At 63.1% G+C, this 110828-nt stretch carries 112 protein-coding genes, 2 tRNA genes and 5 pseudogenes; 62 read left to right on the top strand and 57 right to left on the bottom strand.

Annotated elements, in window-relative coordinates; genetic code table 11:
* Window positions 1-199 precede the first annotated feature (199 nt).
* The 6 genes from V9K84_RS10970 to V9K84_RS10945 all read left to right on the top strand — a co-directional run bounded on the left by V9K84_RS10970 (window position 200) and on the right by V9K84_RS10945 (window position 5630).
* Entirely contained in the window at window positions 200-436 is a 237-nt protein-coding gene (locus V9K84_RS10970; protein ID WP_088514824.1) for a ferredoxin, read from the top strand.
* A gap of 51 nt (window positions 437-487) precedes the next feature.
* A complete protein-coding gene (locus V9K84_RS10965; protein WP_088514894.1) occupies window positions 488-1246 on the top strand; it encodes an SDR family NAD(P)-dependent oxidoreductase in 759 nt (252 codons plus the stop codon).
* A 56-nt stretch (window positions 1247-1302) separates the two neighbouring features.
* Window positions 1303-2253 carry a VOC family protein gene (locus tag V9K84_RS10960; protein ID WP_088514893.1) on the top strand — a complete coding sequence of 317 codons (951 nt, stop codon included), beginning with the start codon at window positions 1303-1305 and terminating at the stop codon, window positions 2251-2253.
* A gap of 1 nt (window position 2254) precedes the next feature.
* Window positions 2255-3139 carry a fumarylacetoacetate hydrolase family protein gene (locus V9K84_RS10955; protein ID WP_088514823.1) on the top strand — a complete coding sequence of 295 codons (885 nt, stop codon included), beginning with the start codon at window positions 2255-2257 and terminating at the stop codon, window positions 3137-3139.
* 32 nt (window positions 3140-3171) lie between these two features.
* On the top strand, window positions 3172-4752 hold the full coding sequence (locus V9K84_RS10950) for an MFS transporter (protein WP_088514822.1): 1581 nt from the start codon (window positions 3172-3174) through the stop codon (window positions 4750-4752).
* Between the two features lie 92 nt (window positions 4753-4844).
* The gene (locus tag V9K84_RS10945; protein ID WP_088514821.1) at window positions 4845-5630 is read left to right on the top strand and encodes an IclR family transcriptional regulator C-terminal domain-containing protein; all 786 of its coding nucleotides are present in this window, start codon (window positions 4845-4847) and stop codon (window positions 5628-5630) included.
* 8 nt (window positions 5631-5638) lie between these two features.
* Here the strand turns inward: V9K84_RS10945 and V9K84_RS10940 are convergent, their stop codons facing one another.
* Together V9K84_RS10940 and V9K84_RS10935 are read right to left on the bottom strand one after the other, a co-directional pair.
* Window positions 5639-6829 (bottom strand): thiolase family protein, encoded by a 1191-nt coding sequence (locus tag V9K84_RS10940; protein WP_088514820.1) that lies wholly within the window; start codon window positions 6827-6829, stop codon window positions 5639-5641.
* Window positions 6829-7227, bottom strand: a complete 399-nt coding sequence (locus V9K84_RS10935) for a Zn-ribbon domain-containing OB-fold protein (protein WP_088514819.1) — start codon at window positions 7225-7227, stop codon at window positions 6829-6831. The genes V9K84_RS10940 and V9K84_RS10935 overlap by 1 nt, the downstream gene beginning before the upstream one ends.
* Before the next feature lie 134 nt (window positions 7228-7361).
* On the opposite strand from V9K84_RS10935, the gene V9K84_RS10930 reads away from it, so the two are divergent.
* From V9K84_RS10930 to V9K84_RS10915, 4 genes and pseudogenes are all read left to right on the top strand, one after another.
* Window positions 7362-8063, top strand: a complete 702-nt coding sequence (locus V9K84_RS10930; protein ID WP_088514818.1) for an SDR family NAD(P)-dependent oxidoreductase — start codon at window positions 7362-7364, stop codon at window positions 8061-8063.
* Window positions 8060-9060, top strand: a pseudogene (locus tag V9K84_RS10925) (fumarylacetoacetate hydrolase family protein). Before V9K84_RS10930 ends, V9K84_RS10925 begins: the two are co-directional and overlap by 4 nt.
* 111 nt (window positions 9061-9171) lie before the next feature.
* Window positions 9172-10572: an aromatic ring-hydroxylating dioxygenase subunit alpha gene (locus tag V9K84_RS10920; protein WP_088514816.1), complete on the top strand. Its 1401-nt coding sequence runs from the start codon at window positions 9172-9174 to the stop codon at window positions 10570-10572.
* 97 nt (window positions 10573-10669) lie between these two features.
* A complete protein-coding gene (locus V9K84_RS10915) occupies window positions 10670-11245 on the top strand; it encodes an aromatic-ring-hydroxylating dioxygenase subunit beta (protein ID WP_088514815.1) in 576 nt (191 codons plus the stop codon).
* Between the two features lie 25 nt (window positions 11246-11270).
* Here the strand turns inward: V9K84_RS10915 and V9K84_RS10910 are convergent, their stop codons facing one another.
* On the bottom strand, window positions 11271-12014 hold the full coding sequence (locus V9K84_RS10910) for a DUF2889 domain-containing protein (protein WP_088514814.1): 744 nt from the start codon (window positions 12012-12014) through the stop codon (window positions 11271-11273).
* A 102-nt stretch (window positions 12015-12116) separates the two neighbouring features.
* Between V9K84_RS10910 and V9K84_RS10905 the strand changes: the two genes are divergently transcribed.
* Window positions 12117-12917, top strand: coding sequence for an SDR family oxidoreductase (locus V9K84_RS10905; protein ID WP_088514813.1), 801 nt, complete (start codon window positions 12117-12119; stop codon window positions 12915-12917).
* A gap of 61 nt (window positions 12918-12978) precedes the next feature.
* Here V9K84_RS10905 and V9K84_RS10900 read toward each other — a convergent pair whose 3' ends face one another.
* On the bottom strand, window positions 12979-14610 hold the full coding sequence (locus tag V9K84_RS10900; protein ID WP_088514812.1) for an ATP-dependent acyl-CoA ligase: 1632 nt from the start codon (window positions 14608-14610) through the stop codon (window positions 12979-12981).
* A gap of 184 nt (window positions 14611-14794) precedes the next feature.
* Between V9K84_RS10900 and V9K84_RS10895 the strand changes: the two genes are divergently transcribed.
* The 15 genes and pseudogenes from V9K84_RS10895 to V9K84_RS10825 all read left to right on the top strand — a co-directional run bounded on the left by V9K84_RS10895 (window position 14795) and on the right by V9K84_RS10825 (window position 30352).
* The gene (locus V9K84_RS10895; protein ID WP_088514811.1) at window positions 14795-15532 is read left to right on the top strand and encodes a TetR family transcriptional regulator; all 738 of its coding nucleotides are present in this window, start codon (window positions 14795-14797) and stop codon (window positions 15530-15532) included.
* 312 nt (window positions 15533-15844) lie between these two features.
* Entirely contained in the window at window positions 15845-16909 is a 1065-nt protein-coding gene (locus V9K84_RS10890) for an amidohydrolase family protein (protein WP_088514810.1), read from the top strand.
* Window positions 16909-17774: pseudogene (locus tag V9K84_RS10885) on the top strand (fumarylacetoacetate hydrolase family protein). Before V9K84_RS10890 ends, V9K84_RS10885 begins: the two are co-directional and overlap by 1 nt.
* Window positions 17771-18676, top strand: a complete 906-nt coding sequence (locus V9K84_RS10880; protein ID WP_088514808.1) for a 3-hydroxyacyl-CoA dehydrogenase — start codon at window positions 17771-17773, stop codon at window positions 18674-18676. Before V9K84_RS10885 ends, V9K84_RS10880 begins: the two are co-directional and overlap by 4 nt.
* A complete protein-coding gene (locus V9K84_RS10875) occupies window positions 18673-19848 on the top strand; it encodes a thiolase family protein (protein WP_088514807.1) in 1176 nt (391 codons plus the stop codon). Before V9K84_RS10880 ends, V9K84_RS10875 begins: the two co-directional genes overlap by 4 nt.
* A 127-nt stretch (window positions 19849-19975) precedes the next feature.
* A complete protein-coding gene (locus V9K84_RS10870) occupies window positions 19976-21253 on the top strand; it encodes a cytochrome P450 (protein ID WP_088514892.1) in 1278 nt (425 codons plus the stop codon).
* A gap of 136 nt (window positions 21254-21389) precedes the next feature.
* Window positions 21390-22697, top strand: a complete 1308-nt coding sequence (locus V9K84_RS10865) for an amidohydrolase family protein (RefSeq protein WP_088514806.1) — start codon at window positions 21390-21392, stop codon at window positions 22695-22697.
* A gap of 111 nt (window positions 22698-22808) precedes the next feature.
* Window positions 22809-23957, top strand: coding sequence for an acyl-CoA dehydrogenase family protein (locus tag V9K84_RS10860; RefSeq protein WP_088514805.1), 1149 nt, complete (start codon window positions 22809-22811; stop codon window positions 23955-23957).
* Window positions 23957-25030 carry an acyl-CoA dehydrogenase family protein gene (locus V9K84_RS10855; RefSeq protein WP_088514804.1) on the top strand — a complete coding sequence of 358 codons (1074 nt, stop codon included), beginning with the start codon at window positions 23957-23959 and terminating at the stop codon, window positions 25028-25030. The genes V9K84_RS10860 and V9K84_RS10855 overlap by 1 nt, the downstream gene beginning before the upstream one ends.
* On the top strand, window positions 25027-25827 hold the full coding sequence (locus V9K84_RS10850) for a crotonase/enoyl-CoA hydratase family protein (protein ID WP_088514803.1): 801 nt from the start codon (window positions 25027-25029) through the stop codon (window positions 25825-25827). Before V9K84_RS10855 ends, V9K84_RS10850 begins: the two co-directional genes overlap by 4 nt.
* Window positions 25828-25866: 39 nt before the next feature.
* Window positions 25867-26991: an acyl-CoA dehydrogenase family protein gene (locus tag V9K84_RS10845; RefSeq protein WP_088514802.1), complete on the top strand. Its 1125-nt coding sequence runs from the start codon at window positions 25867-25869 to the stop codon at window positions 26989-26991.
* Between the two features lie 58 nt (window positions 26992-27049).
* On the top strand, window positions 27050-27907 hold the full coding sequence (locus V9K84_RS10840) for a cache domain-containing protein (protein WP_088514891.1): 858 nt from the start codon (window positions 27050-27052) through the stop codon (window positions 27905-27907).
* Window positions 27873-29075, top strand: a complete 1203-nt coding sequence (locus V9K84_RS10835; protein WP_088514801.1) for an MFS transporter — start codon at window positions 27873-27875, stop codon at window positions 29073-29075. The genes V9K84_RS10840 and V9K84_RS10835 overlap by 35 nt, the downstream gene beginning before the upstream one ends.
* 27 nt (window positions 29076-29102) lie before the next feature.
* Window positions 29103-29654, top strand: coding sequence for a glutathione peroxidase (locus V9K84_RS10830; protein ID WP_088514800.1), 552 nt, complete (start codon window positions 29103-29105; stop codon window positions 29652-29654).
* Window positions 29655-30211: 557 nt separating this feature from the next.
* Complete coding sequence (locus tag V9K84_RS10825; RefSeq protein ID WP_168186839.1) at window positions 30212-30352, top strand: hypothetical protein; 141 nt, start codon at window positions 30212-30214, stop codon at window positions 30350-30352.
* 348 nt (window positions 30353-30700) lie between these two features.
* Here V9K84_RS10825 and V9K84_RS10820 read toward each other — a convergent pair whose 3' ends face one another.
* Window positions 30701-31006 (bottom strand): DUF3077 domain-containing protein, encoded by a 306-nt coding sequence (locus V9K84_RS10820; RefSeq protein WP_088514799.1) that lies wholly within the window; start codon window positions 31004-31006, stop codon window positions 30701-30703.
* 711 nt (window positions 31007-31717) lie between these two features.
* Window positions 31718-32611, bottom strand: a complete 894-nt coding sequence (locus V9K84_RS10815; RefSeq protein WP_088514798.1) for a LysR family transcriptional regulator — start codon at window positions 32609-32611, stop codon at window positions 31718-31720.
* 94 nt (window positions 32612-32705) lie between these two features.
* On the opposite strand from V9K84_RS10815, the gene V9K84_RS10810 reads away from it, so the two are divergent.
* From V9K84_RS10810 to V9K84_RS10800, 3 genes are all read left to right on the top strand, one after another.
* Window positions 32706-33872, top strand: coding sequence for an MFS transporter (locus tag V9K84_RS10810; protein ID WP_088514797.1), 1167 nt, complete (start codon window positions 32706-32708; stop codon window positions 33870-33872).
* Between the two features lie 126 nt (window positions 33873-33998).
* Window positions 33999-34439: a MerR family transcriptional regulator gene (locus tag V9K84_RS10805; protein ID WP_088514796.1), complete on the top strand. Its 441-nt coding sequence runs from the start codon at window positions 33999-34001 to the stop codon at window positions 34437-34439.
* A 94-nt stretch (window positions 34440-34533) separates the two neighbouring features.
* Window positions 34534-35811 (top strand): NADH:flavin oxidoreductase/NADH oxidase family protein, encoded by a 1278-nt coding sequence (locus tag V9K84_RS10800; protein ID WP_088514795.1) that lies wholly within the window; start codon window positions 34534-34536, stop codon window positions 35809-35811.
* 59 nt (window positions 35812-35870) lie between these two features.
* On the opposite strand, the gene V9K84_RS10795 is transcribed toward V9K84_RS10800, so the two are convergent.
* Together V9K84_RS10795 and V9K84_RS10790 are read right to left on the bottom strand one after the other, a co-directional pair.
* Window positions 35871-37283, bottom strand: a complete 1413-nt coding sequence (locus tag V9K84_RS10795) for an amidase (protein WP_088514794.1) — start codon at window positions 37281-37283, stop codon at window positions 35871-35873.
* Between the two features lie 88 nt (window positions 37284-37371).
* Entirely contained in the window at window positions 37372-38664 is a 1293-nt protein-coding gene (locus V9K84_RS10790; protein WP_043861683.1) for an MFS transporter, read from the bottom strand.
* Between the two features lie 97 nt (window positions 38665-38761).
* Between V9K84_RS10790 and V9K84_RS10785 the strand changes: the two genes are divergently transcribed.
* Window positions 38762-39745 carry an Lrp/AsnC family transcriptional regulator gene (locus tag V9K84_RS10785; RefSeq protein WP_054914269.1) on the top strand — a complete coding sequence of 328 codons (984 nt, stop codon included), beginning with the start codon at window positions 38762-38764 and terminating at the stop codon, window positions 39743-39745.
* Window positions 39746-39781: 36 nt separating this feature from the next.
* Here the strand turns inward: V9K84_RS10785 and V9K84_RS10780 are convergent, their stop codons facing one another.
* The 3 genes from V9K84_RS10780 to V9K84_RS10770 form a co-directional block, all read right to left on the bottom strand.
* The gene (locus tag V9K84_RS10780) at window positions 39782-40114 is read right to left on the bottom strand and encodes a hypothetical protein (RefSeq protein WP_058540389.1); all 333 of its coding nucleotides are present in this window, start codon (window positions 40112-40114) and stop codon (window positions 39782-39784) included.
* Window positions 40115-40190: 76 nt separating this feature from the next.
* On the bottom strand, window positions 40191-40700 hold the full coding sequence (locus V9K84_RS10775; RefSeq protein ID WP_088514793.1) for an autoinducer binding domain-containing protein: 510 nt from the start codon (window positions 40698-40700) through the stop codon (window positions 40191-40193).
* Between the two features lie 121 nt (window positions 40701-40821).
* Window positions 40822-41454 (bottom strand): hypothetical protein, encoded by a 633-nt coding sequence (locus tag V9K84_RS10770; protein WP_256582831.1) that lies wholly within the window; start codon window positions 41452-41454, stop codon window positions 40822-40824.
* 346 nt (window positions 41455-41800) lie between these two features.
* Between V9K84_RS10770 and katG the strand changes: the two genes are divergently transcribed.
* The gene (gene katG, locus V9K84_RS10765; protein ID WP_088514792.1) at window positions 41801-44071 is read left to right on the top strand and encodes a catalase/peroxidase HPI; all 2271 of its coding nucleotides are present in this window, start codon (window positions 41801-41803) and stop codon (window positions 44069-44071) included.
* 83 nt (window positions 44072-44154) lie between these two features.
* Here the strand turns inward: katG and V9K84_RS10760 are convergent, their stop codons facing one another.
* The 4 genes from V9K84_RS10760 to V9K84_RS10745 all read right to left on the bottom strand — a co-directional run bounded on the left by V9K84_RS10760 (window position 44155) and on the right by V9K84_RS10745 (window position 48952).
* On the bottom strand, window positions 44155-46023 hold the full coding sequence (locus V9K84_RS10760) for an ATP-binding protein (RefSeq protein WP_218195166.1): 1869 nt from the start codon (window positions 46021-46023) through the stop codon (window positions 44155-44157).
* Between the two features lie 8 nt (window positions 46024-46031).
* The gene (locus V9K84_RS10755) at window positions 46032-46715 is read right to left on the bottom strand and encodes a response regulator transcription factor (protein ID WP_088514790.1); all 684 of its coding nucleotides are present in this window, start codon (window positions 46713-46715) and stop codon (window positions 46032-46034) included.
* Between the two features lie 107 nt (window positions 46716-46822).
* Window positions 46823-47458, bottom strand: coding sequence for a LysE family translocator (locus V9K84_RS10750; RefSeq protein ID WP_088514789.1), 636 nt, complete (start codon window positions 47456-47458; stop codon window positions 46823-46825).
* An 81-nt stretch (window positions 47459-47539) separates the two neighbouring features.
* Window positions 47540-48952, bottom strand: a complete 1413-nt coding sequence (locus V9K84_RS10745; protein ID WP_043861689.1) for a PLP-dependent aminotransferase family protein — start codon at window positions 48950-48952, stop codon at window positions 47540-47542.
* Window positions 48953-49312: 360 nt separating this feature from the next.
* Between V9K84_RS10745 and V9K84_RS10740 the strand changes: the two genes are divergently transcribed.
* Together V9K84_RS10740 and V9K84_RS10735 are read left to right on the top strand one after the other, a co-directional pair.
* Window positions 49313-50728 (top strand): amino acid permease, encoded by a 1416-nt coding sequence (locus V9K84_RS10740; protein ID WP_043861690.1) that lies wholly within the window; start codon window positions 49313-49315, stop codon window positions 50726-50728.
* A 222-nt stretch (window positions 50729-50950) separates the two neighbouring features.
* A complete protein-coding gene (locus V9K84_RS10735; protein ID WP_088514788.1) occupies window positions 50951-52834 on the top strand; it encodes a methyl-accepting chemotaxis protein in 1884 nt (627 codons plus the stop codon).
* 9 nt (window positions 52835-52843) lie between these two features.
* Here V9K84_RS10735 and V9K84_RS10730 read toward each other — a convergent pair whose 3' ends face one another.
* Together V9K84_RS10730 and V9K84_RS10725 are read right to left on the bottom strand one after the other, a co-directional pair.
* Window positions 52844-53896, bottom strand: coding sequence for an NAD(P)-dependent alcohol dehydrogenase (locus tag V9K84_RS10730; RefSeq protein WP_088514787.1), 1053 nt, complete (start codon window positions 53894-53896; stop codon window positions 52844-52846).
* A 183-nt stretch (window positions 53897-54079) separates the two neighbouring features.
* Window positions 54080-55480 carry a PLP-dependent aminotransferase family protein gene (locus tag V9K84_RS10725; protein ID WP_088514786.1) on the bottom strand — a complete coding sequence of 467 codons (1401 nt, stop codon included), beginning with the start codon at window positions 55478-55480 and terminating at the stop codon, window positions 54080-54082.
* Between the two features lie 171 nt (window positions 55481-55651).
* Here V9K84_RS10725 and V9K84_RS10720 point away from each other — a divergent pair, with 171 nt between their 5' ends.
* Window positions 55652-56425: a class II aldolase/adducin family protein gene (locus V9K84_RS10720; protein WP_043861694.1), complete on the top strand. Its 774-nt coding sequence runs from the start codon at window positions 55652-55654 to the stop codon at window positions 56423-56425.
* A 70-nt stretch (window positions 56426-56495) separates the two neighbouring features.
* Complete coding sequence (locus V9K84_RS10715) at window positions 56496-57530, top strand: ABC transporter substrate-binding protein (protein WP_058540381.1); 1035 nt, start codon at window positions 56496-56498, stop codon at window positions 57528-57530.
* A gap of 96 nt (window positions 57531-57626) precedes the next feature.
* Here the strand turns inward: V9K84_RS10715 and V9K84_RS10710 are convergent, their stop codons facing one another.
* Together V9K84_RS10710 and V9K84_RS10705 are read right to left on the bottom strand one after the other, a co-directional pair.
* A complete protein-coding gene (locus V9K84_RS10710) occupies window positions 57627-58946 on the bottom strand; it encodes an aspartate aminotransferase family protein (protein ID WP_043861696.1) in 1320 nt (439 codons plus the stop codon).
* The gene (locus V9K84_RS10705; RefSeq protein WP_088514785.1) at window positions 58947-60011 is read right to left on the bottom strand and encodes a phosphotransferase; all 1065 of its coding nucleotides are present in this window, start codon (window positions 60009-60011) and stop codon (window positions 58947-58949) included.
* 162 nt (window positions 60012-60173) lie between these two features.
* Between V9K84_RS10705 and V9K84_RS10700 the strand changes: the two genes are divergently transcribed.
* On the top strand, window positions 60174-61658 hold the full coding sequence (locus V9K84_RS10700) for a PLP-dependent aminotransferase family protein (protein WP_088514784.1): 1485 nt from the start codon (window positions 60174-60176) through the stop codon (window positions 61656-61658).
* 41 nt (window positions 61659-61699) lie between these two features.
* Here the strand turns inward: V9K84_RS10700 and V9K84_RS10695 are convergent, their stop codons facing one another.
* From V9K84_RS10695 to V9K84_RS10685, 3 genes and pseudogenes are all read right to left on the bottom strand, one after another.
* Entirely contained in the window at window positions 61700-64165 is a 2466-nt protein-coding gene (locus V9K84_RS10695; RefSeq protein WP_088514783.1) for an EAL domain-containing protein, read from the bottom strand.
* A gap of 241 nt (window positions 64166-64406) precedes the next feature.
* Window positions 64407-66488 (bottom strand): annotated as a pseudogene (locus V9K84_RS10690) (TonB-dependent siderophore receptor); the annotation flags it as partial.
* 217 nt (window positions 66489-66705) lie between these two features.
* On the bottom strand, window positions 66706-68652 hold the full coding sequence (locus V9K84_RS10685) for a methyl-accepting chemotaxis protein (RefSeq protein WP_338794340.1): 1947 nt from the start codon (window positions 68650-68652) through the stop codon (window positions 66706-66708).
* A gap of 302 nt (window positions 68653-68954) precedes the next feature.
* Between V9K84_RS10685 and V9K84_RS10680 the strand changes: the two genes are divergently transcribed.
* The gene (locus V9K84_RS10680; RefSeq protein ID WP_088514781.1) at window positions 68955-71120 is read left to right on the top strand and encodes a methyl-accepting chemotaxis protein; all 2166 of its coding nucleotides are present in this window, start codon (window positions 68955-68957) and stop codon (window positions 71118-71120) included.
* A gap of 181 nt (window positions 71121-71301) precedes the next feature.
* Window positions 71302-71375 (top strand) — tRNA-Cys (locus V9K84_RS10675).
* Window positions 71376-71474: 99 nt separating this feature from the next.
* On the opposite strand, the gene V9K84_RS10670 is transcribed toward V9K84_RS10675, so the two are convergent.
* The 9 genes from V9K84_RS10670 to V9K84_RS10630 all read right to left on the bottom strand — a co-directional run bounded on the left by V9K84_RS10670 (window position 71475) and on the right by V9K84_RS10630 (window position 75925).
* The gene (locus tag V9K84_RS10670; RefSeq protein WP_088514780.1) at window positions 71475-72524 is read right to left on the bottom strand and encodes a tyrosine-type recombinase/integrase; all 1050 of its coding nucleotides are present in this window, start codon (window positions 72522-72524) and stop codon (window positions 71475-71477) included.
* Window position 72525: 1 nt separating this feature from the next.
* Window positions 72526-72768 (bottom strand): DUF4224 domain-containing protein, encoded by a 243-nt coding sequence (locus V9K84_RS10665; protein ID WP_088514779.1) that lies wholly within the window; start codon window positions 72766-72768, stop codon window positions 72526-72528.
* Between the two features lie 82 nt (window positions 72769-72850).
* On the bottom strand, window positions 72851-73048 hold the full coding sequence (locus V9K84_RS10660) for a hypothetical protein (protein ID WP_088514778.1): 198 nt from the start codon (window positions 73046-73048) through the stop codon (window positions 72851-72853).
* Between the two features lie 135 nt (window positions 73049-73183).
* A complete protein-coding gene (locus V9K84_RS10655; RefSeq protein ID WP_338794339.1) occupies window positions 73184-73477 on the bottom strand; it encodes a phage protein NinX family protein in 294 nt (97 codons plus the stop codon).
* Window positions 73474-73797, bottom strand: coding sequence for a hypothetical protein (locus tag V9K84_RS10650; protein WP_088514776.1), 324 nt, complete (start codon window positions 73795-73797; stop codon window positions 73474-73476). Before V9K84_RS10650 ends, V9K84_RS10655 begins: the two co-directional genes overlap by 4 nt.
* Window positions 73794-74063, bottom strand: a complete 270-nt coding sequence (locus V9K84_RS10645) for a hypothetical protein (protein WP_088514775.1) — start codon at window positions 74061-74063, stop codon at window positions 73794-73796. Before V9K84_RS10645 ends, V9K84_RS10650 begins: the two co-directional genes overlap by 4 nt.
* The gene (locus V9K84_RS10640; RefSeq protein WP_256582830.1) at window positions 74060-74569 is read right to left on the bottom strand and encodes a hypothetical protein; all 510 of its coding nucleotides are present in this window, start codon (window positions 74567-74569) and stop codon (window positions 74060-74062) included. Before V9K84_RS10640 ends, V9K84_RS10645 begins: the two co-directional genes overlap by 4 nt.
* 60 nt (window positions 74570-74629) lie before the next feature.
* Entirely contained in the window at window positions 74630-74923 is a 294-nt protein-coding gene (locus V9K84_RS10635) for a hypothetical protein (protein ID WP_063611983.1), read from the bottom strand.
* Between the two features lie 90 nt (window positions 74924-75013).
* A complete protein-coding gene (locus V9K84_RS10630; RefSeq protein WP_088514774.1) occupies window positions 75014-75925 on the bottom strand; it encodes a hypothetical protein in 912 nt (303 codons plus the stop codon).
* Window positions 75926-75992: 67 nt separating this feature from the next.
* Here V9K84_RS10630 and V9K84_RS10625 point away from each other — a divergent pair, with 67 nt between their 5' ends.
* Window positions 75993-76634 carry a hypothetical protein gene (locus tag V9K84_RS10625; RefSeq protein WP_338794338.1) on the top strand — a complete coding sequence of 214 codons (642 nt, stop codon included), beginning with the start codon at window positions 75993-75995 and terminating at the stop codon, window positions 76632-76634.
* Here the strand turns inward: V9K84_RS10625 and V9K84_RS10620 are convergent.
* Window positions 76573-77723, bottom strand: a protein-coding gene (locus tag V9K84_RS10620; protein WP_095160079.1) for an IS3 family transposase whose coding sequence is annotated in 2 segments (ribosomal slippage) — window positions 76573-77480 and window positions 77480-77723 — 1152 coding nt in all. Because the reading frame shifts where the segments join, the coding sequence is not laid out codon by codon here. The two genes, V9K84_RS10625 and V9K84_RS10620, sit on opposite strands and share 62 nt — an antisense overlap.
* Window positions 77724-77760: 37 nt before the next feature.
* On the opposite strand from V9K84_RS10620, the gene V9K84_RS10615 reads away from it, so the two are divergent.
* Window positions 77761-77982 (top strand): hypothetical protein, encoded by a 222-nt coding sequence (locus V9K84_RS10615; RefSeq protein WP_338794337.1) that lies wholly within the window; start codon window positions 77761-77763, stop codon window positions 77980-77982.
* Window positions 77979-78359: a hypothetical protein gene (locus tag V9K84_RS10610; protein WP_088514383.1), complete on the top strand. Its 381-nt coding sequence runs from the start codon at window positions 77979-77981 to the stop codon at window positions 78357-78359. Before V9K84_RS10615 ends, V9K84_RS10610 begins: the two co-directional genes overlap by 4 nt.
* Before the next feature lie 349 nt (window positions 78360-78708).
* Here V9K84_RS10610 and V9K84_RS10605 read toward each other — a convergent pair.
* Window positions 78709-79041: pseudogene (locus V9K84_RS10605) on the bottom strand (nucleoid-associated protein); the annotation flags it as partial.
* 169 nt (window positions 79042-79210) lie between these two features.
* On the opposite strand from V9K84_RS10605, the gene V9K84_RS10600 reads away from it, so the two are divergent.
* From V9K84_RS10600 to V9K84_RS10580, 5 genes are all read left to right on the top strand, one after another.
* Complete coding sequence (locus V9K84_RS10600; protein WP_054914285.1) at window positions 79211-79411, top strand: hypothetical protein; 201 nt, start codon at window positions 79211-79213, stop codon at window positions 79409-79411.
* A gap of 103 nt (window positions 79412-79514) precedes the next feature.
* Window positions 79515-79982: an anti-virulence regulator CigR family protein gene (locus V9K84_RS10595; protein ID WP_088514385.1), complete on the top strand. Its 468-nt coding sequence runs from the start codon at window positions 79515-79517 to the stop codon at window positions 79980-79982.
* A gap of 730 nt (window positions 79983-80712) precedes the next feature.
* The gene (locus V9K84_RS10590; protein WP_088514387.1) at window positions 80713-80937 is read left to right on the top strand and encodes a hypothetical protein; all 225 of its coding nucleotides are present in this window, start codon (window positions 80713-80715) and stop codon (window positions 80935-80937) included.
* A 24-nt stretch (window positions 80938-80961) separates the two neighbouring features.
* Window positions 80962-81381 carry a hypothetical protein gene (locus tag V9K84_RS10585; RefSeq protein ID WP_143516626.1) on the top strand — a complete coding sequence of 140 codons (420 nt, stop codon included), beginning with the start codon at window positions 80962-80964 and terminating at the stop codon, window positions 81379-81381.
* A gap of 235 nt (window positions 81382-81616) precedes the next feature.
* Complete coding sequence (locus tag V9K84_RS10580) at window positions 81617-81913, top strand: hypothetical protein (RefSeq protein WP_043861706.1); 297 nt, start codon at window positions 81617-81619, stop codon at window positions 81911-81913.
* A 34-nt stretch (window positions 81914-81947) separates the two neighbouring features.
* Here the strand turns inward: V9K84_RS10580 and V9K84_RS10575 are convergent, their stop codons facing one another.
* On the bottom strand, window positions 81948-83096 hold the full coding sequence (locus V9K84_RS10575) for a serine hydrolase domain-containing protein (protein ID WP_088514388.1): 1149 nt from the start codon (window positions 83094-83096) through the stop codon (window positions 81948-81950).
* Between the two features lie 173 nt (window positions 83097-83269).
* Between V9K84_RS10575 and V9K84_RS10570 the strand changes: the two are divergent.
* A pseudogene (locus V9K84_RS10570) lies at window positions 83270-83461 on the top strand (hypothetical protein); the annotation flags it as partial.
* A gap of 129 nt (window positions 83462-83590) precedes the next feature.
* Here V9K84_RS10570 and V9K84_RS10565 read toward each other — a convergent pair.
* The 4 genes from V9K84_RS10565 to V9K84_RS10550 all read right to left on the bottom strand — a co-directional run bounded on the left by V9K84_RS10565 (window position 83591) and on the right by V9K84_RS10550 (window position 85165).
* Window positions 83591-83917, bottom strand: a complete 327-nt coding sequence (locus tag V9K84_RS10565) for a DUF2388 domain-containing protein (RefSeq protein WP_088514389.1) — start codon at window positions 83915-83917, stop codon at window positions 83591-83593.
* A gap of 25 nt (window positions 83918-83942) precedes the next feature.
* Window positions 83943-84275, bottom strand: a complete 333-nt coding sequence (locus V9K84_RS10560) for a hypothetical protein (protein ID WP_043861710.1) — start codon at window positions 84273-84275, stop codon at window positions 83943-83945.
* 154 nt (window positions 84276-84429) lie between these two features.
* The gene (locus V9K84_RS10555; RefSeq protein ID WP_054914290.1) at window positions 84430-84684 is read right to left on the bottom strand and encodes a hypothetical protein; all 255 of its coding nucleotides are present in this window, start codon (window positions 84682-84684) and stop codon (window positions 84430-84432) included.
* A 46-nt stretch (window positions 84685-84730) separates the two neighbouring features.
* Complete coding sequence (locus V9K84_RS10550; RefSeq protein ID WP_088514390.1) at window positions 84731-85165, bottom strand: GNAT family N-acetyltransferase; 435 nt, start codon at window positions 85163-85165, stop codon at window positions 84731-84733.
* A 130-nt stretch (window positions 85166-85295) separates the two neighbouring features.
* Here V9K84_RS10550 and V9K84_RS10545 point away from each other — a divergent pair, with 130 nt between their 5' ends.
* Window positions 85296-85718, top strand: coding sequence for a hypothetical protein (locus V9K84_RS10545; protein ID WP_088514391.1), 423 nt, complete (start codon window positions 85296-85298; stop codon window positions 85716-85718).
* A 32-nt stretch (window positions 85719-85750) separates the two neighbouring features.
* Here the strand turns inward: V9K84_RS10545 and V9K84_RS10540 are convergent, their stop codons facing one another.
* A complete protein-coding gene (locus tag V9K84_RS10540; protein ID WP_088514392.1) occupies window positions 85751-86158 on the bottom strand; it encodes a hypothetical protein in 408 nt (135 codons plus the stop codon).
* A gap of 222 nt (window positions 86159-86380) precedes the next feature.
* Between V9K84_RS10540 and V9K84_RS10535 the strand changes: the two genes are divergently transcribed.
* Both V9K84_RS10535 and V9K84_RS10530 read left to right on the top strand, forming a co-directional pair.
* Window positions 86381-87469 carry a methyl-accepting chemotaxis protein gene (locus V9K84_RS10535; RefSeq protein ID WP_088514393.1) on the top strand — a complete coding sequence of 363 codons (1089 nt, stop codon included), beginning with the start codon at window positions 86381-86383 and terminating at the stop codon, window positions 87467-87469.
* Window positions 87470-87547: 78 nt separating this feature from the next.
* Window positions 87548-87844, top strand: coding sequence for a hypothetical protein (locus V9K84_RS10530; protein ID WP_088514394.1), 297 nt, complete (start codon window positions 87548-87550; stop codon window positions 87842-87844).
* Window positions 87845-87915: 71 nt separating this feature from the next.
* On the opposite strand, the gene V9K84_RS10525 is transcribed toward V9K84_RS10530, so the two are convergent.
* Window positions 87916-88317 carry a glycine zipper domain-containing protein gene (locus V9K84_RS10525; RefSeq protein WP_054914293.1) on the bottom strand — a complete coding sequence of 134 codons (402 nt, stop codon included), beginning with the start codon at window positions 88315-88317 and terminating at the stop codon, window positions 87916-87918.
* A 168-nt stretch (window positions 88318-88485) separates the two neighbouring features.
* On the opposite strand from V9K84_RS10525, the gene V9K84_RS10520 reads away from it, so the two are divergent.
* The 3 genes from V9K84_RS10520 (at window position 88486) to V9K84_RS10510 (ending at window position 89845) form a co-directional block, all read left to right on the top strand.
* Window positions 88486-88677, top strand: coding sequence for a hypothetical protein (locus tag V9K84_RS10520; RefSeq protein WP_043861717.1), 192 nt, complete (start codon window positions 88486-88488; stop codon window positions 88675-88677).
* 113 nt (window positions 88678-88790) lie between these two features.
* Window positions 88791-89324: a chalcone isomerase family protein gene (locus V9K84_RS10515; RefSeq protein ID WP_043861718.1), complete on the top strand. Its 534-nt coding sequence runs from the start codon at window positions 88791-88793 to the stop codon at window positions 89322-89324.
* On the top strand, window positions 89321-89845 hold the full coding sequence (locus V9K84_RS10510) for a DUF3833 domain-containing protein (protein ID WP_043861719.1): 525 nt from the start codon (window positions 89321-89323) through the stop codon (window positions 89843-89845). Before V9K84_RS10515 ends, V9K84_RS10510 begins: the two co-directional genes overlap by 4 nt.
* On the opposite strand, the gene V9K84_RS10505 is transcribed toward V9K84_RS10510, so the two are convergent.
* From V9K84_RS10505 to V9K84_RS10465, 9 genes are all read right to left on the bottom strand, one after another.
* Window positions 89814-90299 carry a DUF2878 domain-containing protein gene (locus V9K84_RS10505; RefSeq protein ID WP_256582790.1) on the bottom strand — a complete coding sequence of 162 codons (486 nt, stop codon included), beginning with the start codon at window positions 90297-90299 and terminating at the stop codon, window positions 89814-89816. The two genes, V9K84_RS10510 and V9K84_RS10505, sit on opposite strands and share 32 nt — an antisense overlap.
* A gap of 41 nt (window positions 90300-90340) precedes the next feature.
* Window positions 90341-91612 (bottom strand): cyclopropane-fatty-acyl-phospholipid synthase family protein, encoded by a 1272-nt coding sequence (locus V9K84_RS10500; protein ID WP_088514396.1) that lies wholly within the window; start codon window positions 91610-91612, stop codon window positions 90341-90343.
* A complete protein-coding gene (locus V9K84_RS10495) occupies window positions 91599-92414 on the bottom strand; it encodes a DUF1365 domain-containing protein (RefSeq protein ID WP_088514397.1) in 816 nt (271 codons plus the stop codon). Before V9K84_RS10495 ends, V9K84_RS10500 begins: the two co-directional genes overlap by 14 nt.
* Window positions 92411-93658, bottom strand: a complete 1248-nt coding sequence (locus V9K84_RS10490; RefSeq protein ID WP_088514398.1) for an FAD-dependent oxidoreductase — start codon at window positions 93656-93658, stop codon at window positions 92411-92413. The genes V9K84_RS10495 and V9K84_RS10490 overlap by 4 nt, the downstream gene beginning before the upstream one ends.
* Window positions 93655-94419: an SDR family NAD(P)-dependent oxidoreductase gene (locus tag V9K84_RS10485; protein ID WP_043861724.1), complete on the bottom strand. Its 765-nt coding sequence runs from the start codon at window positions 94417-94419 to the stop codon at window positions 93655-93657. The genes V9K84_RS10490 and V9K84_RS10485 overlap by 4 nt, the downstream gene beginning before the upstream one ends.
* Window positions 94416-94838, bottom strand: a complete 423-nt coding sequence (locus V9K84_RS10480; RefSeq protein WP_088514399.1) for a nuclear transport factor 2 family protein — start codon at window positions 94836-94838, stop codon at window positions 94416-94418. Before V9K84_RS10480 ends, V9K84_RS10485 begins: the two co-directional genes overlap by 4 nt.
* A gap of 214 nt (window positions 94839-95052) precedes the next feature.
* A tRNA-Leu gene (locus V9K84_RS10475) sits at window positions 95053-95137 on the bottom strand.
* 109 nt (window positions 95138-95246) lie between these two features.
* Window positions 95247-95951: a YoaK family protein gene (locus tag V9K84_RS10470; RefSeq protein WP_043861726.1), complete on the bottom strand. Its 705-nt coding sequence runs from the start codon at window positions 95949-95951 to the stop codon at window positions 95247-95249.
* Window positions 95952-95965: 14 nt separating this feature from the next.
* Window positions 95966-96160: a hypothetical protein gene (locus V9K84_RS10465; protein ID WP_043861727.1), complete on the bottom strand. Its 195-nt coding sequence runs from the start codon at window positions 96158-96160 to the stop codon at window positions 95966-95968.
* A gap of 269 nt (window positions 96161-96429) precedes the next feature.
* On the opposite strand from V9K84_RS10465, the gene V9K84_RS10460 reads away from it, so the two are divergent.
* Genes V9K84_RS10460 through V9K84_RS10450 form a run of 3 tightly spaced genes read left to right on the top strand, consistent with a single transcriptional unit; the run spans window position 96430 to window position 99455 of the window.
* Window positions 96430-97593, top strand: coding sequence for a PAS domain-containing sensor histidine kinase (locus tag V9K84_RS10460; protein ID WP_054914300.1), 1164 nt, complete (start codon window positions 96430-96432; stop codon window positions 97591-97593).
* A 4-nt stretch (window positions 97594-97597) separates the two neighbouring features.
* Window positions 97598-99043: an ATPase domain-containing protein gene (locus V9K84_RS10455; RefSeq protein WP_338794409.1), complete on the top strand. Its 1446-nt coding sequence runs from the start codon at window positions 97598-97600 to the stop codon at window positions 99041-99043.
* A gap of 19 nt (window positions 99044-99062) precedes the next feature.
* Window positions 99063-99455, top strand: a complete 393-nt coding sequence (locus V9K84_RS10450) for a response regulator (RefSeq protein WP_338794336.1) — start codon at window positions 99063-99065, stop codon at window positions 99453-99455.
* A 48-nt stretch (window positions 99456-99503) separates the two neighbouring features.
* Here the strand turns inward: V9K84_RS10450 and csrA are convergent, their stop codons facing one another.
* The 8 genes from csrA to V9K84_RS10410 form a co-directional block, all read right to left on the bottom strand.
* On the bottom strand, window positions 99504-99701 hold the full coding sequence (gene csrA / locus V9K84_RS10445) for a carbon storage regulator CsrA (protein ID WP_043861731.1): 198 nt from the start codon (window positions 99699-99701) through the stop codon (window positions 99504-99506).
* A 315-nt stretch (window positions 99702-100016) separates the two neighbouring features.
* The gene (locus V9K84_RS10440) at window positions 100017-101054 is read right to left on the bottom strand and encodes a DNA topoisomerase IB (protein WP_054914302.1); all 1038 of its coding nucleotides are present in this window, start codon (window positions 101052-101054) and stop codon (window positions 100017-100019) included.
* Window positions 101055-101106: 52 nt separating this feature from the next.
* Window positions 101107-102195 (bottom strand): molybdenum ABC transporter ATP-binding protein, encoded by a 1089-nt coding sequence (gene modC, locus V9K84_RS10435; protein ID WP_088514402.1) that lies wholly within the window; start codon window positions 102193-102195, stop codon window positions 101107-101109.
* A gap of 3 nt (window positions 102196-102198) precedes the next feature.
* Window positions 102199-102879, bottom strand: a complete 681-nt coding sequence (gene modB / locus V9K84_RS10430) for a molybdate ABC transporter permease subunit (protein ID WP_054914304.1) — start codon at window positions 102877-102879, stop codon at window positions 102199-102201.
* The gene (gene modA, locus V9K84_RS10425) at window positions 102879-103637 is read right to left on the bottom strand and encodes a molybdate ABC transporter substrate-binding protein (protein ID WP_043861735.1); all 759 of its coding nucleotides are present in this window, start codon (window positions 103635-103637) and stop codon (window positions 102879-102881) included. The genes modB and modA overlap by 1 nt, the downstream gene beginning before the upstream one ends.
* 78 nt (window positions 103638-103715) lie before the next feature.
* Entirely contained in the window at window positions 103716-104789 is a 1074-nt protein-coding gene (locus V9K84_RS10420) for a nitronate monooxygenase (RefSeq protein WP_088514403.1), read from the bottom strand.
* Window positions 104790-104815: 26 nt separating this feature from the next.
* On the bottom strand, window positions 104816-104986 hold the full coding sequence (locus tag V9K84_RS10415) for a hypothetical protein (RefSeq protein ID WP_088514404.1): 171 nt from the start codon (window positions 104984-104986) through the stop codon (window positions 104816-104818).
* Between the two features lie 4 nt (window positions 104987-104990).
* Entirely contained in the window at window positions 104991-105293 is a 303-nt protein-coding gene (locus tag V9K84_RS10410) for a DUF1883 domain-containing protein (RefSeq protein WP_043861737.1), read from the bottom strand.
* A 155-nt stretch (window positions 105294-105448) separates the two neighbouring features.
* Here V9K84_RS10410 and V9K84_RS10405 point away from each other — a divergent pair, with 155 nt between their 5' ends.
* The 6 genes from V9K84_RS10405 (at window position 105449) to ahpC (ending at window position 110781) form a co-directional block, all read left to right on the top strand.
* A complete protein-coding gene (locus tag V9K84_RS10405; RefSeq protein ID WP_043861738.1) occupies window positions 105449-105802 on the top strand; it encodes a hypothetical protein in 354 nt (117 codons plus the stop codon).
* A gap of 146 nt (window positions 105803-105948) precedes the next feature.
* The gene (locus tag V9K84_RS10400; protein WP_043861739.1) at window positions 105949-106599 is read left to right on the top strand and encodes a c-type cytochrome; all 651 of its coding nucleotides are present in this window, start codon (window positions 105949-105951) and stop codon (window positions 106597-106599) included.
* Window positions 106596-107510, top strand: coding sequence for a c-type cytochrome (locus V9K84_RS10395; protein WP_043861740.1), 915 nt, complete (start codon window positions 106596-106598; stop codon window positions 107508-107510). Before V9K84_RS10400 ends, V9K84_RS10395 begins: the two co-directional genes overlap by 4 nt.
* 195 nt (window positions 107511-107705) lie before the next feature.
* Window positions 107706-108545: a UTP--glucose-1-phosphate uridylyltransferase GalU gene (gene galU, locus V9K84_RS10390; protein ID WP_043861741.1), complete on the top strand. Its 840-nt coding sequence runs from the start codon at window positions 107706-107708 to the stop codon at window positions 108543-108545.
* A gap of 98 nt (window positions 108546-108643) precedes the next feature.
* Window positions 108644-109999 (top strand): glutathione-disulfide reductase, encoded by a 1356-nt coding sequence (gorA, locus tag V9K84_RS10385; RefSeq protein ID WP_088514405.1) that lies wholly within the window; start codon window positions 108644-108646, stop codon window positions 109997-109999.
* A 218-nt stretch (window positions 110000-110217) separates the two neighbouring features.
* The gene (gene ahpC, locus V9K84_RS10380) at window positions 110218-110781 is read left to right on the top strand and encodes an alkyl hydroperoxide reductase subunit C (RefSeq protein WP_043861743.1); all 564 of its coding nucleotides are present in this window, start codon (window positions 110218-110220) and stop codon (window positions 110779-110781) included.
* Window positions 110782-110828 lie beyond the last annotated feature (47 nt).

Here is a 110828-nt window from a genome sequence, read left to right as displayed (position 1 = left end):
GTGCTGCGCCGCGCGCTCGGTTGAATCACCCTCGGTCACGCCGTGTTCAACATCGCGCTCAGCCCTGAGTGTTTGCCAGGGCGCCACTGTGGTTTGTTGCTGCGGTTGAGGCTGAGCATATCCTTGCCAAAAATAAATTGCACATAAAATAAATAAGTGTTCATAATTTGCCGAGCCTGAACCTGATAAGGAGAAAAAAATGAGTTCAGAAAAAGCGCAGTTCAAAGCCGTTGCTGACAGAAGCCGCTGCTGTGGCTACGGCCTGTGCGCCACCATCTGCCCCAGCGTGTACAAGCTCGATGCCGATGGCCTGGTGTACTTCGATGACGCCCGCATACCCCCTGAACTTGAAGAGGAAGCCCGTGAGGGCGCCGCAGCGTGTCCGGCCGAAGCGGTATGGCTGGAGCCCATCGGTGCCCAGGGCAATCCCGCTTGAGTGCGCACGCACCGGCCCGAGCCTGACAACCAACCAGTCGAGGATGTGCTGATGGGACGTTTACTGAACAAGGTGGCTCTGATTACCGGTACCGGTGGTGGCCAGGGCCGTGCGGCAGCGCTGCGTTTTGCCCGCGAAGGAGCGATTGTGGTCGGCTGCGACTTCAACGCCGAGGGCCATGAGCAGACCCGCGCCCTGATGAGCGCCGAGGGGCATACCCTGCATGGCAATGCCCCCGTGGACCTGGGCGATCACGAGCAGGCCAGGGCCTGGATCGAGGCCGCTGTGGCCGAGCACGGGCGCATCGATATTCTCTACAACAACGCCTCGGCCGCGCGTTTTGGTCAGGTGAGCGAGCTTTCGATCGAAGACTGGCAATACACCCTGCGTAATGAAATCGATCTGCTGTTCTACACCACCAAGTATGCCTGGGCGTACCTGGCCGAGCAGCGCGGGGTGATCATCAACGTGTCTTCCACCGCCGCCTGGGGCGGCTCGAAGGTGGCCGGCATCAGTGCCCATGCTGCGGCCAAGGGTGCGGTGGTGTCGTTTACCCGGCAGTTGGCCGTGGAGGGCGCGGCCGTTGGTATTCGTGCCGTCAGTATCAGCCCTGGTTTCGTTGCAACGCCTGGCACCCAGGCTTTCCTGGACAACCCAAAGACTCGCGCCATGCTGCTTGACGGTGTACTGATGGACCGCCCCGGGGAGCCTGAAGAGGTGGTGGCCCTTGCGGTATTCGTGGCCAGCGACGAGGCCTCCTTCATTACCGGTTCGGACATTGTCATCGATGGCGGGCTATTGGCGGTCTAGCACTGCTGCGGCCCCGTGGGCAGGGTTTCATCTCGAACAAGAACAAGGTGCACAACGTGGACATCATTGGTATCGGTTACATGGGCTTCGAAACCCCTGATCTGGACGCCTGGCGCGAGTACGGTCCGCAGGTGATGGGCTTTGGCATCGGCAACAATCCGCCCGGCGACCCGGCGTCGCTGTATTTCAGAATCGATGATCGCCGCCACCGCTTTGCGTTTCATCCGGGCAAAGTCGACCGCATTGCATACATCGGTTGGGAAGCCATCGGGCGTATGGCGTTCGAAGACGGTATTCGCAAACTCGACGCCGCTAACGTGGCCTACACTCGCGGCGATGCGCAACTGTGCGAGACCCGTGGTGTGCGTGAGGTGGTACGTTTCCGCGACCCTGTCGGCTACCAACACGAGTTGTTTTATGGACAGAAATGGTTGCCGCGTTCATTTCAGCCGGGTCGTCCCCACAGTGGCTTTCTGGCCGACGAGCGCGGTGCCGGCCATGTGGTGCTGATCACCCCCGAATACACACCGGAGCTTGAAGACTTTCTGCTCAATGTCATGGGCTTCAGCTGGTATGGCGCAGGGGCGGGCAAGGGCCGTACCGGCTTCTTCCGGTCCCGGCTCAACCACCACACCAGCCACGACATCGCCTACGGCCACGGGCCCGGACGAATGGGTGTTCAGCATGTGGGGTTGTTCGTTCGCAACGTGCGCGATGTGGGCGAAACCTACGATATCGTGCGCCAGCGCGAACTGCCCATGATGATGACCCTGGGTCAGCATGCCCAGGACCCGCACCTGTCTTTCTATCACTACACTCCCTCGGGCTTTGCCTTCGAGACCATTGCTGAAATCGAGCCGTGGCAAGGCGACCCCTACGAGCTCAACCCGGAAAAACTCAGCCTGTGGGGCCACGAAATGGTGGGCCCCATACTGGGCCCGAGCGTCAAGACCCCCGAGGAGGTTCACGACGCCGAGTACCTGCCTGTTTACCTGGCCCGGCAGTGACATGCGCCTGGCGCGCATCGAGCTGGGCGGGCAGGCGTTCTGGGCCCTGGTAGACGCCAGCGGCAAGCATTGCCGGCGGGTCCGGGCACCCTTCGCGTGCTGGGCGGGGCTGGGCCCAGGGCTGCAACTGGAGGCCCTGGACCTGGCCGGCGAACGTCTGCCACTGGCCACGGTACGCTTGCTGCCGCCATTGGAGCCGGGTAGCCGTGTGTTCGGCGTGGGCCTGAATTACCTCAGCCACCTCGAACGCCTGGGCAGCCAGGCGCCGGCGCACCCGCTAGCCTACCTCAAGCCGGAGTCGGCGCTGGTGGGGGCCTATGACCCGATCAGCCATTCGCCGCTGACCCGGCAACTGGATTACGAGGTGGAACTGGTGGCGGTGGTGGGGCGTGCACTGCACGAGGAACCGCGCGCCACTGCCTGCCTGCTGGGGTTTACCGTGGGCAACGACATCAGCGCCCGCGATGCGGGGCAGCAGATCGGGCGGCTCGACCTGCTGACCCAGAAAGCCATGGATTGCACCACCCCCGTCGGGCCGTGGGTTGTCACGGCCGACGCGCTGGGCGGTGAGCAGCAGCCCGCGCTGGAGCTGCGCCTGAGCGTGAATGACGAAGTCCGCCAGCGCGACAATACCCGGCACATGATCTTCCCCCTGGATGAGCTGCTCAATTACCTGGATGCACGGATCAAGCTGCGGCCAGGCGACCTGGTGTTCACCGGCTCCACGCATGGCGTGGGTCTGGAAAGCGGGCGCTTCCTGCAGCCGGGCGACCAGGTGGTGGCGCAGATCAGCGGCATCGGCCAGTTGCGTAACCGCATCGGCGCACCATGCCCGCTCGGCCCGGCAAGAGGTGCGGGACGACTTGGGCTGCCGCTGGATCACTAGCGCCTTATCGGCATGCATTCAAAGGAGCAACGATGAGTGAGGGTTCGGCGTGGGCGCCCTTTTCTAACCGGGCCTTTCGTGGCCTGTGGTTGGCCGGTGCGGTGGTGAACCTGGCGATCTGGATGCAGACGGTTGGCGCGGGGTGGATCATGACCACGCTTACCGCTTCACCAACCCTGGTATCGCTGGTGCAAAGCGCGGTCACGCTGCCGGTCTTTCTGTTTGCACTGCCGGGCGGTGTGATCGCCGATCTGGTGGACCGGCGCCGCTGGCTGATCGTCACCCAGTGCCTGATGGTGTTCGCGGCCGTCATGCTCGGCCTGCTGGCCGGGTACGCGCGCCTCGACGCCTGGGGGTTGTTGGTCTTCACCTTCGTGCTGGGCACCGGGAGCGCGTTGGGCATGTCGGCGTGGATGGTGACCATGATAAGCGTACTGTCGCGCGATCAGGTGCCGGCCGCCGTCGCCCTGAATGGAATTGCGGTCAACGCCACCCGGGCCCTAGGGCCGGCTCTGGCCGGGGCATTGATCGCCTACTGGAACACCACGTCGGTGTTCGTGGTGATCACGCTGTGCATGGTCGCCGTGATGCTGTTTCTGTTGCGCCTGGCGCCAGTACCGCCTGCCCATTCGCTGCCACCGGAAACCCTGATCGGCGGCATGCGCAGCGGGCTGCGCTATATCCGCCATTCGGCGGTGCTGTCCAGTGCCATGCAGCAGGTGCTGGTGTTCACGGCCGGCGCCAGTGCCCTGTGGGCGTTGATGCCGCTGGTGGCGCGCCAGCAACTGGGCATGGGCGCCGGTGGCTACGGCCTGCTGATGGCGTTTCTGGGGGCGGGGGCGGTGCTGGCGGCGGCGAATTCGCCGCGGCTGCATCGTCGCTTGCGCCTGCGCCGGCTGATCGCCTGCGGTACGGTCGCCTTTGCCGGCGCCACGCTGGGCGCCGCGCTGTCGAGCAACCGCCAGGTGGTGTGCGCCATGATGCTGTGCGCGGGGTTCGGCTGGATGGCGGTCAATGCCACGCTGTCGTCTGTGGTGCAAACCTATGCTGCCAACTGGGTACGCGCTCGCGTAGCGTCGATGTACGTACTCACCCTGATGGGTGCGATGGCCTTCGCAGGCGCTGCGTGGGGCGCACTCGCCGAGTACGCCGGACTGCAGGCGAGCCTGCTGGTGGCGACACTGTTCCTGTTGGCCGGGCTCCTGCTGACGCGCAACAGCCGCGTGGAACTGGGCCATGAAGCCGACTTTGCCCAGGCGCCGCTGACCGACAACCTGCCATTGCAGGCCCCTGTGGAGCACGCTGACGGGCCGGTTTCGATCGAGGTGATGTACGAGGTGCCAGTAGCGCAGCGCGATGATTTTCTGCGGGCGGTGTATGCGGTCGGCAAGACGCGTCGGCGCAATGGTGCGCAGAACTGGTGTCTGTACCGCGACATGGCCGAGCCACACCGCTACAGCGAGCGGTTCATCGTCGAGTCTTGGCTCGACTACCTGCGCCACCAGGTGCGCTTGACCCAGGCCGACCTTAGCCAGGAGGGCCTGTTGCAGCCGTTTCGTCGTGAACACCTGCAAACTCGCCGGCTGATTCACCAGCCGCTGTTGAATCCTTAGCCTCGGACGCGAGAAATTCCCATGTAAAACTTTTACGCCAGGCGTAATTCTCAGGCTAGAATGGCGGTAATAATTAGTTACCGGGACGCAGTATGGATATTTCAGACGTCAGCGACACCGCCAAATCGGCCAACGCCACCCTCGTCAAGCCGGTTTCCAACGCCATACGCATCCTGCGTCACCTCAGTCTGGTCGGCAAACCAGAGCGCTCGGTGGATATCGCCCGGCAACTCTCGATCAATCCCAGCACCTGCTTCAACATCCTGCGCACGCTGGTGCAGGAGGACGTGGTGGATTTCAGCCCACTGTCCAAACGCTACTCGGTGGGCTCCGGCCTGGCACGTCTGGTGGAACAACTGGTCACTCAAGGGCACCGTGTGCAGATGGCCAAGCCGCTGTTGCAGAACCTCGCGTCACGGTTGCGGGTGACCATCACGTTGTGGCGCAAGATGAGCCCCGACCGGATCGTGATCGTAAGTTCTGCCGCCAGCCCCACTGATGTGCGCATCGACATGGCCGAAGGCCAACGTCTGCCGGTACTGATGGGGGCCAGTGGGCGACTGTTCGCCACCCAGATCGACCTGCACGACCCGATGGTGGAAAGCAGTTTTGAAAAGATCCGCTGGGCCCGGCCGCTGTCGCTGGAGGATTATCGCGAAGACGTCAAAGTGGCTGCCGAACGCGGCTGGGCGATGGACGACGGGCATTTTTCCGGTGGTATCCTGGCGGTGGCGGCGCCGATCTATTCTCCCGCCAACAGCATCGAATTCACCGTCTCGGCGGTGATGTTCCGTGGTCAGCGCGACGAAGAGGGCCTTGCCGAGATGGGCAAGGCGCTGATCGAGTTCTGCAACGAAGTGGCCTGCGTGCTCTACTGAGCTTGCGGTCATTCGCGTACCAGCAGCAGGCTGCCCCCCAGCGGGCCGCCACCTGCGGCTACCGTGGTGACGTCATGGTCGCGGGTTTGCCGGCCTTCGGCACGCCCCCATAGCTGCAGACACGCCTCGTGCACGTAACCCAGCCCGTGGGTTCGCCCGCCGGACAACTGCCCGCCATTGGTGTTGATCGGCAAGCTGCCATGCAGCGCGATGCGCGCGCCCCCTTCGACAAAGGCCCCGCTTTCACCCACCGGGCACAGGCCCAATGCTTCCAGCCAGATCAGCGTCAGGATCGAGAAACCGTCGTACAGCTGTGCCGAGCCGACGTCTTGCGGGGTGTAGTCGGTACGCGCCCACATCATCTGGCCGACATCGAAGGCTGCCATGCGGGTCAGTGAGATTTGGTCCCACGACCAGGGCTGGTTCAGCGCAGCGCCCATGGCCTCGATGCGGATCGGTCGATTCGGCAGGTCCCGGGCCACATCGCGACGCGACAGCACGATCGCGGTGGAGGCATCGCAGTGCACATCACAGTCGAACAGGCGCAGGGGCGAGGAGATCATCCGCGCGGTCATGTAGTCGTCCATCGTCATCGGCGTGCGGTACACCGCTTTGGGGTTGCGCGTGGCATTGCGCCGGCAGGTGAGGGCGATCTGCGCCAGTTGCTCGGGGCGTGTGCCGTACTCGTGAAAATGGCGCTGGGCGTACAGGGCCATCAGGTTGATGCCCGAATGCACGTTGAAGGGGGTGAACCATTGCCAGGCATAGCTGCTGTCGCGCCCCTGGGTCTTGGCGGTCAGAGCACCGGCCTGGCGATTCACTGCACGTGCCGAGGCTTCGGTGATGGTGCGAAACACCAGCACGTGCTTGCACAGTCCGGCAGCGATAGCCATCGCGCCGTTGATCACCCCGGCCAGGGGGCCAGGCCCTTCATAGCCTGCGCCAAACCAGTTGACGTTGAGCCCCAGCGCACTCTTCAGCGCGCTGGGGCCCACCGGTGAAAACGGGTCGCCATTGTTATTGTCGCCCGGCCAGCAGGCCACGCCGTCGATATCGCTGCGTTGCAGCCCGGCATCGGCTATCGCCTGCAGGCACGCATCGAGGGTCAGGCGCATGGCCGACTTGTCCGAGGGCCGGCCGACTTCCGACTGGCCGATGCCGGTGATAGCCACATCCTTTTCATAACGTTGATCGATCATTATTGAGCCCTCTCGAACAGGGGCAGCCATACATCCTCGACATTGAGGAAACGGACCCGTACCGGCATGTCGATGTGCACATCCGTGGCCGGCATGCCCACTACGTTGCTGACGAACTGGAGGCCGGCCTGTTCGGCCAGTTCGATGATCGCCACCACATAGGGCACCTCCAGGTCGGGGGCCCAGCCCTGATAGTTGATGGTGAAGCTGAGCACCCTGCCTCGCCCGGACACCGCCTCGGGGCCCACCTCGAAGCTGGCGCAATGCGGGCAGAGCGGGGCAGGCGGGTGAAAGTAGCGGCTGCAGGCGGTGCAACGGTGCATCAGCAGTCTGCCCGTTTCACCGCCTTGCCAGAAGGCGCGGTTGTCGGCGTTCAGTGCGGGGAGTTTTCTAGGCATCAGCAGTCCGGGGTGAAAGTTCGACGGGGAGCCATACACTACCATTTGCACATAATTTGGAAAAGTGTCATATATTGACGCCAGCGAAGCACGAATCGACCGTTTGTGCGGTAAAACAACAAGAGGATTTGGCTATGTCCCAGTCATTATTGGACAAAAGGGTAGTTGTCACGGGCGGCTTCGGCGCCCTGGGCTGCGCGCTGGGCAACTACCTGCTGGCGCAGGGTGCGCGGGTGGCCTTGATGGACCGCAGCGAGGCGCCCGCAGAGCTGCTCGATACGCACAACCTGCTATGCCTGGGTGGCGTGGACCTGACCTCGAGCGAATCGGCTGTTGCTGCCTTCGAGCAGGTGGCGGCGCAGTGGGGTGGCATCGACGGGCTGGTCAACGTGGCCGGCGGGTTTGCCTGGGAAACCCTCGAGGGCGGCAGCCTGGCGACCTGGGACCGCCTTTACCAGATGAACGTGCGTACCGCCGTGGTCAGTGCTCAGGCGGCCCTGGCCTACCTGCTGCGCGCCAGCGCCGGGCGAATTGTCAACATCGGCGCGCTGGCGGCGGTCAAGGCAGTGGCCGGCATGGGCGCCTATGCCGCCTCCAAGGCGGGGGTGGCGCGCCTGACCGAAGCCCTGGCCGACGAGCTCAAAGACCGTGGCGTGACGGTGAACGCGGTATTGCCCAGCATCATCGACACTCCGGCCAATCGCGCCGACATGCCCGATGCCGACAGCAGCCGCTGGGTGACCCCGCAGGCATTGTCGGGCGTGGTCGCGTTCCTGTTGTCCGATGAAGCCGCCGCCGTGACCGGCGCGCTGGTGCCCGTGGGCGGTCGGGTATGAGGCTGGTTACCTATACCGACGCGCAGGGCGTGGACCGTGCCGGCGCACTGCTCGGCCAGGACCGCCAGGTGCTCGACCTTCACACTGCCTACCGCATGCTGCAAGGGCGTGAAAGCCCCGCCCTGGGCAGCATCCTCGCGCTGGTCGAAGGGGGGAGCCGGCACTCGAGCTGGCCCGTTCCCTGGTGCTCAAGGCACCTGCGGCGGCCGTGCTGGAGCGTACCGAGGTCAAGCTGCGCGCGCCGATCCAGCCGCCACCGCAGATGCGCGACTGCTCTTGCTTCGAACTGCACCTGCGCCAGAGTTTTGCCGCCGCCCGGCGTGCCCGCGCACAGCGTACCGACGACCCCGAGGCAACACTCAAGGCGATGAATACCCGTGCCGACGACCGGGTGATCGAGACGTTCAACAAGCAGCCGATCTACTACAAGGGTAACCGCTTTGCGGTGGTAGGCATCGACGACGAGTTCCAATGGCCCAGCTTCAGCCGCGCAATGGATTTCGAGCTGGAGTTGGGCTGTTACATCGGCAAGCGGGGCAAGGACATCAGCCGTGAGGCTGCCAGTGCACACATCGTCGGATACACCATCTTCAACGACATGAGCGCCCGCGACGCCCAGGCCCTGGAAATGCCCGGCATGCTTGGCCCGGCCAAGAGCAAGGACTTCGATACTGCCAACATCATGGGGCCGTGCCTGGTAACCGTCGATGAACTGGGCGACCCCTACGACCTGAACATGGTGGCGCGGGTCAACGGCGAGGAGTGGGGGCGGGGTAACACCCGCGACATGCGCTGGCGTTTCGAGGACGTGATCGCGCATGTGTCGCGCGCCGAGACCTTGTACCCCGGCGAGTTCCTCGGCTCGGGCACTGTGGGCAACGGTTGCGGCCTGGAGCAGCTGCGCTATCTGCAGCCTGGTGATGTGGTCGAGCTGGAAGTCGACGGTATCGGCGTGCTGCGCACCCAGGTCGGGCGCAAGGCAACAGCCCAGGGCTGATACCGGCCTACCAGGGTCTACTTCTTGAACATTAATTAAGTGTACAAAAAATAACAAAGTGTCTTATATTTCGTTGCGGACCCGCCGTGACGCCCTGAGCAGGAGGCAATCATGCTAACAAGAACAAGCCCCGTATTGTCTGATGGAACCAAGGTCTCGGACCTCATCTACCCCAGTACCCGCGAAGTGCAGATGCGCGTACTGTCGGACCGTGAAATCTACGAACTGGAGATGGAAAAGATCTTCGGCAAGATCTGGGTGCTGCTGGGCCATGAAACCGAGATCCCCAATGCCGGGGACTTCATGGTTCGCGACCTGGGTTCCGACTCGGTGATCGTCGCCCGTGGCAAGCAGGGCGAAGTGTTCGTCACCCTCAACGTCTGTCCGCACCGTGGCATGCGTATTACCACTGCCGACTGCGGTAACACCCAGATCCACAAGTGCATCTACCATGGGTGGGCGTTCCGCCCCAACGGTGACTTCATCGGCTCGCCGGTGGAGCGTGAGTGCATGCACGGCAAGATGATGCCCAAAGAGTCACTGGGCCTGAAGAAGGCGCGGGTCACGCTGTATGGCGGCCTGGTATTTGCCACCTGGAACACCGAGGGGCCGTCGTTCGAGGAGTTCCTGGGTGACGCGAAGTGGTACTACGACATGTTGTTCTGTCGCTCCGACAAGGGCATGGAGGTGCTCGGCCCACCACAGCGCTTTATCGTCAATGCCAACTGGAAGACCGCTGGCGAGCAGTCCGCTGCCGACGGCTTCCACACCCTGACCCTGCACCGTTGGCTGGGCGAGGTAGGCAACTATGCGAAGAAGGGCGAGGGCGAAACCGCCGACCTGAGCCCCGAAATGATCGGTGTCGAGATCAGTTCGCCCCATGGCCATGCCCTGCGCTGCATTGACCTGGCGCGCAAGATCAAGCGCCTTACCGGCCTGGACCCGGCCGAGCTGAGCGTGCAGCAGAAGCTTGAAGCGCTACCGCCTGCCGGCATGACCGCGGGGATGGTCGAACAGCTGGCACGCAACCTGAGCGATGATCAGTTGCAGGTACTCACCAGCATGCCTCCGCAAGTGGGCGGCATGTTCCCGAACATTCTCTTTGGTTTTGTCTACATTCCACAACCCGACGGCAGCGTCGTGGGCTCCATGACCCTGCACGCCTATGTGCCGCAAGGTCCCGACAAGCTGGAGTTCGTCAACTGGGTGTTCGCCGAGAAGGATGCGCCGCCAGAACTGCGCGACAAGATGCTCAAACAGACGATCCAGCTGTTCGGCACTTCCGGCATGGTCGAGCAGGACGATTCCGACACCTGGCCGCACATGACCCTGGCTGCCAAGGGGGCGATGGGACGCAAGAGCACCCTCAAGTACCAGGCCTGCTACGAGACCGGCGCGCCTGAAGGCTGGCCCGGCCCCGGCATCGTCAACGAGGGCTTCACCAAGGACGATACCCAGTGGCACTGGTGGCTGTACTGGCATGAACTGATGACTGCCACGGACGAGGCATGAGCATGAGGTACAGGGCCGCGCTCGTCGCGGCCCCTGCTGTGCGGTCGGCCCAACCCGGCACCCTTCAAGTACAAGAACAACAATGAGGAATTGCTCAATGACGCAGGTTCAGCAACGCGGCGTGGAGGACATCCAGCCAGGCTCCCCGGTCGGTACGCGGCGAGTGCCGGTGGGGGCGCCGATCTACAATGACGTGGTCACCTTCCTGTACGAGGAAGCCACCCTGCTTGACCAGATTCGCCTTCAGGAATGGGCCGAGCGTCTGGACACCGACCTGGTTTACACCGTGCCGCTGCGCCAGACGCGCCTGGCCTCGGAACTGAAGACCACCATCGTGCGCAGCGTGCAGCACTACCACGACGACTACCGCTCGATGATGGGGCGCATCCTGCGCTTGTCCGGTAAAAGTGCCTGGGCAGAAGACCCGCCCTCGCGTACTCGCCGGCTGGTGACCAACGTGTTCGTGGAAGAAACCCAAAAGCCCGACGAGTTCGTGGTTACCAGCTACCTGTTGCTTACGCGCAGCCGTTTCAAGGACCACCACGTCGACATCATCAGTGGCGAGCGGCGCGATGTGCTGCGCCTGAGGGAGGACGGATTCAAGCTGGCCCGGCGCGAGGTGATCCTGGACCAGGCGGTGCTGGGCACTCCTAACCTGGCCATCTTCCTCTAGGGCGTGTGCGTGGCCAGGCGGCGTGTCATGCCGCAGGGACGTCGGGCCAGGCATGCAGCCATGCCTGGTCCTGGGCGCACAAGGCCTGGCGCTTGTCACTGAAATCCAGGGTCGAGCCCTGCATGCGCAATGCCTGTTCGGCACGGGTGGGTTGCTGGCTGTAGCAGCGGCCGCTGCTGACGGCGTGGGCTTGTGCGTCAAGGTCGTAGGCGCGGCCCATCGAGATGAGCGTACAGCGGCGCAGCAGCAGCGCCGCCTCGGCGGTCTCTTCATCGAGAGTGCCGAGCGCCCAGCGCGCCATGCCTTCACGAAGGTCGACCCCGGCATAAGGCGCTGGGCCTTCGATCATCGTGCCGTTCACTTCCCAGTTCAGCACATGCATTTCGTCCACACTCAGACTGGCGCGGGTACGCCCGTGGACGCGTGCACCGACCTGGATCTCGTAGCGCCGCTGGCAGGGGCCACGGGCAGCGCTGGCGATGGCCAGGCCGGCCAGGTCGAGCAGGTGGGTGCATTGGTGGCTGGCGTCTGTGTGTCGGGTGACCGAATGTGCAATCCGCGCCAGGGGCATGCCTATCAGCGCCTGCAGTTGATCGCCTGCCTGCGGGCATAGCGAGTAGGGGTAGCGCAGCGCTTCGCCGCCGATGGCGGTGACCAGGCTGCCAGCGTGGCAGGCCCACACGCGAAAGTGGTGAAAGTCATCCTCAAGGGCTGCGCGAACGTGACCTGCGCGGGCAACGATGTCTACGCGGCGTCGAAATACCATCATCCTGGGCATCCTTGTGCAAGGGGTGTGATGTAGCGCTGCAATCGACTATATTTGAACACTAAATAATATATTGTTCACTAAAAAACAATAAAAGGAGCGGTTATGGCCCTGCTGAACGAACAGGTCGCGCTGATTACCGGCGCAGGGGGCGGGATCGGTCGAGGTATTGCGCTGAATTTCGCCAAAGAGGGGGCTGCGGTAGTGGTCGCCGAGCTCGATGAGGCCAGCGGTGAGGCGGTGGTGGCGGAGCTCAGGGCGCTTGGCGCCAGGGCGGTATTCATTCGCACGGACGTCTGCAGCAAGGCCGATATCGAGGCCGCGGTACAGCTGGCCGTCGATGCGTTCGGTGGTTTGGACATACTGGTCAACAATGCATTCGCGCCCACGCCCAACGTGCTGCTCGAAGACAAGACCGACGCCATGCTCGAACAGACCCTGGGGTCGACGGTGTGGGCGACCTGGTGGGCAATGAAGGCCGCGCTCCCGCACATGAAGGCGCGTGGCGGTGGCAAGATCATCAATTTCTACTCCATCGATACCGAGATCGGTGCCTGGCTGCATGGCGACTACAACACGGCAAAGTCGGCGATCGTGGGGCTGACGCGAAGTGCCGCCTCTGAGTGGGGGCGTTTCAATATTCGGACCAACGCCATCGCCCCCACCGCCATGGGCGCCACCTTCCATGCGCTGGCGGCAGAGAACCCAGGGTTTGCTGAAATGTCCGCGTCCATGCGCCCGCTGGGGCGTTGCGGCGAGCCCGAGGCCGATATTGGTCCGGTTGTGGTGTTCCTTGCCAGCGAGATGTCACGCTTCATCACCGGCGAAACCATTCACGTCGATGGTGGCCTGCACCTGCCTGGGTACAACTCGCGGCCTAAAGGTGTTCCTGTGCGCGAATACTGAAGCCGGCCACAAAAAAGCGCGGCCAGTGCCGCGCTTTCTGTTTGCCGGGGGAGGGCGGTGACTACTTTTTGGCAACGCTGATCGAGGTGGTCTCCAGGTCCCAGGTGGTGGGGGTTTTACCCTCGTCGCGCAGCAGGTATTTCAATACGCGACCCTGCGGATTCTTCGGCAAGCTGGCGCGGAACTCGATGTAGCGCGGCAGGGCGTAGTAGGGCACCGCCTCCACGGCCCAGTGGAACAGATCTTCGGGGTCCAACGTGGCACCTTCATGCAGGACGGCGGTCACCTTCACGTCATCTTCGCCCTTGTCGGACGGCACCGCATGTACTGCCACCTCGGCCAGGGCGGGGTGGATGCCGAATGCGGCTTCCATCTCGAAGCTGGAGATGTTCTCGCCACGGCGTCGCAGGTAGTCCTTTTTGCGGTCGACAAAGTAGAAGAAGCCATCATCATCGAACTTGCCGATGTCGCCGGTGTGGAACCACATGTTGCGCATCAGTTTCTGGGTGTCTTCTGGTCGGCGCCAGTAGCCCTGGAACATGATGTCCGGACGCAGCGGGCGCACCACGATTTCACCGGCGGTACCGGGCGGCACCTCCCGGTCCAGCTCGTCGACGATGCGCACATCGAAGTCGGCAATGCGCTTGCCCGAGGAACCGGGCGCCGCGTATTCGCCGGCGGCCAGCGAAGTGATCACGCAGGCCTCGGTCAGGCCGTAACCATTGCCACCTACCAGCGGCGTGCCGAAGCGTTCGCGCCAGATCTTCTTGGTTTCTTCGGTATAGGGGTTGCCGCGCGCGGTGTGGATCTGCCCCACGCAGCGCAACATAGCTGGGTTGTCAGGTGCCTGGGCAAGCAACCCGCCCATGCCGCCGAGAATCGAGGCAATGGTGGCACCCGAACGTTCCACCTCCGGCCAGAAGCCCGACACCGAAAAGCGTGGCAGGATCGCGGCGCGGGCACCCACCAGGATGCTTGCGATGATCGACACACACAGGGCATTCATGTGAAACAGCGGAAGCGGTGTGAGGGTGACGTCTTCGGCACTGGCAGGGCCGGCGCGCAATTGCAGGCGGGCCAGGTTGCACATGAAGTTGTAGCTGATCATGCAGCCTTTGGAGGGGCCGGTGGTGCCCGAGGTGTATATCAGGCAGGCGAGGTCGGACGGTTGCGGCTTGTTGGCCAGCGGGGTGGCGTCCTGGCCGCGAAAGCGGTCCAGAGCGTCGATGCGAATCGGGCACGCGGGCACGCTGTCGGACGGTCCGCGGTGCAGTATGTGCTGCACATCATGCAACTGGTCTGCCAGCGGGGTAATGCGCTGCAGGTAGGCCGCTTCGCAGATCACCAGCGAGGTGCCGGTGTCGGCGATCTGATGGCGCAGAAATTCGCCCTTGAGTGCGGTATTGATCGGCACGCTCACTGCACGCAGCTTGTTGATGGCCAGCCAGGTGACGACCGCATCGATGTTGTTGTCGAGCATGGTGAGCACGGTGTGACCCGGCTGGATGCCAAGCGTGGCCAAGGCGTTGGCCATTTTTGTGGAAAGTGAATCAACTTGGCCGTATGTGTATAACTCTCCACTGAAATCCAGCAGGATTCGCTCTGCGTGCCTTGCCACTGCACGGTCCAGTGCGTCAATGACCGTGTCTCGTTCTCCTACAGCCCAGGTGTCTGGATTCCCACTGCTACCCATGAATTTTCTCCGTTTAGGGCCCCACACGTGCTGGTGCGCCTGGTTTTTATTTTAAATAGAGAATTGGATTCTAAATGTAAAATCTGAAATTGTCTTTATCATTAAGTTGAACATATAACGTTATTTATGCGCAGATTCTGTGCTACCGTTGCCGCATCTTTACTCTCTACGAGCCTGCAAGTCCATGCCAAAAAACGCTACCCAGCTGGCAGAAGCGCCCAAGGCCGCTGTCAAATCCAGGAAAAAAGCCGCGTCTGAGGCTCCAGCCAGCGGCCCCAAGGCTGCCAAGACCGCCGAGCGGCGCAACGTTCCCGCAACGGCAGGCAACAAGGTCAAGCCCAATCGCCGCTCGGAAGAAACCATCGCCAACATCCTCAAGGCGACCGAAGAAGTGGTGCTGATGTCGGGCGCCGACCGTATTTCGGTTCTTGATGTGTGCCAGGTTGCGGGCGTCTCGCGGGGCACCTTCTACCGCTACTTCTCTTCCCAGGAAGACCTGCTGGACACCTTCTCGCGGCACAAGCGCGAAAGCTTTCACACCTCGCTATCGCAGGAACTGGGGCACATCAATGACCCGGAAGCCCGCCTGAACGCACTGTTCGCCTACCTCGACAACTACCTGGAACAAAGCCGAGCGCGGCGCCTGCTGGTGGTTGCGCCAGACTACGCGCTGGGATTTTTCCGGCGAATTTTCCACGACTCGATCGTGCGCTTTCAGGACGGTCTGGGCATCGTCTTCGATGACTGGGACGAGCGCCTGGGCGTGCGGCTGGACCGCGAGCTGATCTGCGAGATGATCATTCGCTACGTGTTGAGCGAAATCCTGGTGCCGGAAGCGGCAGGGCGTCGACTGTTCCCGGTACGGGTAAAAAAACTGCTGGGTGCATTGATCATGGGGTCCACCTCGCGTACCCGGCGCTGACACCTTCCGTACTGTTCTGCACACTCAAAGCCCCCGCCAGCCGGGGGCTTTTTTGTGGCCGGACGAAAGCCTTCTTGCCTGTTCCGGCTCATGGCGGCCAGTACCCATCCTTGCCAGAACGCTCTGCCTCAGGGGATTCAGCAGAGCTTGAAAATAATATGAACAGAATTTTGATTTCTGCTCAAATTAATTTTAAGCTCTGGCCTGGTAGCGAGCCTTGCTGTTCCCCTTCCTGCGTCGGTTGACCGAGACCACGCCAAGGTATCGCGCTGCAAAACCAACAAAAAAGTGCCAACTTCGAGGTACCTGCACATGCTTATCGATCTGCACGCTCACGCACCCCATCCGGGCTACTACAACCAGCACCCGCACTGGGGGCCGTTCTTCGAGCAGCACGCTGACGGCGATATCAAGCTGCGTGTGGGGGAGTGGATTCTGGGCCTCGGGTCGCCCGAACGTAAGGCGGCCGTGCGCTCGGGCAACGGCCCCAAGCTCGAGGAATATTTCGCGCGCTGGGCCGACCCCAAGGTGCGCCTGGCCGGCATGGATGCGGCAGGGCAGAATCTGCAGGTGATCTCGGTACCATCGCACTGCTACATGTACTGGACCGAAGCCGAGTTCTCGGTGCCGTTCGCACGTACCGTCAATACCACCCTGGCCGAGTACTGCTCGGCGGCCCCGGACCGCCTGATGTTCTGGGCCCACGTGCCGTTGAACGCGCCCGAGGCAGCGGCCGCCGAACTACGCTATGCCTGCACCGAGCTGGGGGCCAAGGGCATGGTGGCCGGTGGCGCCAACTTCGGCGGGCTGGAGTTCGATTCGCCGGAGCTCGACGTGGTGTGGCGCACCCTCTGCGACCTGGACCTGCCGATGTTCATCCACGGCTACAACCAGTCGGTCACCTGGGGCAAGAACGCCAACGACGACCGTTACGAAACCACCGCCATCGTCGGTATGCAGTACGATGAGAGCCGCTGCTTCTGGAACCTGATCTGCGGTGGCGTGCTGGACCGCTTCCCCGACCTCAAGGTGTACATCACCCACGGCGGCGGCTATGTGCCCTATCAGCTCGGACGCCTGGCCAAGACCAACGAAAACCTGGACGTCAAATTCAACAAGAAGCCGCTGCTCGACTACATGAAGAACTTCTACTTCGACGTCGAGCTGCACGAGGTGCCGATGCGCCAGGCCCTGGTCGATATCATCGGTGCCGACCATGTGCTGTACGGCAGCAACTTCGGCGGCAGCGATGCGGTGCGCCATGACTTGACCCACGGCCTGAAGCTGTCGGATGCCGACCTGCGCAAGATCCGCTATGAGAATGCCTGCCGCCTGTTGCACCTGGACCCGACCAAGTTGGGCAAGGTAGGTGCCTGATGAAGTTGGCACGTTGTGAGCACTCGTCGGTCGGCACCTTCTGGGCCGTGGTCGATGTTGCCCAGGACCAGGTAACCCCGATTTCCGGCGAATTCAGGGACTGGGCGCCAGCGGTCGCGGCCGGGCGCGGCATCAGCTCGGTGCGGCTGGCCGGGCCGTCGCTGGCCTTGTCGAGCGTGCGCCTGCTGCCGCCGATCGAGCCGATCAATCGGGTGGTGGTAGCGGGCGCTAACTATGCCAAGCACCTGGTGGAATTCGGCCTGAATGCACCAGCACAGCCGGTGGCCTTTCTCAAGGCCTATGGCGCGCTGATCGGCGCCCGCGACACGATACGCTTCCCCCCCTGACCGACGAACTGGACCACGAAGTCGAGCTGGTGGTGGTGATCGGCACGGGCGAGATCGACTTGCAGGATCCGCTGGCGTGCGTGCTGGGCTACACCGTCGGCAACGACGTGAGTGCCCGAGACCTGCAGCGCAGCGGGCCACCTGGTATCGGCATGGACCTGTTTGCGGCCAAGAGCCAGGACCAGACCACAGGGCTGGGCCCGTGGATTGTCACCAAGGACGAGTTCGCCGAGGGTTCCCCGCGGTTGCGTCTGACCCTGAAGGTCAATGGTCAGGTGCGCCAGGACGGCTCCACGGCCGAGATGACCTGGGACGTGGGGCAGTTGATCCGCTTTGTGCAGCAACGTTCCAGCTTTTCCACCGGCGACGTGTTGTTTACCGGGTCGCCGGCGGGCGTGGGCATGGGCACCGGGCTGTATCTCAGGGAGGGCGACGTGGTTGAAGCCAGCGTCGAGGGTATCGGCACATTGCGAAATGTGGTCGGCAAGAAACCGCAGCTAATCGAGAGCCAGACATGAACGCCAGCAGCAAAGAAAAAGTCGTGGTGGTGGGGGCCGGGCTGATGGGCACCGGCATTGCACATGCGTTCGCACGTTGCGGTTTTGTCACCGTGCTGGTCGACACCCATGCGGCCTCGTTGACCCAGGCTCGCGCCAGCATCGAAAAGATCCTTGCCGATGGTGCGCGCCTGGGCAAGGTCAGCGAGGAGCAGGCGCAGCAAGCGCTGGCCAACCTGCTGACCACGGGTGACCTGAGTGAGGCCGCCAGCGGGGCGAACTGGCTGGTTGAAACGGTCTCCGAGCAACTGTCGGTCAAGCAGGCGGTGATCAGCCAGGCTGCGCCGCTGCTGGCTGCCGACGCCATCATCGCCACCAACACATCGGCCCTGAGCGTGACCGAGATTGCCACATCGGTAGTCAGCCCTGAGCGGGTCATCGGCATGCACTTCTTCAACCCGGTGCACAAGATGAAACTGGTGGAGCTGGTACGTGGCCTGGCCACCAGCGACGAGGTGGTCGTGCGCACACGTGTGCTGTGCGAGCAGATAGGCAAGACTTCCATCGTCGTCAACGAATCGCCCGGGCTGACCACCAGCCGCATGTCCGCGCTACTGGGCAACGAGGCAATGTGGATGCTGCAGGAAGGCACTGCCACCGCCGAGGACATCGATACTGCCCTGCGCCTGGGCTTCAACCACCCGATGGGGCCGCTGGAGCTGGGTGACCTGACTGGCTGGGACACGCGGCTTTCGGTGCTGCGCTATCTGCACCAGACATTGGGCGAGAAATTTCGTCCCTGCCCGCTGATCATCAAGATGGTCGCGGCCGGTCGTCTGGGGCGCAAGACCGGGCAGGGCGTGTACCGCTATGCCGATGGCAAGCAGGTGCCGGGCTCGGGCCTCAAGGCGAGTGCGCTATGAACGGCGTGGTGATCGTGGATGCGGTGCGCACCCCCATCGGCAGGTTTCGCGGCAGCCTGGCGGGCGTGCGTGCCGACCACCTGGGTACGCTGGTGATCAGCCGCCTGCTCGAGCGCGTGGGTGTTGCTCCCGACAAGGTGGAGGACGTGATCTTCGGCTGCGTGACCCAGATCGGCGAGCAGTCGGCAAACATCGCCCGCACCGCCTTGCTGGGTGCAGGTTGGCCGGTCGATATTCCCGGCCTGACCATCGACCGCAAGTGCGGTTCGGGCGAAGTGGCGGTGCACCTGGCCGCTGGTGCAATTGCCAGTGGTGCGGCGCAGGTGGTGGTGGCCGGGGGTGCGGAGAGCATGAGCCGCGTGCCAATGGGCAGCAACCGTGACCTGCACGGCGAGGCCTTCGGCTGGATGGCGGCGCAGCGCTATGAGCTGACCAGTCAGGGTGAGGCGGCCGAACGCATAGTCGACAAGTGGTCGATCAGCCGCGAAGCCCTGGATGACTTCGCATTTGCCAGCCATCAGCGCGCGGCAGCCGCGTGCGACGCCGGGCACTTCGACAACGAGATCGTGCCAGTGGTGATCGACGACCTGAAGGAGCGCTCGATGAGCGAGCCTGTCGGCGTACTGCGCCGCGACGAAACCATTCGCCGCGATACCTCGCGGGAAAAGCTCGCGACCCTCAAGACCAGCTTTCGCCCCGAGGCCGGGCGCATCACCGCCGGCAATTCGTCGCAGATTTCCGATGGCGCCGCTGCGCTGCTGCTGATGAGCGAAGGTACCGCGAAACAATTGGGGCTCAAGGCGCGGGCACGCATCCGTGCCTTCACCACGGTCGGCTCCGATCCCACCCTGATGCTCACCGGGCCGATTGCCGCCACTCACAAGGTGTTGGCCAAGGCCGGGTTGCGCCTCGCCGACATCGACCTGTTCGAAGTCAACGAAGCGTTCGCCTCGGTACCGCTGGCGTGGATGGCGGAAACCGGCGTGCCCCATGACAGGCTGAACGTCAACGGTGGCGCCATTGCCCTGGGGCACCCGCTGGGGGCCAGCGGCGCGCGGCTGATGACCACCTTGCTCAACGAGCTGGAACGCCGAGGTGGGCGTTTTGGTCTGCAGGCCATCTGCTGTGCCGGTGGCATGGGCACCGCCACCCTCATCGAGCGGCTGGATTGAGGGTTTAAAGTGTTCATAAAGTTAATATCTGTTCAGCTAATTTAGATAAGGGCACGTACTTACTCGCTATAGAGGGGCCCTGATGAAACCCGATAAAAAAATAATGACAATAAAACCGGAGATGATCATGTCCACACCGGCACACAATGACCTGACAAAGGCCTTCAGCGATGTAGCCAGCAATTACCGTGGCAATAGCGACATCGACCTGCACGCCACCTACCGTGACATGCGGGCCCATTCCCCGGTACTGCAAGATAACTTCATGGCACGCCTTGGAGTGCCGTCAATCGCCGGGCTGGACGCCAGCCGCCCGACCTTCACCTTGTTCAAGTACGATGACGTGATGTCCGTGATGCGCGATGCCGGCAACTTCACCAGCGGCTTCATCGCCGAGGGCCTGGGCGCTTTTTTCGATGGCTTGATCCTCACTGCGATGGATGGCGAGGCACACCGCAACATTCGCAGCCTGCTGCAGCCGGTATTCATGCCCGATACCGTAAACCGCTGGAAGGAAACCCGCATCGACCGGGTGATTCGCGAGGAATACCTTAAACCGATGGTGCCTGCCAGATCGGCCGACCTGATGGACTTTGCGCTGTATTTCCCCATCCGCGTCATCTACTCGCTGATCGGCTTCCCCGAAGACCGGCCCGAGCAGATCGAGCAGTATGCGGCCTGGGCGCTGGCGATCCTGGCGGGGCCTCAGGTCGACCCCGAAAAGGCTGCTGCAGCCCGCGGCGCGGCAATGCAGGCGGCCCAGGCATTGTATGACGTGGTCAAGGACGTGGTGGCTGAGCGCCGCGCCCAGGGCGGTACAGGCGATGACCTGATCAGCCGGCTGATCCAGGCCGAGTTCCAGGGGCGGTCGTTGGACGATCATGAAATCGCGACCTTCGTGCGCTCGCTGCTGCCGGCGGCGAGTGAAACCACCACCCGCACCTTTGGCACCCTGATGTCGCTACTGCTGCAGCACCCTGAAGTGTTGGAGCGGGTACGTAATGATCGCAGCCTGGTGAACAAGGCCATCGACGAAGCAGTGCGCTTCGAGCCGGTGGCTACCTTCAAGGTACGCCAGGCTGCCAAGGACCTGCAGATACGCGGTGTGCCGATCCCCCAGGGAGCGATGGTGCAGTGCATTGTCACCTCCGCCAACCGCGACGAAGACGCATTCGAGCATGCCGACATCTTCGATATCGACCGCAAGCCCAAGCCGTCCTTCGGCTTCGGGTTCGGACCGCATATGTGCATCGGCCAGTTCGTTGCCAAGACCGAGATCAACTGCGCGCTCAACGCAATTCTCGACCTGATGCCCAATATCCGCCTGAACCCGGAAAAACCCGCACCGCAGATCGTCGGCGCGCAGCTGCGCGGCCCGCATTACCTGCACGTGTTGTGGGACTGAAGCCGGCTCTGACCGCTGCTGGAAGCCCTGCAGAAATGATGTAAATTGAACACAAACAAAAAAAGTGTTTAATTAAATTCGGATCTGCTCTATGCTTCATTTCACAACAACAAGCCCGAATGCCAAGGGGATAGCCATGAAAGTTGAAGATCTGATTCTCGTCAGCGTCGATGACCACGCAATCGAGCCGCCCAATGCCTTCGCTCGCCATATGCCGGCCCGCTTCAAGGGGCGCGAGCCGCACGTGGTCAAGAAGGGCGAGCGCGACGTGTGGGTGTTCGAAGAACAGGCCACTGGCTACATGGGCCTGAACTCGGTGGTCGGTCGACCGAAAGAGGAATACGGCATGGAGCCGCTGGGCTACGACCAGATGCGTCGTGGCACCTGGAACATCAAGGACCGCGTCGACGACATGAACGCCAATGGCGTGCTGGGCTCGTTGTGCTTCCCAACCTTCCCGGGCTTTGCCGGACAGCGCTTTCAGGTGCATGGCGACCGCGCTGTGTCACTGGCCGCGATCCAGGCCTATAACGACTGGCACCTGCACGACTGGTGCAATGCCGCACCGGGCCGCTTCATCCCTCTGATGATCGTGCCGTGGTGGGACATGCAGGCCGCCGCCGCCGAGGTCGTGCGTCTGGCGCGTCAGGGCGTGCATGCCATCTCGCTGTCGGACAATCCGGCGATCCACGGCTACCCGTCGATTCACAGCGACTACTGGGACCCGCTGTGGAAGGCGTGCAGCGACAACAAGGTGGTCATCTGCTGCCATATCGGCACCGGGGTCAAGGCGGACCATGCGTCCGACATGTCACCGATCGATGCGTGGATCACCTCTATGCCGATCTCCATCGCCAACTCGGCGGCGGACTGGATCTGGGCGCCGATGTGGAAGAAATTCCCCGACCTGCGCATGGCCCTGTCCGAAGGAGGCATCGGTTGGGTGCCCTACCTGTTGGAGCGTGCCGACTTCACACACCGCCATCACAACGCCTGGACCAACTCCAACTTCGACGGGAAGATGCCCAGCGACATCTTCAACAAGCACTTCATCACCTGTTTCATCGAGGACAACTTCGGCCTCAAGAACCTGGATTTCCTAAACGCCGACATGGTCACCTGGGAGAGCGATTACCCGCACTCCGACTGCACCTGGCCCAATTCTCCGGAAACAGCCTGGGAAGGGTTGCAGCACCTGTCCAAGGAGGTCATCGACAAGGTCACCCACCTCAATGCAATGCGCGAGTTCTCCTTCGATCCATTTGCCATTCATGGTCGCGAGAATTGCACGGTGGGCGCGCTGCGAGCCCAGGCCACACACGTCAGCATCGAGCCCGCGCTGGGCCTGGGCGGCGCTGATCACGGCCGGCATGACAACAAGCCGGTGACCTCCGGCGACATCAACGCGATGTTCGCCCAGGCTGACGCGCAAACCGCGTTGTAAGTCGTCACCCTTGTCCCAGGCGTCGCGCATCGGCGGCTGGGGCAAGGGGACGGTTCCGTGCTCGCCCCAAGGCGGGGCGATTGCGCCAGTGTTCAGCGTTAGAGAGCGCCCATGGCCATCAGTCAATTCAGTTACAGCTCCATTCCTCCCGAGGCCGAGGCACTTCGCGCCGATGTCCGGGCTTTCATTCAGGCCCATCTGGCCGATTATCCGCCGACCTTGCGTGCACAGTCCTGGATGGGCTTCGATGCCGCATTCAGCCGGCAACTGGGCGCCCGCGGCTGGGTCGGCATGGCCTTGCCCAAGGCCTATGGCGGTGCAGCGGCGGGGCCGTTTGCGCGGTATGTGGTCATCGAGGAACTGCTGGCGGCTGGAGCGCCGGTGTCGGCCCACTGGATCGCCGACCGACAGAGCGGGCCGCTGATCAACCGCTTCGGTACCGAACAGCAGAAACAGCGCTACCTACCTGCCATCTGCCGCGGCGAAAGCTACTTCTGTATTGGCATGAGCGAGCCCAATTCCGGCTCAGACCTGGCCTCGATCAAGAGCACTGCGCAGCGTGAGGGCGACGGCTGGCTGCTCAACGGGCAGAAGGTCTGGACCACCAACGCGCACCATTCGCAATACATGATCGCCCTGGTGCGCACCGGCGAAAGGCAAGCCGCGCGTCACGAGGGCATGTCACAGTTCATCGTCGACTTGAGCGTGCCCGGGATCACTGTCCGGCCAATTCGCGACCTGGCCGGGGGGGAGCACTTCAACGAAGTGTTCTTCGACAACGTGCGCCTGCCGGTCGATGCGCTCATCGGCAGCGAAGGCAAGGGCTGGGATCAGGTGACTGCGGAACTGGCGTTCGAGCGAAGCGGTCCGGAGCGCTTTCTCAGTTGCATGGCATTGCTCACCTGCCTGATCGACGCGCTGGGCTCCTCGCCCGATGCCTTGCAGGCGCGGGAAATAGGGCGTCTGACGGCCAGGCTGCTGACATTGCGCAACATGTCGCTGTCGGTTACCGCGCAACTGGCGGCGGGCGAGCAGCCGGCCTGGGCTGCCGCGTGCGTGAAAGACCTGGGCAACGTGTTCGAACAGGACCTGCCGCAAGTCGCGCAGCTACTGCTGGACACCGAGCCGCGCCAGGCCGGTGGCAGCGAATACGCACGTGTGCTGGCCTACCTGACACAAATGGCACCGTCCTTTTCCCTGCGTGGCGGCACGCGCGAGATTCTGCGCGGCATCATTGCCCGCGGCCTGGAGTTGCGATAATGCGCGAACTTTTCGAAACCATGATCGAGCGCCTTTTTGCCGACCTGGCAACGCCGGCCTATGTGCTCGGTTGCGAAGGCGGCGAGTGGCCGGCGCAGCTTTGGGCCGCGCTGGACGATTCGGGCTTTACCCTGGCCGGTGCCCCCGAGGCGCTGGGTGGCGCCGATGCCAGCTGGGCCGATATGTACGTGATGGTGCGCGCCGCCGGTCGGCATGCAGTGCCGGCCCCTCTGGGCGAGGCGCTGCTGGCCAACTGGGTGCTGGGCAAGGCAGGTCTGGAAGGGCGAGAGGGTGCCTTGAGCATCGCCGCCCGCGCCGAACTGAGCCTGGCCGACGGGCATGTCAGCGGCACTGCTCACGCCGTGCCCTGGGGCCGCAACGTGGAGGCGCTGGTAGCCATCGCCACCACTGCTGCGGGCACACCGCAGGTGGTGCTGCTGCAGCGCAGCACGGCCAGCGACCTCACTCTCAGCCTCAACGTGGCGGGTGAGCCGCGTGACGACCTGGCCTTCAGTGCTGCGCCAGTGCTTGCCCACGCACCGCTGCCGGATGGGCTCGGTGCCGACGTGCTGAAGCTGGGGGGCGCGATGCTCCGCTCGGCGCAGATCGCCGGGGCACTGCAGGCACTGCTCGACATGGCCGCCGGTTATGCGCGCGAGCGCAAGCAGTTTGGCAAGGCCATCGGCTCGTTCCAGGCCATCCAGCAACAGTTGGCGGTACTTGCCCAGCAAACGGCCGCGGCCAGAATCGCCGCCGAGGCGGCCTTTTGCGAGTCTGTCAGCGGGCTGGCCGGGCTGACCATCGCGGTGGCCAAGATCAGCAGCGCCGACGCCGCGAGTGTCGGTGCCAGCATTGGTCATTCGGTGCATGGCGCCATCGGCTTCACCGAGGAATACCCCCTGCACCTGCTAAGCCGCAGGCTGTGGGCATGGCGCAGTGAATTCGGCTCGGCCAGCCTGTGGAGCCAGCGCCTGGGCGCACAGATATGCCAGGGCGGCAGCGAGGGCTACTGGCCGCTGCTGACCCGCCACGGCATCCACCCCTTGACCGGCCTTGTGAGCAATCGGCTATGACCCCGTTCCTTCATATCGAGCGCGCCGGCGGCATTGTCACCGTGCGCATGGACCACCCCGACACCCGCAATGCCCTGACAACGCCCGGGCAGATTCAGGAATTCGTCGACCTGTGCGCGGCGTTGCGTCGCGACAAGTCGGCGCGGGTCATGGTGCTTACCGGCAACGGCAGCGCCTTTTGTGCGGGCGGGAATGTCAAGGACATGCACGAGCGGGCCGGCATCTTCGCGGGCTCGCCCTATGCGCTGCGCGACACTTACCGTGATGGCATCCAGCGCATCCCCCTGGCGCTGTACGAGCTGGACATTCCGGTCATCGCTGCCGTCAACGGCCCCGCCATCGGCGCGGGCCTGGACCTGGCCTGCATGTGTGATATCCGCCTGGCATCGACCTCGGCGGTGTTCGCCGAGAGCTTCGTGCGTCTGGGCATCGTGCCTGGCGATGGTGGGGCCTGGCTGCTGCCTAGGATCATCGGTGTGCCCAGGGCCAGCCTGATGTCCTTTACCGGCGACACCATCAACGCGGTCAAGGCGCTGGAGTGGGGGCTGGTGGAGCAGGTGTGCACGCACCAGACGCTGATGGCCGAGGCGCGCTCGCTGGCCGAGCGTATCGCTAGCAACTCGGGTCATGCGCTGCGGCTGTGCAAGCGCCTGCTGCGCGAAGGCCAGCACATGCGCCTGGACTCGTTGCTGGAACTGTCGGCGGCCTATCAGTCGCTGGCGCACCACACAGAAGACCACCAGGAAGCCGTTTCGGCCTTCGTCGAAAAGCGCACCCCCGACTACCTCGACCGGTGATCGGCGCAAGGCCCTCGACAGACTTTTGGAGTATTGAAGATGCGTGGCGTTTTCCGTGAAGACCACAATATGTTCCGCGAGCAGGCGCGCCGGTTCGTTGACCGCGAGATCGTGCCCTACCTGCATGAGTGGGAAAAGAACGGCATCGTGCCCAAGGAGGTCTGGCTCAAGGCGGGGGAGACCGGCCTGTTGTGTTCGACCGTGCCCGAGGAGTACGGCGGCCCCGGCGGCGACTTCGGCCACTCGGCGGTGATGATCGAGGAGCTGGCGCGGGCCAATGCCACGGCCGTGGGTTTCACCACCCACTCCGAGATCGTCGCCCCCTATATCGTTGCCTACGGCAGCGAGGCACAGAAGCAGCGCTGGTTGCCGCGCATGGTCAGCGGCGAGCTGATCGGCGTGATTGCCATGAGCGAGCCCGGCATCGGCAGCGACCTGCGCTCGATGCGTACCCTGGCGCGCCGCGACGGCGATGACTACGTGGTATCCGGCCAGAAGACCTTCATCACCAACGGCGGCAACGCAGGGCTGATGGTCACCGCCACCAAGCTGGACCTGAACGCCAAGGAACTGACCCTGATTTGCGTCGAGGAAGAGCGCCAGGGCTTTTCCAAGGGGCGCCTGCTTGAAAAGATCGGTTTGAAGGGCCAAGACACCGCCGAGCTGTTTTTCGATGATGTGCGGGTGCCCGTCGACAACCGCCTGGGTGAAGAGGGCCAGGGGTTCAAGTACCTGACTCACCAGTTGGCGTGGGAGCGCCTGATCATCGCGATACGCGCCGCGCAGTCGATCGAAACGCTGCTGCACGAGACCATCGACTACACCCGCGAGCGAAAGGTGTTCGGCAAGCCGGTGCTGGACCTGCAGAACACCCGTTTCAAGCTTGCTGAGGCCAAGGCGCAGTTCACCATGCTCAGGGTGTTCGTTGACGATTGCCTGGCCAGGGTGATGCGTGGCGAGTTGCCGGCGGATGTGGCGGCCATGGCCAAGCTGCTGGGCTCTGAGATGCAGGGCAAGCTGCTTGACGAGTTCCTGCAACTGCATGGCGGTTACGGCTTCATGAGCGAATACAAGATCAGCCGGGCCTGGGTCGATGCACGCGTGGCGCGGATCTACGGCGGTACCTCGGAAATCATGAAAGAGATCATCGGCCGCACGCTCTAGGCTCCGCCGGGCATGGCGTGGCAGTACTAGCCGAAAGGTCACCGGAGAAATCATGAAAATGAGCCTTTATCGAGCATTCGCAGGTTTATGCCTATGCCTTGCCTGCGTGTTCGCCATGGCGCAGCCGCCGTCCAACGATGCCTACGGTGCTGAAAGCCAGCGCGCGCAGGCGTTGCTGGCCAAGGCCGTCGCCCGTTACCAGGCCAGTGGCGACAGCGCCCTGGCCGCATTCAGCCGCCAGGGCGAGTTCATCGATGGCGAGCTGTACATCTATGTGGTTGATACCTCTGGGGTGATGCTGGCCAGCGGCGGGCCGTCGGCGTCGCTGGTTGGCAAACCAGTGGTCAGCGTGCTGGACGACGATCTCAAGGCCGCATTCCGCCAGGCCATCGAGCAGCCTGCAGACGGCAGTGTGCGCAGCGCCGAGTACCGCTGGTGGAACTGGCAGCACGCCAAGGTGGAGCGCAAGCGCGTGTTCTACCAACGGGTGGGCGAGCGGGTGCTCTCCGTGGGCTACTACCTGCCGCGCTCCAGCCCCGAGCAGGCCCGCGCACTGCTGCAGCAGGTCGCCGAACAGGTACGCAACGACCCGAAAGCGACCTTCACCCGCATCAACCAGCACGACAGACAGCTCAGCCAGGATGACCTGTATGCCTTCGTGGTGGACCTCAAGACTCAACGCTTCGTCGCCCACGGCTTCTTGCCGCGCCTGATCGGCACTGACTTCACGTCACTGCAGTCCGCCGATGGCCAGCCGATCGGGCAGGCCATGCTGCGCCAGATGCAACAGCATGAAACCGGCAAGCTCGACTACCTGTGGCGCAACCCCATCACCGGGCAAAACGAGTTCAAGACAACTTTCCTGCAACGGGTAGGCGGCTATGTGGTTGCGCTGGGCTGCTACAGCGGCCATTAGGCCGGCGCGTTCCAATGCGCAGATTCTATCGATCATCTGCTTCAACTTCGTCGGCTACGTGTGCAGCGGCTTGCCGCTGGCGGTACTGCCGGGCTTCGTGTTGCACGACCTTGGCCTGGGTGCGGTGCTGGCCGGTGCGGTAATTGGCGTGCAGTACGTGGCCACCTTGTTCGCACGGCCGCTGGCAGGCAGTGTGGCAGACCGCTTCGGGGCCAGGAGCGCGGTGCTCTGCGGTCTCGGCGGCCTGATCGTCAGCGGCCTGCTGACCTGGCTGGCGCTGGCGCTGCCGGTCCCGTTGTGGCTTTGCCTGGCCCTGCTGGTGCTCGGCAGGGTCATCCTGGGGCTGTGTACCGCCATGATTTCGACACCTTGCTGCACCTGGGCGATCGGGTTGCACGGCGCGTCCAGTACGGCCAAGGTGATGTCCTGGAACGGCATCGCGGCCTATGGCGGCGTAGCGGTCGGCGCGCCATTGGGCCGGCTGCTGGGGACTGCCTTCGGCCTCGCCAGTGTCGGGCTGTGCAGCGCACTGCTGGGCCTGGCATTTGTGCTCGTGGCCCTGGGCCGGCGCCCGGCGCCGCTGGTGGCCGGGGCGCGGCTGGCCTTTCACCGGGTCTTGCTGGCGGTGCTGCCCAACGGGGTGGTGTTGGTGTGCAGCTCGGTAGGCTACGGCGGGCTCACGGCGTTTGTGGCGCTCTATTTCGATAGCCTGGGGTGGCAGGGCGCGGCGTTCTGCCTGAGCGGCTTTGGCGCAGGGTTCATCGTGGCGCGGCTGGCGTCGCCGGGTATCCTGCACTGCCTGCGCGGCTACACGGTGGTTGCGATGTGCCTGCTGGTGCAGAGCGCTGGCCTGTTGCTGGTCGGGCTGGCACCGTCGCCGGCGCTGGTGATTGCAGGCGGCGCCCTGACCGGCATCGGCGTATCGTGGGTTTATCCCGGTCTTGGCATGGAAACCCTTGCGATGATTGCGCCAGCCAACCGCAACTCGGCATTGAGCGCGCTTTCGCTGTTCTTCGACGTTGCAGTCGGACTGGCGGGGCCGTCGCTGGGGCTGATTGCCGCGGGCTACGGCTACGCCTGGGTGTTTCTGTGGTCTGCGCTAGTGTCCGTGAGCGCAGTGGTGCTGGTGCTTTATCTGTGGTGCAAACCCGGTGTTACTTACCGTTGAACTCAGCCGTGCAAAAGAGGCAGGCCCATGAGCAACTCCCTTTACGACATTCCCTTGCAGGAGATTGATGGCACCCTTAGCAACCTGGGACGCTATCGCGGCAAGGTGCTGCTGCTGGTCAACGTGGCGTCCAGGTGCGGGCTCACCCCGCAGTACTCCGGGCTCGAGCAGCTCTACCAGCGCAAGCAGGCCGAGGGGTTGCAGGTGCTGGGCTTTCCCGCCAACAACTTCAAGCAACAGGAGCCGGGCAGCGATGCAGAGATCGCCGCGTTCTGCTCGCTGAACTACGGCATCCAGTTTCCGCTGTTCTCCAAGCTGTCGGTCAACGGCGACGACCGCCATCCGCTCTATGCGGCACTTACGGCGGCGCAACCCGAGAGCATTGGCGAAGGCCCTTTCCGCCAGCGGCTTCAGGGTTACGGCATAGCGGCTGACAACCACACCGACGTGCTGTGGAATTTCGAGAAGTTTCTTGTTGATCGTAGCGGTCAGGTGGTCGCGCGTTTCGCACCCGATGTGGCGGCCGACGATCCGCGACTGCTGGCGGCCATCGAGACTCAGCTGGCCACGCCGGCGTAATCCGGTACGTGCCGGCCCGCCCGTGGACGGTGTCGGCGGGAGTGCGCAGCACCCTCATGCGAACGCCGGCATCCGCCCAGCACCGGTCAGGCTAGCCGCCGTGATGCCATCCATCAGCGACGTCCGGCAGCGATCCGAGGCCGACGTCGAGCTCAGCCAGGCCTCTTGCCAGTCAATCTGACCTGAAGCCGGTAGTGGGCTGCACCGCTTTACGTGCAGTGGTTTTGACCGTCTCGATATCGTGACGAGCCCCCCGGAAACAGTGCGGAAGCGAAGCAGGCGGTGCTGATCAGAAAAACGACGTGGCCGAACGGCGGGACCATTGGCGGGTCTCTTGACCTGGCCAGTATCAGTGCAAGCTTACTTCAGATTGGCATGGAATTTTCATGTGCGATCTGCACTCTGTGGTTTTGTAGCGCGTAAACGCTGTCTTTCCCGCCAACAAAAACAATCCGGGGGTTTGCATGAGCTGTCTGATCTGCGCGGGCCACGCCGAGGCCATCGACTGCCCGGCCGGGTGGGAAGGGCGCCGTTGCCTGCAGTGTGGATGTTACCGTATGTCTCAAACGCTCATCCTGACGATGATGGACGAGGGGCAGATTTTCGATGCCTGCAAGATGCGCCAGTGGCTCGAGATGCGACGCGGGGTGATGCCGATTCCGACGATTGATGTGCATGAGGCGATTCTGGTGGTGTAGTTGTGGTGGCTGGCAACTCGAATCTCACAGGCGTTGGCACGTGGCAGCCCATGTAGGAGCCGGCTTTGCCGGCGAAGCGCCGCGCTCGCGGCGCTCGATCTTGTGACCGGCACAACAGCATTGACTGGCACCTGATAACCTCACCGCGATCCTTTGGTGGCCCTTCTGAAGACATCCCCAGTCACCTGTCTTGAAATTGCATCTGGGTTTGGGGGGCATGCTTTGAATCTGATGGCGCTCTCTAGGCCGCGCGCTGCCCGCGCGTCGCTTCGCCGGCGAGGCCGCCTCCTACATGGCGCATAGGCACCCCTATCAGTGGGCCGCGTCTGCGGCCCGGGTGTCACGTCGTTACGCGTCTACCGCTTGCGCCTCCATGCCGTCCAGCACCGTTTCGATCAACACGGTGCTCATCTCCAGCGACTGCTGCGCTGCCACCAGCAGGTGCTTGAACTGCGCGTCGGCGCGCTCGCAAGCTTGTGCGGTGGTGTCCCTGGCGCATTGGATCTGTAGCGACAGATGGACCAACGCATCTTCGAGCTCGATGCCTTCGCAGACGGAAAACAGGGGAGGGTGGTTTCCGTTGCAACAGCCGAAGGCGGTGTAGGCGGTTTTGCGGGGATTAACAAGCGGGGGGTCGGGGACGATTTTTGTCATTGTGCAGCTCCCTTTTGCAGTGGAACCGCCAGCTATCACTTGCAGTTGATAGGGTGGCGGCTACGTGCGGGTCTGCAAGACCGGGGCAAAAGGAACCCGGCAGACCCGAAGGTCTCCCACACGTAGCCACCATAAATCGAAACCACGGGCACAAAAAAGCGCCAATGACTTTCAGGTGGCGCTGTGCGCCTTTTGCTTGGCGGGCTTGCAGACCCGGCCGCTGAATTGGCAGCGGCGAGACGAAGGGTAGCGAGTATTGGGGGGATATTCAAGGGCGGGTTGGTTGAGGCTGTCTATGCGTATATCGATCGATACCTGGTTTTTGGTGAAGGCTGCTTTCGGCCTGAAGCGGATATCTATGGACGACCGCTCCCGACCCATAGCTGCCCTTCAGGATGGGCAGCTAACGGCCAAAAGCCACCGGTCGTGTCAGGCAGCTTCCGACCCGCTACCGTCATTCAGAACTGGCTAATTGGCAAAAGCCAGACATTCGAACCCGTCTATGAAATCAGAGGCGATTCACAGCTGCCATGACACGAAACAGCAGACACAAAAAGCGATAGGCGAAGGTTAACGGGGTGGGGGTGGGTATTCAAGGTTCTGGCTTGTGGGGAAGCTGGAGGGGTTACCGTTTCAGCATTGATGCTGGTGAGGTAACGACATTTTCGAGACTTCAACACCACAAGTACCCGGAAATTTCAGATCAAGCGCTTACATCCGGTGATGTTCCAGCAAGAAGTCCACGAACAATCGCACCCGCGCCGGCATTGCCGCCCCGCCGACGAACACAGCATGAATCGGTTCCTGGTCCCCAGGGTTCCAGGCTTCTAGCAGCGGAATCAGGGCGCCGCGCTGCAGATCCTCGCGCACGCTGAACTCACCGATACGTGCAATGCCGGCGCCTACTCGCGCAAGTTGTGCCAGCGCTTCACCACTGCTGCATTCGATGTTGCCGCTGACCTTCAGGGAAAACTCTTTTCCATCGCGGATGAACGGCCAGTTGGGTTCGGCACGCCGGAAGTTGAAGCGCAGGCAATTGTGCTGAAACAAGTCTTCCGGCTCCTTGGGGATGCCCTCGCGCTGCAGATAATCGGGCGATGCCACCACTACCTGGCCGGTGTCGCCGATCCTGCGCGCGGTCAGCGGGCTGTCGGGCAGATGGCCAAAGCGGATCGCGACATCGGCCTGCCCGCCGAGAATGTCGACCACTTCGTCGCCGAGGGTAAGGTCGACGACGATGTTCGGGTAACGGGCGCTGAACGCTGCAACCAGCGGGACGATGGCCAGCCGCCCGTGGCCAAGGGCGGCACTGACCCGCAATCGCCCCCTGGGCACGCCCTGGTCAGCGATCGCTGCTTCGACCTCGTCCATGTCGGCCAGGATACGCCGGGCGCCGCGCAGGAACGCTTCGCCCTCGGCAGTGAAGGCGAGCGCTCGGGTGGTGCGCAACAGCAGGCGGGTGCCAAGGCGTTGCTCGGTACGCGCGATGACCCGACTGACTGCCGAGGGCGTCACGCCCAGTGCACGCGCCGCGGCCGACAGGCTGCCTTCGTGCGCCACGGTGGTGAACACGCTCATTTCACCTGACCTGCCGTTGAAGTCCACTTGTGCCTCCTGCGCAAAGGTGATTGCCGAAAATGCTATCTACCGCGTTAAAAAACTGCATCGTAGCATTGGCGGCATAGATAAGGAGCCTTCCATGCGTATCAATCCACCACTTGTCGCACTTGCCATCGGTGCCTTTGGCATCGGCGTAACAGAATTCGCCCCCATGGGCATGTTGCCGGGTATCGCTCAGGATCTGGGCGTTTCGATTCCCGCTGCCGGTTTGCTGGTCAGCGCCTATGCGCTGGGCGTATTGCTCGGCGCACCGCTGATGACCCTGACCACCGGCAGGATTCCCCGACGCTATCTGCTGATCGGGCTCATGGGGGTTTTCACCTTGGGTAATCTGATGTCAGCCCTGGCCACCGATTACTACAGCCTCATGGTCGCCAGGGTGGTGACCTCACTGAACCATGGTGCATTTTTTGGCGTTGGCTCCATCGTCGCCGCCAGCGTGGTCGCCCCGGAAAAACGTGCCGGGGCGGTGGCGGCAATGTTCATGGGCCTGACCTTGGCGACCATCGGCGGTGTGCCGCTGGCCACCTGGTTTGGTGAACTGTTCGGTTGGCGCACCGCTTTCTGGGGAATTACCGGCCTCGGCGTGGTGACCATGGCCGCATTATGGTTCGCCCTGCCTAACCTGAAGACGTCGCAAAGCGTCGGTGTAATGGCCGAAATTCGAGTACTGGGGCGCGGTCCGGTGCTGGGCGCGTTGGCCCTGACCGTAGTCGGGTCGAGCGCGATGTTTACTGTCTTCACTTACATCGCGCCGATCCTCAGCAGCGAGACCAATGGTTCCACCGCCTACATCACTGGCATGCTGGTTCTTTTCGGGGTGGGGTTGACGCTGGGCAACCTGTGGGGCGGCAAGGCCGCCGACCGCTCGATAGATCGCACCTTGATCGTCTCGCTAAGCGTTCTGATTCTCGTCCTGCTGGCGTTCACCCTGCTGATGCGTTGGGCGGTGCCGGCCGCTCTGGCCATCCTGATATGGGGTATCGCCAGTTTCGCCCTGGTGCCGCCACTACAGATGCGTGTGATGGAAGCAGCGAAGGACGCGCCCAATCTTGCCTCTGCGGTGAACATTGGCGCCTTCAATTTTGGCAACGCGATTGGCGCAGCGCTGGGCGGAGCGGTGATCAACGCCGGGTTGGGTTATCCGGCCATTTCCCTGGCCGGAGCGTCGATGGGTACTCTGGGGCTGCTGATGGTGTTGGCGTATGGCTGGCGTTCCAGAACTGTTGCATCAACAGTGGTGTGACTAAGCAGTGATGCCAGTGGCGTACAGACAGTGGTCGAGCCTGCATTCAATGCGTGATGGTTGGCCGCCCCGATGGCTTTAGGTTTAAAGTCAACTTCAAGGTCAACAGAGTGTTCAGGGTGGGTTATGCGAATAGGCGAACTGGCGAAAATCAGTGGTTTGGCGCCCTCACGCATCCGGTTCTACGAGTCGAGCGGCTTGATCAAATCTGTCGAGCGCAAAGCAAATGGTTACAGGGACTACGCGCCTGATACCACGTGGGTGTTGGAGGTCATCACCGCAGCGCAGGCGGCGGGTTTTTCATTGGAAGAAATTCGGCAGTTGATGCCGATGAATGCCAGCGGTTGGCAGCACGATGAATTGCTCAGCGGGCTAAAGCAAAAGGTTGAGGAAATTGCTGTTCTACAGCAACGGCTAGCCCACAGCAAAGCGCAGCTTCTGCTCGTCATCAAGGGCATCGAGGGTAAGCCCGAAAGCATGGCGTGCGCGGAAAATGCGCAAATGCTGATCAATCGCCTGCGTGAAGAAGGCATTGGCAAAGCGCCGGGCAAGCGTGCGGTGCGTTAAGGTCAAACTCCATTGCTGCACTGCGCAAAAGGGTATTGACCTTAAAGTTGACTTTAATCTTAAGGTGGCCTCCTCTTCAGTTGAGGGCTGCTCCATGAATGTGTTCGACACCCTGATGCTTCCCAACGGTTCAACCATCAAGAACCGAATCGCCAAAGCTGCCATGGAGGAGAACATGGCGGACGCCGATCAGGCGCCTTCCAAGGACCTGCTGCGTCTCTATCAAGCATGGGCCGACGGTGGTGCCGGCCTGATCATTACCGGCAACGTTATGGTCGACGGCCGCGCCATGACCGGACCGGGTGGCGTGGTGTTGCAAGACGATCAGCAATTGCACAAGTTCAAGCACTGGGCGCGTACAGGTCGGTCTGGTGGTGCGCAGTTCTGGTTGCAGATCAATCATCCCGGTCGCCAGATGCAGTCCAACCTTGGGCAAAAGACCTGGGCCCCGTCAGCCGTGCCGCTGGATCTCGGCAAAATGTCCAGGCGATTTGCCACACCTCATGCGATGACCCCAGGCGTGATCGAAGAGGTTGTTCAGCGCTTCGCGAATACCGCACGCCTGGGCGAACAGGCCGGATTCACTGGTGTGGAAATTCATGCTGCCCATGGCTATTTGTTGAGCCAGTTCCTTTCGCCGTTGACCAACCAGCGCACGGACGAGTGGGGTGGCCCTCTGGAAAACCGGGCGCGCCTGTTGCTCGAAATCGTCAAGGCGGTCAGGGCTGTGGTTTCTGCGGATTTTGCAGTGGCGGTCAAGCTGAACTCCGCCGATTTCCAGCGCGGAGGATTCACCGCCGATGACGCGAAAAAGGTGGTTGAGTTGCTCAACGACCTGGGCGTGGACATGGTGGAGTTATCGGGAGGCAGCTACGAAGTACCCGCCATGCAGGGTGACGCGCGCGATGGTCGCACCCTGGCTCGCGAAGCCTATTTCGTCGAGTTCGCCCGTGATATCCAAACCGTCGCCAACATGCCGGTGATGGTCACTGGCGGTATACGCCGCCGCCCGGTGGCCGACAGCGTCGTGCAGAGCGGTGTGGACATGGTGGGCATCGGAACCGCTCTTGCTATCGACCCGCACCTGCCTCGCCAGTGGCTGGCGGGCAACGACAATGCCCCGCAATTGCCGCCGATCACCTGGAAAAACAAAGCCATGGCGGCCTTGGCGAACATGGCTGTAGTGAAGTTTCAACTGCGTAAACTCAGTCGCAATAAAAATCCCGACCCGAGTGTTTCACCGTTGCTCGCGCTGATCCTGCAACAGGCCGCCATGGCCTTTCGCACTCGCCGGTATCGGAGATGGGTAGAAAAGTCTTCGCATTGCAACGGCCTGACGATCGCAGCGCACGGCGATGGTCTGCCTGGATGACACCTGCGCAACATCACTGAAGACGTTGCGCCAGGTGCTACGCGAGTGTTGTTCCGGGCTTAAAGCCCCCACCGCCCCAGCTCGGGCTTGCGCTCGTCAAGCAGCAGTGCAGGCGCCATGGCGCTCGCCATGTTCAGCAAGTGCATGTCGGTAGATACCGGTGACAGCAGCTGCACGCCAATCGGCATCTGTGCTTCATCGAATCCGGCGGGTAGGGCGATTGCCGGGGTGCCGAGGTAGTTACTGGCGCGGCTGAACGTGCCGATGCTCACGTGAGCAGCGTCCTGGTCATCAAGAGGCAGGGCCCCGTGACCGCTGACCGGCATCAGCAGAGCACCGGATGAGCCGATCGCTCGTCTGAAGGCCTCGGCGGCGTGGGCACGCTGTGCAACGGCGTGTTCGTAGTCGTCACGGCTGATGGTCGCGCCGGCCAGGATGCGATTGCGCACCACCTCCCAGAGCGGCTGCGCAGGGTCATGTGCAAGGTGGCCGAACTCGCGATACCCCTCATAGGCAATGATCATCGAGTTGCACTCGGACAGCCGGCCAATGTTCAACTCATCCTCTGGAACCCAGCTCTGGAGCGTCCAGCCGGCCTTTTCCAGGGTGACCAGGGCCTGATCCCAAACCCGGCGAGCGCCCACGGACAGCGCACTTGGGAACGCGCTCTGGTCCAGTACGAACACCGTGCCCGGCTTGGCTGGTACCAGCTCACCTGCAAGGTCGGCCTGAACGCTCGACCCACTGCCGGTAGACGGGCTGGCAAGGATGGCCGTGAGTGCATGGGCGTCGCCGACATCACGGGCGATCGGGCCCAGAACGTCGAGGCTGGGCGCAAGCGGAACCACACCGTGCACGCTGATGACCCCGCTGGACGGCTTGAAGCCGACCAGATGATTGAGCGATGCGGGGGCTCGGATCGATCCGCCGGTATCGCCCCCCACTGCAACAGGTACAAGCCCTGCGGCAACAGCAACCGCCGCACCTGAAGAGGAACCGCCCGGGGCACGATGCAGCGTTGTGTCCCACGGGTTCCAGGGCGTGCCTCGGGTCGGGTTCTGCCCGGACAGGCCGAACGCAAATTCGGTCATCTGGGTCTTGCCCAGGATAACCATTCCGGCCGCCTGCAATCGTTGCGCGACGGTGCTGGTCACGGCACTGACAGTGCTCAGGCGGCTCAACGAACCTGCCGATGCCGGGGTATGGGCTATTTCGATGTTGTCCTTGATGGCGACCGGTACGCCATGCAAAGCGCTCGATGGGTGGCCTGCCTCGAGCGCACTGTCGGCGGCATCGGCTGCCGCCAGGGCTTGCTCTGCGAACACTGCGGTAAAGGCATTGAGCTCGCTGCCGCGAGCAATGCGGTCCAGAAAGTAGTGCGTGACGGCACGCGAGGTGATCTGCCGGGTAGCGATCAGATGGGCAATCTGCAGGGCAGACTGGAAACATAGGGCTTCGGATCGTTCGAGCATGGGTTCTAGGTTCTAAGCGGTGTGGGTCGGTAATCCCCGTATCCGATACTCGTTGACGGGGATTGCATGGCGTTGTTCGAGCCAGTGACTATTTCAGTGGCTTTCCGGCTGTTTCCGGCATTTTGATGAAGGTCACAAGCGTGAGCGCGGCGCCTGCGAGCACGTAGTAGAAGAACCAGCTCTCCTGACCGTTGCTCTGCAGCCAGGTCAGCAGATACGGCGTGGTACCGCCCAGCAGCGCCACCATCAGGTTGTAGGGAGCACCAATGCCGACGGCGCGAACGCGGCTGGGGAACTGTTCGGACATGATTGCCGGGGCGATGGAGGTATAGAGCGCGTACAGCATAAGGCCGAACAGCTCCACCATCAGGATCGACGAGAACGTCGGCTGCATGCTGGTGATGATCGGGTAGAAGAACACCAGGTAACCCAGGGCGAACACGATCAGTTGCGGCTTGCGCCCGAACTTGTCAGAGAGCATGCCGAAGAGTGGGTGCACGAGCATGAACGCGACCATTGCAACCGTGTTTGCAGCGAACGCTGTCGAGGACTCCACATGCAGCGCGCGGATGGCATAGGTCGGGATGTAGATGACGAACAGGTAGAAGGCAAAGGTGCTCAGGATCGAAAAGCCCACGATCCGCAGGGTCTCGCGCGGATAATCGCGCAGCAGGGTGCGCAGCGGTTGCTTCTCTACCTTGTCTGCGGTTGGCGGCGTGGAGGCTTCTGCTTCAGGTACCGACATACGCAGCCAGATGCCTGCGATACCGCCCAGGGCGCCGAGCAGGAACGGAATGCGCCAGCCGAACTCTCTCATCTGTTCCTCGGTGAGGAGGGTGGTCAGCGCCCAGCCGATCGCCGAGGCGGTCAGAATGCCCGCGGCGGAGCTGAAGAACACAAAGCTCGAAAAGAACCCGCGACGGTGGTCCGGCGCCAACTCGGCAAGGTAGGTAGAGGCTGAAGCGTATTCACCGCCCAGCGACAAGCCTTGCATCAGGCGCGCTATCACCAGCAAGACCGGCGCGAGCAGGCCGATCTTCTCGTAGGTGGGGGTGATGCCGATCATCAGGGACCCGCCTGCCATCAGCAGGATGGTGACCCCCAGTGCCGATTTGCGGCCATAGCGATCAGAGTAGATCCCCAGGGCCCAGCCGCCGATCGGGCGCATGAAGAACCCCACGGCGAAAATCGCGAAGGTCGCCAGCAGGGACGCCGTTTCGTCATTTTTTGGAAAGAATTGTGTGGAAAAGAACACCGCGAACGACGCATAGATCGTCCAATCGAACCACTCCACCGCATTGCCAATGCTGCCAGCAGCAATTTTGCGCGCGGTTGATACCTGCGGCTTTGCCGCTTCGGACGTTTGAGTCGCATAATTCATTGGCTTGTGCCTTTGGGTTTGAGTTTTAATTGTTTTTAGACATATGCGGCGTTTTTTTGTATTAATTTGGCCACTTGAGCGAAGGTATTGTAAGGATATGGTCTCGTCAACCGTTGATTCGGATGAAAAAAGACATTTTGCGTTGGATGACGCGGATCTGGCCTGCCTAATTGCACTGCAGGCGAACCCTCGCGGCACCTGGCGGGATCTGAGCGCCGGCTGCGATGTGGCGGAGCGTACGCTTTCGCGTCGGCTGCAACGCTTGATGGACAACGGGTATATCCGGGTGATCGGCGAGCTCGACCCGGTTGTGGTGGGGAGTGGCCCGGTGCTGCATGCCTGGATTCGGGTAGCAGACGGTCGTCAGAGCGAAGTGGCGCAGCACCTGGCGCAGTGGGCACAGACGCAGGTTGTGATGGCGACAACGGGCGAGTTCGACATCTTCACCGAGATCAACCTGCCCAGCGTGGAAGCGCTTTCTGACATGGTGGTGCGGGAGTTGCCGCTGGTGCCAGGGGTTAGGCAGGTTCAGACGCAGGTGGTGCTCAGGTCGTTCCGACGAGCCAGCCGCTGGCGCATTGATGGTTCGGTGCCTACCGAGCCGGTGCTGGCCGGGCCTGTGAGCCTGAGTGCTGACGAAATGCGGTTACTGGGCGCCCTGACCCTGGATGGAAGGGCCAGCCTGGGCGTGCTTGCCGAGACATGTGGAGTCAGTGAGCCGAAGGTTCAGCGGATGCTGAGTGGGCTCGTCGACAGCAATGCCCTGACATTTCGTGTGGAGCTCGAGCCGTTGCTGGTGGGCTATGGGGTAGAGGCGATTGTGTCGTTGCAGACTCGACCGGGTGCGGCGGAGGGCATTGCCCAGGAACTGGCGAAGGATGAACACACGCGTTGCCTGTTTGGCACCAGTGGCGGCTCGCAGCTGTTCTGGCATGTGCTGTGCCGTGATATCCATGATCTATGGACCGTCTCGACCGCCCGCATGGGATCGCTGGAGGGGATCATCTCGTGCGAGACCAACACGGTGGTCAGGGCCTACAAAAGGGCGGGGCGGGTGCGTCGAGGGTTGATGGTCGAGTAGAGCTCATGCCTGCCTTTGTGCAAGCAACGTAACTGGCTACGTTGCCTGTTTGGGCTTCCAGTAGTCCATCTCGGCCACCGCTCTTTCAATGTCATCCATGTCGTCGCAGCCCAGCGCGAGGTCGAACTTTTCAGTGATTGTTCTTCGCATGGCGGCCAGTCGACGGGTGATCTGGTTTTCATCGATGAACCGTGTCGTCTCTTCGCAATACAGCGCTCTGTCGCCTGGGCTGATGTCGCCATCAACATCCCTGTAGTAATGGCGGGCAATGTCTCTCAGGGAAATGAGCATGTATTCGATATCGGCGACAAGGTGGATGGCTTCCTCTCCAGACAGGAGGATTTCTCTGTTTTCCTTGAGCAGTTTCAATGGGTCTTCTACTCGATCTTTGAACGGGCCGGGTAGCGAGGATATCCCATGTGGCGCTGGCGAACCCCATTGCGGGTCACTCGGATGATGACGGCCCCTGCGGGTCATTCACCAGAGCGGCCGCCGTCGCATGCAGCACCTGCACCAGCCACAGCACCGCGGCCCCCTTGCTGTAAAGCTCATTGACGGTCACGGGCGGGTGTTGGCGTACCACGCTCAAGCTGCTGAACCTGCCGTGCTCATCGTGAAAGGGTTGGGTCCAGCCGAGGCAAACGCCGTGATCCTGCGCGCCTGCCCACAACTCGGGGGGGCTGGTGAAAGCCTCTGGTGTCCACAGCAACGGGAAGGATGAGTGCCGGCTGTGCGCAAGCAGGGGCTCAACGACCGCAGGCTCATGGCGACGGTAGCGCTCGCCCCATGGGTTGGGGCAGTTGCTTTGTGTGATCGAAAACGTCGGGGTGGTGAAACTGAAGGCGTAGCAGTCGAAACCCAGGCACCGAAGCAGCTTTTCCAATTGCGCCAACTGGCTGTCCAGGTCCTTCGAGCACACCAGCTGACGCAGTTGCTCCGTTGTCCAGTGATCCATCGTTGCTCATCCCTGCATGATGTGAACATCCGTGGATACAGATCAGTTTCTCCTGATAAATACGTATCAGATGCGCCTTTTACGACTGTAGCTCAGCTTTTTTGCGCTATTGCAAAAAGCGCTAACGCTTTTGCCGGGTGGCCTGCCTCTGGTCGGGCCTGCCCTCAGGGTCAAGTTCGCGCAGGCTTGCGGGCCCTTGTGCCGGTGACTCACCAGTCACCTGGCACAGCAACGCGCTGACTCGCTCGCCGTCCACCACGCCCCGTGCCTGCAAGAGGTCGGCCACCGCCATCAGCCCCGCCCAGTACCGGCGTACCAGGCAGCCGGACCGGGCGATGGCCAGGGCCTCGGCATCGAGCAGCTTGTGCGCGGGCAACAGGCTGATCAGTTCATGCCCGCGGCAGCGGTCGCCACGGCCGCTGCCGCGCAAGACCCGGTCATAGCGTGCGTGCCGGTGGATGGCTTCGGCCACGGGCCCGGCAAAGCAGTGCAGCAAGTCGCGCTCGATGGGTTCGACGAGGGAGGGCAGGTATTCGGCAATGCCACGGGCGGCGAAGGCCGGGTGCACGATCAGGTAGTCCGCCTCCACCAGCCCCTCGGCAAAGTGCGCACGCCCGTTCAGGTCGATCAGCGGGCCGCTGGCGGCCTGGGCGTGGGTCAGCACGGTCACCCGTGCAATGGGCTGGCCGTTCCACCACACGGCCAGGGCGTGACCGGCCTCGTGGATGGCGGTTGAACGCGGGCGCATGTCCATGGGGCGAGCCTCCCGTGGGGTGGTCGCTCGCCCTGACTACGCCTGCGTTATCGGTGCACGGCTCAGCGAGCGTTTGTCCTACCTTCTGCTCCCTGGCGGGTTCCGTATAAGAGATTATGGCTATCACCCACCAATACTGCGGCTATTTGCCGACTCGGGGGCGGCGAACTAGCCTTAATTCGGTGCCGGTGCCAGCTGGCCGACCCATCCTGATGAAGAGACAAGATCGCGGCGCTCAGCCGTTCGAGTCGTTGACGATGCAACCTGTGTAACTGATTTCGCACGTTGCCACGGCGCCCTGGCAGGGCTGCCTGGCGACATGAACTCGACCAAGGGTAGCTCTCACATGGCAACTGAATCGAAATGCCCGTTCAATCATGCCGCCGGCGGTGGCACCACCAACCGTGACTGGTGGCCCAACCAGCTCAACCTGAAGATCCTGCATCAGCACGTGCCCCAGGCCGACCCGCTGGGCGAGGGCTTCGACTATGCCCAGGCGTTCAAGAGCCTGGACTTCCAGGCCCTCAAGCAGGACCTCACCGCGCTGATGACCGACTCGCAGGACTGGTGGCCGGCCGACTTCGGCCATTACGGGCCACTGTTCGTGCGCATGGCCTGGCACAGTGCGGGCACCTACCGTACCGGCGACGGGCGCGGCGGTGCCGGCTCCGGCCAGCAGCGCTTCGCGCCGCTCAACAGCTGGCCCGACAACGTCAGCCTCGACAAGGCGCGGCGGCTGCTGTGGCCGATCAAGCAAAAGTACGGGCGGGCGATTTCCTGGGCCGACCTGATCGTGCTCACCGGCAACGTGGCGCTGGAGTCGATGGGCTTCAAGACCTTCGGGTTTTCCGGCGGTCGCCCGGACGTGTGGGCGCCGGACGAGGACGTGTACTGGGGCTCGGAGAACAAGTGGCTGGGCGGCGACACGCGCTACGGCAAAGACCCTGAAGCCATGCAGCCGCCGGGCGAGGGCACCCTGGTGGCCGAACCCGAGCAGCACGGCAACGAAGAAAGCCGTACCGAGCAGGGCCGCAACCTGGAGAACCCCCTGGCCGCAGTGCAGATGGGGCTGATCTACGTGAACCCGGAAGGCCCGGAAGGCAACCCCGACCCGGTCGCCGCCGCCAAGGACATTCGCGAGACCTTCGGGCGCATGGCCATGAACGACGAGGAAACCGTGGCCCTGATCGCCGGCGGCCACGCCTTCGGCAAGACCCACGGCGCCGGCCCGGCCGACAACGTGGGCCCCGAGCCTGAAGCGGCAGGCCTGGAGGAGCAGGGCCTGGGCTGGAAGAACAGCTTCGGCACCGGCAAGGGCCCGGACACCATCACCAGCGGCCTGGAAGTGACCTGGACCACCACCCCGACCCGCTGGAGCAACAACTTCCTGGAGAACCTGTTCGGCTTCGAGTGGGAGCTGACCAAGAGCCCGGCCGGGGCCCACCAGTGGACGCCCAAGGGCGGCGCCGGCGCCGGTATCATCCCCGACGCCCACGACCCGTCCAAGCGGCGCAACCCCACCATGCTGACCACCGACCTGTCGCTGCGCTTCGACCCGATCTACGAGAAGATCTCGCGCCGCTACCTGGAAAACCCCGACCAGCTGAGCGATGCCTTTGCCCGCGCCTGGTACAAGCTGATCCACCGTGACATGGGCCCGCTGTCGCGCTACCTGGGCCCGGAACTGCCCGCTGAGGAGCTGCTGTGGCAAGACCCGATTCCCAAGGTCGACCACCCGCTGGTCGATGACGGCGACATCGCCGCGCTCAAGGCCAAGGTACTGGCCTCGGGCCTGTCGGTGGCGCAGCTGGTGTCCACCGCATGGGCGGCGGCTTCCACCTTCAGGGGTTCGGACAAGCGCGGCGGTGCCAATGGCGGGCGGCTGCGCCTGGCCCCGCAGAAGTTCTGGCAGGCCAACCAGCCCGAACAGCTGGCTGCCGTGCTCGCGACCCTGGAAGGCATCCAGAACGAATTCAATGGGGCGCAGGCCGGTGGCAAGAAGATCTCCCTGGCCGATCTGATCGTGCTGGCAGGCAACGCCGGCGTCGAGCAGGCTGCGAAAAACGCCGGGCATACGGTCACGGTGCCGTTCACGCCGGGGCGCACCGATGCCAGCCAGGAGCAGACGGACGTAGAGTCGTTCGGCTTTCTCGAACCCATTGCCGATGGTTTTCGCAACTACCTCAAGGGGCACTACCGCGTGCCGGCCGAAGCGCTGCTGATCGACAAGGCGCAACTGCTGACGCTCAGTGCACCGGAGATGACGGTGCTGGTGGGCGGCCTGCGGGTGCTGGGGGCCAATGTGGGCCAGAGCAGCCATGGCGTGTTCACCCAGCGGCCGCAGGCGCTGACCAATGACTTCTTCACCCACCTGCTGGACATGGGCGTGGAGTGGAAGCCGGTGTCCGAGGCCGCTCAGGCGTTCGAAGGGCGTGATCGCAAAAGCGGGCAGGTGAAGTGGACCGCGACCCGGGTCGACCTGGTGTTCGGCTCGAACGCGCAATTGCGGGCCGTGGCCGAGGTGTATGCCAGTGCGGATGCGCAGCAGCAGTTCGTCAGCGACTTCGTGGCGGCCTGGGCCAAAGTGATGAACCTGGACCGTTTCGATGTGAAGTAGCGCGTTCGCCGGCAAGGCCGGCCCCTGCAGAGCAGCACAACCCCTGCAGGGGCCGGCCTTGCCGGCGAAGCGAATGTACCGGCTCACACGCTGGCCGGCACCTCCCGTTGCAGCGCAAGGCGTGCAACAAGCCGCGTACAACCCGGCAGCGAAACCACCTCTAGCTGACCGCTCACCCGGGCGATGCGCGCATGCATGCTGCGCATGCCCACGCTCACCCCGGCGCGCTGTACCGCCAGCACGTCGAAGCCGATACCGTCATCCTCGATATTCAGCTCCAGGCTGTCGGGCTGCGGCTGCTGCAGCTCAACCTGCACATGCCGGGCACGGCTGTGCTTGACCACATTGGTCAGCGACTCTTCCACCAGGCGGGTCAATGCCATGCACTGCAAGGCGCTGGGCGGTGTGCGCCACTGCGCGGCAAAGTGCCAGGTGCAGGTCACATCCAGTTCGTCGAACAGCTGGGTGAAGCGATGGCGCAGCGGGGCGATCCATTCCTGCGGCGTGGCCGGCACCTTGATGCCGGCGCTGGAGCCATTGTCGATGGTCTGGCGCAGGTCATCACGCAGCAATTTGAGCATCGACAGAAACTGCGGGCCCTGCAGCGGCGTGCTGGCCTGCTCGACCATGGCCATCATGCGCACCAGCGAACCGCCCAGCCCATCATGCAGGTCGTGGGCGATTTGCAGGCGGTCCTGCAGGCGGGAGTTGGTCAGCGCCAGGGCGTGTTCGCGTTCGAGGGTGGTGGCCAGTTCCCCGCGAGCACGCTCGATGCCTTCGGCCAGCTCCAGGTTGAAGCGCTCGATACGGCGCACGCTTCGCGCATGGCGCAAGCCCAGCACCACCGACATGCACAGGGTCGTCACCACGCTGGTGAGCGGTGTCCACGCGGGCGTTTCGCCGATCAGCTTCAGCATTATCAGCAGGTCATGGGCCCCGGCCAGCATGAATATCAGCAGGCTGGCGGCCAGCCACACATGCTCGGGCCGCCGGGTGCGCAAGGCATGCAGCTGAAACTGCAGGCAGTTGAGGAAAAACACCGTCGCCGTGCTCAGCACCGCCACCAGTTGCGCGTTGCCGACGCGGGCATCCGGGGCCAGTGCCATCAAGGCCACCAGTGCGGCAGTCAGCAGCCAGAGTGCCTTCTCCAGGCGCGGCAGCGATTGCCCGCCAAAGCGCCAGACAAACACGCAGAAACAGGTGACGTACATCACCAGCGCGATGCCGTTGAAGCGCGCAGCCATCAGGGTGGTGGAGAAGGGCCAGGGGCTGGTCATCAGTATATTGGCGATGAACAGCACCCAGCACAGGGCCATGGCCGCATACCAGCCAAAGATCCGTTGCTCGCGGCGGATCACCCAGATACAGAAGAACAGCCCGCCCAGCACCGCCGAGACGGTCAGGTTGAGCACGAACAACGAGCGGTTGGTCCACAGCAACTCTTCATACAGCTGGCGTGCCGAGGCCTCATCCCCCAGGTACACCGGCCCCAGCCCGGGTGACTGTACCGCCAGGCCCACTACACGTACCCACAGCGTGTTGACGCCCTCGTGCAGCAGGCCTTCGGGCAGGTGCCAGTAGCGGGGCATGTTCCAGCTGCGTGACAGCGGCTCGCTCAGCTGGCTGTCACGCCACAGGCGCTGATCGTTGACGAATACTTCGCCGGCCATGATCACCGAGCGCAGCGTCAGTGCCACCGGCATGCGTTGACCGGCCGCGCAGTCGCGCTGCCACTGGAGGCGGTACCACACCGTGCCGTCGTGCTGCGGCCAGCGTCGGCTCCAGTCGTCGGGCAGGGTCACGGCCTGCCAGGGGCCGGCCTCGGGGCGGTTGCCCTGGTCATCACCCTGGGCGGCGGCTACCGACAGCACCTGCACGGTGCAGCTTGCACCGCCCGGCGTTGCAGCCTGCGCTGCACCCGACAGGCACAGGACGAGTAGCCAGCACGCCATCAGGCCTCTCAATCGAGCAGACCACGCGTGCGTGCCGCATGGATGGCGCGGGTGCGCGAAGACACCGCCAGCTTGCGATAGATGCGTTTGACGTGGCATTCGACGGTGTAGCGCGACAGGTTCAGCTGTTCGGCGATTTCGCGGTTGCCCAGGCCCTCGGCCACAAGGCGCAGGATCTGGTCTTCACGCGGGGTCAGGCGTTCGCCATCGGCGGTGTCGACCGGCTGGGCGGCCCCCGGGCGCAGTTCCTCGATGATGCGCCGGGCCACGAACGGGTCGATGGGGGCGCCGCCGCGCAGCACGCTGCGCAGCGACAACAGGATCTCCAGGTCGTCGCGTTCCTTGAGCACATAGCCGGTGGCGCCTGCCCGCAGCGCCGCGAGCAGGGTGTCTTCGGTGCTCCATGCCGAGATCACCAGGATCGCCTGGCCGGGGTCGGTGGCGTGCATCTCTTCGATCAGCTCGATGCCGTTGCCGTCGGGCAGGCCCAGGTCTACCAGCGCCAGCGCCACCGGCTGCACTGCCAGGCAGGCGCGGGCCTCGGCCAGCGAGCTGGCGAACAGCAGGGCCTCGAGCCGGTAGCCCAGTTGCAGCAGCAGGGCTTCCAGGCGGCGGTGGATCAGCGGCTCGTCCTCCACCAGCAGTACCGGCGCGAGCAGCGTGGGTTCGGGAACAGTCGTCTGGATAGGCATGGGCAGTCTCGGGCGCGCGGTGGGGGCGAATGTGCCCCATGCAGCGGCCAATAGGTATCCCTGAAAACAGGTAAATGAAGCCTCATAGCCTACCCCACGCCCCGGTGCTAGCCCAGCGCCATTACCGCGATCACGCCCAGCGCCAGCAGCACCAGCATCGCCCCCGTGGCCCGCTCCAGCCACGGCAGGGCACGGGCGAAGCGGCGGCGCACGTGGCGGTTGCCGATCACCACCGCCACCAGCAGGTCCCACGCCAGCACCACGCCGAACATCCACAGGCCGTAGGCCAGCTTCCAGCCAGGGCTTGCCTGCGGCCCGCTCAGCATGGCCGCCAGGCTGGCGTAGAACAGCGCGTTCTTGGGGTTGAGGATGCCGGACACCATCCCCATGCCGGCGGCGCCCAGCCAGGTGGTGGCCGCGGGCGACGGTGCCGGCGACCCCTGCGGGGCAACCTCCAGCGTACTGGCACCGGCATGGCGGATGAACAGCCAGCCCAGGTACAGCAGGTAGGCGCAACCGGCCAGTTGCAGCACGATGAACAGCGTGCTGTGCGGCTGCAGCACCGACACGCCGGTAAAGGCGGCGACGATGAACACCCCGTTGGCCAGTGCGATGCCCAGGCAGGCTCCGCTGGCCACGCGCCAGCTGGTGGTCAGGGAGGTGCGTGCCAGGAGGAAGAAATCCGGCCCGGGTGACAGCAGCGCCAGAAAGTGCGCTGCTGCAATGATCAGGAACTGCTCCATGTAACCTTCACTTCTATGGATGTGGGTCCAGGAAGTGTGTGGCGGGGCCGGGGGCGGCGTATTGAACAAAATTGCGCAGGTTCAGGCGGCGTGACGGGCGAACAGCTTTTCCAGTTGCTGCCACAAGGCCGGGTCGGTGCTGAACGCCACGTTGAAGCGCATCCAGCCGGTGGCCTGGGCGTCGACCATGAACAACTGGCCGGGGCCGATCATGATGCCGCGCTCCAGGGCGTCGTCCACCAGCGCTGCGCTGTTGGCGATCTGCGGGTGACGGGTCCACAGGTACATGCCCTCGTCGGACTCGACGAAAATCTCGAAGCCCAGGCGGTTCAGGCGACGGCTGACCTCCTGCTGCGCCTCGGCCAGGCGCTGGCGCAGGCGCTTGAGGTGCTTGCGCCAGCGCCCGTCGGTGATGGCCGCATACACCACGCGCTCCATCACCTGTGAGGTGGTCAGGCCCGAGCGCATCTTCAGTTGCAGCAGCTTCTGGATCAGTTCGGGGTTGGCCAGCATGTAGCCCACCCGCACGTTCGGCGAGATGCTCTTGGAATAGCTGCCCACGTACACCACCTGCTGCAGGTGGTCCAGGCTGCTCAGGCACGGTTGCGGTTCGGCCACCATGTCGGCGTACAGGTTGTTCTCCACCAGGCGAAAGCCGTGTTGCGCCGACAGTTGCAGCAGGCGGTGCAGTTGCGCCAGCGGGGTGCGCGAGCAGGTGGGGCTGTGCAGGTGCGGCTGGGTGAAGAACACCGTGGGCCGGTGGTGGGCCAGTAGCCGCTCGAGATGCTCCAGGTCGTACCCGGCCGGGGTGCGCGGCACCCCGATCAGGGTGGCGCCCTGAAAGCGCAGGATGCTCATCAGGTTGGGGTAGCCCGGGTCGTCCACCAGCACCACATCGCCCGGGCGCACCAGGGTGCGCACCGCCAGGTCCAGCGCCTGGCTGGCGCCGTGGGTGAGCATCAGCTGGTTGGGGTTGGCCACGATGCGCTGGTCCTGCTCCAGGTTCTGCGCGGTGAGGGTGCGCAGCTCGAGCAGGCCCATGGGGTCGCCGTAACCGCTCAGTTCCATCACGCTGCCGGCCACCTGGCGCAGGCCGCGGCGCAGGCCGTCCTCGAACATCCACTCGTTGGGCAGCCAGCCACAGCCGGGCTTGAAGGCCAACTGGCGGCTTTCGAAGATGTTCTGCAGGTACCACTCGGAGTTGAACTCCGGCTTGCCCGGCTCGGCGTCGCTGGCCTGGCTTTCGATGCGCTCGTTGACCGAGCGGTTGACGAAGAAGCCGGCATTGCCGCGGCTGACCAGCAGGCCCTGGGCCACCAGCCGATCGTAGGCTTCGACCACGGTGAAGGTGCTGACCGAGTAGGTGGCGGCGAAGGCGCGGATGGACGGTACCTTGGCACCGGGTTTGAGGGTCTGGTTCTCGATCAACTCACGCAACCCGTTGATGATCTGGTTGACGAGCGGGGGGGCGGAGTCGGGTCGTAATTCAAGCATGTTGGGGCTGTGCCTTCAGGGTGCGTAACGCCTGGCGCCTGCAGGGAACGGGGGTGTACTGCATTGGCGGCCTGTACAGTGCAGTGCATATTTCACGGCGCTGTGCATGGCTCTCTGTGTCGTACATTTTTACATTAGGGGTCTGTATTCGCCAGCTAAAGCATGTTGAGAGGCCCGATCACTACCGCCAGGGGCAAGCCCCCGGGCGTGCACAGCACGATTGCCGACCTTCAAGGCCATGGATGCCCGCCGGGTTTGCGATCCATCCCGTACACAATCAGACACTGACGAGCAATGAAGCCCGGCATTCGCCGGTCTTGCGTGTTCGCTGGAAAAAGAAAAACAAGGGGTAGACAACTGATGGACGCTACATCGACTTCCACATCCTCCAAGGTGGAGCCCGAGAGCAAGCTTAGCGCTTCGCTCAAATCGCGCCACCTGACCATGATGTCCATCGCCGGGGTGATCGGCGGTGCGCTGTTCGTGGGCTCGGGGAGTGTGATCCACAGCGCCGGGCCGGCCGCCATCCTGGCGTACCTGGCCGGCGGCATCCTGGTGGTGCTGATCATGCGCATGCTGGGTGAAATGGCCACCTCCTCGCCAGACACCGGCTCGTTCTCCACCTACGCCGAGCGCGCCATCGGGCGCTGGGCAGGTTTCACCATCGGCTGGTTGTACTGGTGGTTCTGGGTCATCCTGATGGCCTGGGAAGCCTACGTGGCGGGCAAGATCCTGCACGGCTGGTTCCCCTCCATCAGCGTCAACGTGTTCGTGCTGGCCACTACCCTGGTGCTGATCAGCGTCAACTTCTTCAACGTCAAGCACTACGGGGAGTTCGAATTCTGGTTCGCGCTGATAAAGGTGGTGGCGATCATATGCTTCCTTGTGGTGTGCGGGCTGGCCGTGGCCAACCTGTGGCCCACCGGTGAGGTCCACGGCATCAGCAACCTCACGGCCCAGGGCTTCATGCCCAATGGGGTGGAGGCAGTGGTGGTGGCCATGCTGGGGGTGATGTTCGCCTTCCTGGGCGCCGAAATCGTGACCATCGCGGCCGCCGAGTCGAAGAACCCGTCCGAGCAGATCGTCAAGGCCACCAACTCGGTGGTGTGGCGTGTGTGCCTGTTCTATGTGGGTTCGATCTTCCTGATCGTGGCCCTGGTGCCGTGGAACGACCCGCTGATGGGCCAGTCGGGCTACGGTTCGTACCGTCGTACCCTGGAACTGCTGGGCATTCCGGGCGCTGAGTTCGTGATGAACTTCGTGGTGCTGACCTCGGTGAGCAGCTGCCTGATCTCGGCGCACTACACCGCCTCGCGCATGCTGTTCTCGCTGTCGACCCGCGGTGATGCACCGTCGTTCTTCAAGATCACCCGCGCCGGTACCGGTGTGCCGGTGTTCGCCATCATCGGTTCGTGCTCGGTGGCGGTGTTCGTCGCCCTGATCAACTTCAGCGACACCCTGCGCCCGAAAGACGTGCTGGACGTGCTGATGAACACCACCGGCATGATCGCCTTGCTGGTGTACCTGGTGATCGCGTTCTCGCAACTGAAGATGCGCCGCAAGCTGGAAGCCGAGGGCAAGGAAATCCGCCTGAAGATGTGGCTGTTCCCGTGGCTGACCTACCTGGTGATCGTGTTCATCATCGGGTGCCTGGTGACCATGGCCTTTGTGCCGGACTACCAGGTACTGGTGTTCTCCACCGGTGCGGCGGCGGCCATCGTGGCATTGATGGGCGTGTTCATGCACGTGCGTGCGGCCAGGCAGCTCAAGGGCTGACAGGCACCATGACGAAAAAGACCAGGGCCGCGAACGGCCCTGGTTTTTTTTTGCCTGCCCGCGGCGCGGATGCCGCCCGCCGGGTTCGTCCTACAAGCAGTGGCCGTGATGCCGGTAAACAATCCCCATTACGGCACCGGGCAATCATCGCAACGTTGATTGCAGTGTGCCAGTACGCCTGCCTAGCATGCCCGTTTGCTCGATTCGGCACGGAGTGCAGGCATGAAGATCGTTCACAAGGCTGGCCTGGCGGCCGCCACATTGCTGTTCATTACCACCGGATTGCTGTCGGTCACGCAGGTCAGCCAGGTGCGCGACGCCCTGCACAAGCAAGTGTCTGCCGGCATCGCCGAGTCCAGCGGTGCCCTGGCCCGGCAGATCGAGAACTGGCTGAACGCCAAGCTCAAGCTCATGGGCCTGGTGGCGCAGGTCATCGACAGCCGTTACAGCCCTGAAAACACCCAGCGCATCATCGACAGCCCGATGCTCAAGGACGAGTTCATCCTGATATTCGGCGCCTTGCAACGCGACGGCAAACCCCTCACCAACACGCCCAGCTGGCGCCCCGATGCGAGCTGGGACGGGCGCACACGGCCCTGGTATGCCGTCGCCAAGGGCGCCGACAAGGCGGTGCTCACCGAGCCCTACATCGACTCGGCCACTGGCGAAACGCTGATTTCGGCGGTCACGCGCCTCTACGATGGCGCTACCTTCGCCGGCGTGCTGGGCGGCGATATCCGCCTCAAGAGCGTGGCCGATGCCATCAATACCCTGGACTTCAACGGCGCCGGCCATGCCTTTCTGCTCAGCCGCAACGGCACGATCATTTCCCACCCCGACAGCCAGTACAACGGCAAGCCCTACAGCAGCCTGTTCGATGGCCAGCACCCGGCGCTGGACAGCCAGCTGCAGACGGTTAGAACCGGCGATCACGATTCACTGGTGTCCTTCACTCCGCTGACCTACCTGGAGGGCATGGACTGGCTGATCGGCGTGGTGCTCGACCAGCGCATCGTGATGGCCGAGGCCGACAGCCTGACCTGGAGTGCAGTGCTGGCCACGCTGCTCGGCGTGCTGGTGAGCCTCGTGGTGCTGGGCCTGCTGCTCGGGCGCCTGCTCAAGCCGCTGGACCTGCTGCACCGCTCGTTCCATGAGGTCAACCAGGGCGACGGCGACTTGACGCGGCGCCTGCCCGACGGCGGCAATGACGAGGTGTCGCTGGTGTCGCGCGAGTTCAACGGCTTTCTGGGCAACCTGCAGAACCTGATCCATCAGGTGATGAGCACCTCCAACCAGGTGCGCGAGAGCACCCACCTGACGTCGGCCGAAGCCACCCGGACCGATGAACGCCTGCAGCGCCAGTTGCAGGAGCTGGACCAACTGGCCACGGCCATGCAGGAGATGGCCTCCACCGCCGAAGACGTTGCGCGCAACGCCCAGGCAGCGGCGCAGGCCGCAGTGATTGCCGACGAGGAAGCACACGGCGGCGAGGACGTGGTGCGACGCTCGACCGCGGCGATCCGGCAACTGGCCAGCGAAATGGACGACACCGGCCATGCAATCAATGACCTGTCGCGCCTCAGCGACAACATCGAGTCGATCCTGGCGGTGATTACCAGCATTGCCGAGCAGACCAACCTGCTGGCGCTCAATGCCGCCATCGAGGCTGCACGTGCCGGCGAGACGGGGCGAGGTTTCGCGGTGGTGGCCGACGAGGTGCGCACGCTGGCCTCGCGCACCCAGCAGTCGACCCAGGAGATCCGCCAGATGATCGACCAGCTGCAGGCCGGGGTGCGCCACGCCGAGTCGCGCATGCAGCACAACCGCGACAGCGCCGGCAAGACCGCAGAGGAGGCGGGCGCGGCCAACGACAGGCTCGTGCGCATTCGCCAGGCGATCACCCGCATCAACGACATGAACACCCAGATCGCCACCGCGGCCGAGCAGCAGAGCGCCACCAGCGAAGAGATCAACCGCAACACCACGACCATTCGCGACATCAGTCATGAAGTGGCCGCAGGCACCCAGGTGCAGGTGCGTCAGTGTGCGGTGATGGTGGAGCAGGTGGGGCAACAGCACCACCTGCTGGGGCGTTTCAACCTGTGAGGCGGGGGCTCAGGCCTTGAGCGAGGCCATGTCGATCACGAAGCGGTACTTCACGTCGCCGGCGATCATGCGGCTGTAGGCCTCGTTGATGTGCTGGATGTCGAGCATCTCGATGTCGCAGCAAATGCCGTGCTCGGCGCAGAAGTCCAGCACCTCCTGGGTTTCGGCGATGCCGCCGATCAGCGAGCCGGCCAGTACGCGGCGCTTGAGCACCAGGTTGGCGGCGTGCAGGGGCGGCTCCACCGGTTCGATCAGGCCCACCAGGATGTGCACGCCGTCGAACTTCAGGGTTTCCAGGTAGGGGTTGAGGTCGTGCTGCACCGGGATGGTGTCGAGCAGAAAGTCGAAGTGCCCGGCCACGGCGGCTATCTGCGCGGCATCGGTGGACACCACCACATGGTCGGCGCCCTGGCGGCGGGCTTCCTCGGCCTTGCTGGCCGAACGGGTGAAAAGGGTGACTTCGGCGCCCATGGCCTTGGCCAGCTTGATGCCCATGTGACCCAGGCCGCCCATGCCGAGGATGCCGACCTTGTGCCCGGCCTTGACCCCGTGGTGCTTGAGCGGCGAATAGGTGGTGATGCCGGCGCAGAGGATCGGCGCGGCGCTGGCCAGGTCCATGCCGGCCGGGATGCGCACCACGAAATGCTGGTCGACCACGATACTGCTGGAATAGCCGCCCATGGTGTTGCTGCCGTCGACCCGGTCGGGGGTGGCATAGGTCATGGTCGGGCCTTCGAGGCAGTACTGCTCCAGGTTGGCGGCGCAGGCCTGGCAGTGGCGGCAGGAGTCGACCATGCAGCCCACACCCACCAGGTCACCCACCTGATAGCGGTTGACGCTGGCGCCCACGGCAGTGACCTTGCCTACGATTTCGTGGCCGGGCATCAGCGGGTACACGGCGATGCCCCATTCGTTGCGGGCCTGGTGGATATCGGAGTGGCACACGCCGCAGTAGAGAATCTCGATGGCCACGTCGTCGGGGCGTGGGCTGCGGCGCTGGAAGGTCATGGGGGCGAGGGGCGTGGTGGCCGACTGGGCGGCGTAGCCGATGGCGGTGTACATGGGGGAACCTCGCAAAAGCAATGACGGTAGAGGCGGCGCATTGTCCGCGCGGGCAACGGGCGTGCCCACCGGCATTCCTCTGCGTGTCATGCCTGATTCTCCGGACCTGCGGGGGTGTCGCCCGGGCGGGCCGCTTCGCCGGCAAAGCCGGCGCCTACTGGCGAAGAGGCGAGTCGAATCTGGTCAGTGCGCGGCCTGCTCCAACAGCCGGTAGATCCGCTCATCCTGCGCGTGCGCCACATTGAAGCGCAGCCACGGCACCACCCGCGCATCGGGCATGAACAGTTGCCCGGGCGCGAGCAGAATCTTGTGTTCGCGTGCGTCCATGGCCAGTGCCGTGGCGTCTTCGACCTGGGGGTGACGGGCCCACAGGAACAACCCCGCATGGGGCTTGACGAAGATCTCCATGCCCACCGCCTCGAGCTTGCGCGCCACCTGTTCATGGGCCAGGGCCAGGTTGGCCTGCAACTGCTTGACGTGCTTGCGGTGGCGCCCCTGCAGCAGCACCTCCAGTGCCAGTTCCTCGGCAATTGCCGAGGTGGTCAGGCCGCTGGCCATCTTCAGTGGCACCAGTTCGTCGATCAGGTCGCGGTGCGCGGCAACGAACCCCACCCGCAGCGACGGCGCGATGCTCTTGGAGAAGCTGGCCACGTAGATCACCCGCGCCAGCTGGTCCATGCCTGCCAGCGCCTGCTGGTCGGACGGGTCGAGGTCGGCGTAGATGTCGTTTTCCACGATCAGGAAGTCGTACTTTTCCGCCAGTTGCAGCAGACGGTGGGCCACCGCCAGTGTCAGGCTGGTGCCGGTGGGGCATTGCAGGCGCGTGTTGGTGAAGAACACCTTGGGCCGGTGTTCGCGGATCTGCGCCTCGAGCACGTCCAGGTCGATGCCGTCGCGGGTGCGTGGCACCCCCAGCAGACGGGCCCCCTGCAGGCGCAGGTTGAGGAACAGGTTGTGGTAGCCCGGTTCGTCCACCAGCACGCTGTCGCCGCGGTGCACCAGGTAGCGCACCAGCAGGTCCAGCGCATGGCTGGCGCCGCTGGTCAGCAGAATCTGCTCGGGGTGGGCGTTGACCCGGGTATCGAGCAGTTTCTCCACCAGCCGGGCGCGCAGGTTGGCGCACCCCTTGGCATGGCCGTAGCCGGTGAACTCGCTCGGGTCGCGACGGCTCAGGGCGCGCAGGCTGCGTTGCACCCCGTCATCGTCGCTCCAGGGCTCGGGCAGCAGGCCGATGCCCGGGCGCAGGTCCATGCCCAGCGGCTGGAACACCTTCTGCAGCAGCAGGTAGGCGTCGAAGTCGAAGGCATCGTCGCTGGCACTGGGCATCGGCGGCGGGGAGGGGGTGTCGGGGGCGCTGCGTACATAGAAGCCGGCATTGCGCACCGCCGTCAGGTAACCCAGGGCCACCAGCCGGTCATAGGCCTCGACGGCGGTGAAATGGCTGACCTTGTGGGTTTGCGCGAACTTGCGGATGGAGGGCAGCTTGGTGCCCGGGCGCAAGCGCTGTTCGTTGATCGCGAGGGTGATGCCCGCAACGATCTGGTTGACCAGCGACTGCGACGAGCTGGCATCCAACAACATCATAGAAAACATCCGTCAGGCGAGGGTGTGGCGGTGGGTGTACTGGTGAAAACACCATAACAGGGCCGGCACAACCAGCGCGTTCTGTGCATGGTGGGCCGCCGGGGGCTGCTGCAACATCCCTGCATGCCGGCGGGCCAAGTGCCCGAAACATACCATGAACAAGGAGGCGCGATGCACCCCAACACCCCGCGGATCGACGCGCAGCAGGTTTCGCCCGAAGAGTGGCAGACCCGTTGCGACCTGGCAGCGCTGTACCGGCTGCTGGCCCACTTTCGCATGACCGACCTGATCGACACGCACATCTCGGCCCGTGTCCCCGGCGAGCCGGGGCATTTCCTGATCAACCGCTACGGCGTGCTGTTTCACGAAATGCGCGCCTCGGACCTGATCAAGATCGACCACCACGGCAACACCATCGACCCTGGCTATGACGCCGGCAGCGTCAACCGTGCCGGCTTCAACATCCATTCGGCGATCCACGCCGCACGTCCGGACCTGGCCTGTGTGGTGCACACCCATACCGCTGCCGGCATGGCCGTGTCGGCCCAGGAGCAGGGGCTGTTGCCGATCACCCAGCATGCGCTGAAGTTCTATCGCCGCCTGGGTTACCACGACTACGAGGGCATTGCGCTGAACCCGGCCGAAGGCGAGCGCCTGGTCAGGGACCTGGGCCCGCACATGGCGATGATCCTGCGCAACCATGGCCTGCTGGCCGCCGGGCGCTGCATTGCCGAAGCCTTCAACCAGATCTACTTCCTGGAGCGCGCCTGCCAGGCGCAGGTACAGGCACTGGCGGGCAACCCGCCGCTGCGCCTGCCGGACGAAGCGGTCTGCGAACTGACCGCGCAGCAGTCCGACGCCGAATTCGATCAGCAACTTCACCTGTTGGCCTGGACCGCCGCCTTGCGCCTGATCAGTGGTGATCAGGTGGATTACCGAAGCTGAAGTGCGACCACCCGAAAGGACGCCCAGCGTGTATCAACTCTGCCAAAACCAATAAATTACAGAGGTAGACATGAAAAAAACCACCATTGCCGCCGTGTTGCTCAGTGCTTTTGCCGCCAACGCCCTTGCTGCCGAAATCACCGTGATTTCGTTTGGCGGTGCCAGCAAGGATGTACAGACCGAGGCCTTCTACGCCCCCTTTGCCGCCGCCAGCCACAGCAAGGTGGTAGCGGGTGAATACAACGGCGAAATGGGCCGGATCAAGGTCATGGTCGACACCAACAGCGTGAACTGGGACGTGGTGCAGGTCGAGAGCGCCGAACTGATCCGTGGCTGCGAGGAGGGCCTGTTCGAACACCTGGACCTCAACCGTATCGGCAAGGAAGCGGATTTCGTGCCCGGCACCCTGTCGGACTGCGGCGGCGGCCTGCTGGTATGGTCGATGGCGCTGGCCTACAACGGCGACAAGCTCAAGCAGGCGCCTACCGGCTGGAGCGATTTCTGGGACACCAAGAAGTTTCCGGGCAAGCGCAGCCTGCGCAAGGGCGCCAAGTACACCCTGGAAGCGGCACTGATGGCCGATGGCGTGCCGTATGCCGACGTGTACAAGGTGTTGTCGACGCCGGAAGGGGTGGAGCGTGCATTCCGCAAGCTGGACCAGATCAAGCCTGACATCCAGTGGTGGGAGGCCGGTGCGCAGCCGATGCAGTTCCTGGCCAGCGGCGACGTGGTGATGAGCACCGCGTTCAACGGCCGGGTGTTCGCCGCACAGGCGGCCGGCGCCAATGTGCACACGGTATGGAATGGCAGCATCTACGCCATCGACTCGTGGGCGATCCCCAAGGGCAGCAAGAACAAGGCCCTGGCCGAGGACTTCATCGCGTTTTCGCTGCGCCCGGAAAACCAGAAGATCCACACCACCAAGCTGGGCTATGGGTCGACCAACCTGCATACCGCCGGGCTGCTTGACCCTGCACTGGCGGCGCAGTTGAACACCGCGCCGGACAACCTGGCACAGGCCATCCCGATGGACAGCGAGTTCTGGGTCAACAACGGCGAAGACCTCGAGCAGCGCTTCAATGCCTGGGTTGCCAAGACCAAGTGAGTGAACCTCTTCGCCAGCAAGGCTGGCTCCTGCACCAATCGTTGTAGGAGCCAGCCTTGCTGGCGAAAGGGCCACAACCGTCAATGCCTCTCGCTGTCAGTTCAGCGACTTCAGCACCGCCTCCAGCGTCTGCACGAACAGATCGGCATGCTCGCGCTGGAAGATCAACTGCGGCCTGATCTTGAGGATGTTGGCCGCCGGCCCCGCCGAACTGATCAGCACGCCACGTTCACGCATGCCGTTCACCACCCGTGCCGTTGCCTCGGTGGCCGGCGCCTTGCTGGCACGATCGGTCACCAGCTCGACCCCCACGAACAGCCCGGCCCCGCGCACGTCGCCAATCAGCGGGTAGCGCTCGGCAAGCCCCTGCAGACCCGCCTTGAAGTATTCGCCCACCGCCGCGCAGTTGGCCATCAGGCCTTCGCCCTGGATCACGTCGAGCACCGCGTTGGCTGCTGCACATGACACCGGGTTGCCGCCGAAGGTGTTGAAGTAGCGGGCGGTGCGACCGAACGCATCGAGCACCTCGCCGCGGAACACCGCACCGGCAATCGGCTGGCCGTTGCCCATGGGTTTGCCCATGGTGACGATGTCGGGCTGCACGCCATGGCGCTGGTAGCCCCACATGTGCGAGCCGGTACGGCCAAAGCCCGATTGCACCTCGTCGGCGATGTATAGCAGGCCCTCTTCGCGGGCCACGGCCACCGCCTGTTGCAGGAAGCCGGCCGGGTCGGACAGCACGCCATCGCTGGCGAAGATGCCGTCGAGCAGCAGCGCTGCCGGCTTGATGCCGCAGCGGCGCAGGTCGGCGATGGCGGCGCGCACGTCGTCGGCGAAGATCTGTGCCACGTTCTCGGCGCCCAGGCGGTAGGCGTCGGGAGCCCGCACGGTACGTACGAAGTCACCCACCGGCACGCCCGCACCCAGCGAAGGCGAGGCGGCGGCGATCTGGTCGGTCACGCCGTGGTAGGCCAGCTGGGTCACGATCAGGCCGGTACCGCCGGTGTACTGACGGGCGATGCGCAGGGCCAGGTCGTTGGCCTCGCTGCCGGTGCAGGTGAACATCACCTGGTCCAGCTCGGGCGGGAAGGTGGCCAGCAGTTTCTCGGCATAGTCGAGGATGCCTTCATGCAGGTAGCGGGTGTGGGTGTTGAGCACCTTGGCCTGCTCGTACAGCGCCTCGACCACCTTGGGGTGGCAGTGGCCGATGGAGGCCACGTTGTTGTAGGCATCCAGGTAACGCTTGCCGTCGGCGTCGTACAGCCACACGCCTTCACCCTTGACCAGGTGCAGCGGGTGTTCGTAGAACAGGCGGTAGGCCGGGCCCAGCACGCGCGCACGGCGCTCGATCAGGGCACGTTCGGTTTCGCTAAGGCGTGCGGCATCTTCGGCGGTGAAGCCATTGATCATGGTCATTTACAGCGTCTCCTCGGAGCAGATACGACGAATCTGTTGCTGCGCGACCTCGCGCGGCACGTCAGCCAGGGCCTTCAGGCCACGCCAGGCAGACGGCGCGTTGCGCAGGATGTAGGTGCGGTTTTCCGGGTACAGCGCAGCGCGCCAGTTGGTGATGGTCACGGTCAGCACCAGGCGGGTGGCGATCAGGTCCACCAGCAGTTCCTGTTCCAGCGGCTCCAGCGGCGCGATGCGGTGGTAGGCGCGGATGAACGGTGCAGCGTGTTCCAGCGGGTCGCCCTGGCTGCCCAGTTGATAGGCGGCGCCCACGGCCAGGTCGTTGACCAGCGGGGCATGCACCATGTCGCCGAAATCGAGGATGTTGCGCACCGGGTGCGGCTGGCTGGCATCGACGATCACGTTGTGCGGGTTCAGGTCGTTGTGGATCACCTGGGCGCGCAGGCCCTTGAGGTGCGGTTGTGCGTGGCGCTCGAAGTTGTCCAGGAAGTGCTGGGCCAGCTGGCGCTCTTCACGGTCCTGGATCAGGCCGATCTTGTCGCTCAGCCGCGAGGCGTGCTTGAGGTCCCACAGCAGCTCGTGCCCGGCGCCGGGGTGGAAGAAGCCGCGCAGGGCCAGCCCCAGGCGGGCCAGGTGCTCGCCCAGGCTGCTGCGCAGCGCCACGTCGGGGTGTTCGACGCGGTGCAGGCAGATCCCGTCGACGAACGAGAACAGCCGCACCAGCAGCGGCTGGCCATCGAACATCAGCGGGATCTGGTAGCTGCCGCTGGTGTTGGGGTAGATGCGCTGCACCGCCAGGGTCGGGTCGCAGTGCTGGATGTGCAGCAGCGCCTGGTTCTGGAAGTCGGCCACCTGCGGGTCTTCGGCCGCGTTGGAGACCTTGAGCAGGTACTGGGCGCCGTCGGCGCAGGTGATCTGGAAGTTGAGGTCACGCTCGCCGGTGAGCAGGCGGCATGCGCCGTGCAGGCCGAAGTACTGCGCTGCCACGGCCTGCGCCTGTTCGGCCGAAACCTTGGGCGGAGCTGCGATCAGCAATGCGTCGAAGGCAGGGGGTGTGTGAAGGGTCACTGAACATCACTCTGTCGATTGCCGGGAAAGCTGGGGTGTCAGGCCAGCACTGGTTCGAACATAGGCCTGTTTGGCTATATCGGTTATATCCAGAGTTGATCAGTTGTTAAGGCCACTTGTATGCTCGCGGTTTCGATCCCGCCCCCTGCAGTGAGGCACCCGATGGCATCGCTTCTCCACGACCTGCTGGTCGGCACGCTGGACCGCGACGGCGGCGTGACCCTGCAGCGCCAGTTGTACCAGGCGATCCAGGCGGCGATCCTGCAGCGGCGCCTGCCGGTCAACCACAAGTTGCCCTCCACCCGGGCGCTGGCCGAGCAGTTGCTGGTCTCGCGCCTGACCGTGTCGCTGGCCTACGACCGTCTGCTCGATGAAGGCTACCTGTACGCCCGGCCCGGCAGCGGCACCTTCGTGGCCGACACCTTGCCCCAGGTGAAAACCGGCGTGCCGGCCCCCGATACGCCCGACCAGGCGCCGCTGTCGGCCCGGGGCAAGGCGATCAACGCGCGTTTCGGCGCGGTGGCGCGGGCCGAGGGCGCCTTCGTGGGCGGCGTGTCGGACGCCGACCTGTTTCCGTTTCATATCTGGAAGCGCCTGCACAACCGCTACCTGAGCAAGCGCCAGGCGCACCTGGCCGGCTACGTGGATCAGGGCGGCTACCGCCCGCTGTGCGAGGCGCTCAGTGCCTACCTGTATGCAGCCCGCGCGGTCCGTTGCAGCCCGGCGCAGGTGATCGTGACCCAGGGCACCCACCAGTCGCTGGACCTGGTGGCCAAGCTGCTGGGCGACCCGGGGGACACCGTGTGGGTCGAGAGCCCCTGCCATTGGGGCGCGCCGGTGGTGTTTTCGGCGGCGGGGCTGCACTGCGCGCCGCTGGCGATCGATGCGCAGGGCGCCTGCCTGCCCTCGGCAGTGCCGGCTGCTGCGCCGCGGCTGGCGTTCGTCACGCCGTCGCACCAGTATCCCACCGGCAACATCATGTCGCTGCAGCGCCGGCGTGACTGGCTGGCGTATGCCCAGGCCAACAACCTGTGGGTGGTGGAGGATGACTACGACAGCGAGTTCCGGTACGACATCGAGCCGATGCCGTCGCTGCAGGGGCTCGGTGGCGAAGACCGGGTGATCTACCTGGGCACCTTCAGCAAGGTGATGTTCCCGGGGCTGCGCCTGAGTTACCTGGTGGTGCCCGAGGGGCTGGCCGAGGCCTTCGGCAAGGGCCTGATCCAGCTGTACCGGCCAGGGTACCTGTCGATTCAGGCGGCGATGGCCGACTTCATCCAGGAAGGGCATTTTGCCCGGCACATCCGCAAGATGCGCGCCGAGTACGCCCAGCGCCGCAGTTGCCTGCAGCAGTGCCTGGACGAGGCCTTCGGGGATCTGATCGGGTACTCGGCGGGGCAGGCGGGGTTGCACCTGGCGGTACGCATCGGTGCACCGGGCACGGCGCGCAAGATGCTGGCGCAGGCCCCGGCACATGGGCTGGTGCTGCGCGGCGGCTACAGCGTGGAGCCCGACGCCGATGACGACAACCTGCTGGTGCTGGGGTACGGCGGGGTCAAGGTGGGCGAGATCGAGGCGGCGGTGCAGCGGCTGCGGCGGCTGTACGATCAGGTGGCGGCAGGGCCGGCTCCCGCACCTGTCGTGTAGGAGCCGGCCTTGCCGGCGAAACGGCCTGCGCGCTCGCTGATCTACCGGCCTCCCTTCTGGCGCTTGTCAGCCGGCTGCGGATGCCCGAACAGATACCCCTGAAAATGCGAGCAACCCTCGGCCTGCAACTGCTTGAACTGCGCCTCGGTCTCCACCCCCTCGGCGGTGGTGTTGATCAGCAGGCTGCTGCTCATGCCGGTAATGGCGCGGATGATCGACATCGCCTCGCGGCTTTCGCCCATGTCGTGCACGAACGACTTGTCGATCTTGATCCGGTCGAACGGGAACGAACGCAGGTAGCCCAGCGAGGAGTAGCCGGTACCGAAGTCGTCCAGGGCAATACGCACGCCCATGTCCTTGAGCGCCTGCAGGGTACGCAGGTTGCCGTCGCTGTTCTCCAGCAGCACCGATTCGGTGATCTCCAGTTCCAGGCGCGACGGGTCGAGCCTGGCGTCGGTCAGCGCAAGCTGCACCACTTCCACCAGGTCGCTGTTCTTGAACTGTACCGGCGACAGGTTGACCGCCACTGATTGCTCGGTGGCCCAGCTGGCGGCCTCCTGGCAGGCCAGGTTCAGCGCCCGCGTACCCACCTCGTGGATCAGCCCGGTTTCTTCGGCAATCGGGATGAAGTCCATCGGCATGACCTGCCCCTTGACCGGGTGCTGCCAGCGCATCAGCGCCTCGTAGCCGGTGATCTGCCCGTCGTTGCCGATGATCGGCTGGTAGTGCATGTGCAGCTGGCCCAGGTGCAGCGCGGTGCGCAGGTCGGTTTCCATGATGCGGCGGCGCCGCGCGGCTTCGTCGAGCTCGGGGTGGAACAGCTCGTAGCGGTTGCGCCCGTTGCGCTTGGCCTCGTACAGGGCCATGTCGGCGTAGCGCAGCAACTGGTCGGCCTTGTGGTGGTCGACCGGCGCGATGGCGATACCCACGCTCAGGCCCACCGAGAAACTGTGGCCGTCGATCAGGAACGCCGGCGCCACTGCCTCGATCAGGCGCGTGGCGGTGCGCTGGGCATCCTCGAGGCGCGCCAGGTGCGGCAGCACCACGGCGAACTCGTCACCGCCCAGGCGCGCCAGGGTGTCCTGGTCGCGCAGCACGCTGCGCAGGCGCTGGCCCAGGGCGCGCAGCAGGCGGTCGCCGAAGGCATGCCCCAGGGCATCGTTGATGTTCTTGAAATTGTCCAGGTCCAGACACAGCGCCGCAGTCATGTGCTGGCGCGCCTGCCCGTCGGCCAGGGCCTCTTCCAGGCAGTTGTGGAACAGCGTGCGGTTGGGCAGGCCGGTGAGTTCGTCGTGGTGCGCCATGTGGTGAATCTGCGCGTGCGCGGCGATCTCGTCGGTGACGTCGTCGGCGATCTGCAGCACATAGTGGCCCGCACCCACCTGCGGGTTGCGGCTGAGCAGGGTGCGTGAGCGCAGGGTGCGTCGGCCCAGCGGGGTGTCGAGGTGGTCTTCGGTCAGGTGCAGGCCGTTGTGGTTCAGGCAATGTTCGGTGAGGTGTTCGAGGTAGCCAGCCATCACCGGCACCAGGCTCTGCTGCGGGGTGCTGCCGACCAGGGCGCACTGCTGGCTGGAGAACAGCTTCTCGGCCTGCGGGTTGGCCAGCAGGATCTGGCGCGAGGCCACGTCCAGCACCATCACGCTGGACGGGATGTTGCTGATCACCGAGTCGAGAAACTGCGACAGCGCGGCCATTTTCTCGCTCTGCGCCTCGGCCAGTTCCTTGGCTGCCAGCAGGTCGAGCTCGTACTGGCGACGCTCGGTGATGTCGCGGGTGATCTTGGCAAACCCCAGCAGCTGGCCATCGTCGTCGTGGATGGCTTCGATCACCACGTTGGTCCAGAAGTGCGAGCCGTCCTTGCGCTGGCGCAGGCCCTGGGCCTCGAAGCGGCCGTTCTGGCGTGCGGCGTCCAGGCACTGGGCGGGCAGGCCGGCGGCGCGGTCCGCCGGGGTGTAGAACACCGAGAAATGCTGGCCGACGATCTCGTCGTGGGTGTAGCCCTTGGCCCGCTCGGCGCCGGCGTTCCAGTTGATCACATGGCCCAGCGGGTCGAGCATGTAGATGGCGTAGTCGTTCACGCCTTGTACCAGCAGGCGGAAGTGACGCTCCTGTTCACGTTGTTCGAGCAGGGCGCGGCGCTGTTCGGTGCAGTCGCGGGTAACCTTGGCAAAGCCGACCAGGTGGCCGTCGTCGTCATGCACCGCGTCGATCACCACGTGCGCCCAGAACGCACTGCCGTCCTTGCGCAGGCGCCAGCCCTCGGCCTCGAAGCGGCCCTGGTCGCGGGCGGTCTGCAGGTTTTTCTGCGGCAACTGCGTGGCGCGCTCCTCGGCGCTGTAGAACACCGAGAAATGCTCGCCGATGATCTCTTCGCCGGTATACCCCTTGGCCCGCTGCGCCCCGGCGTTCCAGTTGCTGACCACACCCTCCGGGGTCAGCATGTAGATCGCGTAATCGATCACGCTCTGTACCAGCAGGCGATACATTACATCGGAGTTTTCAATCATGTCGGCATCTCGGATCGCGTGGGGATGAAGCCAGCGGGGTGGGCAAGAGGAAACGAAAGGCGCGGGTGCGCAAAGCGGCACACTCAATATCAGGGCCGGATGCGAACGGCAATGGTTCTTTGGTACTGATTTTGGCGGTGCTCAGGGATTTGCGCGGCGCGAGGTGGGCATTTGGCCAGCAACGCCGGCTCCTGCAGGCTGCGTGCGCCCGTGCAGGAACCGGCAATGCCGGCGAAGGGGCTCAGAACTCCAGCTGTGCCGAGAACGTCAGGGTACGCGGCGCGCCCAGGAAGTGGTCGCTCAGCCAGTACGCCTTGTTGGTCAGGTTGCTGACGTTGGCGCGCAGGGTCAGGGCGTTGTCCGCCAGCGGCAGGCGATAACGCGCACCGGCATCGAAGGTGGTGAACGACGGCAGGCTGTAGTGGTTGGCCTCATCCACGTACTGCTTGCCGGTGTAATAGGCGCCGCCGGTCACGGCGAATCCGGGCACGCCGTTCAGGTCGTATTCGGCGTACACCTTGGCCAGTTGGCTGGCCACGCCCACCGGCTTGTTGCCCTCGATGCTGGCATTGGCCGCCTTCTTCACCTGGGGGTCGAGCAGGGTCAGGCCGCTGACCAGGGTCAGCTGCGGGGTGACCTTGCCGGTGATGCCGAACTCCAGGCCGTTGTTCTCCTGGCGTCCGTCCTGCACGTAGATCTGCTGCTGGTTGGTGTAGCCATTGGGCTTGTCGATGTTGAACAGTGCCAGGGTCAGCAGGGCTTCGCCCACTTCGGCCTTGACCCCCACCTCGTACTGCTCGCTGATGGCCGGGGCCATGGCCTGGCCGGCGTTGAGTGCGGTGTTGGGCGCGATGCCGCCGGCCTGCAGGCCTTCGATGTAGGTGGCGTAGGTGGTCAGCCAGGGCAGCGGCTTGTAGATCAGCGAGACGTTGGGCGAGGTCTTGCTCTGGTTGTAGTTGTCGATCTGGCTCGGGGTGCCGAACGATTCGGCCCACATGAAGTTGTCGCTGAAGGTCTTGATGCGGGTGCGGGTGACCCCGAGGATGGTCGACCATTGTTCGTTGAAGATGATCACATCGCCCAGCAGCAGGTTGTCGGCCTGGGTGCGCGACGACAGGCGCTGGTCGCCGTGGCCGATGGAGTAGTCGGGCTTGGCGTACTGCGGGGTTTCATCCAGCGGGATCGAGCCGTTGCCGCCCACCGGCTGGTACTGCGGCCCCGGGAAGGGAATGTAGTCGGTGTAGTCGCGTACCCGCGCCACGTTGCCCTGGTAGCCGAAGGTGACCTTGTGGCCGATGCTGGCGGTGTCGAAGGCCGCGTCGGCGAACAGGTAGGCCGAGGTTTCCTCGCGCTCGACCGGGGCGAAGGCGTACAGCGGTTGGCTGTAGACCCCGGGCGAGGTCACGGTGGGGCCGGTGTAGGCGTACTGGGTGCGGTTGCGGTCGTGGGCCACCGCGCCGCGCAGGCTGAACACCTCGTTCAGGCGCCAGTTGAAGCGGCTGCCGACGCGCTCGTGCTCGCTGTCGGAGAACGCCCAGCGCTGGCTGTAGAGCTTGTCGTTGTCCAACTGATCGGCGTCGGGGCGCAGGCGCTGGTCGGCGAAGTACCAGTAGCTGGTCAGGCCGTGGGTCTGGTTTTTCTTGTACGAGGCGTCGAACTGCACCAGCAGGTCGTCGCTGACGTTCCAGTCCAGCGCCAGGCTGACCATCTTGCGACGGCGGTTCTGCAGGTCGATGGCGGTCTCGCCGTCCTGGGCCAGCACGTTGACGCGGTAGGCCAGCACGCCCTGATCGTCGATCGGGCCGCCGAAGTCGCCGTGCACATAGGCGTTCTCGCCGCCGGCGTTGCCCAGGGTCACGCTGTTGTAGCGCTCGTAGGTGGGGCGCTTGAGCACGTAGTTGACCAGCCCGCCCGGGCTGCCGGGGCCATACAGGAAGCCGCTGAGGCCGCTGACGATCTCCAGGCGCTCCATCTCCTCGACGAAGTTGCCGCTGTCGGAGCCATTGCTGAAACGCAGGCCGTCGTTGGCGATGTTGAGATTGCCCAGGTCGTTGAAACCGCGGATCGCCACCGAACTGGCATAGCCGGCGCCCGAGGGCGAGGTGAACTGGGTGAAGGGGCTGAGCTTGAAGATGTCGTCGGTGGAGGTGGCCTGGGTGTTGCGGATCAGCTCGCTGGACACCACGCTGATCGAATAGGGCGTGTCCTTGAGGGCCATGCCGCCCAGGGCGCCGACGTTCTTCAGCGAGTCGGTGAGGTAGCCGGCTTCGGCGCTGCCGTCGGCGATGCGGGTGGCGTTGACGTCGGTTTGCGGCAGGTTCAGCCGGGCTTCGGGCGCAGCCTGTTCATCGGCGGCCAGCAGCGGCGTGGCGATACTGGCGCAGGCAATCGCAAGCGCCAGCAGGTGAGGGCGGGGCGTAGGGGCGGCAACGGACATGGGGTCAGGTTCCTGATGTGAATGGTTCTCAGTAACCCTGTTGCCGCACGAGAAACAAAAAGTGACAGAGGCGCTGCAAAATAAATCGTGCAGCGCCTTTTTTTCAGGTTTTGAAGCGCCGTACCAGCGTGTTCATTTCGTTGGACAGCTGGGTCAGGTTGAACGCATCGCTCTTGGCTTCACTGGCCAGTTGCGCCACCCGCTGCGCATCGCCGTGGATCTGGCTGATGTGCTGGTTGATGCTTTCGGCCACCTGGTGCTGCTCTTCGGCGGCGGTGGCGATCTGGGTGTTCATGTCGCGGATCATGCCCACCGACTCGCGGATCTGGCCAAAGCGGGTGCGTGCCTCGCCGATGCGGCTGACCGAGTCCTGCGACAGGCTCAGGCTGGTGTTCATCTGCGCGGCGACCTGGCTGGTGCCGCGGGCCAGGTTGGCGAGCATGCCGTCGATCTCGGCGGTGGAGTCGGCGGTGCGCTTGGCCAGCGCGCGCACTTCGTCGGCCACCACGGCAAAGCCGCGACCCTGCTCGCCGGCCCGCGCCGCCTCGATGGCCGCGTTCAGGGCCAGCAGGTTGGTCTGCTCGGCAATCGAGCGGATGGTGCTGAGGATCGACTGGATGGCGTTGCTGTCGCGCTCCAGCTGCTGCATGGATTGCGCCGACTGGGCGATTTCCTGGCTGAGCTGGTCGACGCTGCCCACGGCGGCGTCGATCTGCTGCTGGCCCTCGGAAGCCTGGCGCTGGCCGTTGTCGGCCGACTCGGCGGCCTGGCTGCACGAACGCGCGACCTCGTTGGCGGTGGCGACCATTTCATGGAAGGCGGTCGACACCATGTCCACGGCCTCGCGCTGGCGACTGGCGGCGTCGGCCATTTCGTTGGACACGCTGGTGGCGCTGTGGGAGTTGGTCAGGATGCCGTCGGCGGCGTGCATGATGTGCTGGATCAGGCTGCGGATCGCGCCCAGGAACTGGTTGAACCAGCCCGAGAGCTGGGCCGTTTCGTCGTTGCCGCGCACGTGCAGGTTGCGGGTCAGGTCGCCTTCGCCCTGGGCGATGCCTTCCAGGCCGTGGGACACGTCGTTGATCGGGCGCACGATGACCTTGGCAAAGCTGGCACCGACGAAGGCGAACAGCAGCCCAAGCGCGGCGGCAATGCCGACGATCAGCCAGGTGAGGCGGGTGGCCGAGGCCATCACTTCACTCTGCTTGACCAGGCCGATGAAGCGCCAGCCCAGTTGCTCGGAAGGCCACACGTTGGCCATGTAGCGCTCACCGTCAAGCTCGATCTCCACCAGCCCCTGGGTAGTCTTGGCCAGTTGCGCATAGCCCTGGCCGAGGCTGTCGAGCTGTTTGAAGTTGTGCGCCGGCTGCTTGGGGTCGACCAGGATGTTGCCGCTCTGCTCCAGCAGCATCACGTAGCCGGTTTCACCCAGCTTGAGCTGCTTGATGATCTCGGTCAGTTGCTTGAGCGACACATCCACGCTCACCACGCCGCCGTTGGCGCCCAGCGCGTTGGGCAGGCTGCGCACGGTGCTGACCAGCACCGCGTCGTCGTTGGCCCAGTAGTAGGCGGCGGTACGCAGGGTCTTGCCCGGGTTGGCCTGGGCCATCTTGAACCAGGGGCGCTGGCGCGGATCGTAGTTGGCCAGGCTGGGGTCTTCGGGCCATGAGATGTAGCCGCCCTCGGTGGTGCCGATGGAGATGTAGCCATAGGCCGGGTGGCTGGCGCCGAGGCGGGCAAAGTAGTCGAACACCGGTTTGTCCTGCGGCCCCATCGGCAGCGTGGGGGCGTCGGGCGAAATGTACTTCTTCAGGCTGGCGTCGGTGTTCTGCAGCATGGGCAGCTTGCTGAGAAATTCGATGTTCTGGCTGATGCCGTCGAAGAACAACTGCATGGCATTGGCCACCTGTCGAATCTCGCGGTCGCTGCCATCGACGAAGTTGTCCCGCGCCTCCAGGCGGATGTTGAGTATCACCAGCGTAGCGACGACCAGTATCGGTACGCAGGCGATGGTCGCGAAGCCCCACGTGAGTTTCTGTTTGATGTTCATATCCGCTCCGCTGACGCCGTTTAATTGTTGTTTCGTCTGGTCGGGTTATCGGCGTGGCGAGCGGCCGCTTGAGCAGCAAAGGCAAGGATTGTAGGACATTTCATCTGCGCACTCCTGCGGTGCACACAAGCGCGTTCATGCGCCGTTTCGGGGCGCAGAAAAGGTGGGTTCGCAGGGGGCATGGAAGGGGCTGGCAGAGTGCTATCTGGCTGGCTTGCGCGTCGGTTTTCAAGGTGGTTTTTTGCGTTGGCCTGGTAGTTGCCTGCCGAATGGACAAAGGAATGTCGTATCGGGAGATGTAAATGTCGCTATCGAACAATTGCATGCAACTGTCCGCCGCAGAAAAGCGCTGGCTGCCATGGTTTGGCAGGACCGGCAAACTGGCCATGGGCTGGGCCTGCCGCCTCAACCGATCGGCGTACCCGGTGATCGGGCAGACCTTCGAAGCCATTGCGCAAACCCGCGTCAAGTTGCTGCAGGGCTGGGCCCAGGAGCAGTGGGAGCACCTGGCGGAGCTGGCCGCCAGTGCCGGCAACGACATCCGCAGCCTCGATGGGCAAGTATTGCAGCAGAAGCTGGCGCAGGCCGACGACTTTTCCGAGTTGTTCGTGGTGGATGCGGCGGGCGAGGTGCTTGCCTCGACCTGGCGCGGCCAGGGCACGCGCCCGCGCATCGACCCACGGCCGCTGGCCGAGGGGCTGAAGGCGCCGTTTCTGCATGGGCCCTACAGCGACCCCCTGACCCTGGCGATCGGCCCGTCGACCTCCAGCTTTCATGATGAAGTGACGCTGATGTTCTACCAGCCGATCAAGGTCGACCGCCAGGTGGTGGGCTGCCTGTGCGCACGGGTGCCCAACGACGTACTGGGCGACCTGATCCAGCGCGAGGCCGGGCATATCTTTGCCGAGTCCGGGGACAACTACCTGTTCATGGTGCAGTCGCGTTTCGACCCCGGCCTGCAGCCGGGGGTGGCCTTGTCGCGCTCGCGCTTCGAGGACGGCACCTTCAGCCACGGCGAGAACCTCAAGAGCGGCGTGCACACCCCGTGGAAGACCGTGCAGGTGCAGCGCCACACCGAGCTTGAGCTGCGCTTCACCGACCCGGCCACCGGGCAATTGCACCCTGGCGTGCGCGAAACCATCCGCACCGGCGCCAACCTGTTCGTGAGCTACCCCGGCTATTCGGACTACCGCCACATTCCCGTGGTGGGCAAGGGCGTGACCTTTCAGTTGCCCGGCTCGCCGGACCGCTGGGGCATGATGTGCGAAGCCGACCTGGAGGAGGTGTACCGGCGGCGCTCGCTGAGCTACGGCCTGATGAAGCCGTACCTGGCGACGATGCTCGGCCTGTTCGTCAGCAACTACCTGGTGCAGCACTACAGCGGCCTCGACCAGGGCCTGATCGATGCGTGCGAGGGCGTGAGCCTGCTGCTGGCCGCGCTGGTGTTCAGCGTGCTGGGGCCGCGGCGCCTCGCCGCGCGCCTGAGCGAGATGACCGGCGTGATCAGGGCCATCGCCGAAGGCGAGGGCAACCTGCGCCAGCGCCTGGACACCACGCGCATGGCCAATGACGAGACCGGCGACATGGGGCGCTGGATCAACAGCTTCATCGACCATCTGGACGCGGTGGTGGGGCAGGTGATCAAGGCCAGCCACAGCGTGGGCACCACCAACCAGATGATGCTGGGGCGCAGCCAGGCCGCCAGCTTCACCTCCGAGGAGGTGGCCGATGCCGTGCACCGCATGATGGTGATCGTGGAGGAGCAACTGGGCGAGATCCAGCAGGCCTCGGCCGGCGCCGAGCAGATGAAGCAGGCCATGGACGAGGTGGTCAGCCGGGCGCGGGAGCAGTTCCTGACCGTGCAGGCGGGCACCCAGTCGATACGCGATGTGGTGCAGCGTTCATCGTCCAGTGTCAGGTTGCTGGACAGCCGCATGGCCGAGATCGGCAACATCACCGGGCTGATCAGCGACATCACCAGCCAGACCAACCTGCTGGCGCTCAATGCCGCCATCGAGGCGGCGCGTGCCGGCGAGCATGGTCGCGGCTTTGCGGTGGTGGCCGACGAGGTGCGCAGCCTGGCGGCGCGCACGGCACGGGCGGCCGACGATATCCGTACGATGGTCGACGGTTTGCACAGCGAGACGCAGCAGGCCGTGGGCTTCATGCAGAGCGGCGTGCAGGACGTGGATGACAGCTTGCGCCTGGCCGAGCAGGCCTCGTCCGAGAACGTGCAATTGCACCGGGCCGTGGAGAACATGTTCGGCATCATCCAGCAGCTCAACCAGCGCAGCCTCGAATACGGGCGCACCATCAAGGAGGTCGATCAGGCGTCACTGGAAATGCGCCAGACCGTGACAGTGCTGCACACCAGTGCCGAGACCGTGCGCTTGAATGCGAACAAGCTGCAGAAGCTGGTGGGCGTGTTCGAAGTCAGCCGCGGGGCAGGAGAGCCTGCCGCCGCATGACCCGTTGGCGAAAACCCACCCCAAATCTTTTTTAAATCAGGGGGTTGCAAGCCCTCCCGAATGCGGACATAATGGCGTCCATCGAAAGCGACGAGGAATAAAAATCTCAACGTTTTCAATGAGATGCAAATCTCTACAGTTTGTACGTGATTGAGCTGCTTCAGAGGGTTCAGTCATTTGAGGCCGAGTAGCAAAGTGGTTATGCTCCGGATTGCAAATCCGTCTACGCCGGTTCGATTCCGACCTCGGCCTCCATTATTGAAAGCCCCGCAGATTAACGTCTGCGGGGTTTTTCTTTGGGCGATAGAAAAGGCCTGAGTTCCGAAACTTTGAGGGTGGAGTTCCGAAACTTTTCTATTTAGAAGGCTTCGCGATGGCGCCGATCCTGCGGTAAACGCGCTCGGTAATGCCTTCTTTCGAGTGGCCAAGCAGCAAGCTGGCATCGCCCAGATCTGTGATCTCCGAAGCCGCCTTGGGGCGGATGTCGCGGAACTGAAACTGCGCGATTCGGTTGGCGAGCTCAGGCTGCTTCTCGCTGATGGCTTTCAGTCGGGCAGACTCCCGTGCCTCCTGCCACCGGTTGCGCAGCATCTCCCAAGACAGCCGTTTGCCGCTGGCGCTCAGGATGAAGAATGGCGACAGATGATCTCGATTCCTAAGCTTGATGCGATCCAGAAGCGTGCCCAGGCTGTTGTTCACCCCATTAACTTCCAAGATGATCCTCAGTCGCTTACCGGTTTTGCCCTGGCTGACCAGTAGGTAGGCCCCTTCCAAGTCGTCCTTTCGCATGGACAGCACGTCCGCTGGCCGCTGGCCGGTCAGGTATGCCAGGTCCATCGCGTCCTTCAGCTCCACCGGGGCCTCTTCATACACCGCTCGCCATACTGCCTCGTTAGCGTAGTAGTCGCGGGGCTTCTCCTTGTTTTTTCTCACCCCCAGGCATGGATTCTGCTGCGTCGTCAGCCCCCACTCGCGAGCCGTGTTGAATACGTGCGACAGAAGCGCGATCTCACGATTGGCCCTGGTCTTCGCGGATCGACTATCCCTGTACTGCGCGATCATGGCTGGCGTGATGGCATCGATAGGCGCCGAATCGAACACCATCCTCAGTTGCTTCAGTTCGTAGATGTTGTCTTTCTGGGTGCGGGGCGCTTTCTTAGGCAAGATGTGTCGTTCGTACTGATCGAAGATCCCTTTCATGGTCGTGAGTTCGGCCGGTATGGTTTTCGCCTCCAGCTCGGCCCATTTGAGTTTGGCCTGGGTCAGATCCGTGCCGAGGGGAATCTCCTTGCCGACGGGGTCTCGGTAGTAATACCCGACCCATTCCTTGCCGCTCTTCCTAGTGCGCTTGCGCCGGTAAACACCAGGCGGCAGGTCGCGATTCTCGGTACTTCTGGGGCGCATTTCATTTCACTCGGGAAAAGTCAGGTGTCCACGCCGCGGTCGGCAGGGGTGGGGGTGTAACAGGCAGAACGCCGAGCGTGATGCCAAGCTTCATGCGCGCGTACTGGCGGCCCACCAGGGGGCGACCGCCGCGGCTCTCGACGAAGTGCCAGTTGCGATCAGTGAGCCAGCGACGCTGCCAGCCCCTGGCCTTGTAGCCAGTCAGGTCAGCCAGCTCTTCGTCCGAAAGGATCTCGGTTTCCATGGGTAGGCTCCAAGCCGCAGATTGGCGGCAATAGCTCTCCATGCCCGCGCATGTCGGCGGGCTTGAGTAGTTGGGGGAGGGGTTAGGCGAGTTCGGCGGCGAACGCGTCGACCAGGGCCCGGCTGGTGAAGTTGAGCGGGAGGGCGTCGGTGCTATTGCCGTCGCTGATCAGCACCCAGCCGTTTTTGTAGAGGGTGCAGGTGTTGCGCCCATGCTGGACCCGCGCGATTGGCAGGCCGCCAAATGGCAGCCAGCGGTTGAGGCGATAGATGAGCTTCATCGCGGCCCCCTGTAGATCAGCCAGGCCATATAGGCGAGGGCGATCATGGCATCAGATCCTTGGGCACGCAGACGACGTTGCCGGCCACCTTGGTTATGACGGCTCTGCAGATCGCTACAAGCGGGCTCGGGCCCATCAGCCAGTCGGTGGGCTCATTCGGCCTGCTGGGTAGGCCGTCCAGCCGCCCCGCACTGGGCCATCGCCGATCTGATGCTTTGTCTTCAGCGGCCCTCCAAGCACCCAGTTCTCTTGCGGGTTGTACCGCTCGCAGCGCTCGGTTGCTTCGCCGCGGTAGTAGACGAACACCCTGGTCGGTGCGCCGTAGTGCGGCTTGGCCACATGCACATCCAGCCCCTCGGCCTTGGCGACCGCCCAGGCCAACTGCTCGCCCACCAGGTCGGCCGTCTTCACTTCGATTAGGTCGGTCATGCGCGCCTCCGTTCGGGATTACCATACAGGTCGTACTCCGGGCGCTCTGGCGGATATGCCTCAGCGGTGAGCGCCTGGTCGATGGCGGCGCGCAGGTCCTCGTTGTAGTTCTCGCCCAGCACCCGAGCGCATGGCTTGCCCATGTAATGGCCGATGATCTCAATGCCGATCGTGTAGTCGCCGTCCATGCCATTCGAATGACTCTCGAAACGAACATCCCAGCAGCACGACTCCAGGGCGCTAAGCCTGTCGCGGTCGCGGCGCAGCTCTTCCAGTTCATCACTGGATACGATGGTGAAGCTCGTTTTCTTCTTGCTCACAGCTGATACCTCTCATCAATCCAGCGCCCAGGCGCCAGTGCGGGTGTATGCTCGGGTTGTGTTTCGTGCGGGGAGAGCTGGCGCTGGTTGCCGGCCACTTGCGGCAGCCAGACCTTCACGCAGCTGATGGCGTTGTTGCCCAGCGAGTTCATGACGTAGCACACGACGCCGCGGGGCTTGTCCTCGAAGTACCAGACACCTGACGGCAGTTCGGTTGCGCTGGCGCCGGTGGCCAGCAGCAGGAGGCAGAGGGCGAGGCGGGTCATTTGCGCAGGCCCTCGTCTGGGTCGAAGCCGAAACGCCGGCACAGCGCGTGCGCCACGCCAGAACCACAGCAGAAGGCATCCTTCATGAGCACCCAGCGTGGCTGCTTCATTCTGGTGGTGCCACGCACCATGCGGACCGCAGTGCGGAGCAGATCGTCTTCGGTGAACTCGCAGCCGGAGAGCGTAATGGTGCGGCTCTGACCCTTGAGTCGTTCAATTTCTTCCCGCAGCTCGGCAACCTGGCCGTGCTCGCATTCGTCGCTTTGGTCATCGATCAGCTTCAAGCCGACCATTTCGTCGTCGCGCCAACCACCGTAATCGTGGTCGTATCGTTCACAGAAGAAGCCTTCTTCGCCGTCGCGGGTCGGGATCGTGTAACTGTCGAAAGGACCGCCATAGGTCGGCACCATCCCACCATCGGGGTGCTCGATCCACATGAAGAACTTGCGGCCGGTGATCGGGCATTCGTCTGGGCACCACCGTGCCGCCGTTTGTGCGCTGGGCATACGGAATCCTTTGCCGCCATATCGCGGCAGTGAATAGAGGGGAGAGGGGTAGGGGTGTTGCTACGGAACGCGTACCCACCAGCTTTGCGCGTAGGCCACGCCGTCGATGAACTCGATGCCAGTGAACGTGGCGCCCATGGTCGACATGCCGGTCATCACCGCCTCATACAGCGGCGGCAGAAGCGGCTCGCCCGGGTGAATCTTCAGGATCGATGCTGAACTTGAAGGTCGGCCCATGGGTGAGAACGCATCGACGCACAGGTGCACGTCGCCGCGGATCGGCACAGCGGTGTTGATCTCTTTCTTGCTGCGGGGCACGCCGCGCACGCGCATTGGAACGATGAGGAAGTGCATAGAGAGTACTGTTCAAATAAACAGCATTTTGTTCCCGCAATCCGCGCCCGTCGATGGCGCTTCGTCGGGTGGAGTACAAATGTTCTCCTGCTATGGCTTGCGCTCCAGGGCGGCGCGGGCTTCATCCACTGCATCAGCAAGATTGCCGAAACCTGCCTGCCTAAGCATCAAGGCGGCCGGCACCAGCTCATCCCGATCAACCGGCGCGCTCGGCGTGCAGTCCGTGCAGGTTTCGGCGTTCAGGATGTTTCCGACGATACCAAAGCCGTCGCACTTCTCGCATTTGTACGGCTCGTACTCTGGTGCATCGATGCCATTGGCATGCATTCGGCCGCCAGGGGATCCGGTTCCGCTGCAGTCCTCGCACTTCGGCGCGCTCGGCTCTGCGCTGGCGGATAGGGCTGTTACCCTTGCAGCTAGGTCGGCGGGTAGATCGAAGTCAACGCCGGACGAATGCCGTTTGTTGATATCGCGCAGCAGCGCATCCCGCTCGGCCAGCTGGGCGCGCAAGTCGATAGCGTTCTGCGCGAAGGCATCGCGGGAAGACTTCACGCTCTCCAGTTCAGCACGCAGCCGCTCAACCTCGCCAGGTTCGGCGTGGGTGTAGAGCGGTGTCCAGTCGTTCGTGAAGGGCTTTTCGCAGTACTCGCGACCATCCACAAATTCCCGATAAAAAGCCACCGGCTCGCCCTGGTGCTGGGCGCCGGCCGCCACAGTCGTGAACCGAACCCATCCCTGCCGGTCGCCGGCAGTCGCCACACCGCCGTACTCGCGATCACCACCACCGGCCGCCAGGCAGGCGAACAGGGCGTCTTTCAATGCTCGGTCGGGATCACCTTTGTGCTGGGCGGCTGGCGCATCAAGTAGGCCCTGCCAGAACTCAGCATGAGGCGACGGGTAGGGGTGGGCTTGGTACTTCAGCAGCTTCACTAGGCGCTCAACTTCGTCGCGCGGCACGCTGACCATCTGGTCGGTGTTGCTGGATCGGTTTTCTGTGGGCATGGGGATACCTCGCTGGATTAGCTTGTGAGACGATCAGTGCTTTTGGCGAATAGATGCGGAGGGGCTAGTGGAAGAGGCAGCGAAGCCAACGGATATCAAAGCAGGGGATCTGAAACTAATACTGGCTTTAGGCGCTCTAGCGCTTATAGCTCTTGTTTTTGTTTTTACTCTTTACAGACTGAATTTTGGCGGGGATTTATCTCCGAAATCCAGCGAGTGGTCAAACTTCGGAGGTTACTTTGGAGGGGTACTTGTTCCGATAGTTTCTGTTTTGACGCTAGTGACAGTATTCAAAACTGTACTCCTTCAAAGAGAAATGCTACAGCTACAAGATGCTACTTTCAGATCTCAGACGCGGCAGGCCGCCGCCCTCGCAGCTGATGCAGAAAAATCCCGTATTGACTATCGTAAGTCAGCACTCATGGGATTTGCCGACAAGCTTGTATTGTCGCTTGCAAAGGAAATGGAGTCGACCAGGGGCGCCTGCTTCGAGGCAATTAAAGTTATGAACTCAATGGCTGACATTGAAGAGGTCCGGAAGCTTGCGGAGGGAGTGACAAAACTGCAGGGGCAACTCGATAAAATGGACGACAAAAGGTTGTCTCTTCAGCGCTTGATGTTCAGTATTTTGAATCGCCCCTGGTTTCCTAGACACTCTCCAAGCTCAGGAAATAGCGTTTCTCATACTCTACTGGAGACAGCTGCATAGCACTGCTGTGTCGGCGTTTAGGGTTATAGAACATCTCGATGTAATCGAAAATATCACTTCGGGCTTCTTCACGGGTTGTGTAGATCTTTCGTCGGACTCGCTCCCGCTTCAAAAGCTGGAAAAAGCTCTCGGCTACGGCATTGTCGTGGCAGTTTCCCCGCCGGCTCATGCTGCTGATTACATTGTTGGCCTTCAAGAAACTTTGCCAATCCGAGCTACTGAACTGACTGCCTTGATCTGAGTGAATCATCACTTGCTGCTGAGGCTTGCGTCGCCAAACAGCCATCAACATCGCGTCGATAGCTAGGTCGCTGCTCATCCTTGGCTTCATTGACCAACCAATTACTTGGCGTGAGAACAGATCCAGCACTACCGCGAGGTAGAGCCACCCTTCATAGGTGCGGATGTAAGTGATATCTGTCACCCAGACCTTGTTCGGCTCACTGACCTTGAACTGCCGCGCGAGGTGGTTGGGCGAGGCCACTGTTGGTTTTCCACCATAGAACCCTGGACGCCGCCGATAGCCCGTTTGAGAACGCAGCCCCTCCGCCTGCATCAAGCGCCCGACTCGATTTCGACCGCATTCCTCTCCCAGCTCACGCAGGTCATCGTGAATTTTGCGGTAGCCGTATACACCTCCGCTTTCCAGCCAAGCGTGTTTGATCAAGCCAAGCAGACGTTGATCTTCTTTTGCTCGGGAAGATTGAGGCTCGGCCAGCCAGGCGTAATAACCGCTGGGGTGCACCTTGAGGGTATGGCAAAGGCGCCGCACCGGGTAATCAGTCGAGTGCTTCTTGATGAAGGCGTACTTCAGCCGCACTCCTTGGCAAAGTACGCGGCGGCCTTTTTTAAGATGTCTCGCTCTTCCGTCACGCGCTTGAGTTCAGCGCGTAGCTTGCGCAGTTCGGCCTGCTGATCGTCGTCTTGCTGACGCTGCTCTTGGGGCTTGCTGTAGACCTTGATCCAGGCGTAAAGGCTGTGCACGGACATACCCAGGCGCTGGGCGACATCGGCGACAGGTTTGCCTTTCTCGGTCACTTGCTTGACCGCTTCGATCTTGAATTCTTCGGGGTAACGCTGACGACTCATGGCTCCTCCTATTTGGGCCTCATTATGAGGCTTGGAGGTGTCTACGAAACTAGGGGCGATTCAGGCCGAAGCTTTGAAGGTGTTTGATATAAAGTACTTCGGAGACGCCCAGGGCGTGACTTTCACTGGTAGTAACATGCTATTGGATGGGGACTCTATTTACCTGATTAAGGGCGAGGAAGAGTCCGTCTGGTCCGACAGCGGTGCAAAAGAAGATGTTAATCGTATTCTTGACGCAGCAAGGAAGAACGGTTCATGAAAGTCGGGGATGTGGAAGGGTCTCCGGAAGAGATTCATGATTTTTTCAAAAACAACGGAATGGATCTGTCTTCCTATATTTCGGCACCAATGAAAAGGCGCTGGTTAGTACTTCCAGTAGTGTTTTCTGTATTGGTTCTGATTATTAACTCTTTGGGGCAGGTTTACTATCCGGATTTCAGAGCTACGTGCTTGCCAATTGCGTTGGTACTGCAGCTGGTCTGCATGGCATGGCTAGTGGTCTCGGCTCAACTGAAATTTGATAGCACGGCGACAACTGTAGTATTGGCTTTGAGCTGTTTGCTTTTGGTTGCTGTTACCGCTGGAATGATGAGCATCCCTGATGCACTGACTTTTGTGAAAGGGCTCAAGGAGTAACGAGCCTCTCTCGACCTAGCCAGCCGTTTTGTTCAGGGTCTTTGGCCCCTGCGCGGGAAGTCGATGCTGTTCTCTAACGTCCGTTACAGTCAGCGCCGCCTCATCAGGCGGCGTTTTCGTATGGGGGGAAGGCGCTGGCGGGCAGCGCTGCTGGTGTTATGCTTCGCCGCTTACCAAACAGGGAGAGTGGTAGTGAAACTGCGGGAAAAGCATAAGGTATTTCAGGAATGGTTCACGCCGCGGCGGCGTCGGCGAGCGGGCGGTACGTTGCTCGTCATCTGGACTGTCGGCATCTGCGTTTACCCTGGCAAGCACTGGATCTACGTGATGATTCCCGGAATGATGTGGTTCATGAGCGCTTGGCCTCCCGAACTCCATGACAAGCGCTGAGGCACTGGCGGGCGGCGCCGAAGGGGCAGGCCGCGCGGCGCTTCAGTTGATCAGTAAGCTGCGTTGGCAGGTTGCGGATAGTCAGGCTGCTGCTGTCCTGGTCGAACTCAATCTTGGAGCCGAGCAAGTGAGGCTCGAAGCTGATCGACAAACCCTCTGCTCGACCGGTGTAGCGCCTGAACTGGTTCAGGGTGCGCTTGTGCGCAGTGAAGCTTTCCATCAGGCCGTAGTCCCCGGCCTTGATAAATTCGGCGAAGGTCGCGGGTCGATCTTCATCGAGCACCTGCACCATGTAGTGAGGCCCAAATACCAACATCAACCGGTCGGAACAGGGTCAATTCGGGAGCGCATTCAGGTGGGGCAAGACGTAATGCTTCGCGGCGGCATGCGCCGCCCTCCGTGACCTGAGCGCCTACGCAAGTTATCGTGGGGTTATGGATGGATTACTGAAGGAGGCGTGAATGCTGTGGTTCGGAACCGACAAAGCCAGGTTCAAGGTTCAGCGGCGCATCGCGGGCGTCGTGTTGTTCATTGCGATCTTCTTTCTGGCCGCACAGCTCGAAGCATGGTGCTCAGATAACGCCGCATTTGGCGATGTACTGGACGGCATCATCTTGACTGTGTTTGCAGGAGGCATGTTCTACCTGGCAGGCAGATGGTGACTGTGGTCGCCCTCCGTGGCCGGATGCGGCATGGGGGTGAGTGAATCTTTTCATACAGCGTCGTCTACATTGGAGGGGCTATCCCCTTTCTGAGAGTACGGCCATGCTCAAATCGAAAACGTTGATCTCAGTGCTTACAAGCCTTGTTTTAATTACAGGCTCGGTCGGCGCATGCGCTGACCCCGGTAATGGAAAAGGGCAAGGCAACGGAAAGGGTAACGCCCACAATGCTCAAGGCCACGGCAACCAGGGGAGCGGGGCGAAGGGAACGCGTTCAGGGCAAAATGACTGGGACCACGGCCCGAACATTGATCGTGGCAGCGTCCTGAATGTACTGAACAGTTACCGCAATTATTGGGCCCCAAGTCCAGCACTACCGCCTGGCATCCAGAAGAACTTGGCACGAGGAAAACCGCTCCCTCCTGGCATCGCGAAAAAGCTCGACGCAAGACTTATCGGCCATCTACCGCGCTACGATGGCTATGAGTGGCAACAAGCTGGCACAGACTTGATTCTCGTTGCTATTGCCACCGGCATCATCTACGAAGTGATAAATGGAGTGCTGGATTAAGCTCGATCTATTAGAAGCTCGCATCAGGCTTTTCAGGCGGCGCGCTTGCTCCTTTGGATGCGAGTTCATCAGGTCTATCGACGAATTCGAGGCTGGCGGGCTTGCACAGGGCATGATCGTTGCGTCCCTACAGGGGCATGCCCACCCCGAGACGCACAGGATAGTGGCCAGATGAAGGGTTACGGGTGCTGTGCGCTTGGACCGACAAGGAGCCGATAGCGCCTGAAGTACGTACCATCGATATCAACGTCTCCGTCAGGGCGAAACCCTAGGCGCAGTACACCTTTGATTCGAACTCTGGTTGGTGGAAGCAGTAGGGTAATCGACTCCAGCCTCAACTCCTGAACAGCGCGCCGTACGATTTCATTGAAAATTACCTTTCCCAATCCCCAGTAGTGTGGATGGAGCACCAAGGCAAGATCGGCGTCGTCGCCCTCTTTCTGTAGCCCACCCCAACCGGCAAATTCATTCTCGACGAAGAAAGCCCAGGGCCCATATCAGTTAAGGACCCATTGGGCCTCTTTTTGGGCGACCCATGCCTTGCATTTTTTTTCGTCAAAGTCGGGGCGACCCAGGGGCATCTGGCGTAAGACATCTGGATTGTTGTTAAGCGCCATGATGTCATCGGTTGAAACATCGCTGAGATGTCGGAACGTTAGCTGCATGATTTGCCTTGCGGATGACTTGATGTTCACCAATACCGGCAACCCACCATTATTTCAACGTCCAGGTGCGTGATGAGCAGACCGATGCCGCCACCATCGCCGACCGGATCAACCAGAAAAAGCTGAACCTGGCCAATAACTACAGTGACAGCGCCTGCGGCATGAGCCTCGACGAGTACAACCAGAAGCTGGCGGCCCTCAAATTATGCTCATGCAGAAAAATGGCTCAAAAAAAGCCCGCGCTAGACGGGCTCAAGTATGCGTCGGGACAGTGGCCTCACACGTTATGAGGGCTGAAATCGGGTGCCGCAAGCATGACACAGCCAACTACGGCGCCAGACTTCCAACTTGTCGTATTGCGCGACGTTGAACCGCCAATGACGAACAAAACCGATCACGCCGATTGCAATGAACGCAACGCCAATGAAGAACCTGGTCCAATCGACTCCCCACCAGGTGTTCATGAGTTTAAGGCCGTCATACAGGATGATGGAGCCCACGATCGTAAGTATGACGGGCCCCAGCAAGCGTTTGCCTGGTGGGGGAGAGACGCTGGCGGCCAGGTCAGTCTGATGTTTACCCGTCGTCTCGACCGTAACACTTGGCCCTACTCCGGATTGCACTTGATGAGTGGTTTTGATGCGGGAGGTGCCTGCGGCATGGATAACGGACAGCAGTTGAACATTCTGCCCGTGACAGTGTGGGCACGCGACGGCATTGTGACTTACCACTAGTTCATTCCTTTGAAATGACAAAGTGCGCATTTTAAAACAGCTCCGAACATTCTTGCACTTGGTGGCATTTTGCTTGCAGCCACTTTGCTGGTTGACCGAGAGGGGCTCTTTTCATCTTGAATCCATCGCTGTGGTAGCGCATTCGATTCATCCGCCCCTGCACCAGGGTGGCGTGCACCGTTGAAGTGAGCTATTGCTGATGTTTCGGCACCTGGCCGACTCAGGAGACAATTCGATGAAACAGCTACTGTTGGGCGCCTTGCTGGTGAGCGCTGCCGGCATTGCCCATGCGGACATCCCGCTGCTTAACGCCACCTGCCCAGGCAACATCGAGGTTCACGCCGATGAAGGCGGGCCGATCTATATCAATGGCAAAGAGGCCACGTTGAAGAAATTCAACGACAACTATTTCGAAGCCAAGGGCAGCGGGATAACCGTGTCGCTCACCATCAGGCCCGACGGCTCGCCGGATGTGTCGTACACCGGCAAGAATCGTGCGAATGGCGTCTGCGAACTGGCCGATCAGGACTGAAACGCCAGCGCCCGGTAAGCGCTGGCACGATGCGTCACTCAACCGCTGCGAAGGCAAGTGCCGCAAGCGTTCTGGCGCGAGGGTCCATCAGCACATGGCTGCCCATGGTGGTGGTCACGAAACCAAAGCTCATCTCCCGGTCTGGGTCTGCGAACGCCACCGGCCCGCCCAGCCCAACATGACCGAATGCCTGCGGCCCCATGCAATAGGACGCGTCAGGGTCGGCGGCATGTTCCATCATGCAACCCAGGCCATAGCGCATGGGGCGCCGCAGGGTCTGGTCGAACCCTGCACTTTGCTCTGTGCCGAACGCCTTCAACAGTTGTGGCCCCAACAACTTGCCTTGCAGCAGGGCACTGTAGAAGCCCGCCAGGCCATGGGCGTTGCCATGGCTGCAGACGCCCGGCTGGTGGTAGCCCCACCAGCGCGGATTACCCGTACGGGTGGGTGAAAGGCTGGGGTTGGTGAATGCCAGGGTCGCCACATGCGCAGGCTCATTGAGGATGAGGGTGCGCAGGTCCTGTGCGAACCGGTCACCTACTCGACCGGGCGCATGCTCGAAGTGAGCGATACGCTTGAACTGATCGGCAGGCACGCCCAGGAACACATCCAGCGCATGGGGTTCGAGGATCTCCTGGTGTATGAAAACCCCGGCGTCGCGACCGTCCACGCGGCGGATCAGCTCACCGATGATCCAGCCATAGGTGGTCGCGCCGTACCCCACCTGTGTGCCTGGCGACCACCACGGCTGTTCGTCTGCTGTCACCTGGGCCATGTGGTTCCAGTCGTACATGTGGGGCGTGCGATCCGGCAGGCGCAGCGCAGGCAAGCCGCTGGTATGGCTCAACACCTGGCGAAGGGTGATTCGTTCTTTGCCGTGTCGAGCGAATTCAGGCCAGTGTTTGGCCACGGGATCATCCAGACCCAGTCGGCCCCGTTCCACCAGCATGAGTACCGCCACAGCGGTGATCGGCTTGATGGTGCAATAGGCGTTGACCAGGGTATCGCGCTGCCAGGGGGCATGGCCGTGCGCATCCTTCACGCCGCCCCAGATGTCTACGACGGTCTTGCCGCCGACCTGTATGCAGACACCGCCACCGCGCTCGTGGGGCTCATCCAGGATGGCGGCGAAGGCCTGGCGGATCGGTTCAAAAGCAGCGTCACATCGTCCTTGTACCTGCATCTCATTGACTCCATTCGATCGAGCGCTGAACTCTAGCCCGTACTGCGCGGTGGGGGTGCCGGTGCCCTGCGCTTGTGCGCACCGTTCGTCCAATGCCCGGCACTCCCACACCCTGCGAGGCTTCTCACGCTTATGCGCGGGCATCCCGTGCAGCAGCAGCCTGGAGAACCACCATGGACATCGACGAGAACGCACCTGGCAACAGGTCACAGCAGGGCGTTACGCGCACCACCGACAACGAAACCGGTCACGATCCAAGGCGCGAGGCGCCAGAGGTGCCACTGCCGCCTGACGACGAAGCGGCGGTCGAAGAAGACATGACCGATGTGGAGGCCGGCAACTCGGTACTGAGCGAGCATCCCGAGGCAGGAAACCACAGTCGCGACGACCACCCGCATGCGGGCTCGCCATTGCGCGAGCAGGGCGATGAGAGAAAGGAGACGCGCGACGTGCCTGCGAGCGATCCTGAGTCCGGTGCCTGAACCCTCGCCTGGTCAGTAGGTGGCGGTGATCGCCTGAGCCAGCTGCCGATCTGTCATCAAAGGTGGCCGGGCGGTCGCACGATAATGCCGAGACGCCTGCTCGAACTGTGCGCCGCGTATCTGGCCATCCGAGCCAACGAAGGCCAGCGCATCGCTTCTGGCCGACTTGAACAGATCGGGCGCATTGAAGGTCAGCGCGGTGGTGCCCGCCACCAGGATGCTCGGCACGAACGTGGTGTACATCAGCGCCTTGTCGAACGGATTGGCGTTTTCGGCAGCCGCAGCGTCGCTGCTGGCCAGGACAAGCAGGGCGGCGCCCAGGGCGTTCCATACGGTCATTTGCGGTTCCATTGCACCGGGTGGCTTAGCGTGATCTCAGGCTTCGATGCAGGCTCAGCACGCCCTTGTCGTCGAACAGAAAGATGATCTGGTTGCCCACGTTGTCCTGGCAGATGACGCCTTCATTCTGGCTGTCGACGATGCCCTGGCATGCCATGTTCGACACGTAGGGGCGCAGTTGGCACTTGAGCGTCTTGCCATCTTCGATCACCAGTTGGTGGTTGGGCGAGATGCTCTGCGGGTCTGGGGCCGGGCAAGTGCCCTGGCCCCAGTCGATGCCTTGATGATTGGGCTGATGATTGGGCTGGGTGGTGCAGCCGGCCAGCAGCACCAGGGGCAACAGGTATTTGCACTTCATGGTCACGGGTCCTGGTAGTTGCATCATTGTTGCGTTAGCGCTGCAGACTACAGGGTGAGGATTTTCATTACCCTGCGCTGAGTCTCGTTTTGAAAGATTCGCCCGGGCGATGCCAGTGCTGCGCCGGGCGGTTCCGCTATCGATGGGAAGTTCGCTAGCGCGCGGGCTCACCGTCGGCCAGCCCTCTGGCCAGGTCCACGGCTGCGGTAATGGCGGCCCTGGCCTGGGGGCTGTTCTTCCAGCAGGTCGAGCCCAATGCGGCAGATGCCTGGGCAAGGATGTCAGTGACATCCGATCTGCCCAGCTCGGCCAGGGAATCGATGCCCATCTGCTCGAGCCGGGTGATGACGGTGGGGCCTACGCCCTTGAGCGCCAGCAGGGCAGTACGTTCTGTCGGGGAAAATGCCATCGATGAAATCCTTTTCTGTTCTGTAGAAGCCTGGCGACAAGCCCGCTCAACCCATGAACTTCACGAAGACCAGTTCCGGGTCGCCCGGGTCGAGGTTTTCGATTGTCCCGCTGTGTTGATAGCCCAGCTGTGCCAGGAGTTGGCGCATCGGCAGGTTGGAGGTGTTGGTGGATGTGAACACCTTCTGCGCCGAGGCGACTCGCTCCAGGTGTGTCATCAGCTGGCGGCCGACACCGGTGCGCCTGGATGCATCTGAAACGACCACCAGGGGAATGAAGTACTCACCGAAAAAGCTTCGGTCCAGGCAACCATAACCCAAGGGGTTGGCGGCGTCGTTCGCTTTGCAGGCAATCCAGCACTCACGTGCGCCGATGGCCTGCGCAAGCTGCCCGCGGCGGCGTTCATCGTTGCGTGCAACAGCGTCAATGCCTGTCAGGAGGGGGATGTCCTCTGCCAGGGCCTGCCTGATGGATAGGCTCATGGTCTTGCCTTGTCGGTTTGATGCCGCGAAGTGTATTTCAGGGGCACTGCACTCATAAAAGTCGCGATATGCGCAACGTGGCGCTACAGTGCCGAATAGTCCCGTCATGGTCTGAACAAGGAAGTTTGCGATGATAGCGAAGTTGATGGTCACCGTTGGTATCGTGTTTTACGCCGTCGTGGTACCGATCTTCGAAATCAATGATACCCACGTCTTCAATCAGGCCTGGGAGCCACACGCGCGCCTGCATGAAACCTGGCAGCTCTTCACCAATACCGCCATTGGTGCGTACAGCGTCTGGCTGGTGTGGGGGCGCGATAACCTGAGGCTGGCGAGCCTGCTGACCCTGTTCGTCACCGGCGGGTTCCTGATGGCGTACTGGCTGCGCGATGGCTACGGCGGCTCGATGGTACTCACCGACGGTTCGGAGAAGATGATCCTGGGCGTCAACCTTGGTCTTTTTGCCTACGCGCTGGCCATTCTGCTGGCGGGGCTTGCGGTCGCCCTCGAGCGGCGCAGGCCCGATAGGTCGCCGGAGGCTGACCAGCGCTAAGCCGTTGACCAAGGGCGGAATGAAGGGGCGCGTCACCCCGCCTGCCGTTCCCGCCGCAGTGTATGCCACAACAGGGCGGCCGACAGCAGGCCGGGCATCATGAAGATATACACGAGCTGCGCGAACTTGTGAGTGAAGCCGGCCAGCACGCCGCCCCATATCAGTGTGACTGCCACGCCGCATATCAGCAGGCGGCGGTTGGGTACCACCGGTATTTCAGCCATCGACAGCAGGTAGATCTTCCAGCACGACCAGAGGCCGAACAACGAAATCGACATCAGGCCCAGGGCCATGGGTATGGCGAACAGCGGTTGCTCACTGATGACGAACATCGGGAAGAAAAAACCGATGCACCCAACAATGAACAGCAGCGTCAGGGGCATCAGGCCCAGGACGGCAGCCAGGGTGAGGCCTATTCGAAAGGTGGTGAGTTTGTCCATACAGCTACCTGCGACAACGAAAGAGAAAACACTGCAGCCCACGCACTGTGCCATGGTCACGAGCGTTTTCAAGGGCGCGAAAAACGCGACGCAGACCCTCTGCGGCGGTGCGCGGGTGCCAATTCATGCATGATGGCTGATTGATGTCAATGTTGCCTGCCTGCTGCGCCTTTAAAATCGAGGCACATATCGATAGGCGTTGCGTGCCGGGGAGTTGTGGCAATGTTTGGTAGAAAGTGGCGAGAACAGGTCAACGCACAGGCGCGTGAGTTGCAGGAACTGAAGCAGCAGAATCTGGCGCTCCAGCAGGAAAACCGGCAACTGACCGATTTGCTGGCGCAAACCCAGGGTGAGCAGGCCGAGCTCAATGCCTACAGCCGTTACCAATGTGATCTGCACAGCAAGATGGGCATGTTCGACGAGTCGATGAAGCAGACCCGTGATGGGGTGGTCAGCCAGGCCGAAACCCTGCGCGGGGAGGTCGACCACCTCAAGGCCAACAGCGGCGTGTTCAGCGAGACGTCCGAACTGCTTTCGTCGTTCTCCACCTCGCTCACGCACATGGCCGGTCAAGGCGTGAGCAGTGTCGAGAGCGTGACCCACCTGCAGGCGCGGGTCAGCGAAATCAGCAGCATCGTGGGCTTGATCAAGGCCATTTCAGACCAGACCAACCTGCTGGCACTCAACGCCGCCATCGAGGCGGCGCGGGCCGGTGAGCAGGGGCGCGGGTTTGCGGTGGTGGCCGACGAGGTACGGGCCCTGGCCCAGCGCACCCACCAGGCCACCCAGGACATCAGCGTGCTGGTGGACGCCATCAATGTCGATACCACGGCGGCGAGCAACTCGATCGGCAACCTCTCCAATGAAGCCACGCGCCTGGCTGGCGACGTGTCGACCTCGGCGCAGACCCTGGACGAAATGGTGGTGATGGGGGACCACATGACCACCCTGATCGAGAACATGGCGCTCAGTTCGTTCTGCGAGGCGGTCAAGCTCGACCACCTGTTGTTCAAACTGATGGTGTACCTGCGCCTGTTCAATCAGGACCCGAACCTTGAGCTGTCGGACCACAAGCATTGCCGCCTGGGCAAGTGGTACCTGATGCCGGAAACCCAGCAGATCTACCAGCACGACCGGGCATTCGCCCAGCTCGACGACCCCCACCGTATCTGCCACGAATCGGCCAGCCATGCGCTGCACCAGGCGCAGCACAAGGACTGGAGCGCGGTGGTGGCCTCGCTGGACAGCATGGAGACCGCCAGCCTCAAGGTGAACCAGGTGCTGCAGGCGCTCGCCCATCGCGGCGACTGATCGACAGTTGCAGGCACCGGCGCGAGGGAGCAAAAGTGGTAGGATCCGTGCGATCGGATCGGGTAAAGGGAGTGCTGCATGGTTGGGGAGCTGGATGAGCGCGACGTCGCGCGTCGTTTCTGCGTTGTCTGTGCAGTCATCATTGCGACGGTTGGTCTCTGTGCTTCCCTGTACTGCCTGTTGAGCCCGGCCAGCATGTTCCCCTCGCTGGGCCCGGTGCTGGCGATCTTCGCGCTGGCACTGACCAACCTGCTGTGCCTGCCACTGGTGTTTGCCTATTGGCTGTTGGCGTTCCGGCCTGATGGTGCTCGGGTGTTGCTGATCGTGCAGGGCATCGCAATGGCGGCATTTGTGCTGTGGTACAGCGTGGTTTGACTGCGACTGTGCTGCAATGCAAAACGCAAACGTCCGGCACATGGCCGGACGTTTGCGTAGTGGCAGGCGACTTAACGGTGGCGGTGCTTGCGCTTGTGCTTGCTGGCGCTGTGCCTGTTGTCATCTGCCAGATGATTGCCCACCGCGCCCCCGGCCGCGCCGCCCAGGCCGGCGCCGACGGTCGAACCGGTGGAGCCGCCCAGCGCATTGCCGATCAGCGAGCCGCCAGCCGACCCCAGGCCACCGCCCACGGCGGCCTGGGTGCGGTTGCCCTTGCGCGCACCAGCCGCGCTACCTGCAGCGCCACCCAGCCCGGCACCGATGGCGGCGCCGGTGCTGCCGCCGATCTGCTGGCCAACGACATTGCCCAGTGCGCCGCCCAGCCCGCCACCGATGGCGGTGGTGCCGTCGCCGGCAGCGGCAGTCAGGGGCAGCAGGATACCCAGGGCGAGGGTAGGCAGGGTGAAACGCATGATGTGAACCTCAGGTACTTGATCTGCAAGATGATTTTTTGGTGCTGTTCAGACCGCGCGCTGAAGGTTTGGTTTCCGGTCGCGCCATTTAAAAACGTGGTGCGCCCTTGCGAGGCTTCGCGGGCCTCGGCGAAGATGGCCGATTGGCTTTTGCACAGTGAGGTTGATATGGCGCAGTACAAGACCGTTGGCGAGCTGGTGGCAGCCTTGTCGCGGCTTCCGCAGGATGCACGGGTGGTGGTTCAGGGTGGCCTGGGCCTGAAGGACATCAGCCTGTTCGGGGCAGGGCAGGTCCAGATCGAGTTCAAGGAGCAGATCATCGACTCCTCGCCGTCGTGGGTAGTGTTCGTCAAGCAGTGATTTCTGCAGGCTGTGCTAGCGTGTACAGATACGGCAATTAACTTGTACATAAAATTTTCCATGTGCAAGTATCGCCGCAACCCCCCGCCCAAGGGCCTGCCAGGGAGTACCGCATGCGACCGCCACCCATCGCGCTGTGCAGGCTGCTGTTGCTGATCGGTGTGCTGGCCTGCGGTTACGCCCAGGCGGGGTGGCGGGCCGACCTGCCGGATGCGCGTCTGGTAGGCAGTGCTGAATTCAGGACCTGGGGCCTGGATATCTATACGGCGCGATTGTGGGCTCCCGGTGCACGCTTGAACGAGGGCGATGGCTTCGCCCTCGAGATCACCTACCGGCGCGCGGTCAGTCGCGAGCGGTTGGTCGAGGTCAGCCTCGAGGAGATCCAGCGTCTGTCTGCCACCCCGCTGACGGCAGCGCAACGGGACCAGTGGCAGGCGCAGATGCAGCAGGCGTTCGTGGATGTCGAGGCGGGTATGCGCATCACGGGCGTGTACGTTCCCGGGCTTGGCTGTCGCTTCTATGTGGGGGAGCGCCTGCAGCACGAAGTGCGTGACCAGGCATTCGCCCGTGCGTTCTTCGCCATCTGGCTGGACCCTCGCAGCCGCTACCCCGACTTGCGTCGGCAACTCCTTGGAGCTTCCCCATGAAAGCCTGGTACCTGTTGGTGTTCCTGCTGCTGGCCGGCTGCGGCAATGTCGATGTCGAGGCTTACCGCAACCAGTCACCGGCGTTCGACCTGCGTCAGTACTTCAACGGCCGCGTCGACGGCTGGGGCATCGTGCAGAAGCGTTCCGGCGAGGTCATCAAGCGTTTTCACGTGCTGATCGAAGGGCGCAGCGAAGGCGATAACGTGGTGCTGAACGAGCACTTCACCTACAGCGACGGCACCCGGCAGCAACGCACCTGGACCATTCGCCCGGACGGCCCGGGACGTTGGCGCGGCACGGCCGGGGATGTGGTGGAAGAGGCGCGCGGGCAGAACGCCGGTTTCGCCTTGCGCTGGCAGTACGTGCTCGACGTACCGGTGGACGGCAAGACCTGGGCCATCCGCTTCGACGACTGGATGTACCTGCTGGACGATAACACCCTGGCCAACCGCTCCTACATGACCAAGTTCGGCATCGAAGTCGGGCAGGTCACCTTGTTCTTTCGCAAGCAGGTGCAGTAGGCCGGCCGAGACGGTGCAGTACCGGCAGCAGCAAGGCCCACACGGCGGCAAGCACCAGCAGGCTCGGCCAGGTGCCCAATGGCAGCCTGGCACCGGCAAGCTGCACACCGCCCCAGTAGGACAACGGGCCGCCCACCGCGCCCAGCAGGCTGGCCCGCCACCAGGGGTTGGCGGTCCAGTGCAGGCTGTGGCGCAAGGTGCAGGCGAACACCGGCCACAGCAACAGCAGCCAGAACGGCGGCAGCCAACGATGACCGCCAAATTCGAACACCCCAAGCGCCAGCAGCAGGCTGTCGGTCAGCCAGCCGCACAGGCTGACGGCGACGATCAGGCGCACCTCGCCGGGCCTGGCCAGGCAGCTCAGGTGCGTCACCAGGCAGGCCACTGCCACTGCCAGCAAGGTGGGGTGGCGAGCACCCAGCACGCAGGCGAACCAGCCAAGCTGAAACAGCAACGCATTGCTCAGCACCGCTGCCCAATGCGCTGTCCGCCGGTTCAGCCTGGTTGCCCCAGCAGCGGTGCGGGCCGTGCGCCAGCCTTGGCCAGCAACAGCTGGGCGGTGCCGATGGCACGCTCCAGAAAGCCCCCCTCGCAGTAGCACAGGTAGAACTCCCACAAGCGGTAGAACGTGTCGTCATAACCCAGCGCCTGCAACGGCTGGCGCGCATGCTGCAGGTTCTGGTGCCAGCAGCGCAGGGTGCGCGCATAATGCAGGCCGAATTCTTCCATGTGGTGCAGGTTCAGATCGGTGTCGCGGCCCATCACCTGCAGCATCACCCCCACCGAAGGCAGGGCGCCGCCCGGAAAGATGTAGCGCTGGATGAAGTCGACCGAGCGGCACGCCTGTGCGTAGCGCTGTTCGCGGATGGTGATGCTCTGCAGCAGCATCAGGCCATCGGGCTTGAGCAGCCGCGCGCATTGCCTGAAGTAGCTGCTGAGGTAGCGATGGCCGACAGCTTCGATCATCTCGATGGAAACCAGCTTGTCGTACTGGCCCTGCAGGTCGCGGTAATCCTCCAGCAGCAGGGTGATGCGGTCCTGCAGGCCGGCTTCGTCGATGCGTCGACGGGCATAGGCGAACTGTTCGGCCGACACCGTGGTGGTGGTTACCCGGCAGCCGTGGTGGAGTGCCGCGTAAATGGCCAGGCCGCCCCAGCCGGTGCCGATCTCCAGCAGGTGATCGTCGCGGGTGAGGGCGAGTTTCTGGCAGATGCGCTGCAACTTGTAGTGCTGGGCCTGTTCCAGGGTATCGTCGGCCCCCTGAAACATGGCCGCCGAGTACATCATGCTCGGGTCCAGCAGGCGCTCGAACAGTTCGTTGCCCAGGTCGTAATGGGCGGCGATGTTGCGTCTGGCGCCGCGCCGGGTATTGCGGTTGAGCCAGTGCAGGCCATGCAGCAGCGGGCGCCCCAGGCGTGCCAGCCCGCCTTCCAGGCCGTCGAGTACCTCCAGGTTCGCCACCAGCACGCGGACCACGGCGGTGAGGTCCGGGCTGGTCCAGTAGCCGTGGACGTAGGCTTCGCCTGCGCCAATCGAGCCGTTGCTGGCCACCAGGCCCCATAGCGCGTCGTCCACTACCTGGACATGCCCTTGCAGGCTCGCGCCGGCGTCGCCGAAGTGGTGCACCACATTGGCTTCGATGACCACCAGTGCGCCGTGGCGCAGGCGTTCGAGCTGGCGCAGCACAGCGCGCCGCAGCAGCATCACGCCGATGCCGTTGCCGGCGGACGCGAAGCGTTTTGCCGGGATTGCCTCAGGGCTCTTCATGGGGGGTGTCCTTTGCGCTGTCGGGTGCATTGATCGGTTTGGCTCGCCGCCAGGTGCCCCTGGCGGCGAAGTGGTCGAACAGGCGATGACGCTTGAGCAGCAGGCGCAACGCCTGCCAATGGATGGCCAGCAGGGTCTTGGCGGTCATCCACGGGAAGCTCAGCAGGTGCCGGTGCAGGCTGCGTCGGTCCAGCTCGATGCGCGCCAGGTTCAGCACGGCGCTGAACACCCGGGTGTGTGCCTGCCAGTCCTCCATGCGCACACGGATACGCGCTGCAGGTGTGCAGAAGTGCATGCGGTATTCCAGGTCGGCGGGCAGGAACGGCGACACATGAAACGCCTTGGCCACGCTGAAGTTCCACGGCCCCGGGCCGTCGGCGGGCAACACGTAGTGAAAGCGTTCGCGCCAGGGCGTATTGGTGACCTCGCAGAGAATCGCAGCCAGACGCCCGTCACCTTCAAAGCAGTAGAAAAAGCTCACCGGGTTGAAGGCCAGGCCCCAGCTGCGGGGTTGGGTCAGTACGCACACCGGCCCTTGGGGGCGGTGGTGCAGCACCTGTTCGAGCAGGTCCAGCACGGCGCTCTTGAGGGGCGTGCCCTGGTGAGTGGCGGCTGGCAGATAGTCCCGCTCGTCGAAGGCAAAGGCGCTCCATCGACCCCTGCCGGCCAGCCTCGACAGCGCCGGCAGTTGCGCCTGCTCGTCCAGGTCCAGGTACAGCAGGCCGATGCGGTAGGCAAAGCCGAAATCCCCCCTGGCGGGGCGGCGGTGGCTGACCCAGCCCTGGTAGAGCGCACTGTTCACAACTGCTCACCAAATTGGGCGGCCACGCGCAGCGCGCTGACCACGCCGTCTTCATGAAAGCCGTTGCCCCAGTACGCGCCGCAGTAGTAGCTGTGTCGGGCACCGCACAGTTCGGCGTGACGCGCCTGGGCCCGTACCCCGGCCAGGCTGAACTGCGGGTGGGCATAGGTGTAGCGGCCAAGGACCTTGCCGGGGTCGATGGCGCCGGTCTGGTTGAGGCTCACGCAGAAGGTCTGCGGGGCGTCGATGCCCTGCAGAATGTTCATGTTGTAGGTGACGGCGGCCGGCTGGGACTGCGAGCCGCCGAGGCGGTAGTTCCAGCTGGCCCAGGCCAGGGGACGACGCGGCAGCAGGCGGGTGTCGGTGTGCAGGACCACGTCGTTGTCGGCATAGCGCAGCGCGCCAAGAATCTCGCGCTCGGCCTGGCTGGGATCATGCAGCATCAGCAGCGCCTGGTCGCTGTGGCAGGCGAACACCACCTTGTCGTAACGCTCCATGCCTGCTCGGCTGAACAGGCTGACACCGTCGGCATCGCGGGTCACGCCCAGTACAGGGCAGTTGAGGCGAATGCGTTCGGCAAACGGTGCGCACAGCGGGGCCAGGTAACTGCGCGAGCCGCCTTCCACTACCCGCCATTGCGGGCGGTCGTTGACCGACAGCAGCCCGTGGTGCTTGAAGAAGCGCACGAAAAACTGCAGCGGGAAGCCCAGCATCTGCGCCAGTGGCATCGACCAGATGGCGGCCCCCATCGGCACGATGTAGTGGTCGATGAAACGCTCGCCGTAGCCGTTCATGTACAGGTAGTCGCCCAGCGAAAGGGTGTCGTTGACTCGCTGCTGCTCCAGGTCGTTCAGGGCCTGGCGATTGAAGCGCAGGATGTCGTAGAGCATGCCCCAGAAGGGCGGCGACACCAGGTTGCGGCGCTGCGCGAAGAGGCTGTTGAGGGTGTTGCCGTTGTACTCGTGGGCGGTCTGCGGGTCGTGGACCGAAAAGCTCATTTCGGTAGGGCGCGAGGCGATGCCCAGCTGATCGAGCAGGCGGATGAAGTTGGGGTAGGTCCAGTCGTTGAACACGATGAACCCGGTATCCACCGCGTAGTGTCGCTCGCCAAGCTGCACGTCGACGGTATGGGTGTGCCCGCCAATCCGGTCACTGGATTCGTACAGCGTGATGGCGTGCTGGCGCTGCAGCAGGTGGGCGCAGGTAAGCCCGGCGATACCGCTGCCGATGATGGCTATCTTCATGGGTGGGGTTCCTGGCGCAGTGGCCGTGACAGGTGCTTGCCCAGTGCCAGTTGCAGGCTCACCGGCAGCAGCGCGACCAGGCGCAGGCCGGCGATGAACAGGAGCGGAAAGGCAATGGTGTACGGGCGCTTGTGCAGGCGCCGGGCAATATGGCGTGCGGCCTTTTCGGCGGGCCAGCACAGCGGCATGGGGAAGTCGTTGCGCCGGGTCAGCGGGGTGTCGACGAAGCCCGGGCTGACCAGCGTCACGGCAATGCCTTCGCGGGCCAGGTCGATGCGCAGCGATTCGAACAGGTAGCGCACCGCGGCCTTGGAGGCGCCATAGGCACCGGCGCGGGGCAGCGCCAGAAAGGTCACGGCGCTGGCCACGGCCACCAGGTGCGGCTGTCGGCCCTGGCGCAGCAGGGGCAGGGCAGCCTCCACGCAGTGGCTGGCACTGAACAGGTTGGAAGCCACCACGCGCTCGACCATGGCGGCTTCGAAGGCTTCGCTGTCCAGGTACTCGCAGGTGCCGGCGTTGAGTATCACCTGGTCCAGGCCACCCCAGGCCTGGGCGATCTGCTGGGCGATCGCGCGCACCTGGTCACCTTCGCGAAGGTCGCCCGGTACCACCAGTACCTGGTCGGGGTAGCGCTGCGCCAATGCCTGCAAGGGCTGGACATTGCGCGCGCTGACCGCCAGGCGATGCCCCTGGGCCAGCAGCAGGGGGGCCAGTGCCGCACCAATGCCGCTGCTGGCGCCGGTCAGCCAGATGCGTCTCATGCCAGCCTCCGCTTGAGCCAGCCGATCACGCTGCCCATCACCGGCAGGTGCTCGTACAGCAGCGCCCCGGCGTCGAAGTAGTCATGGTGCAGGTAGACCTTGTCGCGCCACATCAGGTGCGAGCAACCCTGTACCTGAACCGGGCGCCCACCGTTCAGGCGCGCATGCCGGTACTGCAGGGTCCAGCGCAGATAGCCCTTCCCGTCGTCGACCTGGTCATAACCGTGGAACTCGAAGCGCACCTGATCGACGTTGGCGTACAGCTGAGCGAAATAATCCTGCAGCGCGGCCATGCCGTGGATCTGATGCAGCGGGTCGCGGAACTGGACATCGTCGCTGTACAACTCGCGCAGCACACCCAGGTTGTGCGCGTCGATGGCGCAGAATCGCTCTGCAAAGCGTTTGAGATACTCGGACATTGCCTGCACCCATGACCATTGTGGTCATTTAGTTGTACATGTGTTGTTATTTGTACAAGATATTTGCAGGTTAGAGGGAAATTTGTACAAGTCAATTCATCCCTGCAGATTTTGCTGCAGGGAGATGGACGCAGGGGCAGGGGCAGGTGCAAGGCGAGGGATAACGCAGGACGCAGAAAGCAGAAAAGCGCCCCAAGGGGCGCTTTTCAGAAGATGGTGCGAGTGGCGGGACTCGAACCCGCAAGGCTCACGCCGGCAGATTTTAAGTCTGCTGTGTATACCAATTCCACCACACTCGCACGGATCATCCGGCTGCAAGGTCAGGCACAGGGTGTGTGCGACACTTTACCTTCCGGATCAAGGCGGCTTTATAACTCATCGTTATATTCGAGTCAACTCGCGCACCCGCTACTTTGCCATGTAACGCCGCAGCCAGCGACGCGGAATCAGCAGTGACACGATGGCCAGTGCCAGGGCGAAGCCACCGCAGGCCATCAGCGCCGCCAGGCCGTAGCGGTGCTCCAGCAGCCCGCCCAGCACTGCGCCGCCGAACATGCCGGACCACGGCACCAGTTGCACGCGCCAGCCCGGACGCCGCTCCCCCATCAGCCAGCGGCCCAGGCCGCGGCCAAAGCGCGACAGGGCGCCGGTTACATAGGTCAGCCCGATGGGCAGCCCGTTCACCTCTTCGACCGCCGCATTGAGCATTCCCATGGCGATGATCGCGCCCAGCAGCGCCGGCAACTGCGCCTGCGCGCCCCACAGGCCTGCCCCCAGCAGCAGTGCCGCTGACAGGGCGAGCAGCGGCCATGCACGCTTGGCGCTCAGGCGGGCGATGATCACCCCCAGCGCGTTGCCGGCAATGAAGGCGCCGATCAGCAGGGCCAGGCGGGCCACCAGTGCCCAGTGCGCATCGCCCAGGGCGACGGCCATGCGCGTGGTGTTGCCGCTCATGAAAGAAACGAAATCGCCGGTGGCGAGAAAGCCGATGGCGTCGGTCATGCCCGCCAGCACCGACAGGGCGGCGACGAAAAACAACCCGACGCGGCCCCGGCGCTTGTAGACGAGGGTAGTCAGCGGCCCGCGTTGGCCCTGTGGGCGCTCTGGCAGCATGGGCGTCTCCGGGGCTAGGGTTCGATGCGGTCGGCCACGCTGCGCAACTGGTCGATCGATGCCTGCAGCCCATTGATGCTGCGCTGCACTTCCAGGGCATCCTGCGGGTGGGCCGAGTGCTGCAGGTAGCGCGCATGCCCGGCCATTTCGCGCGCGATCTGCTCCAGATCGGCGGCGGTGTGCTCCAGGTCATCGTGAATGCCTTTCATCCTTGCATCTGTGGTCAACGTCCTTCCCCCGGTTGCGCTTGCACCTGTGGACTATAACAAGTTGCCCCCCGGCCCGGAACGATTTCCCCGGGCACTGCCCGGATAGGTGAGCACCCGTTGACACCGGGCAATCACTGCGCCACTGTTCCGCCAGTGATTTATCGTTCACGTCCTGCAGGTCGATACGACTGTTTCGAAATTACGGAATTGCAGAGGCACCCGGTTGTCTACCTTCTCATTGTCCTCACTGCGGTGCCTGCGGGTTTGCCATGGATTCTTCCCAGCGCTCTGACCTTCAAACCATGCACGCCAGCCGCTATGAGCAGTTGGTGCAGACCGTTGCGGACTACGCCATCTATATGCTCGACCTCGAGGGCCATGTGGTGTCGTGGAACCTGGGGGCCCAGCGCATCAAGGGCTACAACGCCGACGAGGTCATCGGTCGGCACTTCTCGATGTTCTTCACACCGCAGGATTGCGCCGAAGGCCGGCCTGGCTGGTTGCTCAATCGTGCGCTGAGCACCGGCGGGGCACAGGACGAAGGCTGGCGCATGCGCAAGGACGGCACGCAGTTCTGGGCCCTGGCGGCACTGGATGTGATTCGGGACGAGCAGGGCGAGGTGGTCGGGCTGGCGAAAATCACCCGCGACATCACCGATCGTCGGGAAGCCGCATTACAGTTGGACGCCATGCGTGCGCAGCTGTTCCAGTCGCAGAAGCTGGAAGCCCTCGGCCAGCTTACCGGGGGCATGGCCCACGATTTCAACAATCTGCTCACGATCATCATCGGCTCGGCCAAGCTGGCCATGACCTCTCGCGACCCGCAGCGTACCGAGCGCCTGTTGCAGCATATCGTCGATGCCGGCGAACGCGGCAGCCAGGTGACCCAGCAGTTGCTCGGGTTTGCCCGGCGCAAGGTGCAAAGCACAAGCCGGGTCGATGTGGCGCAGTTGGTCCGGGCGAGCCAGGCGTTGCTGTCCCAGGCGCTGCCCAAGGGCATCGAATTGCTGGTGGATATCCAGGGCGAGGTATCGGATATCGAGGTGGACAGCGGCCAGTTGCAGATGGTGCTGCTCAACCTGATCTTCAACGCCCGTGACGCCATGGATGCCGAGGGGCGCATCGAACTGGTTGCACGCAACCAGGTGCTGCAGGGGGAGTGGGACGGGCTGGTTGGCGATCATGTGCTCATCAGCGTGCGCGACCCCGGACGTGGTATCGATGCTGCGGTGTTGCCGCGCATCTTCGAACCGTTTTTCACCACCAAGAGTTTTGGCAAGGGAACCGGCCTGGGGTTGAGCCAGGCCTACGGTTTTGCCAAGCAGAGCAACGGTTGCATCAGGGTCGAGAGCGAAAGCGGTCGCGGCACCTGCATGACCCTGTGCCTGCCGGCATGGCAGCCACCCCAGCCCGACAACCTTCAAAGCGAGTGAACCTATCGTGGAGCAGCTCAAGCGTCTTGCTACAGGCATCGAAGGTCTGGACGACCTGCTCAAGGGCGGCCTTGTGGCCGGCTCGTCCTATATCGTCCAGGGTCGCCCGGGCTCGGGCAAGACCATCCTGGCCAACCAGTTGGCGTTCAACCATGTGGCCACGGGCGGGCGGGTGCTGGTGGCGACGCTGCTGAGCGAGTCCCATGAGCGTCTGTTCCAGTACCTGTCCACTCTGAGCTTTTTCGACCCTGCGCTGGTGGGCAACCAGCTGCAGTTCGTCAGTGCCTTCGATACCCTCGAAAGCGAGGGGCTGGAGGCGGTGGTCAAGCTGCTGCGCGGTGAAATCGGCCGCCAGGGCGCCTCCCTGCTGATTGTCGACGGCCTGCTCAATGCACGTTCACGCGCCGAAAACGTGCTCGACACCAAGAAGTTCATTTCAGAGCTGCAAGGCCATGCCGCGTTTGCCGGCTGCACCTTGCTGCTGCTTACCAGTTCGCGCCTGGATGACGGCAGCCCGGAACACACCATGGTCGATGGCGTCATCGAGCTGGGCGAGGACCTGTACGGCGCACGTTCGGTGCGACGCATCCAGTTGCGCAAGACCCGCGGCAGCGGGGCGCTGTCCGGGGTGCACGAATGCGAGATCACCGAGCAGGGGCTGAAGGTGTATCCGCGCCTTGAAGCACTCTACAGCCACCCCTCCAGCCCGGGCAGCGAGGTGTTGACCCGCGTCGGCACGGGCCTGGCCAGTCTCGATGACTTGCTGGGCGGGGGCTTTCCCAGCGCTTCGGTCTCGCTGGCGATGGGGCCGTCGGGTATTGGCAAGACCTCCCTGGGCCTGAGTTTTCTGGCCGGTGCCACAGTGGCCGAGCCGGGCCTGCATTTCGGCTTCTACGAGACCCCGCAGCGCTTGCGTATCAAGGCCAAGGCCATCGGTATCGATCTGCCGGCACTGGAGAAAAGCGGGGCGGTGCACCTGGCTTGGCAGCCCACTACCGAAGGGTTGCTCGATGGCGTGGGCGCCCGTTTGCTCAGCCATGTACGCAAGCACCGCATCAAGCGGGTGCTGATCGACAGCCTGGGCGCTTTTGCCCGGCTGGCCACCAACCAGGGGCGGCTCAACGAGTTCTTCCGTGCGCTGATGGGCGAGCTGCGTGCCGAGGATGTGACGGTGCTGGCGACCTGGGAGATGCGCGACCTGTTCGGCTCTGAAATCAACGCACCCGCGTCGGAGCTTTCGTCGATCGTCGACAACCTGTTCCTGATGCGTTTCGTCGAGCTGGACGCCGAACTCAAGCGCTTGCTGTCGATCCTCAAGGTGCGCGACAGTGAATACGATCCGGCCCTGCTGGAGCTGGTCATCCGTTCGACAGGCATCGAGCTCGACAAGGCGTTCGTTCAGGCGAGCGCGGTGATGTCGGGCACCGCTTCATCGGCGCAAGGGGCATGAAAGCCCTGGGCTGGCAGCCATGAGCACGACTCTGGTCGTGGACGACGAGTATGTGATCGCCGATATCCTGGGGTATGCCCTGGAGGACGCCGGCTACAAGGTCGAGAAGGCGCCCAATGGCAAGACGGCCCTGGACGTGCTGGAGAAGGTGCGAATCGACCTGGTCATCACCGACTACATGATGCCGATAATGAATGGCGAGGAGTTGGCCAAAGCGATTCGCAGCAATGCGCAGTTTGCGGACCTACCGGTCATTCTCATGAGCGGGGCCCAGGCAAGTATCGGCAAAGCCATACCTGACCTGTTTTCTGCAGTGTTCGACAAGCCGTTCGATACTGCCAGCATGGTGGCCAGGGTCAGGGCATTCATCGGTGTGGCGGAGGCCGGGCGGGATACGCCAGAGCTTCAGTGAACCGTGTTGCCGGGACCAAGCGCATCCGTGCGACTCGATTAGCCCTGGTTACTGATGATCATCCCCCTTCTCCGGCGCCGGGCTGCCGGCTTGAATGCGCTTGTAAATCTCTTCACGGTGCACCTGGACATCTTTGGGTGCATCGATGCCGATCCTCACTTGCATCCCCTTGACCCCTAGAATGGTGACCTTGATGTCATCATTGATGACGATGCTTTCGCCAACTTTGCGGGTGAGTATCAGCATGTACTTCTCCTTGGTAACTTTGAATGCCTTGCAGGCGGTAGCTGCACAGGCCGGGTGTGCGCGGTGGCACAGCCGTCTTTCCCTTCATTAAAGACGCATTCGATGGAAATTAATTCCCCGAGCACAAGATTCTGTTGAGGTCTTTAGTCACAGGTTCCGATTGGGCAGATGGGCAATTACGCACAACCGGTATCGCCCATGGACGCAAGCATAGGGGGCTTCAACGCATATGGGAAATTTCTCTGCCTGATGGGGGATATGTCTTTTTTCTATGGAACGGTAGCGTTTAAAAAGTAGGGTTATTTAATGTGCTAGTTAATGATTTTCATTCGTATCACATGCATTCAATGTCATGAGAAAACGTGCCAGGGCCACCTCGGCCAGCTCCATACGCTGGCGCGCCCGTGGCCGTGGCAGCGCGTGGAGCTCGCCCAGCACGAAGCGCTCCAGCAGCGCCGGGTGCACATAGCTGCGCCGGCATACGGCGGGGGTATTGCCCAGTCGCGACGCCACCTGCTTGAGCATGGCCACGATCTGTCGGCGCGCTTCGGTTTCCGGTTGCCATTGCAGCTCGCGCAGCAACTCCAGCGCCAGCGCGCTGCCGGCCCAGGTGCGATAGTCCTTGGCGGTGAAGTCGGCACCGGTCAATTGTTGCAGGTAGGCGTTCACGTCCGCCGAACCGACGGTGTGACATTGCCCCAGCGCGTCCTGCCACTGGAACAGGTCCTGGCCCGGCAGTTCCAGGCAGCGCTTGACGATGCGTGCCAGGCGCCGGTCCTTGAGGGTCACCTGGTGCTCGATGCCGCTCTTGCCGCGAAAGCGAAACCGTATCGCGCTGCCTTCGACCTGCACATGGCGAGTGCGCAGCGTGGTCAGCCCGTAGGAGCGGTTGTCGCGGGCATACTGACGGTTGCCCACGCGGATCAGCGTGTTGTCGAGCAGGCTGACCACCAGTGCCATGACCTTTTCGCGGTCCAGGCCTGGCCGCGCCAGGTGCTCGTCGAGTTGCTTGCGCAGCCGCGGCAGGCGTTTGGCGAAGGCCAGCATGCGGTCGTACTTGTGGCTGTCGCGCAGTTCGCGCCAGTCGGGGTGATAGCGGTACTGCTTGCGACCACGTGCGTCGCGTCCGGTGGCTTGCAGGTGGCCGCGCGGGTCGGCGCAGATCCATACATCGGTATAGGCCGGCGGTATGGCCAGCGCCTTGATGCGGGCCAGGGTATCCGGTGCGGTGATGCGCTGGCCGTGGGCGTCGAAATAGGCGAAGTGCTTGCGCAGCAGGCGCCGATGGAAACCGGGGCGGCTGTCATCCACGTAATGCAGGCCACTGGGCAAAGGGGGCAGGTCGACACTCATGCTGGGCGCTCGCGTAGGGGCTCTGACGATGGACAGCAGCCGTTCGCGCAAGTTAGCCCAGCAATGCCACCGATTTTATCTGCGCCCACAACTGCTGGCCTTCGTACAGCCCCAGCTGGTCGCTCGAGTAGCGCGTCACGCGCGCCAGCAGGGCCGTGCCATCGGCGTCAAGGCTCACCAGCATCTGCGCCGGGTTGTCACCGGCGCGCAGCGCGCACACGCGCACCGGCAGGCGGTTGAGAATACTCGAACGGCTGTCGTCGGCCAGGCTCAGGCTCACGTCGCGTGCCTGGACTTTGACCCGCAGGCGCGCCCCCGGGGCCAGCGCCTCATGGGTGAGGCGCAACCTGAGGTCGCTGCCCGGCAGTTTCAGGTCCAGCAACTGGTAGGCCGCGTCGTGGGCGTCCACCTCGCCCTCGATGACCACCCCGGCGTCCTCCTGCAGGGCCAGCGGCAGGTCCAGGCGGGCCAGGGTCTGGCTGATCGGCCCGCTGGCCTGCACCTTGCCCTGTTCGAGCAGTACCAGGTGATCGGCCAGGCGCGCCACTTCGTCCTGCGCATGGCTGACGTAGATCAGCGGGATCTGCAACTGGTCGTGCAGGCGCTCCAGGTACGGCAGGATCTCGCGTTTGCGCGGGCCGTCCAGGGCTGCCAGGGGTTCGTCCATCAGCAGCACCTTGGGGCTGGTGAGCAGCGCACGGGCGATCCCCACGCGCTGTCGTTCACCGCCCGACAGGGTGTCCGGCTTGCGCGCGAGCAGGTGGCTGATGCCCAGCAGCTCGCAGGCGTGCTCCAGGCCGACCTGGCGCTGGTGCTGGGCGATGCGTCGCCAGCCGAAGATCAGGTTGTTCTTCACGCTCAGGTGGGGGAACAGGCTGGCTTCCTGGAACACGTAGCCGATGGGGCGTTGGTGGGGCGGCATGAAGTACTGGCGTGCGGAATCCTGCCAGACCTCGCCATTGACCTCGATGTAGGCCTGGTCGGCCCGCTCCAGGCCTGCCAGGCAGCGCAGGCAGGTGGTCTTGCCCGAGCCCGAATGGCCGAACAGGGCGCTGACACCGCGCCCGGGCAGTTGCAGGTCGACATCCAGCCGGAAATCGTCGAAGGCCACCTGCAACCGGGCCTGGATCAATGCACTCATCGGTCAGCTCCAGGCCGGCTTGCCGCGGCGGCTGGCGTACAGCGCCAGCAGCACCAGGAACGAGAACACCAGCATGGCGCCGGCCAGCCAGTGGGCCTGCATGTACTCCATGGCCTCGACATGGTCGAAGATCTGCACGGAAACCACGCGGGTCTTGTCGGGAATATTGCCGCCGATCATCAGCACCACGCCGAACTCGCCGACGGTGTGGGCAAAGCCCAGGATGCTCGCGGTAATGAAGCCAGGGCGGGCCAGGGGCAGCACCACGCTGAAAAAGCAGTCCCACGGGCTGGCGCGCAAGGTGGCAGCCACCTCCAGCGGGCGCTCGCCAATGGCGCTGAACGCGTTTTGCAGCGGTTGCACCACGAACGGCATCGAGTACACCACCGACCCGATCACCAGGCCTGTGAAACTGAACACCACGGTGCCCAGGCCCAGCGCCTGGGTGGCCTGGCCAAGCCAGCCGTGGGGGCCCAGGGCGATCAGCAGATAGAAGCCGATCACCGTGGGCGGCAACACCAGGGGCAGGGCCACGATCGCCCCGATCGGCCCGCGCAGCCAGGAGCGCGTGCGCGCCAGCCACCAGGCGATCGGGGTGCCGATCAGCAGCAGGATCAGGGTAGTCAGCGACGCCAGCTTGAACGTCAGCCAGATGGCGCCCAGGTCGCTGGCGTCCAGTGGCATCAGAGTTCGTAGCCGAACGACTTGATCACTTCAGCGGCCTTGGGGCCCTTGAGGTAATCGACCAGCGCCTTGGCGGCGGCGTTGTCCTTGCCCTTGTTGAGAATCACAGCGTCCTGCTTGATCGGGTCGTGCAGGTTGGCCGGCACGATCCAGGCCGAGCCGTTGCTGACCTTGCCGTCCTTGTAGATCTGCGACAGGGCCACGAAGCCCAGCTCGGCGTTGCCGGTGGAAACGAACTGGAACGCCTGGGTGATGTTCTGGCCTTCGACCAGCTTGCCCTTGGTGGCTTCGGTCAGGTTCAGCTTGGCCAGTACCTGCGTGGCGGCCAGGCCGTAGGGCGCGGCCTTGGGGTTGGCGATGGACAGGTGCTTGTAGTCGTTTTTCTTCAGGACTTCGCCCTTGTCATCCACATAGCCCGCTTTGGGCGACCACAGCGCCAGGGTGCCGATGGCGTAGGTAAAGCGCGAGCCCTTGACGGTTTCGCCTTCGTTCTCGAGTTTTTCGGGGGTGGTGTCGTCGGCCGACAGGAACACCTCGAAGGGCGCGCCATTCTTGATCTGCGCGTAGAACTGCCCGGTAGCGCCGAAGGAGGCGACCAGCTTGTGGCCGGTGTCCTTTTCGAAATCCTTGGCAATCGCCTGGATGGGCGCGGTGAAGTTGGCCGCGACGGCCACCTGGACTTCATCGGCCCAGGCGCTGTTGAGGGTCAGCATGCCGAATACGGCGGTCAGGGCAAAACGAGGGGCGCGCATTCTCATCAAACAGCTCCATGTGCATGAGGTAATCGTTATGCATTGGAATATATAGCGATTGCCCGACAAACGGAAAGATCTGTTTTACCGTGACATCAATGCCAGCGCCTTTTCTGCCAGTTGGCGCGTCAGTTCGGCTGCCGGCAGGGCTTGGCCAAGGCGCAGCGCCTGGCCGGCCCACAGGTTGCTGAAATCGCTGTTGCCCTGCGGCTCGCTGATGGCACGAAGGGGCATCAAGGCGCCGCCGGCCAGGGGGAAGGCAGGGGCCAGGGGGCTCATCGGGCCCAACTCACGCATGATGCGGGTATTGATGCCGCGTGCCGGGCGCCCGGTAAACAGGTTGGTGAGCGCGGTATCGCTGGCCTGTGCGCTGTGCAGTGCCTGGCGATGCGCGGCCGACACCTTGGCCTCGGGGCAGAACAGGTAGGCGGTGCCCACCTGAACGGCCGAGGCGCCCAGTGCGAAGGCCGCCACAACACCGCGGGCATCGCCGATGCCGCCAGCCGCGATCACCGGTACCTTGACCGCATCGGCCACCTGGGGCACCAGCGCCAGGGTGCCGATCTGGGTGGTGAGGTCATCGCTCAGGAACATGCCGCGGTGCCCACCTGCTTCATAGCCCATGGCGATGATCGCGTCGCAGCCATGGGCTTCGAGCCAGCGTGCTTCCTCGACCGTGGTGGCACTGGACAGTACCTTGGCCCCGCTGGCCTTGACCCGAGCCAGCAGTTCGGGCGCAGGCAGGCCGAAGTGAAAGCTCACCACTGCAGGCTTGCAGTCTTCCACCAAGGCACAGCCCGCCGCGTCGAAGGGCGCGCGATTGGAGACCGGAGTGGTGGCGCCGAAGTCGGCACCCACTTCTTCGTAGTACGGCTTGAGTGCCTGCTTCCAGCGGATTGCACGTTCGCCATCGGCGGCGGGTGGCCGATGGCAGAAGAAATTGAGGTTGAGCGGGCCGCGACTGGCCTGGCTGAAGGTCGCGATCTCCTGGCGTATCTGCTCGGGGGTGAGCATCGCGCATGGCAGCGAGCCCAGCCCCCCGGCGTTACTGACCGCGATGGCCATGGCCGACCCCGTGGCGCCCGCCATCGGTGCCTGGATGATGGGCAGCTCGATACCGAGCAGGTCGAGGATACGTGGGTCCGGCCATTGGCTCATCGCGGGGCTCCTTGTGTGGGCGTGGGTTACAGCGCCTTGCTTACCTTGATGTCGGTGATCTTGCTGAAGTCTTCGCCGTGCAGTTTGCGCAAGGCTTCCTCGACCTGCTGTGGCGCCGTGCTGCTGAGCACGGCGAAGTCGAAACGACGCTCGCCGTCGAGGTTGTACTTGATGACGTACTTGATGTTTTCGCTCATGGGGTTATCTCAGCTTCGACGACGAACGGCGGATGATCTTGATCGTGTGGGTGAAGGTCGGCTTGCTTACCGCCGACAGGGCACGCGGGCCGACGGTGTCGATGGTGATGTTCCAGAAGCCGTCGCTGGGCACGGTGATCTTCGCCGGGAAGTCGACGAAGGCGCCGCCGTGATAGGTATGCCGGCCGCCATTCTTGAAGCTGCGGAAGTTGGCATCGTTCATCAGGCGGATATTGCAGCGCTGGGAGCAGTGGATGACGACGATGTCGTCTTCATTGAGGTGCTCGCGCTGGTGTACGAATTTCATGTCGCTCTCCGCAAGGGATCTTTTGGCAAATCAAAACGATAGCACGATGTCGGGTTACACTGTGGGGCTGAGTGCCAAGGCCAGAGATAAAACTGCCAATCCAGGGAGCAAATCGGCCTGGCCATGGTCCAACGGTTTTTTATGGAGGGGTACCGATGAAATGGGTTGTACCAGCGCTGGCAGTTGCGCTGACCGGTTGTGCCAATGTAGCCGAAATCGAACAGAGCCCCGAGACCATGAGCGTGATCTCGGGCAAGTCGCCACGCGAGTTTGCCACCTGCGTTCAGCAAAAACTGGCTGATAGCCGTGGCCCGCTGACCATCGAGGAGCGGGGTAGCGGCCTGCGCGTGGTGGTTCCGCAGAAGCTCTCGGACAAGTCCCCGGCTGCAGTGCTGGAGATCAGCGAGCGCTCGAGTGGCAGCGCGGTCAAGTTGCATGAGCGGTTGAGCAATTTTCCCCTGCGCCCGGGGGATGTCAAAGCGGCTGTGAGCGTGTGCATCTCCAAGTGATTGCGTGAGCCGCGTTTAAACGATTCAGTGGTTGTCCCTGCATTTTTCTGTGCCTGCCCGCGTTGTAGCGCTGGCCGGATAGGCCTAGTATCGGTAGGCTTATATTTTATAAGTCTAAGCTTATAACAAGAAAAATGGAGTCCGTGATGATCCCACTGGATCGAATCCTGATAGGCAGCCTGCTGTTGCTTTCAATGCAAGCCGCCACTGCCGCCGATGGCCAGAAGATATTCACCCAGGGAGGGGAGAACCCCTCTGCCATGGCCTGCATGAGCTGCCATGGCCCCGATGGCCTGGGCATGGCCGCCGCCGGCTTCCCACGCCTGGCTGGCCTGCCGGCCGCCTATGTGAGCAAACAGCTCAAGGACTTTCGTGACGGCAGCCGCAAGCAGCCGATCATGGAGCCGCTGGCCAAGGCCCTGAGCGACGCCGAGATCAGCGCCATCAGCGCCACGCTGGCGGCAATGCCGGTACCGCCCACCCCTGATACCCGTCGCCAGCAGATGGCAACCGACCCGGTCGAGTCGCTGGCGCTTTACGGCGACTGGAGCCGAGGCATCCCCGGGTGCGTGCAATGTCACGGGCCGGGTGGTGTGGGGGTAGGCGAGCACTTTCCGCCATTGGCCCACCAGCCTGCCAGCTACCTGGCCGGGCAACTTGACGCATGGCGCGACGGCCGGCGCAGCAACGACCCTAACCAGTTGATGGTCGGTGTCGCCAAGGCCCTGACCGATACCGAGGTCAAGGCGCTGGCTGAATACTTTGCCACCCGCGCCAGCCAGGAGGCCGCCAAATGAATCGCTTGCTACTCACTACCCTGACCCTGTTCATGGGCGGCGTTCAGGCGGCCCCGATCGCCATGGAAGACCAGTCGCAACTGAAGGTGGCGCCGGCCAGCACGCCGGCCAGCTTCAAGCCCCCCGCCGAAAGCGAGTTGCCCGACAACGCCTTCGGCAAGATGGTGCGCGACGGCTATGCGCTGTTCGTCGACACCAAGCGCCTGGCCCCCGAGTATGTGGGCAACGGCCTGAACTGCAGCAACTGCCACCTGGATCAGGGACGGCTGGCGCATTCGGCGCCTCTGTGGGGGGCTTACCCGATGTACCCTGCCTATCGCAAGAAAAACGACAAGGTCAACACCTTTGCCGAGCGTATCCAGGGCTGCTTCCAGTTCAGCATGAACGGCAAGCCGCCGGCGGCCGACAGCCCCGAGATGACGGCGTTGTCGGTGTATGCCTACTGGCTGGCGAGCAAGGCACCGATCGGCGTCGAGACACCGGGGCGTGGCTACCCGGAGGTCGACAAGCCTGCGCAGGGCTATGACATCAAGCGCGGTGCCCAGGTGTATCAGCAGCAGTGCGCCATCTGCCACGGCGACAGCGGCCAGGGCCAGAAGGTGGCCAAGGACTACGTGATGCCACCGCTGTGGGGCAAGGACTCCTACAACTGGGGTGCCGGCATGCACCGCATCAACACGGCGGCCTCGTTCATCAAGCACAACATGCCGCTGGGCAAGCCAGGCACGCTGACCGACCAGCAGGCCTGGGACGTGGCGGCCTTCATCAATGCGCATGAGCGCCCGCAGGACCCGCGCCTGGTCGAAGGCTCGGTGGAAAAAACCCGGCTCAAGTTCCACGCCAATGACGGCGTCAACCTCTACGGCCAGAAGGTCGACGGGGTACTGATCGGGCAGGGCACAGGCGGCTAGAACGCTCGCCCATCCGCGTATCCAGGCCTGCCTGCGGGCCTGGATACGCGGATTATTTGCAACCTGCGGGAACTATCTACACTGAGTTTTTCTCTATCATTCATTCGGCCGGGCCACGGGGGCATTGTAAGCGCATCGCCGCCTGATTAGACTGCGCCGAATTTCGTACTGCACAGCCCCTTGTTAAGGACGTTTATGATCAAGAAATGCTTGTTCCCGGCAGCCGGTTACGGCACCCGCTTCCTGCCAGCAACCAAAGCCATGCCAAAGGAAATGCTGCCAGTGGTGAACAAGCCACTGATCCAGTACGGCGTTGAAGAAGCGCTGGACGCTGGGTTGAACGAAATCTCCATTGTCACCGGCCGCGGCAAGCGCGCTCTGGAAGACCATTTCGACATCAGCTACGAGCTGGAAAACCAGATCAAGGGCACCGACAAGGAAAAGTACCTGGTCGGTATTCGTCGCCTGCTCGACGAGTGCTCGTTCTCCTACACCCGCCAGACCGAAATGAAAGGCCTGGGCCACGCGATCCTGACCGGTCGCCCGCTGATCGGTGACGAGCCGTTTGCCGTGGTGCTGGCCGACGACCTGTGCGTCAACCTCGACGGTGACGGCGTGCTCAAGCAGATGGTCAAGCTGTACAAGCAGTACCGCTGCACCATCGTTGCGATCATGGAAGTCGACCCGCAGGAAACCAGCAAGTACGGCGTGATCGCCGGCGACCTGATCGGCGACGACCTGTACCGTGTACGCAACATGGTCGAGAAGCCAAAGCCGGAAGACGCCCCGTCGAACCTGGCGATCATCGGCCGCTACATCATGACCCCGGACATCTTCAAGCTGATCGAAGAGACCGAGCCGGGCAAGGGCGGTGAAATCCAGATCACCGACGCCCTGATGAAGCAGGCCCAGGACGGCTGCGTGATTGCCTACAAGTTCAAGGGCAAGCGTTTCGACTGCGGTGGCGCCGAGGGTTACATCGACGCGACCAACTTCTGTTTCGAAAACTTCTACAAGACCGGCAAGGCCTACTGAGTTTACTCGGTCGGTTGCGTCACAAAGCCACCTTCGGGTGGCTTTTTTGTTTATGGGCCTGGCTGGCGGTATGCTGGCGGCCTGCCAAGGAGACTGATATGGCCTACGATTTTGATCTGTTCGTGATTGGCGCCGGTTCCGGCGGTGTGCGTGCAGCACGTTTTGCTGCCGGTTTCGGCGCAAAAGTGGCGGTGGTCGAAAGCCGCTACCTGGGCGGCACGTGTGTCAACGTCGGCTGCGTGCCGAAAAAACTGCTGGTGTACGGCGCGCACTTTGCCGATGACTTCGAGCAGGCGGCAGGCTACGGCTGGTCGCTGGAAGATGCACAGTTCGACTGGGCACAGCTGATCGCCAACAAGAACCGTGAAATCGAGCGGCTCAACGGCATCTACCGCAACCTGCTGGTCAACAGTGGTGTGACCTTGCTCGAAGGCCACGGCCGCCTCACCGGGCCCCATGAGGTCGAGGTGGACGGCACGCGCTACAGCGCGAAGAACATCCTGATCGCCACCGGCGGCTGGCCACAGATTCCGGACATCCCCGGGCGCGAGCTGGCCATCAGTTCCAACGAGGCGTTCTACCTCAAGACCTTGCCCAAGCGTGTGCTGGTGGTGGGGGGTGGTTACATCGCGGTGGAGTTCGCCGGAATCTTCCAGGGGCTGGGCGCCAAGACCAGCTTGCTCTACCGGGGCGACCTGTTCCTGCGCGGCTTCGATGGCGCAGTGCGCACGCATCTGAAGGAAGAGCTGGAAAAACGCGGTCTCGACCTGCAGTTCAACAGCGACATCCAGCGTATCGACCAGCAGCCCGATGGCAGCCTCAAGGCGACCCTCAAGGATGGCCGCGAGCTGATTGCCGACTGCGTGTTCTACGCCACCGGCCGGCGCCCCATGCTCGACAACCTGGGGCTTGAGAACACCGAAGTGCAACTGGACAAGCGCGGCTACGTGCAGGTCGATGACCAGTACCAGACCGACGAGCCTTCGATCCTGGCCATTGGCGATGTGATCGGCCGCGTGCAGCTCACTCCGGTGGCCCTGGCCGAAGGCATGGCCGTGGCGCGGCGCCTGTTTAAGCCGGAGCAGTATCGCCCGGTGGATTACCAGAACATCCCGACGGCGGTGTTCAGTCAGCCGCCGATCGGCACCGTGGGCCTGACCGAGGAGCAGGCGCTGGAGGCGGGGCACAAGGTGCAGATCTTCGAAAGCCGCTTCCGGCCAATGAAACTGACCCTCACCGACGTGCAGGAGAAGACCCTGATGAAACTGGTGGTCGATGCCGACACCGACCGCGTGCTGGGCTGTCACATGGTCGGGCCGGATGCCGGCGAGATCATCCAGGGCCTGGGCATCGCGCTCAAGGCCGGGGCGACCAAGCAACAGTTCGACGAAACCATCGGTGTGCACCCGACAGCCGCCGAGGAGTTCGTGACGCTGCGTACGCCTACGCGCTAAGCGGTGCCTCCAGCGCGGGTCAAGCCCGCTCCCACAGCGATTGCAACGGTCTTTGTGGGAGCGGGCTTGGCCCGCGATCGCATCAACATAAATCGTCTATCTGTACTGAGCTTTATAGCCAAAACCAATCGCCAGCATCAGCTTTGCCAATGAGCGCTATCGGCGATGAATGGTTAGGATTCTCCCATCAAGTTTTTCAACCCTGAGGAGAGTCACCGATGCCTATCATCAACAGCCAGGTCAAACCGTTCAACGCTACTGCCTACCACAACGGCGAATTCGTCCCTGTTTCCGAAGCCGACCTGAAGGGCAAGTGGTCCGTGGTGTTCTTCTACCCGGCCGACTTTACCTTCGTGTGCCCGACCGAACTGGGCGACCTGGCCGACAACTACGCTGAATTCAAGAAGCTCGGCGTGGAAATCTACGGTGTGTCGACCGACACCCACTTCACCCACAAAGCCTGGCACGACACCTCGGAAACCATCGGCAAGATCCAGTACCCGCTGATCGGTGACCCGACCCACGTCATCTCGCGCAACTTCGACGTGCTGATCGAAGAAGCCGGCCTGGCCGACCGCGGTACCTTCGTGATCAACCCAGAAGGCCAGATCAAGATCGTCGAACTCAACGACGGCGGTGTAGGCCGTGATGCCAGCGAGCTGCTGCGCAAGGTCAAGGCTGCCCAGTACGTCGCTGCCCACCCAGGCGAAGTCTGCCCGGCCAAGTGGAAAGAAGGCGAAGCTACCCTGGCGCCATCGCTGGACCTGGTCGGCAAGATCTAAGACCGTGAACCAGCCGAGGGCGGGCCACCGCACCTGAAGTCTGTCCC

It is taken from the genome of Pseudomonas sp. AE27 (assembly GCF_037113495.1).
Lineage (GTDB): Bacteria > Pseudomonadota > Gammaproteobacteria > Pseudomonadales > Pseudomonadaceae > Aquipseudomonas > Aquipseudomonas palmensis.
This window is presented reverse-complemented; position numbering and strand designations above follow the sequence as displayed.

Bases quoted from the DNA above. Each gene is read 5' to 3' on its own strand.
- V9K84_RS10910 (WP_088514814.1), bottom strand. From the start codon at position 12,014: ATGATGGTATTTCGACGCCGCGTAGACATCGTTGCCCGCGCAGGTCAC.
- V9K84_RS10555 (WP_054914290.1), bottom strand. From the start codon at position 84,684: ATGGCATTTTCCCCGACAGAACGTACTGCCCTGCTGGCGCTCAAGGGC.
- ahpC (WP_043861743.1), top strand. From the start codon at position 110,218: ATGCCTATCATCAACAGCCAGGTCAAACCGTTCAACGCTACTGCCTAC.
- V9K84_RS10510 (WP_043861719.1), top strand. From the start codon at position 89,321: ATGAAAGCCTGGTACCTGTTGGTGTTCCTGCTGCTGGCCGGCTGCGGC.
- V9K84_RS10515 (WP_043861718.1), top strand. From the start codon at position 88,791: ATGCGACCGCCACCCATCGCGCTGTGCAGGCTGCTGTTGCTGATCGGT.
- V9K84_RS10800 (WP_088514795.1), top strand. From the start codon at position 34,534: ATGAATGTGTTCGACACCCTGATGCTTCCCAACGGTTCAACCATCAAG.
- V9K84_RS10970 (WP_088514824.1), top strand. From the start codon at position 200: ATGAGTTCAGAAAAAGCGCAGTTCAAAGCCGTTGCTGACAGAAGCCGC.
- V9K84_RS10945 (WP_088514821.1), top strand. From the start codon at position 4,845: ATGGATATTTCAGACGTCAGCGACACCGCCAAATCGGCCAACGCCACC.
- modB (WP_054914304.1), bottom strand. From the start codon at position 102,879: ATGCCACTGGACGCCAGCGACCTGGGCGCCATCTGGCTGACGTTCAAG.
- V9K84_RS10635 (WP_063611983.1), bottom strand. From the start codon at position 74,923: ATGCACTTCCTCATCGTTCCAATGCGCGTGCGCGGCGTGCCCCGCAGC.
- V9K84_RS10750 (WP_088514789.1), bottom strand. From the start codon at position 47,458: ATGGAGCAGTTCCTGATCATTGCAGCAGCGCACTTTCTGGCGCTGCTG.
- V9K84_RS10935 (WP_088514819.1), bottom strand. From the start codon at position 7,227: ATGCCTAGAAAACTCCCCGCACTGAACGCCGACAACCGCGCCTTCTGG.
- V9K84_RS10640 (WP_256582830.1), bottom strand. From the start codon at position 74,569: ATGCCCAGCGCACAAACGGCGGCACGGTGGTGCCCAGACGAATGCCCG.
- V9K84_RS10415 (WP_088514404.1), bottom strand. From the start codon at position 104,986: ATGAGCGAAAACATCAAGTACGTCATCAAGTACAACCTCGACGGCGAG.
- katG (WP_088514792.1), top strand. From the start codon at position 41,801: ATGGCAACTGAATCGAAATGCCCGTTCAATCATGCCGCCGGCGGTGGC.
- V9K84_RS10725 (WP_088514786.1), bottom strand. From the start codon at position 55,480: ATGATGTTGTTGGATGCCAGCTCGTCGCAGTCGCTGGTCAACCAGATC.
- V9K84_RS10890 (WP_088514810.1), top strand. From the start codon at position 15,845: ATGCTTATCGATCTGCACGCTCACGCACCCCATCCGGGCTACTACAAC.
- V9K84_RS10395 (WP_043861740.1), top strand. From the start codon at position 106,596: ATGAATCGCTTGCTACTCACTACCCTGACCCTGTTCATGGGCGGCGTT.
- V9K84_RS10595 (WP_088514385.1), top strand. From the start codon at position 79,515: ATGCTCAAATCGAAAACGTTGATCTCAGTGCTTACAAGCCTTGTTTTA.
- V9K84_RS10530 (WP_088514394.1), top strand. From the start codon at position 87,548: ATGGTTGGGGAGCTGGATGAGCGCGACGTCGCGCGTCGTTTCTGCGTT.
- V9K84_RS10535 (WP_088514393.1), top strand. From the start codon at position 86,381: ATGTTTGGTAGAAAGTGGCGAGAACAGGTCAACGCACAGGCGCGTGAG.
- V9K84_RS10790 (WP_043861683.1), bottom strand. From the start codon at position 38,664: ATGAATTATGCGACTCAAACGTCCGAAGCGGCAAAGCCGCAGGTATCA.
- V9K84_RS10830 (WP_088514800.1), top strand. From the start codon at position 29,103: ATGAGCAACTCCCTTTACGACATTCCCTTGCAGGAGATTGATGGCACC.
- V9K84_RS10755 (WP_088514790.1), bottom strand. From the start codon at position 46,715: ATGCCTATCCAGACGACTGTTCCCGAACCCACGCTGCTCGCGCCGGTA.
- V9K84_RS10405 (WP_043861738.1), top strand. From the start codon at position 105,449: ATGAAATGGGTTGTACCAGCGCTGGCAGTTGCGCTGACCGGTTGTGCC.
- V9K84_RS10410 (WP_043861737.1), bottom strand. From the start codon at position 105,293: ATGAAATTCGTACACCAGCGCGAGCACCTCAATGAAGACGACATCGTC.
- V9K84_RS10730 (WP_088514787.1), bottom strand. From the start codon at position 53,896: ATGTACACCGCCATCGGCTACGCCGCCCAGTCGGCCACCACGCCCCTC.
- V9K84_RS10420 (WP_088514403.1), bottom strand. From the start codon at position 104,789: ATGAGCCAATGGCCGGACCCACGTATCCTCGACCTGCTCGGTATCGAG.
- V9K84_RS10845 (WP_088514802.1), top strand. From the start codon at position 25,867: ATGCGTGGCGTTTTCCGTGAAGACCACAATATGTTCCGCGAGCAGGCG.
- V9K84_RS10480 (WP_088514399.1), bottom strand. From the start codon at position 94,838: ATGTCCGAGTATCTCAAACGCTTTGCAGAGCGATTCTGCGCCATCGAC.
- V9K84_RS10490 (WP_088514398.1), bottom strand. From the start codon at position 93,658: ATGAAGATAGCCATCATCGGCAGCGGTATCGCCGGGCTTACCTGCGCC.
- V9K84_RS10825 (WP_168186839.1), top strand. From the start codon at position 30,212: ATGTCTCAAACGCTCATCCTGACGATGATGGACGAGGGGCAGATTTTC.
- V9K84_RS10835 (WP_088514801.1), top strand. From the start codon at position 27,873: ATGTGGTTGCGCTGGGCTGCTACAGCGGCCATTAGGCCGGCGCGTTCC.
- V9K84_RS10930 (WP_088514818.1), top strand. From the start codon at position 7,362: ATGTCCCAGTCATTATTGGACAAAAGGGTAGTTGTCACGGGCGGCTTC.
- V9K84_RS10470 (WP_043861726.1), bottom strand. From the start codon at position 95,951: ATGCTGCCAGAGCGCCCACAGGGCCAACGCGGGCCGCTGACTACCCTC.
- V9K84_RS10630 (WP_088514774.1), bottom strand. From the start codon at position 75,925: ATGCCCACAGAAAACCGATCCAGCAACACCGACCAGATGGTCAGCGTG.
- V9K84_RS10810 (WP_088514797.1), top strand. From the start codon at position 32,706: ATGCGTATCAATCCACCACTTGTCGCACTTGCCATCGGTGCCTTTGGC.
- V9K84_RS10560 (WP_043861710.1), bottom strand. From the start codon at position 84,275: ATGAAGTGCAAATACCTGTTGCCCCTGGTGCTGCTGGCCGGCTGCACC.
- V9K84_RS10520 (WP_043861717.1), top strand. From the start codon at position 88,486: ATGGCGCAGTACAAGACCGTTGGCGAGCTGGTGGCAGCCTTGTCGCGG.
- V9K84_RS10770 (WP_256582831.1), bottom strand. From the start codon at position 41,454: ATGGACATGCGCCCGCGTTCAACCGCCATCCACGAGGCCGGTCACGCC.
- V9K84_RS10865 (WP_088514806.1), top strand. From the start codon at position 21,390: ATGAAAGTTGAAGATCTGATTCTCGTCAGCGTCGATGACCACGCAATC.
- V9K84_RS10500 (WP_088514396.1), bottom strand. From the start codon at position 91,612: ATGAAGAGCCCTGAGGCAATCCCGGCAAAACGCTTCGCGTCCGCCGGC.
- V9K84_RS10855 (WP_088514804.1), top strand. From the start codon at position 23,957: ATGCGCGAACTTTTCGAAACCATGATCGAGCGCCTTTTTGCCGACCTG.
- V9K84_RS10715 (WP_058540381.1), top strand. From the start codon at position 56,496: ATGAAAAAAACCACCATTGCCGCCGTGTTGCTCAGTGCTTTTGCCGCC.
- V9K84_RS10540 (WP_088514392.1), bottom strand. From the start codon at position 86,158: ATGGACAAACTCACCACCTTTCGAATAGGCCTCACCCTGGCTGCCGTC.
- V9K84_RS10950 (WP_088514822.1), top strand. From the start codon at position 3,172: ATGAGTGAGGGTTCGGCGTGGGCGCCCTTTTCTAACCGGGCCTTTCGT.
- V9K84_RS10915 (WP_088514815.1), top strand. From the start codon at position 10,670: ATGACGCAGGTTCAGCAACGCGGCGTGGAGGACATCCAGCCAGGCTCC.
- V9K84_RS10905 (WP_088514813.1), top strand. From the start codon at position 12,117: ATGGCCCTGCTGAACGAACAGGTCGCGCTGATTACCGGCGCAGGGGGC.
- V9K84_RS10795 (WP_088514794.1), bottom strand. From the start codon at position 37,283: ATGCTCGAACGATCCGAAGCCCTATGTTTCCAGTCTGCCCTGCAGATT.
- V9K84_RS10485 (WP_043861724.1), bottom strand. From the start codon at position 94,419: ATGAGACGCATCTGGCTGACCGGCGCCAGCAGCGGCATTGGTGCGGCA.
- V9K84_RS10670 (WP_088514780.1), bottom strand. From the start codon at position 72,524: ATGCGCCCCAGAAGTACCGAGAATCGCGACCTGCCGCCTGGTGTTTAC.
- modC (WP_088514402.1), bottom strand. From the start codon at position 102,195: ATGAGTGCATTGATCCAGGCCCGGTTGCAGGTGGCCTTCGACGATTTC.
- V9K84_RS10660 (WP_088514778.1), bottom strand. From the start codon at position 73,048: ATGAAGCTCATCTATCGCCTCAACCGCTGGCTGCCATTTGGCGGCCTG.
- V9K84_RS10850 (WP_088514803.1), top strand. From the start codon at position 25,027: ATGACCCCGTTCCTTCATATCGAGCGCGCCGGCGGCATTGTCACCGTG.
- V9K84_RS10920 (WP_088514816.1), top strand. From the start codon at position 9,172: ATGCTAACAAGAACAAGCCCCGTATTGTCTGATGGAACCAAGGTCTCG.
- V9K84_RS10655 (WP_338794339.1), bottom strand. From the start codon at position 73,477: ATGACCGACCTAATCGAAGTGAAGACGGCCGACCTGGTGGGCGAGCAG.
- modA (WP_043861735.1), bottom strand. From the start codon at position 103,637: ATGAGAATGCGCGCCCCTCGTTTTGCCCTGACCGCCGTATTCGGCATG.
- V9K84_RS10575 (WP_088514388.1), bottom strand. From the start codon at position 83,096: ATGCAGGTACAAGGACGATGTGACGCTGCTTTTGAACCGATCCGCCAG.
- V9K84_RS10745 (WP_043861689.1), bottom strand. From the start codon at position 48,952: ATGCTTGAATTACGACCCGACTCCGCCCCCCCGCTCGTCAACCAGATC.
- V9K84_RS10580 (WP_043861706.1), top strand. From the start codon at position 81,617: ATGAAACAGCTACTGTTGGGCGCCTTGCTGGTGAGCGCTGCCGGCATT.
- V9K84_RS10600 (WP_054914285.1), top strand. From the start codon at position 79,211: ATGCTGTGGTTCGGAACCGACAAAGCCAGGTTCAAGGTTCAGCGGCGC.
- V9K84_RS10680 (WP_088514781.1), top strand. From the start codon at position 68,955: ATGTCGCTATCGAACAATTGCATGCAACTGTCCGCCGCAGAAAAGCGC.
- V9K84_RS10525 (WP_054914293.1), bottom strand. From the start codon at position 88,317: ATGCGTTTCACCCTGCCTACCCTCGCCCTGGGTATCCTGCTGCCCCTG.
- V9K84_RS10665 (WP_088514779.1), bottom strand. From the start codon at position 72,768: ATGGAAACCGAGATCCTTTCGGACGAAGAGCTGGCTGACCTGACTGGC.
- V9K84_RS10610 (WP_088514383.1), top strand. From the start codon at position 77,979: ATGAAAGTCGGGGATGTGGAAGGGTCTCCGGAAGAGATTCATGATTTT.
- V9K84_RS10940 (WP_088514820.1), bottom strand. From the start codon at position 6,829: ATGATCGATCAACGTTATGAAAAGGATGTGGCTATCACCGGCATCGGC.
- V9K84_RS10695 (WP_088514783.1), bottom strand. From the start codon at position 64,165: ATGATTGAAAACTCCGATGTAATGTATCGCCTGCTGGTACAGAGCGTG.
- galU (WP_043861741.1), top strand. From the start codon at position 107,706: ATGATCAAGAAATGCTTGTTCCCGGCAGCCGGTTACGGCACCCGCTTC.
- gorA (WP_088514405.1), top strand. From the start codon at position 108,644: ATGGCCTACGATTTTGATCTGTTCGTGATTGGCGCCGGTTCCGGCGGT.
- V9K84_RS10645 (WP_088514775.1), bottom strand. From the start codon at position 74,063: ATGACCCGCCTCGCCCTCTGCCTCCTGCTGCTGGCCACCGGCGCCAGC.
- V9K84_RS10460 (WP_054914300.1), top strand. From the start codon at position 96,430: ATGGATTCTTCCCAGCGCTCTGACCTTCAAACCATGCACGCCAGCCGC.
- V9K84_RS10895 (WP_088514811.1), top strand. From the start codon at position 14,795: ATGCCAAAAAACGCTACCCAGCTGGCAGAAGCGCCCAAGGCCGCTGTC.
- V9K84_RS10760 (WP_218195166.1), bottom strand. From the start codon at position 46,023: ATGGCGTGCTGGCTACTCGTCCTGTGCCTGTCGGGTGCAGCGCAGGCT.
- V9K84_RS10840 (WP_088514891.1), top strand. From the start codon at position 27,050: ATGAGCCTTTATCGAGCATTCGCAGGTTTATGCCTATGCCTTGCCTGC.
- V9K84_RS10685 (WP_338794340.1), bottom strand. From the start codon at position 68,652: ATGAACATCAAACAGAAACTCACGTGGGGCTTCGCGACCATCGCCTGC.
- V9K84_RS10400 (WP_043861739.1), top strand. From the start codon at position 105,949: ATGATCCCACTGGATCGAATCCTGATAGGCAGCCTGCTGTTGCTTTCA.
- V9K84_RS10805 (WP_088514796.1), top strand. From the start codon at position 33,999: ATGCGAATAGGCGAACTGGCGAAAATCAGTGGTTTGGCGCCCTCACGC.
- V9K84_RS10440 (WP_054914302.1), bottom strand. From the start codon at position 101,054: ATGAGTGTCGACCTGCCCCCTTTGCCCAGTGGCCTGCATTACGTGGAT.
- V9K84_RS10450 (WP_338794336.1), top strand. From the start codon at position 99,063: ATGAGCACGACTCTGGTCGTGGACGACGAGTATGTGATCGCCGATATC.
- V9K84_RS10875 (WP_088514807.1), top strand. From the start codon at position 18,673: ATGAACGGCGTGGTGATCGTGGATGCGGTGCGCACCCCCATCGGCAGG.
- V9K84_RS10775 (WP_088514793.1), bottom strand. From the start codon at position 40,700: ATGGATCACTGGACAACGGAGCAACTGCGTCAGCTGGTGTGCTCGAAG.
- V9K84_RS10870 (WP_088514892.1), top strand. From the start codon at position 19,976: ATGTCCACACCGGCACACAATGACCTGACAAAGGCCTTCAGCGATGTA.
- V9K84_RS10700 (WP_088514784.1), top strand. From the start codon at position 60,174: ATGGCATCGCTTCTCCACGACCTGCTGGTCGGCACGCTGGACCGCGAC.
- V9K84_RS10720 (WP_043861694.1), top strand. From the start codon at position 55,652: ATGCACCCCAACACCCCGCGGATCGACGCGCAGCAGGTTTCGCCCGAA.
- V9K84_RS10465 (WP_043861727.1), bottom strand. From the start codon at position 96,160: ATGAAAGGCATTCACGATGACCTGGAGCACACCGCCGCCGATCTGGAG.
- V9K84_RS10710 (WP_043861696.1), bottom strand. From the start codon at position 58,946: ATGACCATGATCAATGGCTTCACCGCCGAAGATGCCGCACGCCTTAGC.
- V9K84_RS10545 (WP_088514391.1), top strand. From the start codon at position 85,296: ATGATAGCGAAGTTGATGGTCACCGTTGGTATCGTGTTTTACGCCGTC.
- V9K84_RS10955 (WP_088514823.1), top strand. From the start codon at position 2,255: ATGCGCCTGGCGCGCATCGAGCTGGGCGGGCAGGCGTTCTGGGCCCTG.
- V9K84_RS10565 (WP_088514389.1), bottom strand. From the start codon at position 83,917: ATGACCGTATGGAACGCCCTGGGCGCCGCCCTGCTTGTCCTGGCCAGC.
- V9K84_RS10860 (WP_088514805.1), top strand. From the start codon at position 22,809: ATGGCCATCAGTCAATTCAGTTACAGCTCCATTCCTCCCGAGGCCGAG.
- csrA (WP_043861731.1), bottom strand. From the start codon at position 99,701: ATGCTGATACTCACCCGCAAAGTTGGCGAAAGCATCGTCATCAATGAT.
- V9K84_RS10550 (WP_088514390.1), bottom strand. From the start codon at position 85,165: ATGAGCCTATCCATCAGGCAGGCCCTGGCAGAGGACATCCCCCTCCTG.
- V9K84_RS10785 (WP_054914269.1), top strand. From the start codon at position 38,762: ATGGTCTCGTCAACCGTTGATTCGGATGAAAAAAGACATTTTGCGTTG.
- V9K84_RS10735 (WP_088514788.1), top strand. From the start codon at position 50,951: ATGAAGATCGTTCACAAGGCTGGCCTGGCGGCCGCCACATTGCTGTTC.
- V9K84_RS10880 (WP_088514808.1), top strand. From the start codon at position 17,771: ATGAACGCCAGCAGCAAAGAAAAAGTCGTGGTGGTGGGGGCCGGGCTG.
- V9K84_RS10965 (WP_088514894.1), top strand. From the start codon at position 488: ATGGGACGTTTACTGAACAAGGTGGCTCTGATTACCGGTACCGGTGGT.
- V9K84_RS10740 (WP_043861690.1), top strand. From the start codon at position 49,313: ATGGACGCTACATCGACTTCCACATCCTCCAAGGTGGAGCCCGAGAGC.
- V9K84_RS10900 (WP_088514812.1), bottom strand. From the start codon at position 14,610: ATGGGTAGCAGTGGGAATCCAGACACCTGGGCTGTAGGAGAACGAGAC.
- V9K84_RS10820 (WP_088514799.1), bottom strand. From the start codon at position 31,006: ATGACAAAAATCGTCCCCGACCCCCCGCTTGTTAATCCCCGCAAAACC.
- V9K84_RS10585 (WP_143516626.1), top strand. From the start codon at position 80,962: ATGACACAGCCAACTACGGCGCCAGACTTCCAACTTGTCGTATTGCGC.